This window comes from Enterobacter sp. Li2LvB3, assembly GCF_056156645.1.
In genome coordinates this window covers 1-82,112 of sequence record NZ_JBSICG010000026.1, presented here as the reverse complement: position 1 = coordinate 82,112, position 82,112 = coordinate 1, and the positions used below count along the sequence as shown (strand labels likewise).

Sequence of the window (82,112 nt, the reverse complement as noted above, 5' to 3'; positions counted from 1 at the left end):
TTCTCCCTTCCCGGTATCCATAAACTAATCACCTATCCTTCCCTATATACGGTAAACTATCCCGGTTTTTGCATCAGGATAGCGTTTATGAATCACTCCCTTAAGCCCTGGAATACCTTTGGTATTCAGCGGAATGCTAACGAAATTGTACGTGCCGAAAATGCCCAGCAACTGCTGGCTGCATGGCAAAACGCAACAGAAAACAGTGAACCTGTATTAATTCTGGGCGAAGGAAGTAATGTCCTGTTTCTCGACGATTTTGCAGGTACCGTGATCGTCAACCGCATCATGGGTATTGATGTCGAAGAAAGCGCCGATAGCTGGCATCTGCACGTTGGTGCCGGGGAAAACTGGCATCATCTGGTGCAATACACCCTTGAAAAAGGGATGCCTGGCCTGGAAAACCTTGCGTTGATTCCGGGCTGTACAGGATCATCACCCATTCAAAATATCGGTGCCTATGGCATTGAACTTAAACATGTTTGTGAATATGTCGACTGCATCGAACTGGCAACAGGGAACGCTCTGCGTTTGACCGCTGAACAGTGTCGTTTTGGTTATCGCGACAGTATTTTCAAACATGAATATCAGGATCGCTATGTGATTGTGGCCGTTGGCCTGCGCCTGACGAAAAACTGGAACCCGATTCTTACCTATGGTGATTTGACGCGTCTTGACCCGGCAACTGTAACCGCGCGTGAAGTGTTTGAGTCTGTTTGCCACATGCGAATGACCAAACTCCCCGATCCGAAAGTGAACGGAAATGCGGGTAGTTTCTTCAAAAACCCGGTAATCAGCGGCGAAAATGCAAAAGCGTTTCTCGCGGGCTGGCCAACTGCGCCACATTATCCGCAGGCCGATGGCAGCGTTAAGCTGGCTGCGGGCTGGCTCATCGATCAGTGTCAGTTAAAAGGTGTCACGATGGGTGGTGCCGCAGTGCATCGCCAGCAGGCACTGGTTCTGATTAACCAGGGCAATGCGACCGGCAGCGATGTTGTGCAGCTGGCGCACCATGTACGTCAGTGTGTGGGTGAAAAATTCAACGTCTGGCTCGAACCTGAAGTCCGCTTCATTGGCCGTTCCGGTGAAGTGAATGCTGTGGAGGCCATTGCGTGAAGGATAATACCATTCCATTAACCCTGATCGGCATCCTTGCTGATGGTGAATTTCATTCTGGCGAACAGTTGGGCGAGCGCCTGGGGATGAGTCGTGCCGCCATCAACAAGCACATTCAGACTCTCCGCGACTGGGGTGTTGATGTCTTTACGGTGCCGGGAAAAGGCTACAGCCTGCCAGAGCCTATTCAGCTCCTGAATGAAGAGCTGATCGGCAGTCAGATTGAACATGGAAAGGTTGCCGTGCTGCCCGTTATTGACTCAACCAACCAGTATCTTCTGGATCGCCTGGGCGAGCTACAGTCGGGTGATGCCTGCGTAGCGGAATATCAGCAGGCGGGACGTGGTCGTCGTGGCCGTAAGTGGTTCTCACCCTTTGGGGCCAACCTGTATCTCTCTATGTACTGGCGTCTTGAGCAGGGGCCAGCTGCTGCTATTGGTCTGAGTCTGGTCATCGGGATTGTGATGGCCGAAGTTCTGCATGATCTGGGCGCGGATAAAGTCCGGGTTAAATGGCCAAACGATCTCTATCTTAAGGATCGTAAACTCGCCGGCATTTTGGTCGAACTAACAGGTAAAACCGGCGATGCTGCACAGATCGTGATTGGCGCAGGCGTAAACCTGGTGATGCGTAATGTGCAGACCGATGTGGTAAACCAGGCCTGGACTAATCTACAGGAAGCGGGGATCTCCATCGATCGCAACACGCTTGCAGTACGTCTGATTAAAGAGCTTCGCGACTCCTTATCACTGTTTGAACAAGAAGGGCTGGCACCGTTCCTCTCTCGCTGGGAAAAACTGGATAACTTTATCAACCGTCCGGTAAAACTGCTGATTGGCGAGAAGGAGATCTACGGTATCTCGCGCGGAATTGATGCGCAGGGCGCGTTGCTTCTTGAACAGGATGGCATGATTAAGCCCTGGGTAGGCGGTGAAATCTCGTTACGCAGTGCTGAATAAATTCCGGGAGCCACAGGCTCCCTTTTTTTGCCTGTCAGTGTGGTTATCTCCCCCCCTCCTGAAAATAGTAGGCAGGAGATAATTTCAGCCAGAAGAAAGAGTTAAGCTAAATTATTAAAAAGTAACGATGAAAAAGTATTTCTAAATATTTCTCAGAGTAACAAGCTATTAAAGTAAGAATCGTCTTAATTGGATTTTAATGCCACTATATGCGTTTTTATTGATTTAATACTCTACTTAATGATGGCTATTTAATTATAAATGCCATTATGATGGTGATATCAAGTCAAAACCCCTGCATATTTTTTACCTTAAAAAACAGATAGCATGTGTACTATTGATGTTAATGCTATTGCCGATAATAAGTCGCGTGGAAGTAAAGCTGTAATTTATACACGCCAATAATATGCGTACGGTATAACCGTAACGTTACTGTGCCCCTACACCTGAATAAATACATCCATTGATCGTACATGACCACTGAATTCTAGCCGTGGCAGGTGCATTATTGTTTTGTAAATCATGAGTATAACTATGAATCATTATGATGATTTGCAGCGATTTAAGGATAAAACGCGTAGTCAGTCGCTTGATTTTAAGGATTTTTCAGCTCAGAGCCATGCGCAGGAACAGGGAAGCTGGGCGATTATCAACCAGCTTCTTCCTGCCACTGAAGTTAATTCACTCGCCGCCGGCGGACATGTTTCATTGTCGGCCCCTCAGCCGGTCACGGAAGAGACATTTGCGGTGAGCGAACTCACTCCAGTGCCACAGGTTCTTGTTGCCGAGCCTGCACCCACGCCCGTGTCCTCGATCCTGCAAGGGGTAGATGAGCAACTGGCGTCAACACCCCGGCAGGCTCCAGCCATGCCGACACCCACATCTGCCCGGGTGCAGGTATCACATCCCGTCACCGAGCCGGAACAAGGGCCTGTCGATTTTACTCGTCTGTTTGCCCCCGCGACCACAAAACCTGTCCCTGCGGCTGAGAAAAACCAGCCATTAAATTCACTGCTGGAAAGGATTGCCACATGCCGTTAGTTTGCGTTTGTTCACCGAAAGGTGGCGTGGGTAAAACCACCATGACCGCCAATCTGGCGTATGCACTCGCGCGCGCGGGGAGCAAAGTTTTGGCTCTGGATTTTGATGTACAAAATGCGCTGCGCCTGCACTTTGGGGTACCCCTTTCCGACAGCCGTGGCTACGTTGCCAGGGCCGCTGAGTCTTCCGACTGGAGCCAGTTTGTGCTGACCGCCGGGGGCAATATCTTTGTCCTGCCTTATGGCGATGCGACCGAACCACAGCGTCTGGCGTTTGAAGAACGCCTCACTCACGACGAGCACTTCCTGACCCGAGGTCTGAGTACGCTGTTGAACTATCCAGGACTGATTATCATCGCAGATTTTCCTCCTGGACCAACGCCTGCGCTGAAAGCGATGTCCCGCCTGGCCGATCTCCATCTGGTGACGTTACTGGCCGATACAGCTTCGCTATCGCTTCTGCCGCAAATTGAACACCAGCGCCTGACGGGTGGGGTACTCAATCAGAAATCAGGTCATTACTTCGTGCTTAACCAGAGCGACAACCGCCGCCAAATCAGCCGCGATGTGACGGCCTTTGTCGAGAACAAGCTGGGTGAAAAACTGCTTGGCGTCGTTCACCGGGATGAAAGCGTAGGTGAAGCCAACGCTTCTCAGCAATCCGTTTTCGATTTTAGCCCGGCATCCGCAGCGGCTTTCGACATTGAGCTTATCGCCAAAAAAGTTGCAGGCATCCTCGGGGTGAAAGTGGGTGACGGTACGGTTCATACCCTTCCGCGTATGTCGGGGTTCTAATTCCACGCAGGGTTTCCTATGAAAAAGTTGCTCTTAATTTTGCTGGTACTGGCAATGGTTCCTGTTGCCTTGCTGGTTGTCATTACCCCGATGGATAGCCAAAAGCAGTATATATTTGGCCTGATTAGCATCGGCCTGCTGTTTTTAATGGGCTTCAGTAAAAAACGAAGCATTTCAGTGATTATGGTGGTGATGTCATTATTGATGTCTACCCGCTATATGTATTTTCGCCTGACTCAAACGCTGCATTTTAATTCAGAGATTGAAACCATCCTCGGCATGGGGTTATTTCTGGCAGAGGTCTACGTCTGGGTGCTGTTATTGCTGAATTATTTGCAAACTATCTGGCCGCTAAAACGCGAAATTGTGCCTTTGCCGGATGACATGTCGTTGTGGCCAACGGTTGATATCTATATTCCTACGTACAACGAATCGCTGGAAGTGGTGCGCGATACGGTGCTTGCGGCGCAGTGTATCGATTATCCGCGCGACAAAATGAAGATCTACCTGCTTGATGACGGGAAACGCCGGGAGTTTGCGGTGTTTGCGGCGGATGTCGGTGTGGGTTACATCACGCGTAACGATAATTCTCATGCCAAGGCGGGTAACCTCAACCATGCGATGAAGCTGACTCAGGGCGAGCTGATTACCGTATTCGACTGCGACCACGTAGCCACGCGCATCTTCCTGCAAGCAACAGTCGGTGGATTCCTTAAAGATCCAAAACTGGCGCTGGTGCAGACGCCTCATTACTTCTACTCGCCAGATCCGTTTGAACGTAATCTTTCTGTCGGGCGCAATATCCCGAACGAAGGCACGCTGTTCTATGGCCCTATCCAGCAGGGTAACGATAACTGGAACGCGACCTTCTTCTGCGGCTCATGTGCGGTTATTCGTCGTAGCGCACTGGAAGAGATCGGCGGTTTTGCTGTGGAAACCGTTACCGAAGATGCTCACACCGCGCTGAAGATGCAGCGTCTGGGCTGGAAATCGGCGTTCCTGGATATTCCGCTGGCTGCCGGTCTTGCGACCGAGCGTCTGGTGTTACATGTGATTCAGCGTACCCGCTGGGCGCGAGGAATGACGCAGATTTTCCGTCTGGATAACCCGTTGTTTGGCCGTGGCCTGACGATTCAGCAACGTCTGTGTTACCTGAGCGCAATGCTCTATTACCAGTTTGCCTTACCGCGCATCGCGTTTCTAACCGCGCCGCTGGCGTATCTGCTGTTCAACCTCAATATCATTCACTCGTCGGCGAGCCTGGTCTTCGCGTACGCATTGCCGCATCTGTTCCTGGCGATCTACATCAACTCGCGCATGAACGGGCGCTACCGTTACAGCTTCTGGGGTGAAATCTACGATTTGGTGCTGGCGTTTCATCTGGTGTTGCCAACGGTTGTCACCATGCTCTTCCCGAAACGCGGCAAGTTTAACGTGACCGACAAGGGCGCTCTGCTGGACGTCGGGTATTTTGATTTCAGGGTTGTTCGGCCGCATCTGGTGATTGCCATTCTGCTTGGTATCGGCGTGATTGCGGGGATTGTCCGCGCCTTCGCGCATGACTACTACGGCGTTGATCCACGCGTTATCGCACTTAACGTGGGCTGGGGACTCTACAGCCTGATCTTCCTGCTGGCCGCCATTGCGGTGGCGCGTGAAACGCGTCAGACACGCAAAACGATTCGTATTGATGTCACCATTCCGGTGCTTATCCACTACGCCAGCGGTATCTCTTCCCGTAGCCAGACGGCCGATCTGTCAATGGGCGGCTGCCGTATTGAGCTGCCAGACGACCGTCACCTGACGGATGAGATTGAAGAAATTGAGCTGCTGCTGCAATCAGGGGCGATCAGCATTCCGGTGAAAGTTGTCACGACGGATGAACGCTATATCCGCCTGATGTTCGACGATATCCCGCTGTCACGACGCCGCGAACTGGTGCGGGTGGTATTGGCGCGCGCCGATGCGTGGATCCAGCCGCCGAAACCGCAGGACAATCCATTCCGCTCGCTGGCGACCATTGTTCGCTGTGTATTCGAACTGTTCTGGATGACCTGGAAAACCCGCCGGGCAAACCGCCGCGTGCAGGCAAAAGTACAGGTTCAGGAGGACGGCAACGCATGAAACGTCTGACAACACTCACCCTGCTGGCGGCGTCGTTGTTTGCGCTGCCACTGCACAGTGAGGAAACCACAGTAGCGTCGTTATTGCCGGTTGAAATGCCTGCGCCAGCCGCGCCTGCTGCATCCTTTGCCCCTACCTCGGTGAACACCATTAGCGTGGCGCAAATGGGGCAACCGCAGGGGATTGTGCTGAGCGGCGGCCAGTTGCAGGGCGGTACACGCTTTACCCTGCCGGTCGATCAGGTGGTCACTAACGCCCAGCTTTTACTGAATCTGAAAGTTTCTCCGGCGATGGCCACGCGTAATGCCACTATGCAGCTGATGCTCAACGGGCAACCGCTTGGCACTGTGCCGCTGGGAGCGGAAGAGAGCGATGTTTCGCGATTCCAGCTGGATATTCCCTCTGCGCTGCTGGTCTCCAGCAACAGCCTGAGCTTTAAGATTAACGATGGTGATGCGATGCAGTGCCAGCGTGATCTGACGGACAAATATCGCGTTACGGTCCTGCCTGATTCCCGTTTTGAACTGGAAGGGCAGCAGTTGGATATTGGCGCTGATTTGAGCCACTTCCCGCGCCCGTTCTTTGACAGTATGCAGATGACGCCAGCCACCATCGCCTTTGCGTTTGGGGCAAGTCTTAGCAGCGATTCGCTCAGCGCGGCGGCACTGATCTCTTCCTGGCTGGGGATTCAGGCAGATTATCGCGGTGTCTCGTTTGCCGCGCTGACTGACACGCTGCCAGAGAAAAACGGCATTCTGATTGGTCATCCCGGCGAGAAGATTGGCGGTATGACATTGCCGCAAACCACTCAGCCGATGCTGCAAATCGTCGATAACCCGGCAAACCCGGTTTATAAGCTGTTGCTGGTTGTGGGTAAGGATGAAGCCGCGCTGCGCACGGCGGCATGGCGGCTGACGCGCGGTAACTTTGCACTGCAAACCGCCAGTATCTCGCTGCCGGTGCAAAAGATCCCTGTCAGCAAACCTTATGATGCCCCGCGATGGATCCCAACGGATCGTCCGGTGAAGCTTTCAGAGCTGATCCGTAAAGATCAAAGCCTGACCGTTACCGGGATCTGGCATCCGCCGCTGCGCGTTGCCTTTCGTGCAGCTCCCGATCTGTTCCTGTGGGATGGCGAAACAATCCCGCTGCACATTGGCTATCGTTTCCCGACCGAAAACTGGATTGACGAAAACAAGTCCTGGCTCAGCATGACGCTCAACGACACCTTCCTGCATAACCTGCCAGTGAACAAGCAAGGTGCGCTGGAAACCCTCTGGCACAAGGTGGGCGGCGATGCGCGGCAGGAGAAATTCGATATGCCGCTGGAGCCGTACATGATTTACGGCGACAACCAGCTTTCGCTCTATTTCAACATTACGGCAAAAGAGAACGCCCCGTGCAGCGTGCTGCTGAATAACAACATCAAGAGCCGTATTGACGAGGATTCGTGGATCGATCTGAGCCATACGCGTCACTTCGCGCTGATGCCAAACCTCTCTTACTTTGTCGGCGCATCGTTCCCGTTCACCCGTATGGCTGATTACTCGGAAACAGTGTTGATGTTGCCGGAACACCCGACTGAAACCCAGGTCGCGACGCTTCTGGACATGGCGGCGCGCTCTGGTAACGCCACCGGTGCTGCACTGTACAACAACCGCGTCGTGATGGGCGTGCCCGCGGCGGGCGGCAATCTGGAGCTGCTGCGTACCCGCGATGTGCTTGCCGTCAGTGGGATGGCTCAGCATGACTTCAACCAGGCGCTGCTCAGCAGTTCGCCGTTTACCTCGCATGACAACACCCTGGGCGTGCGTGAGCCGACAACCTGGCAGAAGCTGCAACGGTGGCTCACCGGAGACTGGACGTCCGATGGCGTCGACGCTGACCGCTACTTCTCTTCCAACGAAGCCTGGCGCGGGTTTGTGAGCTTCCGCTCGCCGTGGAACAGTGACCGACTGGTGGTGATGGCGCTGGGCAGCAATGACGATCAGCTTTCACGCCTGCATGAGGATTTAACCTCAGCACGCATCAACGCCGGTATTCGTGGCGATGCGGCGATTATCACCAACGAAAACGGTGTACGCAGTTTCCGCGTCGGGTCGCAATTCCCGAGCGGGCAAATGCCGATGCAAATGATGATTGTCTGGTATGCCAACCAGCATTCGGCGCTGCTGGCCATTCTTGGGTTGATTATCAGTTCGCTGACCGGACTGGCGCTTTATGCCTTCCTGAAAAAGCGTGCGCATAAGCGCCTGAACCCGGAGACAGGAAAGTGAAAAAAATAACAATTAAATCGGCTATCTGCCTTTCCGGTGTGCTGACGTTTAGTACGACGGCATTTGCGGCGCAAAACGATGCTGCGTTGAAAGCGCTGTTCGACCAGGCAAATTACTGGCATGAAAAATCCCATGATGATCTCGCCAGTGAGTCGTTGAAAAAAGTGTTGATGGTGGATGCCAATAACACCCAGGCACTCTATCTGATGGCATTGTGGGCGCAGCAAAATGGCGATTTACAAACCGCGGCCCAGTGGCGTGCACGGCTGGCGAAAGTCTCGCCAGATGATGCCGGATTACAGGCGCTGGATAACGCCAGGCAGATGACTCAGGTGCCACAGGGCACGTTAACTCTGGCGCGTCAGCAGGCACGTAGCGGCAATATTCCTGCGGCGCTCGATACCTGGAAAACGTTGTTTAATGGCGATACTCCCCCGGTGAGCCTTGCGCCGGAATACTACCTGACTATGGGCAGTGACAAAGCGCTCTATCCTCAGGCGCTGGCAGAATTACAGCGCTTCTCGGCACAGAATCCGCAGGATAACGCGGCACGCGTGGCGCTGGGAAAAATGCTTACCTGGCGGGAAGAGACGCGCCGTGACGGGATGATGCAATTGCAGGAGATGGCCAGCGGCAGCAAAGATGCCGATGCCGGGCTGCGTCAGGCGCTGTTATGGCTGGGACCAAAACCGGGCGATGAACAGTTTTATGATACCTGGTTGCAGCGCCATCCGCAGGACAGCGAAGTGCAGGCGTACTACCGCAAAAACGTGGGCGGTGCGGCAAAAGGCGAAGGTTTTACCGCCCTGAACAGCGGCAATACCGATGCCGCAAAGCGCCAGTTCGAGCAAGTGCTGCAAACCAACCCGCAGGATGCCGATGCCCTGGCCGGGATGGGGTATATCGCACAGCGCAAAGGGGATTATCAGGCAGCGGCGCAGTATCTGGGGCGTGCGGCCAGTCAGGGCGGTGACGCCTCTGCACAGCGACAAGCTCAGGCAGATGACGCGGCATTTTACGGCCAGCTTGCCCAGGCTCAGCAGGCGCTGAAAGAGGGCAATATTAGCCAGGCGCTCGTGCTCTCCGCACCTCTGGCCCAGCAAACAGGTGAGCGGGGGACGGCTGCCAAACTGTTCCGTGCCGATGTGCTGCGTCATAACAAAGACTACCCGCAGGCGGAACAAATCCTGCGTGAAATGGTGAACAACCAACCGCAAAACGGCGCGGCGCGCGAAAATCTCTATTACGTCCTGAAAGAGCAAAACAAAACGGATGACGCGCAGGCCATATTACGAACCTTACCGGCATCGCTTCAGGCGAAGCTTCAGCCGCGTGTGGTGACCGGTTTGCCGGGAGATCCTGTTCGTCGTCAGGCGCAACAGGCTGTCGATAGCGGCAATACGCAACAGGCTATCGCTATTCTGCGTCAGGGTGTTGCCCGTTTGCCGGACGATCCGTGGCTGCGTCTTGATCTGGCGCGTCTGCTGCAAAAATCAGGGGCTGATGGTGAAGCGGCATCTGTGATGCAACCTGCGTCACGCCCGGGGGCAGGAGCCAGTGCACTGTATGCATCCGCTCTGTTTGCCAGTGAAAACGATGCCTGGCAGCAGGCACAAACATTGTTGTCACGGGTTTCTCCCGCCAGCCAGACACCGCAAATGCGTGAGCTCTCGCAGCGGGTGAATTACAACCTGCAAATGGCTACCGCTGAGCGCTATCTGGCGCAGGGCAATGGAGTTGCGGCGGCCAACACGCTGAAAACCTTGTCGTCTCGTCCACCGGAAAGCCCGGCAGATGCAGGCAAGCTGGCCAGGATGTTGGCGCAAAGCGGCGACCTCACGGGAGCGGTATCGGTCGTTCGCAACAACATGAACGACGGGGTGAAGGGCAATGCCGGCGACTATGCCGATCAGGTTGCCGTACTGAACCAGGCCGGGCTGAACGGCGAAGCTCAGCGCTTCCTGGCAAACCCGGAACTGCTTTCACGCAGTACGCCAACCCAACTGGCAGGCGTGCGTAATGGCTATGTGATCAACGAAGCGGATCAGCTTCGCGAACAGGGTAATTATGCGGCAGCCTACGACAAACTGATCCGCGCGCTGCAAAGCGATCCGCAGAATACCGATCTGATGTTTGCGATGGCGCGTCTTTACCAGACCGGCAAAATGAACAAAGAAGCGGGCGTGGTTTATGACTACCTGATGACGCGCGATACGCCGGATCAGGATGCGCGCGTGGGCGCAATCGATGTTGCGCTGGCACAAGACAATGTCGTGAAGGCGAAACAGCTGGCTAATGGGCTGCAAACCAACAACTCGCCGCAGCGTTTGCTGTTGCTGGCGCGTCTGGAAGAGGCGCAGGGTAATCACCAGCAGGCGATGACGTATCTGCGTAGCGCGCGCGGCAAGCTGGTGGGGCTGGAGTCTACCAACAGCGCCGCCACGCCGACGATGGGTGGCTTGTTGCTGGCAGACAACCCGTTTGTCAGCACCAGTCGTACCTCTCAGGCGGCGGGAGCCACGGTGTCCAGCGAAAGCGCGTTGCCATGGCAACTGGCGCAAACCGCGCGTGAGCCGGGGTCTACGCTGCCAGGCACCACCCGGACCGACCTGCCGCAAGAAACTGTTCAGAGCCGTACCTTGCGTCAGGTGGATGACATGATGCTGCAGATGCAGGATCAAACCGGCACCTGGTTGCAGGGCGGCGTACAAATTCGTGGTCGTGACGGTGAATCGGGAACCAGCAAGCTTACGGAAGCGAAAGCGCCGCTTACCTGGTCCAGCTCGCCGTTTGGCGAGTCGCGCTTCGAATTTACCGCAACCCCGGTCACGCTCAGTGCAGGCAGCGCCAGCGGTGATGCGTGGCGTCGTTTTGGTTCAAACCCGCTGGCTAATGCGGCCTCGAACGTGATTTCGACCGTCACCAACGAGCAAAAATCCCTGGCGGCGATGAGTGATACCGACAGGGCAACGTATCTCGCCAGTCATCCTGAAATGGCGACGATCGACTCTCTCGGCACGCTAAATGCGAACGACTTTAACCTGACCAGCACCGATGGGCAGCTCAATCTGGCGAAGCTTGGCGCTTACGATGGCGGGGCGGTCGGTGAATATCTTGAAGCCTCCAGCCGCAAGCCAAACGTCAGCCAGCCAGGCGATGTTTCAACGGATTCGCAAAAAGCGAACGGCGTAGAGCTGAGCATGGCGCTGAGCGGTAAAGATTACCGTATGGACATCGGCAGTACGCCGCTTGGGCAGGACCTGAGTACGCTGGTTGGCGGGGTGAAATGGTCGCCGAAACTCACCAATTACCTCTCGCTTATCCTGACCGGTGAACGTCGCGCCGTAACCGACAGTCTGCTCTCTTATGTTGGCCTGGAAGACAAGTACTCTGGCAAGAGCTGGGGGCGTGTCACCAAAAATGGGGGCAACCTACAGCTCAGTTATGACGATGGCGATGCCGGGTTCTACGTTGGCGGCGGGGGCTACAGCTATCTTGGAGAGAATGTGGCGAGCAATACCAGCGTGAACGCAGGTGCCGGGGTCTATTTGCGGCCTTATCATGACGATCTCCGTCAGGTGCAGGCCGGACTGAGTATGAGCTGGATGGACTTCTCGAAAAACCTGAGCCAGTTCACCTTCGGCCAGGGCGGTTACTTCAGCCCGCAGAACTACGTCAGCGTAGCGTTGCCGGTGGATTACACCCAGAAAATTGATAACTGGAAACTGAAACTGGGTGGCTCCGTTGGTTATCAATCGTATAGCCAGGACAGCAGCGACTACTTCCCGACGAAAGACGCCTGGCAGGAGCTGCTTGAAGGGGCGGTCGCCAGTGGTTTCGCCAAAGAGGCCCGCTACAAGAGCAGCTCGGAAAACGGTATTGGCTACACGGTTCGCGCAGGGGTGGATTACAACGTCAACAAAGATATGACCATTGGCGGCAACGTCGGTTATGACACCTTTGGCAGCTATAACGAAAGTACGGCGGGGCTCTATTTCCGCTACATGCTGGGAGATAAGTGATGACACAGAATATGGACAATCCTGCGCTGATGAGCTGGTTTCGTGGGCAGCAAACGCCAGAAGGCTGGTTTGATTTGCTGGCCTTGATGGTCGAAGGAATGGTGAGTAACGTCGGCGAACATGAAAGCCAGCCGTTCCTGCGCCAGATGGGGCACGCGCTGGCGGAGCAGTACCCGCTCCAGCCCTCAGAAACCGTGGGCGAGCTGGAGGCGAATATCAACAGGCAACTGGCCCGCTTTGGCTGGGGATGTGTGGATATCGCCACCCGCGACACCGATCTGACGCTTCGTCATCAGGGGCTGCCGGTGAGCCGTGTTGCGGAGCAGCAAAACCGCTGGTGTCATGCCTTCTGTGCAATACTGGAGGGATTATATGCCCACTGGATGCAGGGGCAGGGCGGAAAAGCGCACGTGACAGTGAGTCGCGATCGTCTCTTTTCCATTTCGGACGTGCAGTTCCGCTATCACAATCCACAATGAGATGATTATGCGAAAGCCCGCATGTGCCGCGTTGGTGGTCATGATGAGTTTGTTGGTTTCGCCTTTCTCCTGTGCCGGTCAGGCCTGGGAGCAATATAAGGCGCGTTTCTTTATGCCGGATGGCCGGATAGTTGATACCGGTAATGGCAATGTTTCTCATACGGAAGGGCAAGGTTTTGCCATGCTGATGGCCGTGGCAAATGACGATAAAGCCACCTTCGACAAGCTCTGGCAGTGGACAGACAGTACGCTGAAAAACAAAGACAATGGGCTGTTTTACTGGCGGTATAACCCGGTGGAAGCAAACCCGGTCGCCGACAAAAACAATGCATCTGATGGCGATGTCCTGATTGCATGGGCGCTGCTGAAAGCCGACACCCGGTGGCATGACAAGCGCTACAGCGCAGCTTCGGACAGCATCACCAAAGCGTTGATTGCGCATAATGTGATCCGCTACGCGGGATACCGGGTAATGCTGCCAGGCGTTCAGGGATTTAACCTGAACAGTGAAGTGGTGCTTAATCCTTCTTACTTTGTGTTCCCTGCCTGGCAGGCGTTTGCCAATCGCAGTCATTTACAGATCTGGCGGGAGCTGATTCAGGACGGACAGCGGCTGCTCGGGAAAATGGGGTCGGGTAAAGCGAATCTGCCAACAGACTGGGAGTCTCTGGAAGCGGGCGGCAAGCTGGTTCCGGCTAAAGCCTGGGCTCCGCGGATGAGCTATGACGCGATTCGTATCCCGCTTTACATTGCCTGGTTTGACAAACAAAGCCCGATGCTGACGCCGTGGCGTAGTTGGTTTGCTCAGTTCAGCCGTGAGCAAACCCCGGCGTGGGTGAATGTCACAACCAATGAGTACGCGCCGTACATGATGGAAGGGGGGTTGCTGGCCGTGCGTGATTTAACTATGGGGCAGGCGCCTGGTGAACCGGAAATCACTGCCAAAGATGATTATTACTCCGCGAGCCTGAAAATGCTGGTGTGGCTCGCAGGGCAATAACGTTGGGGCCGGACGAGTTCCCTCTCCTTTTTGGGGAGAGGGAGTCTTGATTACTGCGGATACGGCACCCAGTCGCCACCGTTCAGACGAACATACGGTTTGTTCTGGTACTGGATAACAACAGCGTTGGCATTCTCCGATACCTCAGCAGTCTGCGGCAGGCCGCTGGTGAGCTGATTCCAGTTCACGCTATCTTCCACAAACAGCTTACCGTCTACCGCACGTGCCACCAGCTCAGAAATTGCCAGATAGCTGCTTGGCTGTGTGATCTCAATTGGCGCGCCCTGGTGCGGAGCCTTCATACCGAAGAATTTAATCCCGGCAGGTACGTTGGTAATGGACGGGCTTGGGATATCACGCAGGCCAGACACCTGCATTCTGTCACCCTTCAGCGCGCCACCGTGTTCCGGCACAACCACGACCATCACCTTGCGGCCAGATTTTTCCAGCTCGGTAAAGAATGCATCCAGCTCATCAAACATCTTCTGCGCACGCACTTTGTAATCAGCCGTTTTGCTTACACCCGGGAAGTGGTTACCGTCATGCAGCGGCAGAGTGTTATAGAACGTAGCACTGCGCGGGTTAGCATCTTTCTCAATGGTTTGCAGCCAGCGCTGGAGCACGGCGGTATCGTCATAAACCGGTGAACCGTCAAAGCCCAGCAGCGATACCGGCAGGCCGGTCTGATCCATCAGCGGCGCTTGCATTCCGCCTTCTTCACGCACTTCTTTCAGGAAGTTGCCGAACTGGCCGTTATGGCCCAGCATCAGGTGCTGCGTAAAGCCCAGTTTCGCCAGATTATCAAACAGATAACACTGGTTGCCCGCGGGTTGGTAAAGATTTTTATGCGATGATTGACCACAACTTGCGCGCAGCAGACGAATCGCCGCCGGGCCGCTGTAAGAGGTGGCCGAGTTGAAATCTTTAAACTGAATATCGAAGTGCGACCACAGCGGGTGGGAGCTCAAACCAGCGGCATCCACATCGGCCCATGACAGGGAACAGATGTTAATCACCAGCAGCTCGAACGGCTGAGCGTCAGCAGGTAACGCATCCGGGAATTTGGTCTGGCGCTTGTCTTCTGCGGTATAGAAGCTTGAAAGCCAGGCATTCAGGTTAGTGGATGTTGGTGGTGACGTCTGCGTTGGAATATCCCCAACGACCGGGTTATCTCCTGCGGTTGCCACTGTTGCGGCAGCGGCGCCACCCGTGGTAGTGACCGTGGTTGTCGGCTGGCCTGCAGGCCATAAAGAGAAGCCAGGCCCCGCCAGAGTCAGTACGTTAAGCCATATCAGGATGGCCACAACAAACACCGTTACACGCACCCACTGCGACAAGAACAGCCAGGCAACCAGCAGTACAAATACTGCCCCAATCATTTGCCAGTTAACAAACCGCTCGGTCAGATCGAGAATGTAGTCAGAGCTAAAGCCTGCGACCTGCGAGCCCTGGCTCATAATGCTGTCCGGGCCAGGTAGCCAGGTGTCATGCCAGAACAGAGCAAAGCCCACCGGAATGGCAATCCAGTGGCGCAAACGATGCAACCTGATGCTGGGGATTGGCATCAACAGGAAGGCCATAAACACCAGGTTAAGCAGGGGGTGGAAATTCAGGTAGCCTGCCCATAGCAGACCAAACTTCACCAGAAAATAGAAGTTCCAGCCGGAAAGGCCGCGCCAGTATTGCCAGAGCGGCGATGGCGCCGAATGGGTATAGGTAGAGTTAGTCATGTTTTCGGTTTGCCTTGACGTGCGGAGCCCGTGTCAGTGTTCCGGCTGGTTTAACGTAGCGAGGTTTTACAAACAGCGCCCTGGCGGTATTACGAATACGGCCCATCGAATGGCGTGCATAGTAGCCGAGCGGGAAAAAAATGAGCGCACAGAGTACGACCAGTTGAATAATATCACTGATATTCATGATGATGCGTTCTCCTCATTCCCGGATAACAAGCGAAGTGGTTCAGGAACCCGACGCCATACATGCCCGTCATGTTTAGCATTGAGAATGGGTTTGGTGTCGGCAGTCATCGGCAACGGTTTTACCCACTGCTCAGGTGTGAGGGTTCGCATTTGCACCAGCTCGGCGCTGATCAGGCTGTCTTCGAACCAGACCATGCGGTTAGAGAAGATATCCCCTATTGGCAACGGGAAAATATGGTTCAGGGCGGTGTCGAGATCGTTCACCCGGCAGAAGGATAAAAACAGCACCAGGCGGTTGTCGCCAATCGTCATGATATCCCCCGAACGGTTCGGGCGGCACAGCGTGAGTGCCTGCTCAACGCGGATACCCGGCACAGGACGCAGGGCAACCATCACCCCTTTTCCGTCTGCCGGAAGCAGCGTGTTGTTCATCATGTTGCCGACGGCATCACAGAACGTGTCCCATTTTTGATAGCCGCGCAGTTTCATCGGCTGGGTCATGGACAACAGCGTGGAGATATCTTCCGGCACGTGGCGGTTAAACTGCTGGCCCTGAATGCTTTCAATCAGCGTCAGGCAGCGTGAAAGCGGGGCATTCCAGGGAACGACCATGTTCGCACCGCAGCCCAGCAGCAAGCGTTCGTCCGTTGCGCGCAGGCTGGTATTATTTTCACGTACCACGATTTTTAACGCGCTGCCGCGCTGGCGGCGTAAGATATGAATCTGTCGCGCCAGCGTTTCGATTTGGTTATTTTGCATCAAGGAAAAAACAATAGTGGCGGCCTGAGTGGTACGGGCTTCATTAAATAGCGCTTCGTTTGTGTCAAACAGCGACCAATTTTCAGAAAGGGCAGGCGCACCTTCTAATACCGTAATCTGGCTGAGAATGCGTTTTTCATCGCTGCGCGGTTGCACTACGGTTTCTTCTTGTTGCGCGACATGCCAATTGCCTTCGATAAGTTTGAGTGCAAGTTGTTGTCGCGCACTCACGCCTTTTTCATTACACCAGAAAGCAATATCGTAAAGAAAACTGTCGGTCTGGTCACGGATACTTGCAAGACCGAAAAGAGAACGATATTCCCCCATTAAAAGCGAGAATAGCTTGTCATTATTACTGCCAGGGTTTACGACCAATACCGTGCATTTTTGATTTTTCGCCCATCTGTTGATTTTTTCAAGCCAGTGCAGAAGTTTATCAGTCGGTATATTTTGCAGGGCATTACTTGAACATTTAAGAATCACTAAATAGTGATCGGGATCAAGAGTACACTGAATGTCGTGGGGCAAAAAGTATAGACTATCTGCTTCGGTTGACATGGAAAATAATTGAACCGCTTGTGGCCCACGGTCATCCTCAAGCTTGATGATTTTCTTCGGTTCTTCACCCATGGTGATAACGGCGACGCGCGCATCCTTCGTCTGCTCGGCGATGGTTTGATTAACCAGACTTACAGCGTCCTCATTGCGATCCGTATTAATCCACCACACTCCTCCGACTGGCATGTGGCGCAATTCGTCCCATAATGACTGGATGCCAATAGAAAATATGGAGTCCACGGTGTCCCTCTTTTCATCTAATTTATCTGTATCTCAGTTTACTAGCGAAAGCGTAGAAATAAACCTAACATTGAAATTAAAGAACATCAGATTTAGCATGTAAACGAAAATTCCTGGCAGGACGCCTCGATACATCTGATCGTAAGATTTTACTCAATGGGATGAGATGAAAATGCATAATAACGAACCCGGAACCCCCGTCGACTCGAGTCTGGGGTACACATTCCAAAACGATTTTCTGGCTCTGACTCAGGCATTTTCATTGCCTGAAATTGATTACACCGATATTTCCCAGCGGGAACAGTTGGCAGCGGCTATTAAACGCTGGCCTTTATTGGCTGAATTTGCCCAACAACAATAAGGGAGCCATTGATGGCCATACTAGGATTACAGGGCGTCCGCGGCGGTGTCGGTACGACATCCATTACAGCAGCGCTGGCGTGGTCATTACAGTTATTAGGTGAATCGGTGCTGGTTATTGATGCCTGCCCCGATAATTTGCTGCGCATGTCTTTCAACGTTGATTTTGACCACCACGATGGCTGGGCGCGCGCGCTGCTTGACGGGAAAGACTGGCAGGATGCAGGACTGCGCTACACCTCCCAGCTCGATCTGCTCCCCTTTGGGCATCTGACTGCAAAAGAACGTGAGAACTATTCCTCAAGCCAGCAAACCCTGGAGAAATTCACCTACGCGCTGGAGCTCCTGAAGGAAAAGAGCCATTACGACTGGATATTGCTGGATCTGCCGCACGGTTTTGCGCCGCTGACGCGCCAGCTTATTACCCACTGTGATCACATTCTGTCGATTGTGAATGTGGACGCAAACTGTCATATCCGCCTGCATCAGCAAGCGTTGCCCGCAGACGCCCATATTCTGATTAACGATTTACGCATCAGCAGCCAGATTCAGGACGATCTTTACCAGATTTGGCTGCAAACTCAGCGCCGCCTGTTACCTATGGTTATTCATCGTGACGAGGGGATGGCGGAATGTCTCGCCTCCAAACAGCCACTCGGTGAATACCGTGGTGATTCACTGGCGGCAGAAGAGATCCTTACACTGGCGAACTGGTGTCTGTTGCACTTCACTCGTCGTCCAGAGTCTGCCAGGAGTGCTGTATGAGTCGAGTGTCCACCTGGTTACTCATCCCACCGGTCAGCGCGCGCTTAAGCGAACGCTACCGACATTACCGTCGACACGGCGCATCGGTGTTAAGCGCTGCGCTTGGCTGTTTCTGGATGATCCTGGCATGGATGTTTATACCGCTTGAACACCCGCGCTGGCAGCGTATTCGTGCGCGCCACAGCGAGCTTTACCCGCACATTAATCCCGACCGGCCGCGGCCGCTGGATCCGGCCCGTTATCTGATCCAGGCTGTCTGGCTGGTGGCCACCATGCCCCGACAGGAACATAAAGCACCGCGCTGGCGCAGCTTCGACCGGGTGGCGAATTTACGTGAACGCTACCATCAATGGCTGAACAGACTGCCCGATAGCGTGAGTCACAAAACCAGCCATCTGGATAACCACAAAGAACTTGGGCATCTGCACCCGGGCTTGAGGCGTTTCATCCTCGGCGTGATTGTCGTCTTCTCGCTCATTCTTGCTGTGGTCTGTATCACGCAGCCCTTTAACCCGCTGGCGCAGTTTACCTTCCTGATCCTGCTGTGGGGCGTGGCGCTGCTGGTCCGGCGTATTCCTGGGCGTTTCTCGGCCCTGATGCTGATTGTGCTGTCACTGACCGTCTCCTGCCGTTATATCTGGTGGCGTTATACCTCAACGCTAAACTGGGATGACCCGGTCAGCCTGGTGTGCGGTTTGATTCTGTTGTTTGCGGAAACCTATGCATGGATTGTGCTGGTTCTGGGTTACTTCCAGGTTATCTGGCCGCTCAATCGCCAGCCTGTTCCGCTGCCAAAAGACACCACGCAATGGCCGTCTGTTGACCTGTTTGTGCCAACCTACAACGAAGACCTGACGGTGGTAAAAAACACCATTTATGCGGCGTTAGGTATCGACTGGCCAAAAGATAAACTCAAAATCTGGATCCTGGATGATGGTGGCCGCTCGGAGTTCCGCCAGTTCGCCGAGGAAGTGGGCGTGGAGTATATCGCGCGTACTACCCACGAACATGCGAAAGCCGGGAACATCAATAATGCGCTGAAATATGCCAAAGGGGAGTTTGTCTCCATCTTTGACTGCGACCACGTACCGACCCGCTCGTTCCTGCAAATGACGATGGGCTGGTTCCTGAAAGAGAAGCAGCTGGCGATGATGCAGACGCCGCACCACTTCTTCTCGCCGGACCCGTTTGAACGTAACCTCGGGCGTTTTCGTAAAACCCCGAACGAAGGTACGCTGTTCTATGGGCTGGTGCAGGATGGCAACGATATGTGGGATGCCACCTTCTTCTGCGGCTCCTGTGCGGTTATCCGTCGTAAACCGCTGGATGAGATTGGCGGCATTGCCGTAGAAACAGTCACCGAAGATGCCCATACCTCACTGCGTTTACACCGTCGTGGCTATACGTCTGCCTACATGCGTATTCCGCAGGCGGCAGGCCTGGCGACGGAGTCGCTATCAGCCCATATCGGCCAGCGTATTCGCTGGGCGCGCGGCATGGTGCAGATCTTCCGCCTTGATAACCCGCTGGTGGGCAAAGGGTTAAAACTGGCGCAGCGTCTGTGCTACGTCAACGCCATGTTCCACTTCTTGTCCGGTATTCCGCGGCTTATCTTCCTGACCGCGCCGCTGGCGTTCCTGCTGCTTCACGCTTACATCATCTACGCGCCAGCGCTGATGATTGCGCTGTTTGTTCTACCGCACATGATCCACGCGAGCCTGACGAACTCGAAGATTCAGGGTAAATACCGCCATTCATTCTGGAGTGAAATCTACGAAACGGTGCTCGCCTGGTATATCGCCCCGCCAACGATGGTGGCGCTGATTAATCCGCACAAAGGCAAATTTAACGTCACCGCGAAGGGCGGCCTGGTGGAAGAGGAGTATGTCGACTGGGTGATCTCCCGTCCGTATATCTTCCTGGTGCTGCTGAATATCGTGGGCGTTATCGCCGGTATCTGGCGCTACTTCTACGGCCCGGAAAACGAAGTGCTGACCGTGTTCGTGAGTATGGCTTGGGTGTTCTACAACCTGATTATTCTTGGCGGCGCGGTGGCGGTTTCGGTAGAGAGTAAACAGGTGCGCCGCGCGCATCGCGTTGAAATCAGTATGCCTGCGGCAATTGCCCGTGAAGATGGTCATCTCTTCTCCTGTACCGTGCATGACTTCTCTGACGGTGGTCTGGGTATCAAGATCAACGGCCAGGCGAAAGTGCTGGAAGGGCAGAAGGTCAACCTACTGCTTAAACGCGGCCAGCAGGAGTACGTCTTCCCGACGCAGGTTGTGCGTGTGTTAGGCAATGAAGTGGGTTTGCAACTGATGCCGCTGACCAAAAAGCAACATATCGATTTTGTGCAGTGTACGTTTGCCCGCGCGGATACGTGGGCTCTCTGGCAGGACAGCTTCCCGGAAGATAAACCTCTGGAAAGCCTGCTGGATATTCTTAAGCTGGGGTTCCGTGGCTATCGTCACCTTGCAGAATTTGCCCCGTCGTCTGTGAAATTAATTTTCCGGTCACTTACCTCGCTGGTTTCCTGGGTCGTGTCGTTTATTCCACGCCGACCTGAGCGGGAAGAGGCGAAGCAATCGGACCCGGTTATGGCTCAACAATGATGATAACGCGATGAAAACAAAACTTTCCTGGTTATGTGCAGTGGCAATGGGAATGAGTGCGCTTCCCCCTATGATGGCGAATGCAGCCCCTGAGACTACGGCTACGCCTGTGGTGCAGGAAACCGATCCAACCGTCACCGCGACCGATAACGCTGAGTCCAATCAACCGGCAGACGGGACGGCTCAACCTATCGGCAGCGTCTTGCCTGGCGTGCGTGGTGCGAACGCGCCTGTCGTGGCGGATAATGCCCCGTCCAGGGACGTGAAGCTGACCTTTGCCCAGATCGCCCCACCTCCGGGCAGCATGGTCCTGCGTGGCATCAACCCGAACGGCGGCGTTGAGTTTGGAATGCGCAGCGATGAAGTGGTGTCGAAGGCGATGCTAAACCTGGAATACACACCGTCGCCTTCTCTGCTGCCGGTTCAGTCCCAGCTTAAGGTCTATCTCAACGATGAGTTGATGGACGTGTTGCCGGTTACCAAAGAACAGCTCGGCAAAAAGACGCTGGCACAGGTACCTATCAACCCGCTGTTTATCACCGATTTTAACCGCGTTCGTCTGGAGTTTGTCGGGCACTATCGCGATGTATGCGAAAACCCGGCCAGCAGTACGCTGTGGATGGATGTCGGCCGTAATACTTCGCTGCAAATGACTTATCAGTCGCTGGCGCTGAAAAACGATCTCTCGGCTTTCCCTGTGCCATTCTTTGATCCGCGCGATAACCGCCAGCTCACGCTGCCGGTAGTCTTCGCGGCCTCCCCGGATGTGACTCAGCAGCTGGCTGCGACAATTGTCGCTTCATGGTTTGGTTCACGTGCGGCCTGGCGCGGTCAGAGCTTCCCGGTGATGTACGATAAACTGCCGGATCGCAATGCCATTGTGTTTGCAACCAATGATAAACGCCCGTCGTTCTTGCGCGACCACCCGGAGGTGAAAGCACCGACGGTTGAAGTTATGAACCACCCGGATAACCCTTATGTGAAGCTGCTGGTGGTGTTCGGGCGTGATGATAAAGACCTGCTCCAGGCGGCGAAAGGCATTGCCCAGGGTAACGTCCTGTTCCGTGGCAATAGCGTGACTGTCGACAACGTGAAACCTCTGCTGGCGCGTAAACCTTACGATGCGCCTAACTGGGTGCGTACCGACCGCGCAATTAGCTTTGGTGAGCTGAAAACCTATGAAGAACAGCTTCAGTCGACCGGGCTTGAGCCATCGCCAATCAGCCTTTCGCTGAACCTGCCGCCAGACCTGTATCTGATGCGTACCAACGGGATTGATATCAACCTGAAATACCGTTACACCGCGCCTGTAACCAAAGACAGCTCGCGCATGGATATCAGCCTGAACAACCAGTTCCTGCAATCCTTTAGCCTGACCAGTAGCCAGGACACCAACCAACTAATGCTTCGTCTGCCGGTGCTACAAGGGCTGCTGGATGGTAAAACGGATGTCTCTATCCCTGCGCTGAAACTGGGCGCGGTAAACCAGCTGCGTTTTAATTTCCAGTACATGAACCCAATGCCGGGTGGTTCGGTGGATAACTGTATTACCTTCCAGCCGGTGCAGAACCATGTGGTCATTGGTGATGATTCAACCATCGACTTCTCCAGGTATTATCACTTCCTGGCGATGCCGGATCTGCGCGCATTTGCGAATGCCAGCTTCCCGTTCAGCCGTATGGCGGATCTCTCTGAATCCATCGTTGTGATGCCAAAAGCGCCAACCGAAGGCCAGGTGACAACCCTGCTGGACACCATGGCTTCCGTGGGCGCTCAGACAGGTTTACCGGCGATTAATGTGACGCTGACGGATGACGGCAGCCAGATCCAGGACAAAGACGCTGACATCATGGTGATTGGCTCCATCCCGGACAAGCTGAAGGATGATAAGCGTATTGATTTGCTGGTGAAGGCTACCCAGTCCTGGGTGAACACGCCGCTGCGTCAGACCGAGTTCCCAAGCATTATGCCGGATTCGAACGACCGTCAGGCCAGCGTTCAGACCGAAGTATCGTCTTCTGGCTCAATGGCGGCAATCGTGGGCTTCCAGTCTCCGTTTAACGATCAGCGTAGCGTCATCGCGCTGCTGGCTGATAGCCCGCGCGGTTATGAGTTGCTCAACAACGCGATGAACGACAGCGGTAAACGTGCCTCCATGTTTGGCTCTGTCGCCGTTATCCGTGAGTCTGGAGTGGATAGCCTGCGCGTGGGCGATGTGTACTACGTCGGCCATCTGCCGTGGTTCGAACGCCTGTGGTATGCGCTGTCAAACCACCCGGTTCTGCTCGCAATTCTGGCGGCAGTGAGTGTCGTACTGCTGGCGTGGGTGCTGTGGCGTCTGCTGCGTATCATCAGCCGTCGTCGCCTTAACCCGGATCATGAGTAAGATGTGATGAAAGCCTTTCGCTGGTGTGCGTTAGCAGCGTTGATGCTGGCGGCGACGAATCTTCGCGCCGCCTGCACCTGGCCTGCCTGGGAGCAGTTTAAAAAGGATTACATTAGCGAGAGCGGGCGTGTCATTGACCCCAGTGACACGCGCAAAATTACCACCTCAGAAGGGCAAAGTTACGCTTTGTTCTTTGCCCTTGCGGCGAATGACCGCAAGGCGTTTGACCAGTTGCTGATGTGGACGCGCGATAACCTCGCCGGAGGGGATTTACACGAGCGTCTGCCCGCCTGGCTGTGGGGTCAAAAAGACAAAGACACCTGGGCGGTCATCGATACTAACTCTGCATCTGATGGCGATATCTGGATTGCCTGGTCACTGCTCGAAGCCGGTCGGTTATGGAAAGACCCGGGCTACACCCGCGCCGGGAAGGCGCTGCTCAAACGTATTGCCAGCGAGGAAGTGGTAAAAGTACCGGGTCTTGGCTCGATGCTGCTGCCGGGCAAAATCGGCTTTGCAGAAGAGAATGCCTGGCGCTTCAACCCCAGCTACCTTCCCCCTCAGCTTGCGAGCTATTTCACCCGCTTTGGCGCTCCCTGGAAAACCCTTCGCGAGACTAACCTGCGCCTGTTGCTGGAAACGGCACCGAAAGGGTTTTCCCCGGACTGGGTGCAATACCAGAAAAATAAAGGCTGGCAGTTGAAGCCGGATAAAACCCTGGTCGGCAGCTACGATGCCATCCGGGTTTATCTCTGGGTGGGGATGATGAACGACAAAGACCCGCAAAAAGCCCGACTGCTGGCGCGTTTCCAGCCGATGGCTGCGGTGACAAAAAAACAGGGTATACCGCCGGAGAAAGTGGATGTGGCGGGCGGGAAACGAACGGGTCACGGCCCGGTGGGATTTTCGGCTTCTCTGCTGCCCTTTTTACAATCCCGTGACGCGCAAGCGGTTCAGCGCCAGCGTGTCGCTGATAACTTTCCCGATAACAACGCCTATTACAGCTACGTACTGACTCTCTTTGGACAAGGATGGGATCAGCATCGTTTTCGCTTCACCGAAAAAGGTGAATTAATACCGGATTGGGGCCAGGAATGCGCAAGTTCACATTAAATCTACTCAGTTTATCGCTTGGCCTGGCACTGATGCCGATGGCGCAGGCTGCCAACTCCCCCCAGCAGAAACAGCTGCTGGAGCAGGTTCGTCTGGGCGAATCAACGCAGCGCGAGGATTTGGTTCGCCAGTCGCTCTATCGTCTTGAGCTTATCGATCCAAACAACCCGGATGTGATTGCCGCACGTTTCCGTTATTTGCTGCGCCAGGGCGACACCGCTGGCGCGCAAAAAGAGCTGGATCGCCTGAAAGGGATCGCCCCGGGTTCGGCTGTGTATCAGTCTTCCCGTAATACCATGCTGCTTTCAACGCCGGATGGCCGCCAGGCTTTGCAGCAGGCGCGTTTGTTAGCCACAACAGGCCACACTCAGGAAGCGATTGCGGCTTACGACAAACTCTTTGCCGGAAACCCGCCTGGTGGCGATTTAGCAACAGAGTACTGGAATGTGGTGGCCAAAGATCCTGCCCGACGTACCAGTGCCATTAACCAGCTTAAGAAAATCAATGCCAGCAATCCTGGCAATGTGCAGCTACAGGCCACACTGGCGCAGCTGATGTTCCAGAACGGACGCCGTGATGAAGGATTCGCGGTATTGCAGGATATGGCCAAAACCAATAATGGCCGCGATCAGGCGTCTGACATGTGGTATCAGCAGATTAAAGACCAGCCTGCCAGCAGCGCCAGCGTGAGCGCGCTGCAAAAATACCTGACTGTCTTCAGCACTGGCGATAGCGTGACAGCGGCGCGTTCCCAGCTTGAAGCGCAGCAAAAGCAGCTGGCCGACCCGACGTTCCGTGCAAAAGCCGAAGGCTTAGCGGCGGTCGATGCCGGGCAGGGCAGTAAAGCGGTCACGGAACTGCAAAAAGCGGTTAGCGCTAACCATGCCGACAGCGAGGCCGTTGGCGCACTGGGCCAGGCGTATTCGCAAAAAGGCGATCGCGCCCGTGCAGTGGCGCAGTTTGAAAAAGCCATTGCCCTTGATCCGCAGAGCGATAACCGGGGTAAGTGGGATAGCCTGTTGAAGGTTAACCGCTACTGGCTGCTGATCCAGCAGGGTGATACCGCGCTTAAAGCGAACAACACCGCGCAGGCGGAACGCTATTACCAGCAGGCGCGAAATATCGACAACACCGATAGCTATGCGGTGCTCGGTCTTGGGGATGTGGCGGCGGCGCGCAAAGATAATGACGCAGCTGAGCGTTTCTATCGCCAGGCGTTGCGTATGGACAGCGGTAACAGTAACGCCGTACGCGGACTGGCCAATATCTATCGTGCCCAGTCACCGGAAAAAGCCTCGCAGTTTATCCAGTCACTTTCTGCCAGCCAGCGCCGCAGCATTGATGATATTGAACGTAGCCTGACGAACGAACAGTTGTCCCGGCAGGCCGAGCAGCTGGAAAACGAAGGCAAATATGCCCAGGCTGCGGAAATTCAGCGTCGTCGTCTGGCGCTGTCGCCGGGCGATGTGTGGATAACTTATCGTCTTTCGCGCGATCTCTACAGTGCGGGCCAGCGCAGCCAGGCCGACACCCTGATGCGCCAGCTGGCAAACCAAAAACCGACCGATCCTGATCAGGTATACGCCAGCGGGCTTTATCTTTCCGGTAACGACCAGGACAGGGCCGCTCTGGCTCACCTGAACACCCTGCCGCGCAGCCAGTGGAATGGCAATATCCAGGAGCTGGCTGACCGTCTGCAAAGCAACCAGGTGCTGGAAACGGCGAGCCGTCTGCGGGACAGCGGTAAAGAGCAAGAGGCTGAAAACCTGCTCCGTCAGCAACCTTCTTCAACGCGTATCGATTTAACCCTGGCTGACTGGGCGCAGCAGCGTGGTGACCGTGCAGAGGCGAAAGCCGCGTATAACGCGGTGTTGCAGCGTGAACCGCAAAACGAAGACGCCATCCTTGGGCTGACGGAAATCTATATCTCGGAAGGGAATAAAGACGCCGCGCGCGCCGAACTGGCAAAACTCCCGGATGCGAAAGCCGGGCAACCGCAGTCACTGAACATGCAGCGGCGGATTGCGATGGCGCAGGCGGGGCTAGGCGATAACGCCGCAGCGGAGCAAACCTTCAGTAAGCTAATTCCTCAGGCGAAATCGCAGCCTGCATCTATGGATAATGCGCTGGTATTGCGTGACGCCTCGCGTTTTCAGGCGCAAAACGGCCAGCCTCAGCAGGCGCTGGAAACCTATAAAGACGCGATGGTGTCTTCTGGTATCACCACCACGCGTCCAACGGATAACGACAGTTTTACCCGCCTGACGCGTAACGACGAGAACGACGACTGGCTGAAGCGCGGCGTACGCAGCGATGCCGGTGATTTATACCGTCAGCAAGACGTTAACGTCACGCTGCAACACGACTACTGGGGCTCAAGCGGTACGGGCGGTTATTCCGACCTGAAAGCTCACACCACCATGTTGCAGGTGGATGCGCCGCTTTCTGACGGGCGTATGTTCTTCCGTAGCGATCTGGTCAACATGGATGCCGGGACATTTGCCACCAAAGACGGAAAGTACGATCCGAAATGGGGTACTTGTGCGGCGACGCCTTGTCATGGCAATACCAACCAGACCGCAAACGGCGCGAGCGTTGCCGTGGGCTGGCAGAATAAAACCTGGGCGATGGACATCGGCACAACGCCGATGGGTTTCGACGTGGTGGATGTGGTTGGTGGCCTGAGTTACAGCAACGATCTGGGGCCAATTGGTTATACCGTAAACGCCCACCGTCGCCCGATTTCCAGCTCGCTTCTGGCGTTTGCCGGGCAGCGTGATTCCAACACCGACACCACATGGGGCGGCGTGCGTGCCACCGGTGGCGGCGTGAGCCTGAGCTATGACAAAGGTGAGGCGAACGGCATTTGGTCAAGCCTGAGTGCTGATAGCCTGACAGGGAAAAATGTGGAAGATAACTGGCGTGTTCGCTGGATGACCGGTTACTACTACAAGCTCATTAATAAAAATAATGAGCGCCTGACCGTTGGCGTCAGCAATATGCTGTGGCATTACGACAAGGATCTTAGCGGGTATACGCTGGGCCAGGGCGGTTATTACAGCCCGCAGCAGTATGTCTCTTTTGCCTTGCCTGTGACCTGGCGTAAACGTACCGAAAACTGGTCATGGGAGCTGGGTGGTTCAGTCTCCTGGTCGCACTCCAAAACGGACGATGGAATGCGATATCCCATTCAGAGCCTGATCCCGACAAACTATACGGACCGGGGAGAGCCGGAAAACGGCAGCAGTTCGTCAGGCACGGGTTATACCGCCAGAGCGATTGTTGAACGTCGTGTAACGTCTAACTGGTTTGTCGGGATGGGCGTTGATATTCAGGAAGCAAAAGATTATACCCCGAGCCATGCGCTGCTCTACGTACGTTATTCTGCGGCGGGCTGGCAAGGAGACATGGATCTGCCACCGCAGCCGCTCATTCCGTACGCGGACTGGTAATCAGATTTACCTTAATCCAATTGTAAGTCTCTCTAATAAACGCAGCAATCGGGTATACTCAGGCGCACCAGGTTAACGCCCTGGTGCGCCTTGCGCTTTGAGTTTTGTGGAGAGTCATTTTGCGTGTCAGCCGTTCTTTAACTATCAAACAGATGGCGATGGTTTCTGCCGTCACGATGCTGTTTGTTTTCCTTTTCTGCGTCATTTTGCTGTTTCATTCCGTACAGCAGAATCGCTATAACACGGCTACACAACTTGAAAGTATTGCCCGCGCAGTACGTGGGCCACTTTCTGCCTCTATCCTGAAAGGGGATATTCCTGAGGCGGAAACGATATTAAAACGCATCCAGCCTGCTGGTATAGTCAGCCGCGCGGATGTGGTTCTGCCTAACCAGTTCCAGGCACTGCGGATGAGTTTTATCCCTGAACGTCCGGTTCCGGTCATGATCATGCGATTGTTTGAGCTGCCGGTACAAATTTCCCTGCCTGTCTATTCCCTTGAGCGCCCGGCGAACCCGCAACCGTTAGCCTATCTGGTGCTTCAGGCCGATTCATATCGCCTGTATAAATTTGTGATGAGTTGGGTTATTACGTTAGTAACCACTTACTTACTTTTGGCACTGATCCTCAGCGTGGCCCTGACCTGGTGTATTAACCGGTTGATTGTGCACCCTGTACGCCGCATCGCTCGCGAGCTGAATAACCTCTCGCCGCAGGAACAGGTGGGGCATCAGCTGGAAGTTCCGCATCTGCACCATGACGATGAAATTGGCATGCTGGTGCGCAGCTATAACCTCAACCAGCAGCGTATTTTGCGCCAGCAGGACGATCTGAACAGCAGTGCGACCCGTTTTCCGGTTTCAGAGCTTCCCAACAAAGCCTTTTTGATGGCCCTGCTGGAGCAGACCGTGGCGCGCCAGCAGACGACCGCACTGATGGTTGTCGCCTGTGAAACCTTGCAGGACACGGCGGGTGTTCTCAAAGAGAGCCAGCGCGAAGTGCTGCTGCTGACGCTGGTGGAAAAGGTGAAATCTGTCCTGGCTCCGCGCATGGTGCTGACCCAGGTCAGCGGATATGACCTGGTGATCATTGCCCACGGCGTGAAAGAGCCGTGGCACGCGATTACATTAGGTCAGCAAGTACTCACTGTCATTAATGAGCGGTTGCCCATTCAGGGTATTCAGCTACGTCCAAGCGCAAGCATCGGGATCGCCATGTTCTACGGCGACCTCACAGCAGAGCAGCTGTATCGCCGCGCGTTTTCTGCCGCCTTCACTGCCCGTCGTAAAGGGAAAAACCAGATCCAGTTCTTCGAACCGGAGCAGATGGAAAAAGCGCAGCAGCGCCTGACCGAAGAGAGCGATATTCTGACCGCGCTGGATAACCGCCAGTTTGCCATCTGGCTCCAGCCACAGGTGAATTTACTGACGGGCGAAGTCAAAAGCGCAGAAGCATTACTGCGGATGCAGCAGCCTGATGGCTCGTGGGAGTTGCCCGAAGGGCTGATTGAGCGTATTGAGTCCTGTGGCCTGATGGTCACCGTGGGTTACTGGGTGCTTGAAGAGTCCTGCCGCCAGCTTGCGGCCTGGCAGGAGCGGGGTGTCACGTTGCCGCTGTCGGTGAATTTGTCTGCCCTACAGCTTATGCATCCAACCATGGTTTCGGAGATGCTGGAGCTTATCCACCGCTATCGGGTAAAACCTGACACGCTGATCCTGGAAGTGACAGAAAGCCGCCGTATTGACGACCCTAACGAAGCGGTCACTATTCTGAAACCGCTGCGTAATGCCGGGATCCGCATCGCGCTGGACGATTTTGGCATGGGGTATGCCGGGCTGCGTCAGCTCCATCACATGAAAACCCTGCCGGTTGATGTGCTGAAAATCGATAAAACCTTTGTTGACGGTCTACCGGAAGACAGCAGCATGGTGCAGGCCATCATCCAGATGGCGCGTAGCCTCAACCTGCATGTGATTGCAGAAGGCATTGAAACCGAAGCGCAACGCGACTGGCTGGCAACCGCAGGGGTGGAGAGCGGACAGGGGTTCCTTTTTGCCCGCGCAGTCCCTTCGGATGTGTTCGAGCAACGCTATCTGGCGAATGAAAGCAATAATGCAAAAGCGTAAATTTGTTGCTGGCTTGCGCGAGTCAGCTCAAATTTCTTAACATTCGTGTTTCAAAGTTGATGTAAGTTTATTTCTGTCATGTTTTACGGGTGTTATTTTAAAGCCGCAGGTTAACCAAAATCTTACAAAACCTGTGGTTTTTCTTCCCAAGGACACCCTATGAAAACCTCACTCTTCAAAAGTCTCTACTTTCAGGTCCTGACAGCCATCGCAATCGGTATTCTGCTTGGTCACTTCTATCCTGAATTAGGCGCGCAAATGAAACCGCTTGGCGACGCGTTCGTTAAGCTCATCAAAATGATCATCGCCCCGATTATCTTCTGTACGGTGGTGACCGGCATTGCTGGCATGGAAAGCATGAAGGCTGTCGGTCGTACCGGAGCAGTCGCTCTGTTGTATTTCGAAGTGGTCAGTACCATCGCACTGATTATTGGTCTGATTATTGTTAACGTGGTGCAGCCGGGCGCGGGGATGAACGTTGATCCATCGACGCTGGATGCCAAAGCCGTCGCGATGTACGCCGAGCAGGCAAAAGACCAGGGCGTTGTGGCCTTCCTGCTGGACGTTATTCCTGGCAGCGTCATCGGCGCATTCGCCAGCGGCAATATTTTGCAGGTTCTGCTGTTTGCGGTGCTGTTTGGTTTTGCGTTGCACCGTCTTGGCAGTAAAGGTCAGCTGATCTTCAACGTGATTGAGAGCTTCTCGCAGGTCATCTTCGGCATCATCAACATGATCATGCGTCTGGCACCGATCGGCGCATTCGGGGCGATGGCCTTTACTATCGGGAAATACGGCGTAGGTACGCTGGTGCAGCTAGGTCAGCTGATTATCTGCTTCTACATCACCTGTATTCTGTTCGTAGTGGTGGTTCTGGGGTCGATTGCCCGCGCGGCAGGCTTCAACATCTTCAAGTTTATCCGCTATATCCGCGAAGAACTGCTGATTGTGCTGGGTACCTCATCGTCTGAGTCTGCACTGCCGCGAATGCTCGATAAGATGGAGAAACTGGGCTGCCGTAAGTCGGTAGTGGGGTTGGTTATCCCGACGGGTTACTCCTTTAACCTCGACGGCACCTCGATATACCTGACGATGGCCGCGGTATTTATCGCACAGGCAACCAACAGCCATATGGATATTTTCCATCAGATAACCCTACTGGTGGTGTTGTTGCTCTCTTCGAAAGGCGCTGCGGGCGTAACGGGCAGTGGATTTATCGTTCTGGCCGCGACCATTTCGGCAGTGGGGCATCTACCGGTGGCAGGTCTGGCGTTGATTCTCGGTATTGACCGCTTTATGTCAGAAGCCCGTGCGTTAACCAACCTGGTGGGTAACGGCGTGGCCACGGTTGTGGTGGCGAAATGGGTGAAAGAGCTGGATCACAAAAAGCTTGATGACACGCTGAATAACCGCAATTCTGACAGCAAGACTCAAGGTATATCCTCCTAATATCGTCACAAATGCCCGCTATCCCTTGTCGGGATGCGGGCTCCTGCGCATAATAACTGTTCATACCTGTCATAATTCGACAAGATTTTTTTAAGGTATATTTCACTTCCGTCCGTGACGTTTCGCAGAACACGCGGTCTAATCGAAGTGTTTTCATCGTCATCTTTTGGAGTGCTCCACGTCACGAGACACTCTTTTTAACCAGGAATGTTGATCAGGGGTTCACATGCAGGGCACAAAAATTCGACTCTTAACCGGCGGTTTGCTGATGATGGCAGCAGCCAGTTATGTGCAGGCAGATGCGCTCCAGCCAGACCCGGCCTGGCAACAAGGAACTCTGGCGAACGGTTTTCAGTGGCAAGTTTTAGCCACTCCGCAGCGCCCGAGTGACCGTATTGAAATTCGTCTGTCTGTGAATACAGGCTCTCTGACAGAAAGCACTCAGCAGACCGGTTTAAGTCACTTTATTCCCCGGCTGGCGCTCACCCAGAGCGGCAGTTTGCAGGCAGTTCAGGTGCGTTCTCTCTGGCAACAAGCCATTGACCCTAAACGCCCACTTCCTCCGGCAGTCGTTTCTTATGACTACACCATGTTTAACCTGAGTTTGCCGAACAACCGTAACGATCTCCTGAAAGAAGCCCTGACCTATCTGTCTGATGCCACTGGCAAGCTTGCCATCACACCAGACACCGTAAATTATGCGCTGAGCAACAGCGACATGGTGGCAACCTGGCCTGTGGACACGAAAGAAGGCTGGTGGCGCTACCGCCTGAAAGGCTCCACGCTGCTGGGACATGACCCGGCAGAGCCGCTGAAACAGCCCGTCGATACTGAGCAGGTCAAATCCTTCTACCAGAAATGGTATACCCCGGATGCAATGACCCTGATTGTGGTGGGTAATGTTGATAGCCGTGCGGTGGTTGAGCAGATCAACAAGGCCTTTGGCGATCTGAAAGGCAAGCGTGAATCGCCAGCCCCTGTCCCTACGCTTTCACCGCTGCGCGCAGAGCCGGTCAGCATTATGACGGACACAGTACGTCAGGATAAGCTCTCTATGATGTGGGATACCGCCTGGCAGCCCATTCGTGAGTCTGCGGCGTTGTTGCGTTACTGGCGTGCGGATCTCGCCCGTGAGGCGCTGTTCTGGCACGTTCAGCAGACGCTGAGCAAAAACAACATGAAGGACATCGGCCTGGGCTTTGACTGCCGTGTGCTGTTCCAGCGCGCCCAGTGCGCCATCAACGTGGAATCACCGGGTGACAAGCTGAATGCGAACCTGGGTCTGGTGGCGAAAGAGCTGGCGAAAGTACGCAAGGTGGGGCTGTCAGAAGAGGAATTTAATGCGCTGGTGGCGCAGAAAAAACTCGAACTGCAAAAACTGTTTGCGACCTATGCCCGCGCAGATACCGATATCCTGATTAGCCAGCGTATTCGTTCGCTGCAAAACCAGGTTGTTGATATTGCGCCGGAACAGTATCAGAAACTGCGTCAGGACTTCCTGAGCAGTCTGACGGTCGATATGTTGAATCAGGATTTGCGTCAGCAACTGTCGCAGGATATGGCGTTGATTCTGTTGCAGCCAAAGGGCGAGCCGGAATATGACATGAAAGAACTTCAGTCAACCTGGGATTCGATTATGGTCACTGCACCGCAGGCTGCGCAGACGACAACGGCAGATGATTTACATCAGGACGCAACGGATATTCCGCAGGGGCAGTAATGCCGGTGGGAGAGGCTTAGGGTGGGGGCATCAGCCCCCACCTGATTTACGCAGGCATTGCCTCGCGCGGAATAATCGCCCCGCGATACTGAATCACCGTACTGGCGGTCAGGTGCCCGCGCTGTGCCGCCGCTTCTGGCGTACCGCCCGTCAGACGTACCGCCAGATAACCCGCACTGAATGAATCGCCCGCAGCGGTGGTATCAATCACTTTCTCTTTGGCTAATTTGACTGCCGGGACTTCCACAACGGTTTCCCCCGCAATCGCCACCAGGCACGACTCTGCACCGCGCTTAATCACGACTTCACTCACGCCAGCGGCCTGAGTACGGGCGATAACTTCATCGACCGGTTTTTCGCCCCACAGAGCATCTTCGTCATCCAGCGTTAAGAACGCGATGTCGGTGCATTGCAGCATCTGCTGATAAACCTGCTGCGTCTCTTCGCGGCTGGCCCACAGACGAGGGCGGTAGTTGTTATCGAAAATCACCTTACCGCCATTGGCGCGGCATTCACGCAGTAATGACAACAGTTTTTCGCGGCTGGACGGGCTTAAAATCGCCAGGCTAATCCCGCTCAGGTAGAGATAGTCAAAAGTAGCCAGTTCTTCACAAATGGCAGCTGCGGCGTCGCTTTCCAGCCAGAATTTGGCCGCGGCTTCGTTACGCCAGTAGTAGAACGTACGCTCGCCGGTGCTGTCGGTTTCAATGTAATACAGACCCGGCAGGCGGTTTTCCATCTGCTGAATCAGGGAAGTTTGTACATTTTCACTCTGCCAGGACTCCAGCATCTGCTGGCTGAAACTGTCCGTACCCAGTGCGGTAACATAGTTCACGGCGAGTGCGTCGGGAGCGACCTGACGGGCAATGTAAACCGATGTGTTCAATGTATCGCCACCAAAACCGCGGCTAACTTCCGCGCCTTTTTGTGACAGCTCAATCATGCATTCGCCAATCACGGCAATTTTTTTAGACATAGTCGTGAACCTGAACAGATAAATTAGAAGCAGTGTGCGCTGTGTGGATTATGTGGTCAACTATATTAAAACGACGTTCCAATATTTTTTTTGAGCCAGCGCGTATTCCTGATAATTTCTGTCATCTTAATTTCATTTTCCCGGCGAACTGGACATAAAGTTCTCAATTGTCCCGCCGATAACCCTTTGACGAGTCCAGAAAGGTCATCCCCATAAAACAGGACATCTGAAATGAAGTCAGAGCAGGTTATCCAGCGGCTAAGCACTACGCCTGAGGCAAGTATTGAGAACTTGCAGGAGCATCGCTACTGGCTGCAATGTGAGCGTGCCTATACCTATCAACCGATCTACCGTACTGACGGCCGGTTGATGGCCATTGAGATTTTAACGGTTGTTACGCATCCGTCGAACCCTTCGCAGCGTATTCCGCCGGATCGCTATTTTGCTGAAGTGGCCGTTCGCCAGCGTATCGATGTGCTGGAAGAGCAGCTGAAAATGCTGTCGACAAAGCATGAGTTTTTCACTCAGCACAACATTCTTGCGTCGGTGAATGTAGACGGCCCGACCCTGATAGCATTGCGCCAGAACGCAAAATTGCAGGAGCTGATCGCCACGCTGCCGTGGATGCGCTTCGAGCTGGTGGAGCACGTCAGCCTGCCTCAGGATTCGTCATTTGCCACTATGTGTGAGTTTGGCCCGCTGTGGCTGGACGACTTTGGTACAGGTATGGCGAACTTCTCCGCGCTCAGTGAAGTGCGCTATGACTACATCAAAGTGGCTCGCGACCTGTTTATTATGCTGCGCCAGACGCCGGAAGGCCGAAATCTGTTCACGTTGCTCCTGCAACTGATGAACCGTTATTGCCAGGGTGTCATTGTTGAAGGTGTTGAAACGCTGGAAGAGTGGCGTGATGTGCAAAACTCACCTGCGGCAGCAGCGCAAGGCTATTTCCTCTCTCGTCCTGTCCCGATGGATACCCTGAATAACGTCGTTATTACGTTGTAAAGTAATCTGTTTCCCGTAATAGTGCGTCGCACTTACGCATTATTACCGGACGCAGTGGCCCCCCGCTTACCTGTGTCATGAGCTATATTGATGAAAGGTAAGGCTATCTGGTAAGGGGGAAACAATGACGAAAACAACCAGGATTGTCACCTGGGGATGTGGGATTTTCTTGTTGTTGATTGTGGTGGCAATCATCATTCTCGCGACGTTTGACTGGAACCGCCTTAAACCGACCATCAACCAGAAAGTCTCTACCGAACTGAACCGGCCGTTTGCCATTCGCGGCGATCTGGGCGTGGTTTGGGAGCGGCAGAAAGAGGAAACCGGCTGGCGAAGCTGGGTGCCCTGGCCGCATGTTCACGCCGATGACATCATTCTTGGCAATCCGCCGGATATTCCCGACATCACTATGGTGCACCTGCCGCGTGTTGAAGCCACGCTGGCCCCTCTCGCGCTACTGACCAAAACGGTCTATCTGCCGTGGATCAAACTCCAGCAGCCAGATGCGCGCCTGATCCGCTTATCTGAAAAAAATAACAACTGGACGTTCAACCTCGCCAGCAGTGGCGACAGCACGCCTGATGCCCAGCCGTCGTCCTGGTCTTTTCGCCTGGATAATATTCTTTTCGATCGCGGGCGGATCCTCATTGATGACAAGGTGAGTAAAGCGGATGTGGAGATCATGGTCGATCCGCTGGGAAAACCGCTGCCGTTTAGTGAGGTTACGGGCAGCAAAGAGAAAGGGGACAACAGCAAAGCAGGCGATTACGTGTTTGGCCTGACGGCGAAAGGGCGCTACAACGGCCAGCCTCTGAGCGGCACGGGTAAAATCGGCGGGATGCTGGCGCTGAGAAGTGAAGGTACACCCTTCCCGGTACAGGCAGATTTTCGCTCGGGGAATACCCGCGTGGCATTCGTGGGTACGGTTAACGATCCAATGAAAATGGGCGGTGTTGACCTGCGGCTGAAATTCGCCGGGGATTCACTTGGCGAGCTATATGACCTGACCGGCGTACTGCTGCCCGATACGCCACCTTTTGAAACCGACGGGCATTTAACGGCGAAAATCGACCTGCAAACTGCGTCAGTTTTCAATTACCGCGATTTTAATGGCCGGATTGGGGATAGCGATATCCACGGTTCTCTGACGTATACCACCGGAAAACCACGCCCAAAACTGGAAGGCGATATGGAGTCTCGCCAGCTACGCCTGGCCGATCTGGGGCCGCTGATTGGTATCGATTCTGGTAAAGGCACGAAGACCAAAGATGTCAAAAAGGATCCCCAGCCGGCGGGTAAAGTCCTGCCTTATGAACGCTTTGAAACCGACAAGTGGAACGTCATGGATGCCGATGTCCGTTTTAAAGGGCGCAAAATCGAGCACGGTAGCACCTTGCCCATCAGCGACCTTTCCACGCACCTGATCCTTAAAAATGCCGACCTGCGCTTACAGCCGCTGAAATTTGGCCTGGCGGGCGGGACTATCTCATCCAATATTCATCTTGAAGGGGATAAAAAGCCGATGCACGGGCAGGCGGATATTCAGGCGCGGCGGCTGAAGCTAAAGCAACTGATGCCGGATATTGCACTGATGCAGAAAACCCTGGGCGAGATGAACGGCGATGCGGATATTCGCGGTGTGGGTAATTCGGTGGCGGCGTTGCTGGGCAGTAGTAACGGCAACCTGAAGCTCCTGATGAATGACGGGCTGGTAAGCCGGAATCTGATGGAGATCCTCGGGCTTAACGTCGGTAACTACATTATCGGGCAGATTTTTGGCGACGATGAAATCCGTGTGAACTGCGCAGCGGCGAACCTGGATCTGGTCAATGGCGTTGCGCGCCCGCAGATTTTTGCCTTCGACACGGAAAATGCCGTTATCAATGTCACCGGGACGGCCAGTATGGCCTCTGAACAGCTGGATTTGACTATCGATCCTGAGAGTAAGGGCATTCGTATCATCACCCTGCGTTCACCGCTGTATGTGCGCGGTTCGTTCAAGTATCCGCAGGCGGGTGTGAAAGCCGGGCCGCTGATTGCGCGTGGTGCGGTTGCGGCGGCGCTGGCTACGCTGGTGACGCCAGCGGCAGCACTGCTGGCTCTGGTATCACCGTCGGAAGGGGATGCGAATCAGTGCCGGACTATTCTGGCGCAGATGAAGAAGTGATGGTGCGGTCTGTTTGTGCCGGGTAAGGCGAAGCCGCCACCCGGCATGACCCGCTTACAGAGAATGATCTTTAGTTTCGTGGGTCAGCAGCAACGCAATCAGCGTCAGTGCCGCCATCGCCGCAAGATACACACCCACATAGAACAGACCATAGTTAGCCTGTAACCAGGTGGCAATATATGGCGCAACAGATGCCCCCAGGATAGAAGAGACGTTATAGGAGAAAGATGCTCCGGTATAACGCACTTCAGTCGGGAACAGTTCTGGCAACAGCGCGCCCATCGGGCCGAAGGTCAGTCCCATCAGGCTCAGACCAATCAACAGATAAGCCATCACCAGCGAAGGGCTGCCTGAGCCCAGCAGCGGCGGGAAGACAAACAGCGCAAACAGGATAATCAGCGAGGTGATAACAATCATGCTTGCGCGACGGCCAAATTTGTCCGCCAGCAGGCCTGCAATCGGCACCATCACGCCAAAACCAACAACCGCCATCATCAGCATCCACAGCACTTCATTACGCGGCAGCCCCAGACCAACAGGTGCGGCAGCGGTGCTGAACGTCATTGAGTAGACCGTCATGATGTAGAACAGCGTATAGGTCGCCAGCATGATGAACGTGCCCAGCACGGTCACACGAACGTGTTTTGTCAGCAACGTGCCCAGCGGCACTTTAACCTGCTTTTTCGCCGCCGCAACTTTGGCGAACACTGGCGTTTCATGCAGAGAAACGCGCACGTACAGGCCAATCAGAACCAGCACGGCAGAGAAGATAAACGGAATACGCCAGCCCCAGTTCATGAACTGCTCATCCGTCAGCAGCCAGGAGAGCAGCAGGAAAGTGCCGTTGGCAAAGAAGAAGCCAATCGGCGCTCCCAACTGCGGGAACGAGCCATAAAGCGCGCGTTTACGGGCAGGGGCGTTTTCGGTTGCCAGCAGCGCTGCACCTCCCCATTCACCACCCAGCCCCAGACCCTGACCAAAGCGCGCCAGCGCCAGCAGAACCGGCGCCATAATGCCGATGGTTTCGTAAGTCGGCAGCAGGCCGATCGCCACGGTAGAAATCCCCATGGTCAGCAGTGACGCCACCAGCGTGACTTTACGGCCGATGCGGTCGCCAAAGTGACCAAACAGCGCAGAGCCAATCGGGCGCGCAACGAAGGCGATGGCGAATGTCGCCAGAGACTGTAGGGTGGCGGCCGTTGGGTCACCCTGCGGGAAGAAGATATGCGGGAAAACGATAACCGCAGCTGTGGCATAAATATAAAAGTCGAAGAACTCAATGGCGGTGCCAATCAGCGAGGCGACGACAACTTTATTACGTGAGTTAACCGGCGTGCTTTCCGGTTCAGTGTCGAGTGTTGTGGCGGTTGCTTGCATAAAATATTCTTATATTTTGACGAACGAACGGCCATATTACGCACAGCAAAAGCGACATTTCAATCTGTAACAAACCGGATCAATGGCGATAAAAGCAGCAAAAAGCGAATAATTTTCAGACCAGCAAAATATCTTCTATGAAATGCTTCACAGTTTTTAAATATTAGATGATAAAACTGGTTTTCGGTTAAATAAAAGTTACGGACTGGATTTATATTCTGAAATTATAGAACGGGCTGAATTTTTGCATTCTTATTCAGCCCGCATATTCCATCAGGTGTGGGTTTTACCCGGCATTCTCGGGTCATCTTTGTATTGCGCGGTGGCTATCCATGCGGCGCAGAACAGCGTCAGGCGGGCGAAGAAGTAGAAGAACGCCATTAACCCCAGCACCGAGCCAAATGCCGCTCCCGACGGGGATTTCACCAGCGCTGGCAGGGTGTAGGTCATCACGATTTTGATGATTTCAAAACCAATTGCCGCAATCAGTGTGCCGCGGATCAGCGCCTTTTTACGTGGCCGGTGGCGTGGTAACCGCCAGAATATCCAGAAGAACAGCAGGTAATTGGCAAAGACAGAAATGGCCAGCCCAATGCCTCGCCATGCAGGTTTAAGCCATTCAATGCTGTCGAGATAGAGCGCTGAGATAATCATCTGCTGTGCTGAACCGGCAACAGAGGTAATGGATAGCGTCACAATCAGGGCCACAAGCAGGCCAATCAGCGAAACAAAATCACGGAAGTACTTAACCCAAATTTTCTCTTGCTCCTGCGGCGTGCGTTCCCATACTTCGCGGGACTGGGCGCGAATGGCTTCACGCAGGTTTCCCATCCAGTTAATGCCGGAATAGAGCGCAATGAGCAAACCAACCAGACCAACGGTGGTACGCTGCTGCACGGCGGTATTGATGGTGCTTTTGAGCGTACCCGCGAGCGTAGGGTCGCTGACGTTCATCAGGATCTTGTCGAAGATGTCCTGGAGCAACGTCGGATGCCAGGCAAGAATAAAACCTGCGGCAGCAAACGACACCATCAGGATGGGGATCATCGACAGAAATGAGAAATAGGTGATGGCGGCGCCAAACTGATTCCCCATACGATCATTGAAGCGCTCAGTCGCGCGTATCAGATGAGCAATCAAAGGCCGACGCTGGATCTTCTGTGCCGTGCTGGTGACGGTTTTCAGCGCGTTGACGGCTTTTCCTGGGGTGTTTTCCTGTGGGGGACGTTGCTGGTTGTTTTCCGGCGTCACACGCTTTTCCTTATTCGTTTGGCGGGATGTAATTGAAATTATAGCCTGCCCTTAATCAACATAGGCTTTCATTAATACGGTTAGCCACTCCATAAACAGATGCACCCGGCGGGAGAGGTTACGCCGGTGCGGATAAATCAGCGACACGGGCATGGGTTCTGCGCGGTATTGCGGCAGGATCTCGAGCAGTTTTTTGGCTCGCAGCGAATCACGCACACCAACACGGGGCACCTGGATTATCCCCAGCCCGGCGATACAGGCCGCATGGTAGGTTTCCGTGCTGTTTACGGTCAGGATCCCGCCCGTTTTTATCCACTGCGTCGTGTTGCCGTTGTAATACTCAAAGCCCTGCGGGCGAGTGCCCAGACTGGCGGCATAGTGAATGACCGCATGTGAAGCCAAATCGTCCAGACTATCCGGGTAACCAAAACGCTCCAGATACTCTGGGCTGGCGCAGTTAATCACCGACAGCTTGCCTAGCGGGCGGGCAATCAGTCCGGAGTCCTTCAGCGTGCCGACGCGCACCACACAGTCAAACCCTTCGCGGATCACATCGACCAGGCGGTCACTGCTGCTGAGTTCCAGCTCAATACCGGGATACTGCTGTAAAAATGCCGGGAGTTTAGGGATGACTAAATTTCGAGCAACGCCCACAGGCATATCGACACGCAATCGTCCGCTGATGCTGGAGGGATCAAGCTGGAACATGCCGTCCAGTTCGTCGAGGTTGGTCAACAGATCTTTTGCACGCTCGTAATAGACCATGCCGTCCTGCGTCAGGCTGACGCGGCGCGTGGTGCGGTGTAAAAGTTGCGTGCCCAGCAGGTTTTCCAGCGCCTGAATTTGCCGCGAAACGCTCCCTTTCGGCAGGCCTAAGGTATCCGCCGCGCGGGAAAAACTTTCCAGTTCCGCGACACGGATGAAGAGCTGCATTGCGTGAATTTTATCCATAGGCGTGGCTCATTGTTGTTTGTAATGAAACAGTGAAGCGTTTCTTACTGTCTTTATTGATCTTCTATCACCTAATAAGCTCTTTCTCAATCTTCATAACAGCCGGAACGAGGTTTCTTATGTCTGAACGTATTGCATTAGTAACAGGTGGTAGCCGTGGTCTGGGGAAAAACGCGGTATTGAAGCTGGCTGATGCAGGTACAGGAATTATCCTGACCTATAACAGCAGCGAGAAAGAAGCGCTTGAAGTTGTGCGGGAAATTGAGGGAAAAGGCGTTAAAGCCGCAGCATTACAGCTTAACGTCGGCAATGTCGCCAGCTTTGAGGATTTCAGCCGGCAGGTTCAGGAAACGCTCAAAAACATCTGGCAGCGTGATACCTTTGATTATTTATTGAACAATGCGGGCACAGGTTTATATGCGCCTTTTGCCGAGACGACGGAAGCGCAGTTTGATGAGGCGATGAATGTTCATTTCAAAGGCCCGTTTTTTCTGACCCAGCAACTGTTGCCGGTGATTAAAGACGGTGGCCGCATCCTGAATGTGTCCAGCGGGCTGGCGCGTTTTACACAGCCAGGCTCCGGGGCTTACGCCTCAATGAAAGGGGCAATGGAGGTGCTGACCCGCTATCAGGCAAAAGAGCTGGGTGCGCGAGGGATCTCGGTCAATATTATTGCCCCGGGCGCGATTGAAACCGATTTTGGCGGTGGACGGGTGCGAGACAACGCGCAGCTGAATCAGATGCTGGCGTCTCAAACCGCGCTGGGTCGTGTGGGCTTACCGGACGATATTGGTGATGCGATCGCCGCGTTGCTGAGCGATAAACTGGGCTGGATGAACGCCCAGCGTATTGAAGTTTCAGGCGGGATGTTCCTGTAATGCAATGGCCTGCGGGGAGGGATCCCCGTATTGGTAGTGCTTAAGATGTTCCTTAAAGCAATTATGTCAAAATCTGGCAAGATTTAATCAAGTCGGGCATTTTGTAACGCTTCCCGTAGTTGAGTTTGTTCTCAGGCAGACCCTCTGTAGAATCCCCCTCGAATTATTGAGTCTTTATTATCTATCCATGACGATACTTCGTGGCACGGGGTTTTCAGTGGGAGTAAAAATAATGCGAGTTATCATGTTTGACAGGCAGTCAATATTTATTCATGGAGCGATAAATCGTCTGCAAGAATTAATTCCAGAAATAAATATATCGGGAACCCGTCAGACTGATGAGCTGTGGGCGCTTTTATCCGCCTCGCCAACATCTATCCTCATGATTGACGGCCGCTTTATTGAGGATGCCGGCATGACGATGCTGGAAGAGATTATGCTGCGTTTTCCGGCACTGCGTGTGGTCATGGTGCTGGCAAAAAATGATGTCAGATGGGTGGAGCAGCTTATGCAGAATAATGTCACGGCCATTATTCCCCGCAATGCACACCCGGAAATGATCGCTGCAATGCTGAAGTCGGTATCGAAGGGGATGGTCTGTTTCCCGTGCGACTGGCTTAAACAACCTTCCCGGCCGCAGCAGGGGCTCTCTTCGCTGAGTGAGCGCCAGCGCGAAGTACTAAAACTGCTGGCTGCGGGTGAGACAAACAAAGAAATTAGTCGCACGCTAAATATCAGCACGGGAACGGTAAAAGCCCATCTGGAAGCGCTTTTTCGCCGCCTGGATGTCAAAAATCGCACGCAGGCAGCCCTGTTTTATACCCGGGCAGCCTGAGGTTTATTCGCTGTCGAAAAGTGCACATTCAGCCTGGCGTTGCTGCGCCAGGCTGTTGATCTTTTTGCCATTAAGCATAAGAGCATTACGCCAGAGCAGTGTCGCTTGCGCGTTATTACCGCGTGCAACCTCCTGAATAATGCCAGTGTTCAGACAGTCTTTAATCCCGCAGCTGAATATCAATGAAATAAGGGCATCATGTTTTTCTTGCGTCAGCGGACGGGCGATATTTTCCCGTAGAACGTCTTCACATTTCTGAATATCGTCGTAGAGAAATTGTTCGGCCTGAGCCAGAGTAATAAACGCGGAAGTTGTCTCTTTCGGACCGATCACGTGGCCAAATCCAATAATCCATAAACCACTTTCATCACAATATTTCTCAAGGGACAGACCCTGATATTGTTTAATTAATTCAATTCCAGACGACGATATCTTCAGCGAACGGCATATCATATTCGTTTCCTCTCTCTGGCATGACTGTAGAGGAAATGGTGGGTGATCAATATCCGCCAAATGGCTGTTGAACTGTTTTTTTAAGCCTGAAACTCATGCTTCAGCAAACCAAATAGCCAGTCATTGTGCCACTGTCCGGAGAGGAAATAGCTTTCGCGCAGTTCGCCTTCCAGCCTGAACCCTGATTTTTCCAGTAAAGCCCGTGAGGCGATATTGCCCGCCGTGACGGTAGCGGTCAGCCGACGGATGCCGCCCTGGTTAAACGCAAAATCACAGAGTGCCCGCAATGATTCAAATCCATAGCCCTTGCCCTGGGCGGATGGCGCGAAAAGAAAACCGACTTCGGCGCAATCGTCTTCCCGATGGATATAACCCGTGACGCCCAGCGGTGTCTGGCTGGCGGCATCACGCACCACCAGACATAACCACTGCGCGCTGCCTGGCGCCCACGGGGCAAGGCGGGAATCAAAGGCTTCGCGGATGTCTGCAACGGAACGGTCTTCTGCGACAAAGCGCATGACGTCGGGATGCTGCTGCAATGCAAGAAAGAAGGGCCAGTCAGACGCTTGCAACGGCGAGCAGGTCAGACGTGTGGTGGTGAGGGAAGGCATTCGGTTCTCCAGAGCATGTGTAAATGATTATAGGGCTGTCACTGTATTTCAACAGAAACTCAGGTATGGTTTAACCTCGTATAAATAAAAAGAAAAATGACCTTATCGGGTCTGCCATGATGTATTCGTTGTCCCTGAAGGAAAACAATGACTCTCAGCACATCACATCATATCCGCGAGCAGTTTGAGCACTGCCTGGCGGTCATTCGTCAGGCCTCAGTCGAAATGTTGCTTCTCCTGAATGTCCATGTTTCGGAAGGCAAAGATCCTCGCTGGTTCCTTGAACAACTGGATAGCGCCCGCCTCGCATTAGGTGGCTGGGGCGCTGTGGCGAAAAAACTCAACCTGAATGATGCTGAAATGTCGGACTTTACGCTGCAACTGCGCCTGTTGCAGCAGCGAGTCCCACAGTACGAAAGTGGGCAGGATGTCAGTGAAAACCAGCTGATTGCGGCCATGCGTTTTGTGACCGCCCTGGAACACGTGCGTCTGCAACAGACGCTTTTAACCTACAGTACGGAGCTTGCGGCAGGCAACGAGATCCAACAACAGCAGGCGCAAAAGCAGGTTCGGGCAATTGAGCTGATGATTAAGGGGCTTATCCAGCAGGCATGGCCCGATCCGGTGCGGCTCAATAATCACCTTAAAACGTTATTTAACGCCGACCGCGTCCGGCGCTGGCTGAAGCTGGGTGAAATCAACGATATCCTCAGCGGCATGATGTTTAGCGAGCTGGCACAGATGCTGGTGGATAAACGGGAATTTAGCCGTTACTACTCCCCGTTGTTTAGCGACCCGATGATGCTGACGCTGCTGGTTGAGCCGCGAAAAACCCTGCAAACCTTCCTGAATGATATCCGCCAGATCCGCAACAGCATTGCCGTTAACCAGCGTTTGAGCTCCGCACAAATTTTGCTGCTGGATAACTACTACACACAAATTACCCGCCCCGTTCAGCGGGCGTTTGAAGAAGGGCGCACGCGCATCAACCCGGCGGGATTGATGTCGGTGGACGCCAGCGAGCTGCATAACTTCTGGGAAAACGCGCAAAAAATGGACCGCATCACCGGGGGCGATCTGTTCGAGGTGCGCGACACCATTGAAAAGCCGACCCAGCGTGCGCCGCGTACACAAGAACAGCGCGACCAGTTGATTTCTGGCCTGCTATGGGCGGCGGTTGGGGTGATGGTGATTGCTATCGTGATGGGAGGTTTTTGGCTCGTCACCAGCGGTAAGCCGCCACCTGCAACCGCGAACGCAGAGGAAGCTTCCCCGACTCAGGAGATGCGCGAAGCGCCCACTTCACGTGAAACACTCACGCGCATGGGCGTGACCTGGGATGAAAACAATTTCCGTTCGGCCATCAACCGTAACGACACCCGCGTGGCGCAGCTGTTCCTCCAGGGCGGAATGGACTGGAAGCTTTCATGGACTGAAGAGGCGATGGCCGCGGAGCACGACGGCGTGCTGGAGTTGATGCTGCGTTACCGGTCGCAAATGGTGGAGGAAAAACCGTGCCGTCGGTTTATCAATACCCTCAGCCATGCCATGTCGAACGGTGATGCCCTGACTTCGCTGCGTAAGCAGTATCTTAAGGCGTTTTGCACAGTACCTGCGGTGGTGAAACGCCAGCAGCATGATACGGATATGGCCACGCGTCGCGCCCAGGCGCAGCCGGACGATAACACTAAAAAATGGCAGTCTATTCAGACCGCTATTTATGATGTGATTCGGTAACTTTGCGGGAGAGTGCCGGGGTGACTCACCGCTACCACCCCGGTAACCTACGGCTCCCCATACAGCCCAATCAAACGCCGCACCACACCGTTCGTCCAGCCAAACCCATCCTGTAACGGATATTCACCACCGCCACCTTCACGCGGTGTGCTGCTGGCGATATGGTACTTCTCAATCAGCTTGTGATGTTTCTTATAGAAATGGTTCACCGTTTGCAGCCAGCTGTGGGCAATCTCATCGCCCAGCGAGTCGTTGCCATAGCGTTTAAACCCCTGAATAGCCATCCACTGCAACGGCGCCCAGCCGTTAGGTTTATCCCACTGTTCGCCGGTTTCATGCTCGGTCGCTAAAATACCGCCCGGCGTCAACAGACGGGCGTTAACGGCATCGGCCAGACGGTCGGCCTGCTCGTGGGTCGCCATGTCGACATACAACGGCACAATGCTGGCGGCGGAGAACAATGCCATCTCTTCGCGTCGCCAGTCGTAATCACGGTAACAGCCGTTCTCGTTATCCCACAGATAGCGGTTTACTGCTGCCCGGCGATCGCTTGCCTTCTGGCGGAAATGGGCTTCGGCCGCTTTATCACCTTTCCGACCAGAAAGATTAGCGATGGTGCTTTCCAGCTTGTACAGGAAGGCATTTAAATCGATGGGAATAAACTGTGTGGTGCGAATGCTGGCAAGACGCCCGGCATCGCGCAGCCAGCGGGAGGAGTAATCCCAGCCCGAAGCCGCACCCGCACGCAGGTCGCGATAGACCTCGTTCGGCGGGCGACCGGAGTGTTTCGCTGTTTCTACATCCTCAATCCATGATTCATCGCGCGGCGTGTCACGGTCATCCCAGTAGCGGTTAAGCATAGAGCCGTCCGGCATTCGCACGACGTGACGGTAGGCCTGATTCAGCAGCAGCGATTCCGCGCCATCCATCCAGAAGGCATATTCCAGTAACAAATGGTCGAGATAGCGCCGCGCACCGCGCACGCCATCTTCCTCGAATAACTCGACCATCAGGGCAAACACCGGCGGTTGCGAGCGGCTCAGGTAGTAGGTGCGGTTGCCGTTGGGAATATGGCCGTAACGCTCAATCATCCACGCGAAGTTGTCCGCCATGCACTTCAGCATGTCGTGGCGTCCGCTTTCCGCCAGCCCCAGCATGGTGAAGTAGGAATCCCAGTAGTAGGTTTCGCTGAAGCGCCCGCCGGGCACGATATACGCCTGCGGCAGCGCCAATAGTGACGACCAGGGAATATGGTCCTGTGGTTCGCGCGTTAACACCGGCCACAGATTATCGATATGCTCTTTCAGGGAAAGATTTGGGTCAGAAATATATTCACTGGAGAGCACTTCCGGCATCCAGAAGTGGTTCTCAACGAACTGGCGCAAATCGAAATCCCGGTGACGTTTTACCTTGCGATAGCGGATAAGAATATCCAGCGGATCCATTTTCGGTGCGCAGTCGGGAAAGGTTTTGCTGTCTGCAAACAGCCGCGATGACTGCACATGCTCAAACAGTTCAAGGTAACGATCGGCGGGGGTGAGGGCATCGGATGCGGGCAGCCCCTCGATCATTTCGGGTTCCGGCTCCGCTTCAATCATTTCATCCAGTTTCAACTCGCAGGGATCGGCCTCGTAGCGAAGTTCTTCCTCAATCCCGAACTCGACGATATCGGCGGCGTGTAGTTTCTGGCTGAACATAGTGATAGGGACCTCCGGTTGTATTCACAATGACAGGTTTTTCCGGGTGTCTCATAAGCGTAGACATTCGCTTCGATGCGTGGGGAGTTAAATGTGCGGTAGATCACGTTTTGGCAGGGAGGTGAAAAAGATAAAAGGTTACACAGGCTCATGATATTTAAACCATAAACCTGCTAACCCTACATTCCTGAACACCTTAAAATTCAGAGCATTCACTTTGCAACAGAGTATGTATTAACCGGGGGGCTAGTAGGCTTCGTCTTCTGTTTCTACTTCTACACGCAGCGAATGTGCCTGCGCGAATATTTCTTCAGCCGCAAGAAGAGGGCGATGACCTTTGCCTTCAGGCTGAATTACAAATTGCAGAGACTCACAAAGAGGAACGTTATCGCGCTTTTTACCGTTGCCAATAATGGCATTTGGTGCAAACGGAGCGAGTGCATTCGCAAATGCATGGTTCATTGAATCACGATCCTGGTAATGCTCTTCATGCATCCCCAGTGCACTGCGGATAATGGCGCAATCAATCATCGTACCTGTCAGCCAGCAACACGAAGAGGCATATCCCGCACACCAGCGCAGACCACTACCCTGAGTGAAATTCTGCAATAACTGCGTTTTTCCTCCGGCGAAACATGACCCCAGCATCAGGCCCCTGATGTTGAATTTTGCGGATTTCTCACTCACGGCGCTGAGGATATCCTTCAACGGCACTTTTGCTATGTGTGTTGAGCTGCCATGGGCTGCAACATAGACGATTGTATTCGCAAAAGTTTGCTTACACAGGCAATCAAGCGCGGTCTTAAAACTACTTTTGTCGTAAAAATTCAGAAAATAGACATCAGTATCCCCGTGTAACTTTGCGATGCCCTCGATAAACGGTACAACCGAAGAACGATTAGAGTCTTGCCCATCTAACTCCCACGGGGATTCGATCACCAGAATACAATTACTGCTTGTGTGTTTTGGCATTAAAAACTCACTTAAATAAAATTATTACGTTACGTGATTTGGAATTGTTTATTTAAACGCTTTTATTTTGCAGACCAACTCTGCAAATAAATGGACAAAATCGCTGTTGTTTCGGCATAGCGCAGTAAGGCATTAAAGGGATCCACTCACTCGTCATCCTTTCTGATGACAACACTAAAAATGGAACCTTTATGAACCTTAACGCGAGGCGTCAGGGCGCTATGCCTTTGTCTTTACAGAATACGCAGCGAAACACTATATCAGACTTAAATGGTTTAATAGAAAACCGACAATTGGTAGGTTTGAATATCCGGGGGGAGAAAATAAGCGCAATCATTTATCGCAGTAATTTAAGTGAAATTTCGTTCCGAGATATTTGTTTTTCTTACTTAACGTTAAATCGTTGTTGTCTGGAAAATATTACCTTTGAACACTGCGATATGCGCAATGTCTGTTTTTCGCATTCAGTGGTGACAAAACCTATTGTTTTTCGTGGTTGCCAGGTGGCGGGGATGCGTTTGATGAATATGCACAGGAGGATGTTTGTTTTCGAAGAATGTTCTGGCGTCGGGCAAATATTAATCGCCTGACGCCAGAGGCAATGCGAGATTAACGCATGGTCACAAACTCTTCCGCCGCAGTTGGGTGGATAGCTACGGTGTTATCGAAGTCTTTCTTGGTTGCGCCCATTTTCAGTGCCACAGCAAAGCCTTGCAGGATCTCATCCATGCCAAAGCCAATACCGTGAATACCGACAATTTTCTCTTCCGGGCCAACGCACACCAGCTTCATGCGGCATGGCTGACGGTGAGAGGTGACAGCGGTATACATCGCGGTAAACGCCGATTTGTACACTTTCACCTGGTCATCGCCATACTGTTCGCGCGCCCGCGGCTCGGTTAAGCCCACGGTGCCGATTGGCGGGTGGCTGAATACCACTGTCGGGATGTTGCTGTAGTCCAGATGCTCGTCCGGCTTGTTGTTGAACAGACGCTCAGAGAGACGACGACCAGCGGCCACCGCGACCGGAGTCAGTTCAACGGCACCGGTGTTATCACCCACCGCATAAATGCCAGGCACGCTGGTGTTCTGGAATTTATCGACGACGATATAGCCTTTGTCGTTGGTTTTCACGCCAGTGACGGCCAGGTTGAAGTTGTCGTTTGCCGGCTCACGACCAATCGCCCAGATCAGGCAATCGACGGTCTGGCTACGGCCATCTTCCAGCTCCAGGGTCAGGCTGCCATCTGCATTTTTCACGACCGCTTTTGGTACGGCGTGGGTATGCAGGGTCGGGCCTTCGGCGTTCATCACTTCGACCAGGGTATCGACGATCAGCGGGTCGAAGCTGCGCAGTGGTGCGTGCTTACGCACAAACAGATGTGCTTCGGCGCCCAGACCGTTAATCACACCCGCCAGCTCTACCGCGATGTAACCTGCGCCAACAACCGCAACGCGTTTTGGCAGGGCAGGCAGTTCGAAGAAACCGTCGGAGTCGATACCGTATTCCACACCTGGAATGTCCGGGTGGCTTGGGCGGCCACCGGTGGCGATCAGGATATGATCGGCAGTGATCGTCTCACCGTTCACTTCGATCGTGTTGGCATCAACAAAGCGTGCAAAACCCCGGATCACATCGACGTTGTTTTTACCCAGTACGTTGTCATACGAGGTATGGATTCGGTCGATATAAGCCGTACGGCTGGCAATCAGCTTGTCCCAGTCAAAGTTATTGATGGTGGTGTCAAAGCCGTAATCCGGGCCATACATATGGATAGCTTCACGGATTTGCGCCGCGTGCCACATCACTTTCTTCGGTACACAACCCACGTTCACGCAGGTGCCGCCAAGCTCTTTGGCTTCAATCAGCGCGCACTTCTGGCCGTACATGGCTGCACGGTTGATAGAGGCGATACCGCCGCTGCCGCCGCCGATTGCGATGTAGTCATAATGCTTCGTCATAGCTTTTATCCTTAATCGTGAATTGCCGCGATTGTATACCTGAAATCAATAGGTTCCACCAATGACTGCGATTACTCAGGCACGATCCAGCCCACTGCCGCATGGCCGGTACCGGCTGGCACCAGCGTTTTGTGCAGCCACGGCAGCACGTTGTTCATTTGCGCTTCGAGCTTCCACGGCGGGTTGATCACAATCATGCCGGAGGCGGTCATGCCGCGCTGGTCGCTGTCCGGGCGCACGGCCAGCTCAATTTGCAGGATTTTGCGGATGCCGGTGGCTTCCAGGTCTTTGATCATGCGCTTGATTTGCGCGCGCAGTACCACCGGATACCACAGTGCATAAGTGCCGGTTGCAAAGCGTTTGTAGCCTTCGTTGATGCCGGTCACCACCGCCTGGTAGTCGGTTTTGATTTCGTACGGCGGGTCAATTAACACCAGGCCACGGCGGGAAACCGGCGGCAGTTTGGCTTTCAGCTGCTGGTAGCCATCGGCTTTTTCCACGCGGGCGCGGTTATCTTTCTGGAATTCGGAACGCAGCAGTGGAAAATCACTCGGGTGCAGTTCGGTCAACTGAAGGCTGTCCTGCTCGCGCAGCAGCTGGCGGGCAATCAGCGGAGAGCCTGGGTAGTAACGCAGCTGGCCGCTGCGGTTGAAATGCTCAACCACGCCGATATAAGGCTCCAGCTCTGCCGGCAGGTCATCCTGCTGCCAGATACGGGCGATGCCTTCGAGATATTCACCGGTACGCTCGGCGTGCTCGCCGCTCAGCTGATAGCGGCCCGCGCCGGCGTGCGTGTCCAGGTAGAGAAAGGGTTTATCTTTCTCTTTGAGCGCTTCAATGATCAGGCTCTGAACGGTGTGTTTAAGGACGTCGGCGTGGTTGCCTGCGTGAAAGCTGTGGCGATAACTGAGCATGGATGCAGAGATTCCGGGAAGTAGACAAGTTAAGCGCTAGTTTACCGTAGATCCGCCTGGATTACCGCTAAAGCGCCGTGCTGTTTCAATTCCGGCAAAAGCGTTGCAAAACATATCGGTGTCATAAAAGTGTCAACCAGCAGGGCTAGCGTCGCAGGCAGGCAAGGTAATTCTTTGAATAAAAGGAAAAATAATGAAGCTGCAATTCACACTGCTCACATCAGCACTCTTCCTCGCGCTGCCGGTACTGGCAAAAGAGGTTCCGCTCAGCCAGGCGGCCGACATCGCCAGCAGCGTTACGCCGGCATCTGCCAGCCCGTCGTTTGATGCTCTGGAAATTCAGACGCTGGCGCAACTGCGTGCGGCGCTGAAAGGTGATGCCGCCACGCTCACGCGTGACCAGCTCGAAAAGGCGAAGCAGAACAAAACCCAGGCCGATAAAGCCTGGCTTAAGGCAAGCGGCTATGACTTCAGGGTAAAAGAGAACCAGCAGGCGGGTATCGACCTGCTTTCGGGATTCAGTAAACTGCCCGAGATCGTTATCAACGCAAACCTCCAAACAGTGACCGCCATTAACCGCGATGCTTCGCAACTCGCTCGCCATCAGGCACTGGCGGATGCCGAAGGGATTAGCTATCTCTACTTCCTGAGCGACGCGCTGGGGCCGCGTCTGGGTAAGGCATTTCTTGATGCCTATGACAAAGGGGAACTTGGCAAAGCCGCGGCGCTGATTAAGGCATCTGAAGTCAGCACTGGCGAGGCGAAAAAGCACTTTAACAACCCGCGCCCGTTCCTTATCCAGGGCAATACCATTCATCTGGTGCCTGATGACGTGGTGGTAAAAGACAATCAACCCTATACCGCTGACGGCGGCTCGTTCCCGAGCGGGCACACCAACACCGGTTACACCGACGCATTGCTGATGGCAGAGATGATCCCGGAGCGTTTTGATGCGTTGGTGACGCGGGGGGCACGCTATGGCTATTCCCGTATTGTCCTCGGCGTGCATTATCCGCTGGATGTGATGGGCTCGCGAATGGTGGCGCAGCGTAATGTAGCCTATTATCTGAATGACGCCAGCTATCGCGCGCTGTTTAACGAAGCCCGCGACCAGCTGCGCACCGCGCTGGAAAAAGAGTGTGGGACATCGCTGACTGAGTGCGCAAAGACCGACGGTAAGAACGATCCGTATCGTGACCCAGCCATGCAGACGTTCTATCGCTTCACCATGACCTACGATCTGCCGCAGCAAAAAGGCGAACAGCAGAGTCTGAAAGTGCCTGAAGGGGCCGATGTGCTGCTGGAAGCGGCACTGCCAAACCTCAGTGCAGCCCAGCGCCAGGCGCTGATGGTGAAAACTGCGCTGCCTGCGGGTTATCCGCTCTCCGGGACAACGCCGGATCAGCAGTTCTGGCAGCGTCTGAACCTGCCTGCTGCCTATGCGCTCGGGCATCACGCACACTAAGTAACCCATACCCGGCAGCGTTACGCTGTCGGGCGTAATTCCCCGCTTGCACCATTGAAATCCTCTACACTTAACCCCATTACTGAACCAATATGTACAGCGCCGGATGCGCGCTTCATTCATCTTCTTCAACAGGACAGCGCTTATGACCAATCCATTACTGACGCCTTTTTCGTTGCCACCGTTTTCTAAAATCCTCCCTGAGCATGTGGTTCCAGCCGTTACGCAGTCGCTGGATAATTGCCGTGCGGCGGTAGAAAGCGTGGTGGCGCAAGGTGCGCCGTACACCTGGGAAAATCTGTGTCAGCCGCTGGCGGAAGTGGATGACGTGCTGGGCCGTATCTTTTCGCCAGTGAGTCATCTGAACTCGGTGAAAAACAGCCAGGAGCTGCGCGAAGCCTACGAGCAAACCCTGCCGCTGCTCTCTGAGTACAGCACCTGGGTGGGTCAACATGAAGGGCTGTACCAGGCCTACCGCGACCTGCGCGATGGTGATCACTATGCGTCACTAAATACTGCGCAGAAGAAATCTGTGGATAACGCGCTGCGTGATTTTGAGCTGTCCGGTATTGGTCTGCCAAAAGAGAAACAGACTCGCTATGGCGAAATTGCCGCGCGTCTGTCTGAGCTGGGCAACCAGTACAGCAACAACGTGCTGGATGCCACGATGGGCTGGACGAAGCAGGTAACCGACGAAGCAGAGCTTGCCGGGATGCCGGAAAGCGCGCTGGCGGCAGCGAAAGCACAGGCCGAAGCGAAAGAGCTGGAAGGTTTCCTGTTAACGCTGGATATCCCAAGCTACCTGCCAGTAATGACCTATTGCGACAACCAGGCGCTGCGTGAAGAGTTGTACCGCGCTTACAGCACACGCGCGTCCGATCAAGGCCCAAATGCGGGCAAATGGGACAACAGCCCGGTGATGGCTGAAATCCTCGCCCTGCGTCACGAGCTGGCACAATTGCTGGGCTTTGAAAGCTATGCTTTCAAATCTCTCGCCACCAAAATGGCGGAAAACCCACAGCAGGTGCTGGATTTCTTAACCGACCTGGCAAAACGCGCCCGTCCGCAGGGCGAGAAAGAGCTGGCTCAGCTGCGCGCTTTCGCGAAAGCGGAATTCGGTGTGGATGAGCTACAGCCGTGGGATATCGCTTACTACAGCGAAAAACAGAAACAGCATCTCTACAGCATCAGCGATGAGCAGCTGCGCCCGTACTTCCCGGAAAACAAAGCGGTAAACGGTCTGTTCGAAGTGGTGAAACGTATCTATGGCATTACCGCTAAAGAGCGTACTGACATCGAAGTCTGGCACCCGGACGTGCGTTTCTTCGAGCTGTATGACGAGAAGAACGAGCTGCGCGGCAGCTTCTATCTGGATCTCTATGCGCGTGAAAACAAACGCGGTGGAGCATGGATGGACGACTGCGTGGGCCAGATGCGTAAAGCGGATGGTTCGCTGCAAAAACCGGTCGCTTACCTGACCTGTAACTTTAACCGTCCGGTGAATGGTAAACCTGCGCTGTTTACACACGACGAAGTGATCACCCTGTTCCACGAATTCGGTCACGGCCTGCACCATATGCTGACCCGCATTGAAACCGCAGGCGTTGCCGGTATCAGTGGTGTGCCGTGGGATGCAGTCGAGCTGCCAAGCCAGTTTATGGAAAACTGGTGCTGGGAGCCGGACGCGCTGGCGTTCATCTCTGGTCACTTTGAAACCGGCGAACCGCTGCCAAAAGAACTGCTGGATAAAATGCTGGCGGCGAAGAACTACCAGGCGGCGATGTTTATCCTGCGTCAGCTGGAGTTCGGCCTGTTCGACTTCCGCCTGCACGCTGAGTTCAGCCCGGAACAAGGGGCGAAAATCCTCGAAACCCTGGCCGAGATTAAAAAACAGGTCGCCGTTATTCCAGGACCAACCTGGGGCCGTTTCCCGCACGCGTTCAGCCATATCTTTGCAGGTGGTTACGCGGCGGGTTACTACAGCTACCTGTGGGCCGATGTGCTGGCGGCCGACGCCTTCTCTCGTTTTGAAGAAGAGGGCATTTTCAACCGTGAAACCGGCCAATCGTTCCTGGATAACATCCTGACGCGTGGCGGCTCTGAAGAGCCAATGGTGCTGTTCAAACGCTTCCGTGGCCGTGAGCCGCAGCTGGATGCGATGCTTGAGCATTACGGGATCAAAGGCTGATTGTTACGTGAAGATCTGCTTAGTAGATGAATCAGGCGCCGGAGACGGCGCCTTATCTGTTCTGGCCGCCCGCTGGGGACTGGAGCACGATGACGAAAACCTGATGGCGCTGGTGATGACGCCAGAACATCTGGAACTACGTAAACGCGACGAGCCGAAGCTTGGCGGCATCTTTGTCGACTTTGTGGGTGGTGCCATGGCGCACCGGCGCAAGTTCGGCGGCGGTCGTGGCGAAGCGGTAGCGAAAGCGGTCGGGATCAAAGGCAGTTATCTGCCGGATGTGGTTGATGCCACCGCGGGGCTGGGGCGCGATGCTTTTGTGCTGGCGTCTGTTGGCTGCCGTGTGCGGATGCTGGAGCGCAATCCGGTAGTGGCGGCGTTGCTGGACGATGGGCTTGCGCGTGGCTATGCGGACCCGGAAATCGGCCCGTGGTTGCAGGAGCGTTTGCAGCTTATTCACGCCTCCAGCCTGACTGCGCTGACGGATATCACCCCGCGCCCGCAGGTGGTCTACCTCGACCCGATGTTCCCGCATAAGCAGAAAAGCGCGCTGGTGAAAAAAGAGATGCGTGTGTTTCAGTCGCTGGTGGGGCCAGATTTGGATGCCGATGGTCTGCTGGAGCCTGCCCGCCTGCTCGCGACAAAGCGTGTGGTGGTGAAGCGCCCGGACTATGCGCCACCGCTGGCGGATGTTGCCACAACCAACGCGGTGACCACCAAAGGGCACCGGTTTGATATTTATTCGGGGACAGCGGAATAAAAAAGCCGGGTGGCGGTTTCGCCTTACCCGGCCTACATTCTATTCCCTCTCCCTGTGGGAGAGGGCTGGGGTGAGGGGAATTTAATCCACTTACTCTTCTTCTTCGTCACGCAGTGGAACAATCAGCATATCCACGTGAACGGTGTTGATCAGCTGACGCGCTGAAGACATCAGCTTGCTCCAGAAGTCCTGGTGATGACCGCAAACCACCAGATCCATATCGTATTTCTTGATTGCATCAACCAGTACCTGACCCAGATCGCCGCTACCGCTTAAGGTTTCGGTAATAGGGTAGCCCGCGTTGGTAGACAGCTCACTCAGTGCATGGTGAGTCTCTTCAGAGATACGCTTTTGCATATCGCCCAGATTCACATCGATCAGACCGGTATAGAGATCGGAGTAATTCACATCAACGTGAATCAAAGAAACTTTCGCGTTATAGGGACGCGCCATGGATACCGCTTTATCAACCAGCACTTTGCTCTCCGGGGAGAGGTCTACCGCGATGAGAATGTGTTTGTAAGCCATAGTGTTACTCCTTCCTTAAGTTATCGATGACTAAAAGAGAAAGCCGTCGTCTGTTGCTTTCATTACGGCTCAGTTCAACAAATTTTTCAAGCCTTCGCGTTGATAACGATTAACCTTGTGGCAAAAAAATTAACGGATCTCCTACACTATTTAATGAGCCGTTCGGATATTAAAACGCGAACCGGATCGACTTTTGAGTCATTCTTTCACTGAACTGTCTGTCAGGGCATTGGGGTGCGGTAGCTCAGGGGCTTTGCTTCGAGGGCGGACGCCGGGGAGGATGTATGATTAGCACCGTCGCATTGTTTTGGGCGTTATGCGTAGTTTGCATAGTGAATATGGCGCGCTACTTCTCATCGTTACGTGCGCTATTAGTGGTACTTCGTGGTTGCGATCCGTTGCTTTATCAGTATGTGGACGGTGGAGGGTTCTTCACCTCGCATGGACAGCCCAGCAAGCAAATGCGTCTGGTGGGGTATATCTATTACCAGCGCTACCGCGATCATCACGATGAAGAGTTTATCCGTCGCTGTGAGCGCCTGCGTCGTCAGTTTATTTTAACCAGCGCCCTGTGCGGCCTGGTCGTGGTCAGTATGATTGCGTTGATGATTTGGCACTGAGCACAGGAAAGGCGAGGTTATCCTCGCCTTATTTTCGTTTATCTCAGGGGCTCACCGTAAACCGAAGGTCCGAGATATTGTCCTGAATTGAGATGACCTTCCCGCTGTAGGAGATGCTCACGTCTCCATTTTTATCTATGCTGGCACTGGTGATAGTGCCTGTCCCCTCAATAACGGGATGCTTCGTAGCAAGCTCATGGATAACGTCTGTGTCTTTTCCTGCGATCTCATGTGACAAGTAGTAACGGTAAACCGTAGGCACGGTTGCTCCACCCTGATTATTAGCGGTCATGTAGAGCCTGACGCTGTCAGACAGGTTATAAACACGCTTGAGTTCATCGCTTTTTCGTGGGTCCGGCTGGTGATTCAGCCATATAAATCCTGTGACCAAAGCCAGAAGCACAAGTGTAACAAGCCGATGGAGCCATCTAATAACCATTCTGAATGGCATAATCTATCCCTTCTCTGATATTACGCTGGTCCGTTGGGTCGTCCCCATAGGGTGGTTTTTCGTACCATTTTCCCCATTCAGGCTTTGAGGTGCCGGCACGACCTTGAGCCCAACCCGCACCCATCAGAAGAATGCTTGCAGGAATACCTGCGGCAGTACCGGCAGCACCAAAGTTAAAATTACCGAATGCTGCAAAATATGGGTCGAATTTTTTGTAATCCCACGGACCGCCATTTCGAACTTTTTGGTAGAACCAGTAGTAGGTTGAGGGTGTGGCCATATTACGCGACATTCCATGGCTGCGTGCTTCACGCATGTTGTTGGCAATCACGATTGAGCCAGGCCCTGAGACAGGGACAGAAGCCATACATTCTCCTTTGCATTGTATTTTTTTCTGCCCGTCATGATAGTTTCCGCCAACCTGCTTTTTTGGACAAAAAATGTTCAGGGTTTCCTGATGCCCCGATCGCTCCAGTACAAGACAGCTATAAAAAAAGCGGGCCAGTTTCCTGGCCCGCTTTTTTGTTGCGCTTAACGAATTAAATCAGCTTCAGCGCAATCCAGTACAAACCACCAGACAGCAGGATGGATGCCGGGAGTGTGAACACCCAGGCCATCAGAATGTTGGTAACCGTTTTGCGTTGCAGACCACCACCGTCAACAATCATGGTACCCGCCACAGAGGAGGAGAGTACGTGGGTGGTGGACACTGGCATCCCGGTGTAGCTCGCCAGACCGATAGAAACCGCCGCTGTCATCTGCGCGGACATACCCTGCGCATACGTCATGCCTTTCTTACCAATCTTCTCGCCGATTGTTGTTGCCACACGGCGCCAGCCAATCATCGTACCGATACCCAGTGCCAGCGCAACCGCCATGATTATCCAGATTGGCGCGTACTCAATGGTATTGAGCATATCGCCTTTCAGTTTCTTCAGCAGTCGCTGGTCGTCAGCGCTTATGCCAGGCTGTTTCGCCACTTTATCCGTCACATCAGAGATGCAAAGCATAATGCGACGCAGCTGACCGCGCTGCTCAACGGTAAGTTTGTCGTAGCTTTCGATGTCGCCCAACATACCTTTCGCACGTTCCAGAGCATTAATCGCATTCGCCGGGTGGCAGTGGAACTCGCCAGGTGCGGTGGTTGCGCCTGCTTCCGGTGAAGGGATCAACTGGTCAACACCGGTCGCTTGCTTCAGCAGCTCAGGGTGCTGCTGGAAGTAAATTTCGACGTTGTTCACGGCATCACGAGTACGTGTGATTTCGTAACCGGAGGCATTCATGTTGACCACAAAGCCTGCCGGAGCAACACCAATCAGGACCAGCATCACCAGACCAATGCCTTTCTGACCATCGTTCGCGCCGTGTGAGAAGGCCACGCCGATAGCGGAAAGGATCAGGGCAATACGCGTCCAGAATGGCGGTTTTTTCTTGCCGTCTTTCTTCTCACGCTCTGCCGGTGTCAGGTGAATACGGGAGCGTTTTTTAGTATTGCTCCAGTAACGACGCAGGATGAAAATCAATCCACCTGCTACCACCAGACCCACGATAGGGGAGACGATAAGTGAGGCAAAAATCCCAATCACTTTCGGGATGTTCAACGCATCGACAACCGATGTACCGGTCATCAGGGCATTCGTTAACCCAATACCAATAATCGCGCCGATGAGGGTGTGAGAACTGGATGCAGGCAGGCCGAAATACCAGGTACCGAGGTTCCAGATAATTGCAGCAAGCAGCATTGAGAACACCATAGCAAGGCCATGGCCAGAACTAACGTTAAGCAGCAGATCCGTTGGCAACATATGCACAATGGCATACGCAACGCTCAGTCCGCCCAGAAGGACACCAAAAAAGTTAAATACCGCCGCCATAACAACCGCAAGTTGCGACTGCATTGCGCGAGTGTAGATAACCGTTGCTACTGCGTTTGCAGTGTCGTGGAAGCCGTTGATTGCTTCGTAAAACAGAACAAAAACTAGTGCAAGCAATAATAAAAGCCCGGTATGTAAATCCAGGCCAGCAAACAAATGTAGCATAGGACGTTACGCCATTTTGAGGACATGAACGCGGCGCATTATCCAGGACAAATGCGCAACGGGCAAAGTGAAATATAGCTTTTTTTTGATATTCCTTCGGCTTTGGTGGACTTAGGTAAAGAAATATATTTTATATTTCAAATATATGACTGATATCTGGCTTATTTGCGCTGGTGCGACCACAGCGGAAACTTTACAATCCGCGCAGTTAACGAAGAGGGTTTTGACGTGGAAAGGTTTGATGCCGTTGTGATTGGGGCCGGTGCGGCGGGTATGTTTTGTGCGGCAATGGCCGGGCAAGCGGGCCGTCGGGTACTGCTGCTGGATAATGGTAAAAAACCCGGACGCAAGATCCTGATGTCTGGCGGGGGCCGCTGCAACTTTACCAATTTGTATGTCGAACCCGCGGCATATTTGAGTCAAAACCGTCATTTTTGCAAATCTGCGCTGGCGCGCTATACCCAATGGGATTTTATCGATCTGGTGGGTAAACACGGTATCGCCTGGCATGAAAAAACGCTGGGTCAGCTGTTCTGCGACGACTCCGCCCAGCAGATTGTCGATATGCTGGTGGCCGAGTGCGAAAAAGGCGATGTGGTCATGCGCCTGCGTACGGAAGTGCTGGAGGTATCGCGCGATGAGCAAGGCTATACGCTGCAACTGAACGGTGAAACCGTCAGCGCGGATAATCTGGTGATTGCCAGCGGCGGGCTGTCGATGCCGGGGCTGGGTGCGTCACCCTTTGGCTACAAGATTGCCGAACAGTTTGGCCTGAAGGTACTGCCTACACGCGCCGGGCTGGTGCCGTTTACGCTGCATAAGCCATTACTTGAACAACTTCAGACACTCTCCGGCGTGTCTGTTCCCTCTGTCATCACTGCCGAAGATGGCACGGTATTTCGCGAAAATCTGCTTTTCACCCATCGCGGGCTTTCCGGCCCGGCGGTGTTACAGATCTCCAGCTACTGGCAACCGGGCGAGTTTGTGACGGTCAATCTGGTGCCTGATTGCGACCTGGAAAGCTTCCTGGACGAGCAGCGCAGTGCACATCCTAATCAAAGCCTGAAAAACACGCTGGCGATGCAGTTGCCGAAGCGCCTGGTTGAGTGCTTGCAGGTGTTAGGGCAGGTGCCGGATGTGTCTCTTAAGCAGCTAAACAGCCGCGATCAGCAGGCATTGGTAGATACTCTGACAAACTGGCGCGTGCAACCCAACGGCACCGAAGGCTACCGTACGGCAGAGGTGACGCTTGGCGGCGTCGATACTGATGGGCTTTCTTCGCGCACCATGGAAGCGCGTGACGTGCCGGGCCTCTATTTTATTGGTGAAGTGATGGACGTTACCGGCTGGCTTGGTGGGTATAACTTCCAGTGGGCCTGGGCGAGCGCATGGGCATGCGCGCAGGCTCTGGCAGAGAAATAATCACACTACGCAATTATTGCACCAACATTTCCCCGGCTTTCCACTAAGCTTCGACTCAGAAAAACATGTTCAGGTGCCCCGGCGCGTTCAGCAGGGGCAGTCTTCTCTTTCTCAGTCAGAGCCCCTTCCATGCAGCTACTCAGCATCATTATTTTGCTCACGCTAACCGTGGTTATCCATTCGCTGTGGATGTTTTGCGTTTTAAAATTCATAAACCTGGAAGTCGATTCTGCGGTGCGCGTTGTGCTGCGCAATGTCGGCATTGTGATTTCAATGATCTTTGCCCATCTTCTCGAAGCCAGCCTGTTTGCGGGATTCTACTTCCTGGTTGAGGCTTTTAACGACTGGAACACTAGCTTCTACTTCTCGCTGGTGAGCTACGCCACGGTGGGGTATGGCGATGTAACGCTGCCGCAAAACTGGCGGCTGATTGGCGGGCTGGAAGGGCTGGTCGGCGCCCTGATGGTCGGCTGGTCAGTGGCGGTGCTGGTGGCCGTGCTCCAGCGGTTACGTGGAATGAGCGCCTAATCGAAAGATGCGCCCACCCCTTGTAGTAAGGTAAAGTACGTTTCCTTGCGCAGCCGATTAGGCTGCGGCCTTGAGGGTGAGAGGCTGATAAACAGCCCACCCTTTTCTACTTCTGGTTTTAACCAGTCTGCATGGTTAGCGTTTTGTCTTCAAAAAGGGTTGTGTATGTCTGTTGCTCATCTCGGTTTCCCAACTGAAACCGTTGTTGTTTTTGTCGTGATGGCTGTCGGGGCGATGTTTATCGACCTCTTCATGCACCGTCACGATAAACCTGTCTCGCTGAAAAGCGCCGCCATGTGGTCTATTTTCTGGGTCATGATGGCGATGGCGTTCGCCGGGTTCCTCTATGTGCATCATGGCGCAGAGATGGCGAGCTTGTTCCTGACCGGTTATGCGCTGGAAGAGGTGCTGTCGGTCGATAACTTGTTTGTCATGATGGCGATTTTTGCCTGGTTCGGCGTGCCGGATAAGTACCGCCACCGCGTGCTCTACTGGGGTGTACTGGGGGCGATTGTCTTCCGCGGTATTTTCGTCGCCATTGGTACCAGCCTGCTGAGCCTGGGGCCCTACGTCGAGGTCATCTTTGCGCTGGTTGTTGGCTGGACGGCACTGATGATGCTCAAACGTAACGAAGAGAGTGACGAGGTTGAAGATTACTCCGGCCATCTGGCCTACCGTCTGGTGAAGCGCTTTTACCCGGTCTGGCCGAAAATCAGCAGCAATGCGTTTATCCTGACCCAGAAAGAGGTGGATGTAGAGCTTGAAAAGCCAGAAAACCAGGATGTTATGGTCGGGCGCATGAAGAAGGCGAAGCGTTACGCAACACCACTGCTGCTCTGCGTGGCGGTTGTTGAGCTGTCCGATGTGATGTTCGCGTTTGACTCGGTCCCGGCGATTATCGCCGTCAGCCGTGAACCGCTCATCATCTACAGCGCAATGATGTTCGCTATCCTCGGCCTGCGTACGCTCTATTTTGTGCTGGAAGCGCTGAAACAGTACCTGGTGCATCTGGAGAAAGCGGTGGTCCTGCTGCTGTTCTTTGTCGCGTTTAAGCTGGGTCTTAATGCCACCGATCACTTCTGGCATCACGGTTACAGCATTGGCGCAACCGCCAGCCTGTTTGTGGTGCTAGGGGTGTTAGCGCTGGGGATAATTACGAGCGTGATGTTCCCTGGCAAACGTGCGGCCTGATGCTCTGTTTTCGCCCTCTCCCGGCGGGAGAGGACCGGGGTGAGGGCACCAGAGCGCACTAACCCTTAATCGGTGAATTCCGGCGCTTACGCGGATGATGGAAATGTCGCCAGTGCGGATCTTGCGCTGCCGCCAGCAGTTCGTGGTCACCTCGCGTGTCACCCCAGGCGCGCAGATGGTAATCGTTCAGATTGCCATACACTTTTTCCAGCCTGGCGACCTTCTGCGCACAGCGGCAGTTGTTACCGGTGATCCGTCCGGTCAGCTTGCCGTTTTTCACTTCAAGCTGTGTCCCGATAAGCTTAATGCCGAGCTTATCGGCCCACGGTTGCAATACCAGCGCCGGAGAGGCTGAGCAGATAGTCACCTCTGCACCGGAATTGACCTCTGCGGCAACCGCCAGCACACCCGCCGGGCGCATCAGCTTCGTCCAGTATTTCTCGCAAAACACCTCGGCCTGCTGGCGCAGCCAGTGTTCATCTACGCCGGTCAGGAAGGTTTTGATCAGCACTTCTTTCAGCTCATCACGCGTCAGCTTACGGCGTACGCAGTGGAGTGTCGGTAACGCCATACGCACCAGGCGCCCCGCAAAGTAACGTTTACCAAAGGCAAAACGCAGGAACGGGATAAAGCTGTCGTGGTGCGTCAATGTTCCATCAAAGTCAAAGACAGAGAGCACGTTGGACTTGGCCACTGCCTCGTCGGCAATCATATTGGTCATAAATACGTCTTAGCTGAAATACACATTCTGCTCATTAGTTTACCTGCTTTACCCCATCAGTCCTTCTGTAACGTGCATTTTTTTATCAATCTTGCGACCTGAAAGTGAGTCCATTTTTGGTCCCGATAAAGATTGGGTAAAAAATGAGCTGTCTATATTATCACCGCATCGAAAGATATTTCGGGGGAACATTGGCCCCCACGCGTAAGGAAAAATTCACTCACTGCTTCTTTCTTGATATGACTCTTAGATCGCTTATTTCAATACTCTCGTTAAGTTTTGCTTCTTTTTCTGCCTTTAGTTTTCAACTGCCCGCGTCGATGTTGTCCATGAACAGCGAGCTGGCGACTTCTCCGGCGAAGACTGCGCTGGTGCATCAGGAAACGGGCCCGCTGCGCTCACGTATTCTTGATCAATACCAGAAGTGGAAAGGCACCCAATATTTGTGGGGTGGCACCACGCACCGTGGGGTGGATTGCTCTGCGCTGATGCAGCACCTGTTCAGCGATGCGGCGCACCTCAACCTGCCGCGCACCACAGGCGAGCAGATCCATCGTGGTGTGCAGGTGGCACAATATCGCTTAAAAGCCGGGGATTTGGTGTTCTTCCAGACTGGGCCAAACCGCCGTCACGTAGGCGTGTACATTGGCGATAGCCAGTTTATCCATGCGTCGAGCAGCCAGGGCGTCACGGTTTCAACCTTGACCGACAACTACTGGCAAGAGCACTTTATTACTGCCCGCCGTGTGGCAGGCAGTTCGGCCTGAGCAGGTCAGATAATATCGTCCACCACGCCGCCATCCACGCGCAATGCCGCACCGGAGGTGGCGGAAGCCTGCGTTGAACAGACATACACCACCATATTAGCCACCTCTTCAACCGACGCGGCGCGCTGTATGACTGAGCTGGGGCGGTTGGCCATCACAAACTCTTTCGCCAGCTGTTCCAGCGATTTGCCGGTTCTTTCGATTTCGTCTTTCATCATCCCGGCGAAACCATCGGAAATGGTTGGCCCCGGCAGCACGCTGTTCACCGTCACGCCACTTCCCGCCACGAATTTCGCCAGGCCGCGTGCCAGTGAGAGTTGTGCAGTTTTGGTTACGCCATAGTGGATCATATCTGCCGGAATATTGCAGGCCGATTCCGATGAAATGAAGACCACACGACCCCAGCCTTTCTGCACCATACCCGGCAGCAGGGCGCGGGAGAGCCGTACACCCGACATCACGTTGGTTTGCCAGTAGCGCTCCCAGGTGGCATCGTCGGTGTCGTAAAAATCCAGCGGGCCGTAAATCCCGGCGTTGTTTACCAGAATATCGACACTGGTTGCGACCTTCAGCAGCGATTCAACCCCTTCCGGGGTGCTGAGGTCGGCAATGGCTGCCCGCACCTGGACACCCGGCACCGCCTGCTGTAATTGCTGTATCCCATTATTGACCGATTCGGTGCTACGCCCGTTGATGATCACTTCCGCGCCGCCTTCGGCCAGCCCTTTGGCAATGGCAAAACCAATGCCGCCCGTGGAGGCCGTGACCAGCGCAACTTTGCCCGTAAAATCAATTTTCATTGTCTGCTCCTTGTGGTTTTCAAAGTTCAGACCTTAAAGCGTAGCAGTTGAGGTTTACCGGGGTGGGCTAAAAAGGCGCAGTAGCGTTTCAACCTGCTCGTCCAGCGGCGTCAGGGCGCGCTTTACGATCAGGTGCAGAGGCGTGGCACGGCGCGTACCGTGGCTCAGTGGCAGCATTTTAAGCACGCCCTGTTCAAGCTGGCTCTGAATGCGTTCCTCCGGCAACCAGCCATAGCCCACCTGATACATCACGGCCTCAATCGCGGCATCGATGGTCGAAAATGTCCACGACTCTCCGGCAGTGCTGGCGGCAGGCTGGTTATCTGCAATATGAATTAGTGGCCACGGACGTAGCATCTCGTCATTGAGCGGCGTATTGAGCGCAAATAAGGGGTGATCGCGATGGGCGACGGCAACAAAATCAATGTTCATCAACCATTCGCCAAGCCCGGTGATGTCCTGACGGCGGGTTAACACCATGACATCGGCTTCATTATTGACGATATCCGAGCTGGCATTTTCCAGCACCTCCGTCAGCCTTACCTGGGTTTGCGGGTACATTTGCTGGAACTGGCGCAAAATGGCGAACAGACGGCGGCGCGGGAAAATGTTGTCTACGACCAGGTCCAGCCGCGTGCGCATCCCGTTGCGCAGCGTTGCCGCCCGTGTTTCGACGTACGAAAAAGCCTTGAGCAGCGGCTTTACCTGGTTGAGAAGCAATTCTCCGGCAGGGGTTAATACCGCGCGTCGACCTTCCGGCACCAGCAGCGCCACTCCCAGCCGCTCCTGCAATAAAGACAGGTTATAACTCACGGAGGACTGGCTGCGGGCGGTCTCTTCTGCCGCTCTGGCGAAGCTGCCAAGCTCTACCACTTTCTCCAGTAGTGACCACTGTTCCAGCGTTGTCTTGTGCATAACGTATCTAAAATTTGAATGAATTTGATTCAAACATAGCGTTATTCATCCATTTTTTGAAGGAGTACGATCGTCTCATCAAAACAGAGGAGACACATTATGAGCACCTTCGACAAACATGATTTGAGCGGCTTTGTGGGTAAACACCTGGTCTACACCTACGATAATGGCTGGAACTACGAGATCTACGTGAAAAATGACACCACGCTGGATTACCGCATTCACAGCGGCATCGTGGCGAACCGTTGGGTAAAAGACCAGCAGGCATATATCGTGAGGGTGGGTGAGAGTATTTATAAAATTTCCTGGACTGAACCCACCGGTACGGATGTTAGCCTGATTGTGAATCTGGGTGACAAACTCTTCCACGGTACGATTTTCTTCCCGCGCTGGGTGATTAATAACCCGGAAAAAACGATCTGTTTCCAGAATGATCATATCCCACTGATGAATGCGTATCGTGACCAGGGGCCGGCGTATCCTACTGAAGTGATTGATGAGTTTGCGACCATTACCTTTGTGCGGGACTGCGGTGCGAACAATGACTCGGTGATTGCCTGTGCTGCCAGTGAATTGCCGGATGATTTCCCTGCTAATCTTAACTAAGCGCGACAATTCACTTATTTAGAAAGTTCCCGGGTGATTTCGTTTTTCAGGCGAAATGCCCGGAATTCTAATTTTGGTTGAGCATTTATTTACTTTTCTTATTATTTTCCCTGCAATCAAGTGAAATACGGCCTTAATTTGCCGTGAGCCTAATCACAAAAAATTCAAAAAAACAGAGATTCCATCTATCTTTATGTTGTTAAACGGTTTTTTAACTTCCCCTTCTTGTTAATCTCATTGTAATTTAGCTGTGTCTTAATTTTTTCCTAAGAAAAGAGGACTACTTTGCCTTAGTTGATGGTTTGTTGACATAAATGAAGCAACGACTAAATTTTATTTGGTATTTATTTAAATTCCATCTTGCATGATCCCATTGAGCTGCCCATTACGACAGCGCAGTAAAAGATGACGCCTTTAATACAGCAAGGAAATTAATAATGAGTGATTTTCTGCCTTTTTCGCGACCGTCGATGGGCGCTGAGGAAATTGCGGCGCTTCAGGACGTTTTGATGTCGGGCTGGATCACCACAGGGCCAAAAAATCAGGAGCTTGAAGAGGCATTTTGTAAGCTGACGGGGAATCGTCATGCGATTGCTGTCTGCTCTGCAACCGCCGGGATGCACGTCACGCTGATGGCGATGGGCATTGGCCCCGGTGATGAAGTCATTACCCCTTCTTTAACCTGGGTGTCGACCCTCAATATGATTGTGCTGCTGGGCGCAACACCCGTGATGATCGATGTCGACAAAGACACGCTGATGGTAACGCCAGAGGCCATCGAAGCCGCTATTACTCCCCGTACCAAAGCCATCATCCCCGTGCATTATGCGGGTGCGCCTTTTGATATCGATGCGATTCACACGATAAGCGAACGTCACGGTATCCCTGTTATTGAAGATGCAGCCCACGCAGCAGGCACTTACTACAAAAATCGCCATGTTGGCTGGCAGGGTACCGCTATCTTCTCTTTCCACGCGATCAAAAACATGACCTGCGCGGAAGGCGGTTTAGTGGTGACGGACGACGAACAACTGGCACAACGTATCCGCAGTCTCAAGTTCCACGGGCTTGGTGTTGATGCTTATGACCGCCAGACTCACGGCCGCGCGCCGCAGGCGGAAGTTATCTCCCCAGGGTATAAATATAACCTCGCGGATATCAACGCCGCGCTGGCGCTGGTCCAGTTGGGTAAGTTGAGCGAAGCCAACGCGCGCCGTCGCGAAATCGCTGAACGTTATCTGACGGAGCTTGCGGATACACCTTTCGAGCCGCTGCGTATTCCAGCCTGGCCGCATGTCCATGCATGGCATCTTTTTATCATTCGCGTTGATGAAGCCCGCTGTGGGATCTCACGTGACGCGTTAATGGACGCGCTGAAAGCAAAAGGCATTGGTACTGGTCTGCATTTCCGTGCTGCTCATACGCAAAAATACTATCGCGAGCGTTTCCCTGAAGTCTCGCTCCCGAACTCCGAATGGAACAGCGCGCGTATTTGTTCACTCCCTCTTTTCCCGGACATGACGCATGACGACGCAACCCGCGTCATTACCGCGCTCCATCAGCTTGCAGGAAATTGATATGTTCAGCGCACCACCTGTACAAAAAGTTTCAGTCGTTATCCCGGTTTACAACGAGCAGGAGAGCCTGCCTGAACTTATCCGCCGCACCACGGCAGCCTGTGACACTATGGGCAAGGCGTACGAAATTCTGCTGGTAGATGATGGCAGCAGCGACGATTCTGCCCAGATGCTCACTGACGCCGCAGAGGTTGAAGGAAGCCACATCGTAGCCGTACTGCTTAACCGTAACTACGGTCAGCACTCTGCCATTATGGCTGGCTTTAGCCACGTAACGGGCGACCTGATTATCACTCTGGATGCCGACCTGCAAAACCCGCCGGAAGAGATCCCGCGCCTGGTAGCGAAAGCCGATGAAGGCTATGACGTGGTCGGCACAGTTCGCCAGAACCGCCAGGACAGCCTGTTCCGCAAGCTGGCGTCGCGCACCATTAACCGCCTTATCCAGCGCACGACCGGTAAAGCAATGGGTGATTACGGCTGCATGTTGCGCGCCTACCGTCGCCACATTGTCGATGCCATGCTGCACTGCCACGAGCGCAGTACGTTCATTCCGATTCTCGCCAATACCTTTGCCCGCAGAGCGACTGAAATCCCGGTGCTGCACGCAGAGCGCGAGCACGGGGAATCGAAGTACAGCTTTATGCGCCTGATTAACCTGATGTATGACCTGATCACCTGCCTGACCACCACGCCGCTGCGTTTGTTAAGCGTCTTCGGCAGTGTTATCGCACTGGCCGGGTTTGCGATTTCCGTTCTGCTGGTCGCGTTGCGACTGATCTTCGGCCCTCAGTGGGCGGCGGAAGGGGTCTTTATGCTGTTTGCCGTACTGTTCATGTTCATCGGTGCCCAGTTTGTTGGGATGGGCTTACTCGGTGAGTACATCGGCCGTATTTATAACGATGTTCGCGCACGTCCGCGCTACTTTATTCAACGTGTTGTCCGTCAGGAACACAAAGCATCTCAAGAGGAAATTCACCCATGAAAGCTGTTGTATTTGCCTATCACGATATGGGGTGTACGGGCACGCTGGCCCTGCTGGAAGCGGGTTATGATATTGCTGCAATCTTCACTCACCCGGACGCTGCCGGAGAAAATAACTTCTTTGGTTCCGTTGCGCGTATTGCCGCTGAGCGTGGCATCCCGGTGTATGCCCCTGATGATGTAAACCACCCGCTGTGGGTTGACCGCATTCGCGCGCTTTCTCCTGATGTGATTTTCTCTTTCTATTATCGCAATCTGCTGAGCAACGATATCTTAAGCCTGGCACCAAAAGGCGCATTCAACCTGCACGGCTCCCTGCTGCCAGCATACCGTGGCCGCGCGCCGCTGAACTGGGTGCTGGTTAACGGTGAAACGGAAACCGGCGTGACTCTGCACCGCATGGTGCGTCGCGCAGATGCGGGCGATATCGTGGCCCAGCAGAAAGTGGTTATTGAAGCCGATGAAACCGCGCTGCAACTGCATCATAAACTGTGTGGCGCTGCGCAAAACCTGCTGCGTGATGTGCTGCCTTCCATTCAGCAGGGTTCTTTTAAAGAGACCGCGCAGGATGAGAGCAAAGCAAGCTGCTTTGGCCGCCGTAACCCGGAAGATGGTCGTCTGGACTGGGCGAAACCTGCGCGTCAGCTGCACAACCTGGTGCGTGCGGTCACTGACCCGTGGCCGGGCGCGTACAGCTTCGCGGGCGTAAGCAAATTTATTGTCTGGAAATCCCGCGTACGTGACGACATTCCGGCGGCAAAACCGGGTACGGTGGTCTCTGTTTCCCCGCTGGTAGTGAGTTGCGGCGAGCAGGCGCTGGAAATTCTGACCGGGCAAACTGACAACGGCGTATACGTTCAGGGCACGCAGCTGGCGCAGTCTCTGGGTCTGGTTGCTGGCGCAATTATCACCAGCGCACCGGTTGTGGCCATCAAACGCCGCACCCGCGTACTGATCCTCGGTGTGAACGGCTTTATCGGTAACCACCTGACCGAACGTCTGCTGCAAGACGACAACTACGAAATCTATGGCCTGGATATTGGCTCTGATGCGATCAGCCGCTTCCTGACCAACCCGCGTTTCCACTTCGTTGAAGGGGATATCAGCATCCACTCCGAATGGATCGAATACCACATCAAGAAATGCGATGTGGTGCTGCCGCTGGTGGCGATCGCGACCCCGATTGAATACACCCGTAACCCGCTGCGCGTGTTCGAGCTGGACTTCGAAGAGAACCTGAAGATTATCCGCGACTGCGTGAAATACGATAAGCGCATCATCTTCCCGTCCACGTCTGAAGTGTACGGCATGTGTACGGACAAAAACTTCGACGAAGACACCTCTAACCTGGTGGTCGGCCCAATTAACAAACAACGCTGGATCTACTCTGTTTCCAAACAGCTGCTGGACCGCGTGATTTGGGCATACGGTGAAAAAGAAGGCCTGCGCTTTACTCTTTTCCGTCCGTTTAACTGGATGGGGCCACGTCTGGATAACCTGAATGCCGCGCGTATTGGTAGTTCGCGTGCAATCACTCAGCTGATCCTGAACCTGGTTGAAGGCTCCCCAATCAAGCTGATTGAAGGCGGCAAACAGAAGCGTTGCTTTACTGACATCTCTGACGGTATCGAAGCGCTGTTCCGCATCATCGAAAACAAAGATGGCCGCTGCAACGGTGAAATCATCAACATCGGTAACCCGGAAAACGAAGCCAGCATTCGTGAACTGGCTGAGATGCTGCTGGCAAGCTTCGAGCGTCATCCACTTCGTGACCAGTTCCCGCCGTTTGCGGGCTTCCGTGAAGTGGAAAGCAGCAGCTACTACGGTAAAGGCTATCAGGACGTTGAGCACCGTAAGCCAAGCATCCGTAACGCCAAGCGCTGCCTGAACTGGACGCCGGAAGTGAAGATGGAACAGACCATCGATGAAACGCTCGATTTCTTCCTGCGCACAGTGGAGCTGTCGGAACAGACATCATGAAAAAAGTCGGCTTACGTATAGACGTCGACACCTTCCGGGGCACGCGTGATGGCGTGCCCAAACTGCTGGAGTTACTGGGCAAGCATGATGTGCGCTCCAGTATCTTCTTCAGTGTGGGGCCGGATAACATGGGACGCCATTTATGGCGTCTGATTAAACCGGCGTTTCTGTTCAAAATGCTGCGCTCACGCGCAGCATCGCTGTACGGCTGGGATATTTTGCTGGCCGGAACCGCCTGGCCTGGCAGGCGCATCGGCGCGGGTAATGAAGACATTATCCGCGAAGCATCGCGTTTGCATGAGGTAGGGCTACATGCCTGGGATCACCATGCGTGGCAGGCCTGGGCCGGCGTGTGGGATATCCCACGTCTGGGTCGTGAGGTTGAACGCGGCATAATGGAGCTGGAAGCCATTACCTGTAAACCGGTGCAGTGTTCAGCGGTGGCAGGCTGGCGAGCGGATCAGCGCGTGGTGAAAGCGAAACAGCCATTCGCATTTCGCTATAACAGCGACTGTCGCGGCAGCGGGCCGTTTTTGCCTCTGCTGGGTGAAAACCTGTTTGGCACTGTGCAAATCCCGGTCACGCTTCCCACCTGGGATGAAGTGGTGGGACGCGAGGTGACTGCCGAGGGCTTTAACCGTTACATTCTGGATTGCATCCATCGTGATACCGGTACGCCGGTGTATACCATCCACGCCGAAGTGGAAGGGATTGCGTATCAGCATGACTTTGATGCGCTGCTGACGATGGCCGCAGAGGAAGGTATTCAGTTTTGCCCACTCAGCGAACTGCTGCCTGACGACCTCAGCACACTGCCTGTAGGCAAAATTGTTCGTAAAGAAATGGCTGGCCGGGAAGGCTGGCTTGGCTATCAACAAACCGTGAGCCCGGTACCATGAAAGCAGCCCGTTATGGCTTTGCGCTTTTCGCACTGTTTGTCATTTACTACCTTATTCCCGTCGATATCCGCCTGTTATGGCAGCCTGATGAGACGCGCTACGCGGAAATTAGCCGTGAAATGCTGGCATCAGGGGACTGGGTCGTCCCGCATTTCCTGGGACTTCGTTACTTTGAAAAACCGATAGCCGGATACTGGGTTAACAGTATCGGACAGATGCTGTTTGGTCATACCAACTTTGCCGTACGCGCGGGAGCGATATTCTCCACCGGGCTGGCGGCGCTGCTGGTTATCTGGCTCGCATGGCGCATCTGGCGCGATAAACGCGTCGCCTTGCTTTCGGGCGTTATCTTCTTAACCCTCTTCCTGGTGTATGGCATCGGCACGTATGCCGTGCTGGATCCGATTATCACTCTCTGGCTGGTGTTTGCGATGTGCAGCTTCTGGCTGGCGGCACAGGCGAAAACGTTCGCCGGAAAAGCGGGTGGCTATGTGCTGCTTGGGCTTGCCTGCGGAATGGGGGTGATGACCAAAGGGTTCCTGGCGCTTGCCGTGCCGGTCATTGGCGTGCTGCCGTGGGTGATTGCCCAGAAGCGCTGGAAAGAGGTGCTGCTGTTTGGCTGGCTGGCTATCCTCAGCTGCGTGCTTATTGTTCTGCCCTGGGGGCTGGCGATTGCCCATCGTGAACCGGACTTCTGGCGTTACTTCTTCTGGGTTGAGCATATTCAGCGTTTTGCGCAGAGCGATGCCCAGCACAAAGCGCCATTCTGGTATTACATTCCGTTCCTGATTGCCGGAAGTCTGCCGTGGCTGGCCTTGCTGCCAGGTGCGCTGCGTCAGGGCTGGCGTGGACGACAGGGCGAAGGCGGCGGATTGTACCTGCTTGGTTGGGTGGTTATGCCGCTGGTGTTCTTCAGTATCGCCAAAGGTAAGCTGCCGACCTATATCCTGCCGTGCTTTGCACCGCTGGCGATGCTGATGGCGCACTACGCCTGCACCGTGGCGGAAAAGAGCGGCAAAGTGCTGCGCATCAACGGATGGATCAACCTGGCGTTTGGTGTGCTGGGTGTGGTGGCGGCGCTGGTGGTTTCCCCGTGGGGGCTGTCAAAACACCCGGTCTGGACGTCCGTTGAGTTGTATAAAGTCTTCTGCGCGGTTGTGGCTTTCCTGATCTGGGCCGCCGTGGGCTGGTTTACCCTGCGCCAGAGCCAGCAGCGCTGGTGGCTGGCGGCGCTGTGTCCGCTTGGCCTGACGCTGCTGATTGGCTTTGCTATCCCGAATCGGGTGGTGGATTCAAAACAGCCGCAGTCGCTGGTGGACACCGTACGTGAGCCGCTTCAGGAGAGCCGTTTCGTTCTGGCGAATAACGTGGGCGTCGCGTCTGGCCTGGCCTGGGAGTTAAAGCGTAATGACATCGTTCTGTATGGTCAGAGCGGTGAAGTGCGTTACGGGCTGGACTACCCGGATGTGAAAGACCGGTTTGTCGGCAAAGACGATTTCCCACAGTGGCTGGAAGAACATCGCCAGCAGGGGCGGATCTCGGTGGTGATCTTGTTGTCGAAAAACGATGACCTTGAGCGCCTGAAGTTGCCAAAACCTGACAGCCTGTATATTCAGGGGCGTCTGGCTTACTTGCAGTATCTGCCACAATGATGACCTGGTTCTGGCTGGTTCTGGCTAGCCTGCTGAGCTGTGCAGGGCAGCTGTGCCAGAAACAGGCCACCCGTCCGGCGAAATCCGGGCGGCGTGGTGCGCATATCGTCTTCTGGCTTGGCCTGGCGCTGCTGGCGCTGGGCTTCGGAATGCTGGTCTGGCTGGTGGTGCTGCAACGCCTTCCTGTAGGGATTGCTTACCCGATGCTGAGCCTGAACTTTGTCTGGGTGACGCTGGCGGCGAAAACGTTCTGGCGTGAGAACGTCGCGGCACACCACTGGCTCGGCGTAGGGTTCATCATGGTCGGGATAATCCTGTTGGGAGGGAGCCTGTGAAAGGCGCATTCTGGGCGTTGTGCAGCGTGGTGTTAGTCAGCATCGCGCAGCTGTTGTTACGGTACGCCATGGTGACACTCCCGCCGGTTGGCGAGGATTTTTCTTTTATCATCGCGCTGTGGCATTTTGCGCCGGGTACCGGGTCGCTGATGCTTGGGCTGATGGGCTATGTGGCTTCAATGGGATGCTGGTATCTGGCGCTGCATCGTCTGGCGCTCAGCAAAGCCTATGCCTTGCTGAGTCTCAGTTATATCCTGGTGTGGGGCGCAGCCATTCTGCTGCCCGGTTGGGGAGAAACGTTCTCCTGGCACGGGCTGGCGGGTGTCGGATTTATTATTCTGGGTGTGCTGACCATTTTTCTGCCGACGCGTCGTCGGCCGAATGGATCAGAGCCGTCGTAAGGCCAAATGGTGTGGTCGTGCATACGGCAAGACTCAGGGAGTCGACCTGGCAATGGCTTACCGTATGGAGGGTGCTGGCAGCACTGTCGATACTCACTATTTGCCATGAGTGCGCGCCACGCTGTTTGATGATGGCGCCTTTACGCGTCCAGATACGCCAGAACACGGCAAGCTGACTCTCCGGTTTTTCGTTTTCCATTTCATCATGTTCGGCAGTGCTGAAGACCGCATTTGCAAGCGTACGCCAGTTATCCTGCGGGCGTATGTGTTCCAGTGAACAACCCACATCACCTTCATCACTGACAATCAGGGCGATATCGTCATCACAATGGCTGATACTAAACCACAGTGGATAGTCGTCAGCAAAGCCCGGTTTTCCCTGTTCGCTATAGACGATTTCCGGCAAGGGGTGTGGTGCAAACAGGCGGGAAAGCAACCCGCGGCCGGCCAGCCAGCGGTCGCGCTGTACGCCCGTGGGAGCGTGCAGGGCAAGAGCTTGTGCCCAGCGGTCTGTGCTCAGCGAAGAGATCTTTCCCAGAAAAACCTGGTACATATGAAGTCGGGCCTTAAGTCGAAACAGAGATAACCGCAAAGTTCCGCGGCGAAACCAATACTATAATCCAATGCTCCTGATAATAGCTAACCGGGATACGGAATTACCCCGGCAATCGGCTTTTGGGGCGCCCCGGGCCGAGCAAAATTGCCAGCTTGCTGCCACCTTTGGTTGTCTCCATCCAGATTTTACACACGCTGGTAAGCGGGACTGAAAGCAGCATCCCTACCGGGCCGAGCAGCCATCCCCAGATGAGTAACGATAAAAAGACCACCAGTGTCGACATCCCGAGCCGGTGCCCCATCATGCGTGGCTCGACAATATTGCCGATAAGCATATGCACCACCAGAAACAGCGCGCCCACCAGCATGCATTCATAAAGGCCATTAAATAAAAATGCCTGAATCATTGGCGGTACGGCGGAAATCACTGCCCCGATGTTCGGCACATAATTCAGCAGGAAGGCCAGCACACCCCACATCAGCGCAAACTGGATGTCCATCAACACCAGCCCGAGCCAGACAACCACCCCGGTCCACAGGCTCAGTAAGGTTTTCAGCGCCAGATAGTGAGACACACCTTTGAGTGCGCGATGAAGGCCGGCAATATGGATTTGCGGATTATTCAGCGCAAAACGCAGCTTATAAGGCACATGACGTACCTCAAAGAGCATGAATACCACCGTCATCACCAGCAGCAAAACGCTGGCCATCGCGCCGGAGAGCTGCGTCATCAGGGTTGTGGCCCAGGCCATGAGTTTTTCTGAATCCATCCGTTGCAGCATCCGCTCCGGGGACATGTGGATGTGCAGGAACGGGAGCGAATCCTGTAATTGCAGGACCTTGCGCGTGAGTTCTTTGTTGTATTTTGGCAGCATGGTGGAAAATTCATTCACCGAGGCGGCAAGCACGCCGACCAGTGCAGTCAGGACAATCAGCATGACGATAACCACAATTGTTATTGCCACTGGTCGCGACACACCGCGGCGGATAAACCAGGTCACCAGCGGGTTCAGCACGATGGCGAAAAAGAGGGCCAGCAGGAGCTGTACGATGATATCTGCCGCTGCATGGATGCCCGCAAGGATAACCACCAGGCTGGCGAGCTTTAACAAAATATGCAGACCTGTCTTGTCGGGCTGGGTCGATGTCATACGGATTCCTTTTGCCGGGAGCCTGTTAAGTGTAGTGCGCGGGTTGCGCTTCGTCTGACGCCGTTAATCTGAAAGTCACTGCTGCTTTTCTTAACCCATCGTGGTAATAGTGAAACACTGTTGTAAAAATCCAGGTAGAACCCCATGCCCGAACCTTCCGCCGAACCGGCACTCAGCGGATTACGCCTTAATCTGCGTATTGTTTCTGTCGTCATTTTTAATTTTGCCAGTTATCTGACCATTGGCCTGCCGTTGGCGGTCTTACCTGGCTATGTCCATGATGTCATGGGGTTTAGCGCATTCTGGGCGGGGCTGGTGATTAGCCTGCAATACTTCGCGACTCTGCTAAGTCGCCCTTATGCGGGGCGTTATGCCGATCTGTTCGGGCCAAAAAGCATTGTGGTCTTAGGGCTGTGTGGCTGCTTCCTCAGCGGGCTGAGTTACCTGATGGCCGGATTGAGTAGCGGCTGGCCGATAGTGAGCCTGGTGCTGCTGTGCCTGGGGCGCGTGATCCTCGGTATCGGACAAAGCCTGGCCGGAACAGGGTCAACGCTGTGGGGCGTGGGCGTTGTGGGTGCTTCCCACATTGGGCGAGTGATATCGTGGAATGGCATTGTCACCTACGGGGCGATGGCAATCGGCGCGCCGCTGGGCGTGGTCTGTTTTTCATTCGCGGGGCTAAACGGGCTGGCGCTGACCATTATGGCGGTCGCACTGCTGGCGATTTTGTTTGCCCTGCCGCGCCCGAAAGTGAAAGCCAGCAAAGGTAAGCCGATGCCGTTTCGTGCGGTGCTTGGCCGCGTGTGGCCTTATGGCATGGCGCTGGCGCTGGCCTCAGCTGGTTTTGGTGTCATCGCGACCTTTATTACGTTGTTCTACGATGCAAAAGGGTGGGACGGGGCCGCATTTGCGTTAACCCTGTTTAGCTGTGCATTTGTGGGGACGCGTTTGCTGTTCCCGAACGGTATCAACCGCCTGGGCGGGCTGAATGTGGCGATGATCTGTTTTAGCGTGGAGATTGTCGGGCTGCTGCTGACCGGGATTGCCGCGGCGCCGTGGATGGCAAAAATGGGTGTTTTCCTGGCGGGCGCCGGTTTCTCGCTGGTGTTCCCGGCGCTGGGTGTGGTGGCGGTGAAGGCGGTGCCGCAGCAAAACCAGGGGGCAGCGCTTGCGACCTATACGGTGTTTATGGATATGTCTTTGGGCATTACCGGGCCACTGGCGGGGCTGGTGATGGCGTGGGCAGGCGTGCCGGTTATCTACCTTGCGGCAGCGGGGCTGGTGGCGGTGGCGTTGTTGCTGACGTGGAGGCTAAAAAAATGGCCCCCGGAGCAAACCCCGGAGGCCACGTCACCATCGTGAGTAATTACTGAATCGCGATGGTGTTAATGATGTTTTCAGCGGCGGTCTGCGCTTTCTGCTGATCGTCTGCTGGCAGGGTGATTTGCAGGGTCAGCAGTTTGTTGTCGACCTTGCCGAGCACCACAGAAGAGTATGCGGTCTGGCCTTTTGCAGAGATGATGCTGTCCAGCTGTTGCATTGCGTGACCTTTCAGCTCAATGGACTTGTTGGTCACAACCTGCAACTGCGGGTCACGGCTGCGCTGCTGATCTTCCAGACGTTTGGACAGAACGCCCAGATCTTCGTTGGTGTCATCGCCCACAATCACAATCACGGCTTTCTGCCCGGTCGCATCGGAATAGACGTGCATATTGTTCGCCTGTGTACCCAGCTTACCGCTCTGATCGGTCATATCTGCTGGCAGAGAGAAACTCAGCTTGCCATCCAGAAGACTTACCGGCTGCCCGGCCGCATTACTTTCTGCTGACGCGCCTTGAGCAGGTGCTTTCGTGTCGCTGTTATCACAGGCGGCAAGGCCCACAACCAGCAGGCCAATCCCGACATATTTAACCAGATTGCGCATTGACTTCTTCCTTTCGATAAACGGCCATAACGGCTCATTCGAGCATCTTATCACAACTGTTAAAGCGAACCCTTAACCTGCCTGCAATGCAGAGATTTCAGATTTATCTGCCAGCCTTTTCAGCAGCATATTCAGCAATACGCCATACATCGGCAGGAAGAACACAATGCTGATAAGCACCTTGAAGCAGTAGTCCACCAGCGCGATTTCCATCCAGTGTTCAGCCATAAACGCATCCGGGCTACGCCAGAAAGCGATAAAGAAGAAGGCCAGCGTATCGCTTACGTTACCAAACAGCGTGGAGGCCGTTGGCGCCATCCACCAGCGGTGGTTTTGCCGCAGGCGGTTAAACACGTGAACGTCAAGGATTTGCCCCAGGGCATAGGCCATAAAGCTGGCGGTAGCGATACGCGCCACAAACAGGTTGAAGTGCGTTAGCGCCTCAAAGCCCTGCCAGCTTCCCATATAGAACAGGGAAGAAATCACGTAGGAGATGAACAGTGCCGGAAGCATCACCGCAAAGATAATTCGACGCGCCAGCGGTGCACCAAAGATACGCACGGTTAAATCGGTCGCGAGGAAGATAAACGGGAAACTGAACGCGCCCCAGGTGGTATGAAAACCAAAAATGGCGATCGGCAGCTGTACCAGATAGTTGCTGGAGGTGATCACCAGCAGATGAAAAAGAGAAAGCCAGAACAACGCTTTTACGCGCTGCGGTTGAGAGAACTGCGTCATTTTGTGACCTTTTTGAACGTTGGGGTGAGGGAACCCAATAAAAACCGCTGCATGATACTGCTTTCATTCACCTTTGCAATGGCTAATTTTCACGCAATCGTTAACCTGGTTTGCATTGGCGGCAACGGGGCGTAAACTACAGCCGTTTTTATGTGAACGAGAAGAAAATGACCGACCTGTTTTCCAGCCCAGACCATACGCTTGATGCCCAGGGCCTTCGCTGCCCGGAACCGGTGATGATGGTGCGCAAAACCGTGCGTAACATGCAGACCGGCGAAACGCTTTTAATCATTGCCGACGATCCGGCAACCACCCGCGACATCCCCGGTTTTTGTACCTTTATGGAACACGAACTGGTCGCGCAGCAGACGGAAGCGCTGCCGTACCGGTATTTGATTCGTAAAGGTTAATCGCCTGCCCGGTAAGGCGAAGCCACCACCGGGCGGTGTTTTACCTTTTACGCAACAGCCGCAGCGCGTTCGCTGTTACCAGCACGGTTGCTCCGGTATCTGCCAGCACCGCCAGCCACAGCCCGGTAATTCCAAGCAGCGTGGTCACCAGGAAAATCCCTTTCAGGCCTAGCGCAATCGTGATGTTCTGACGAATGTTAGCGCGAGTGGCGCGCGCCAGGCGGATCATCTGCGAAAGCCCTGTCAGCCGGTTATGCGTGAGCGCGGCATCTGCGGTTTCCAGTGCCACATCGGTGCCGCTACCCATCGCAATGCCAATGGTTGAGGCTTTCATTGCCGGGGCATCGTTGATCCCATCACCCACCATCGCCAGCGGCGCACTGCCATTCAGTCGGGTGACTGCTTTTACTTTGTCGGCAGGCAGCAGCCCGGCCTGAAACTCCATGCCTAACTCTGCGGCGATGCTCGCGGCGGCGCGCGGGTTATCCCCCGTCAGGATCACGCCCTGAACACCAATCTGATGCAGATCAGCCATGGCCGCTTTTGCATCCTCACGCAGGGTATCACGCAGTGCCAGCATCCCCAGCGCAGTGCCATCCTGCACCACAATAATCACCGTCTGCCCGGCCTGTTCCAGCTCATTTACGCGGGCAGCTAACCCGGCCACAGGGAATTTATCCGCAGCACTGATAAGCACTTTCTTGTCCCCGACGTGGGCTTCAATCCCTGAACCCACCAGCGCACGCTGGGCAGTGGCTGCCGGTATGGTCAGCCCACGGGACTGCGCTTCACGCACAATCGCCTGGGCCAGCGGGTGCGTCGAACCTTGTTCAACGGCGGCAGCCAGTACCAGTAGTTCGTCTTCACTGATGTTCTGGGGATAAACGCCAGTCACCTGTGGCTTACCCACGGTCAGCGTGCCGGTTTTATCAAATGCGATATGCTGAACCTGGCTCAGTTGCTCCAGTGCCGCACCGCCTTTAATCAGCGCACCGCGGCGTGCTGCGGCGGCAAGGCCTGATGTAATCGCAGCGGGTGTGGAGATAACCAGCGCGCACGGGCAACCAATCAGCAGCAGCGTCAGGCCCTTGTAGATCCAGCCTTCCCACGGCGCGCCAAACAACAATGGCGGGATAATGGTGACCAGCAGGGCAACCAGCATGATGGCAGGGGTGTAAATGCGGCTAAAGCGATCGATAAAGCGTTCCACCGGCGCACGGCGCTCTTCGGCCTCTTCAATGAGCTTCAGAATGCGGTCAATAGCGCTGTCGCCCGGTTCGGAGAGCACGGTCAATTGCACCAGACGGTCGACGCTGGTGGCTCCGGCAGGGACTTTTTCACCCGCTTCACGCTCCACGGGAATCGACTCGCCGGTAAGGGCGCTTTCATCGAAACTGGCCATTGCCGAAAGTAGCGTGCCGTCGGCAGGCAACCTGCCGCCTGCGGCCACTTCGATAACATCACCGGGGCGCAGTGCACTGATAGCCACGGTTTTACGCTCACCGTTGACCAGCTGAGTTGCGGTTTCGGGTTTCAGCGCCATTAACGCACTGACACCTTTACGCGCACGGCTTGCAGCCCAGCCTTCAAGGCGCTCACCAATTAAAAACAGCAGCAGTACCATCGCCGCTTCTGCCGTTGCGCCAATGAACAACGCGCCAATCGCGGCAACGCTCATCAGTGTTTCGATGGCAAACCAGCTTCCGGTTTTCATCAGACGCACTGCCTGGCGGGCGATAGGGTACAGCCCGACCAGCGTGGTGGCGATAAAGGCCAGATTACCGAAAGGATGGTTGAACTGTTCCAGTGCCCAGCTTAACGCCATCATGATAATCAGCATTATCAGCGGGAGATTTTCGCGCAGCGGGCTGACTTTTTCGGCCGGGGCATCTTCGCTGCGCAGGGAATATCCGGCGCCTTTCACGGCGGCTTCAACCTGGGCGCTGATATCTGAGGCAGCACTGACCAACAGTTTTTCAGTGGCGAAAAGCACCTGAACATGGTCGACGCCTTTCACCTGCCGGACGGCATTTTCGACTTTACGTGCGCAGGCGGCGCAATCCATACCATTCACCACCCAACTGTAACGGTTTCCGTTATCGGGTAATGCCTGTTCAGGCTGAGTTGTGCAGGAGCCTTCGCAGCAGCAATCGTCTTTTGCGGGAAGAAGGTTAAGCTTAAGTGCCGAAAATTGTGGCACTTTTTTGTTTGTCTCTGGAGTCGACATGGCATTCTCCGGTAATGATAATTTTCTCATTAGCCGCAGCATACACTCTGGAGTCGACTCCAGAGTCAAGGGTTATTTAGATGTACAGCGATCGTACAATCAGGAAGTGCCCGGCAAAGTAACAGGCGGCGGCAATAGCGTTATCCGCGCGGAAACGGCCGCGATAATGGCTGCCCAGCCAGACAATATTGCCAATAAGCAGCAGCGTTGCGCCGAAGAATGCCGACATCGCAGCCGATGTTGGGCGGAAGAACCACAGCTCACCCGCCAGCCACACCATCACCAGTGTCATGGCGATAAAGGTGCAGATTGGCCATCGCATCTCTTCAAGGCGTGTCCAGATCACCGCGACCAGCAGTGCGCCAATCACCAGCAATATCAACGGCAACGGCCAGAAGAAAGAGAGCGTCATCTGACTGGCAAAATAGATGGTGTAAAGCAGGTGCGAAAGGAAGAATGCCCCTACGGCATACAGCAAACGCTGACGGGGTAGCAGCGTCAAGGCATCACCAACCAGCGTGGCGCACAGGCCTGCGAGCACCAGGTAGCTGACGGCATTGAACATTGGAGCCTGCCAGGCGAGCAGCAGCAGGAGAAGTAGGGTAACGGGTTTAAACAACCAACGCTGCCAGGCAGGCCCGCGATAAGATGCATCGACGAAGAGCCAGCCAGACAAACAGACAGCGATAAATGACCAAAGCATATTAACTCCCTGTATCTGTTATGACTGAATAATCAGTTTCTGATTCAGTGTAGTGACGTGGGCAGGCGTTTGGCAATGTCGGATAAGGCAAGGTATCCTGATTTCCGCATAATCTGATGGGATAAACCAATGAGCAAGATGCCGCTGTTTTTCGTTGTCGTGGTGGCCATAATTGTTATCGCCGCCTCGTTCCGTTTTGTGCAGCAGCGCCGCGAGAAGGCCAACAACGATGCCGCGCCGCTACTGCAAAAACGTGTGGTAGTCAGCAATAAGCGCGAAAAAACCCTTAACGACCGCCGTTCGCGCCAGCAGCAAACAGCGCCAGCCGGGACATCCGTGCGGTATGAGGCGAGCTTTAAACCCGAAACCGGCGGGCTGGAAATGACGTTCCGTCTGGACGCGCAGCAGTACCATCAGCTGACGGTCGGGGACAGAGGGACGTTGAGCTACAAAGGGTCACGGTTCGAGTGGTTCAGGGCCGAATAATACAAGGTCAGTCCCCTCTCCCGGTGGGCTGAGGGT

General features: G+C 54.3%; 69 protein-coding genes. 43 read left to right on the top strand and 26 right to left on the bottom strand.

Features of this window, described 5'->3' with window-relative positions; all coding sequences use genetic code 11:
- Positions 1–87: 87 nt before the first annotated feature.
- The 9 genes from murB to ACS603_RS19285 all read left to right on the top strand — a co-directional run bounded on the left by murB (position 88) and on the right by ACS603_RS19285 (position 13,811).
- Complete coding sequence (gene murB / locus ACS603_RS19325; RefSeq protein WP_182062908.1) at positions 88–1,116, top strand: UDP-N-acetylmuramate dehydrogenase; 1,029 nt, start codon at positions 88–90, stop codon at positions 1,114–1,116.
- Positions 1,113–2,075 carry a bifunctional biotin--[acetyl-CoA-carboxylase] ligase/biotin operon repressor BirA gene (birA, locus tag ACS603_RS19320; protein ID WP_182062907.1) on the top strand — a complete coding sequence of 321 codons (963 nt, stop codon included), beginning with the start codon at positions 1,113–1,115 and terminating at the stop codon, positions 2,073–2,075. Before murB ends, birA begins: the two co-directional genes overlap by 4 nt.
- A 534-nt stretch (positions 2,076–2,609) precedes the next feature.
- Positions 2,610–3,116: a cellulose biosynthesis protein BcsO gene (bcsO, locus tag ACS603_RS19315; protein WP_474944740.1), complete on the top strand. Its 507-nt coding sequence runs from the start codon at positions 2,610–2,612 to the stop codon at positions 3,114–3,116.
- Complete coding sequence (bcsQ, locus tag ACS603_RS19310; RefSeq protein ID WP_474944739.1) at positions 3,107–3,910, top strand: cellulose biosynthesis protein BcsQ; 804 nt, start codon at positions 3,107–3,109, stop codon at positions 3,908–3,910. The genes bcsO and bcsQ (ACS603_RS19310) overlap by 10 nt, the downstream gene beginning before the upstream one ends.
- A gap of 18 nt (positions 3,911–3,928) precedes the next feature.
- Positions 3,929–6,034: a UDP-forming cellulose synthase catalytic subunit gene (gene bcsA / locus ACS603_RS19305; protein ID WP_315687233.1), complete on the top strand. Its 2,106-nt coding sequence runs from the start codon at positions 3,929–3,931 to the stop codon at positions 6,032–6,034.
- Positions 6,031–8,310, top strand: coding sequence for a cellulose biosynthesis cyclic di-GMP-binding regulatory protein BcsB (gene bcsB / locus ACS603_RS19300; RefSeq protein WP_315687231.1), 2,280 nt, complete (start codon positions 6,031–6,033; stop codon positions 8,308–8,310). Before bcsA (ACS603_RS19305) ends, bcsB (ACS603_RS19300) begins: the two co-directional genes overlap by 4 nt.
- Positions 8,307–12,332: a cellulose biosynthesis protein BcsC gene (locus ACS603_RS19295; RefSeq protein WP_474944738.1), complete on the top strand. Its 4,026-nt coding sequence runs from the start codon at positions 8,307–8,309 to the stop codon at positions 12,330–12,332. Before bcsB (ACS603_RS19300) ends, ACS603_RS19295 begins: the two co-directional genes overlap by 4 nt.
- Positions 12,329–12,811 (top strand): cellulose biosynthesis protein BcsD, encoded by a 483-nt coding sequence (gene bcsD, locus ACS603_RS19290; RefSeq protein ID WP_315687228.1) that lies wholly within the window; start codon positions 12,329–12,331, stop codon positions 12,809–12,811. Before ACS603_RS19295 ends, bcsD begins: the two co-directional genes overlap by 4 nt.
- A gap of 7 nt (positions 12,812–12,818) precedes the next feature.
- Positions 12,819–13,811 carry a family 8 glycosyl hydrolase gene (locus ACS603_RS19285; RefSeq protein WP_474944737.1) on the top strand — a complete coding sequence of 331 codons (993 nt, stop codon included), beginning with the start codon at positions 12,819–12,821 and terminating at the stop codon, positions 13,809–13,811.
- A 50-nt stretch (positions 13,812–13,861) separates the two neighbouring features.
- On the opposite strand, the gene bcsG is transcribed toward ACS603_RS19285, so the two are convergent.
- The 3 genes from bcsG to bcsE are packed head-to-tail and all read right to left on the bottom strand — an operon-like array spanning position 13,862 to position 17,287.
- The gene (gene bcsG / locus ACS603_RS19280) at positions 13,862–15,541 is read right to left on the bottom strand and encodes a cellulose biosynthesis protein BcsG (RefSeq protein WP_474944736.1); all 1,680 of its coding nucleotides are present in this window, start codon (positions 15,539–15,541) and stop codon (positions 13,862–13,864) included.
- Positions 15,534–15,728 (bottom strand): cellulose biosynthesis protein BcsF, encoded by a 195-nt coding sequence (gene bcsF, locus ACS603_RS19275; protein ID WP_182062898.1) that lies wholly within the window; start codon positions 15,726–15,728, stop codon positions 15,534–15,536. The genes bcsG and bcsF overlap by 8 nt, the downstream gene beginning before the upstream one ends.
- On the bottom strand, positions 15,725–17,287 hold the full coding sequence (gene bcsE / locus ACS603_RS19270; RefSeq protein WP_474944735.1) for a cellulose biosynthesis c-di-GMP-binding protein BcsE: 1,563 nt from the start codon (positions 17,285–17,287) through the stop codon (positions 15,725–15,727). The genes bcsF and bcsE overlap by 4 nt, the downstream gene beginning before the upstream one ends.
- A gap of 172 nt (positions 17,288–17,459) precedes the next feature.
- Here bcsE and bcsR point away from each other — a divergent pair, with 172 nt between their 5' ends.
- From bcsR to ACS603_RS19225, 9 genes are all read left to right on the top strand, one after another.
- Positions 17,460–17,648, top strand: a complete 189-nt coding sequence (gene bcsR / locus ACS603_RS19265) for a cellulose biosynthesis protein BcsR (RefSeq protein ID WP_014072225.1) — start codon at positions 17,460–17,462, stop codon at positions 17,646–17,648.
- Positions 17,649–17,659: 11 nt separating this feature from the next.
- The gene (bcsQ, locus tag ACS603_RS19260) at positions 17,660–18,412 is read left to right on the top strand and encodes a cellulose biosynthesis protein BcsQ (protein ID WP_315687220.1); all 753 of its coding nucleotides are present in this window, start codon (positions 17,660–17,662) and stop codon (positions 18,410–18,412) included.
- On the top strand, positions 18,409–21,024 hold the full coding sequence (gene bcsA, locus ACS603_RS19255) for a UDP-forming cellulose synthase catalytic subunit (RefSeq protein WP_474944734.1): 2,616 nt from the start codon (positions 18,409–18,411) through the stop codon (positions 21,022–21,024). Before bcsQ (ACS603_RS19260) ends, bcsA (ACS603_RS19255) begins: the two co-directional genes overlap by 4 nt.
- A 10-nt stretch (positions 21,025–21,034) precedes the next feature.
- Entirely contained in the window at positions 21,035–23,410 is a 2,376-nt protein-coding gene (gene bcsB, locus ACS603_RS19250) for a cellulose biosynthesis cyclic di-GMP-binding regulatory protein BcsB (RefSeq protein WP_474944733.1), read from the top strand.
- A gap of 6 nt (positions 23,411–23,416) precedes the next feature.
- Positions 23,417–24,523 carry a cellulose synthase complex periplasmic endoglucanase BcsZ gene (bcsZ, locus tag ACS603_RS19245; RefSeq protein ID WP_474944741.1) on the top strand — a complete coding sequence of 369 codons (1,107 nt, stop codon included), beginning with the start codon at positions 23,417–23,419 and terminating at the stop codon, positions 24,521–24,523.
- The gene (gene bcsC, locus ACS603_RS19240) at positions 24,505–27,975 is read left to right on the top strand and encodes a cellulose synthase complex outer membrane protein BcsC (protein ID WP_474944732.1); all 3,471 of its coding nucleotides are present in this window, start codon (positions 24,505–24,507) and stop codon (positions 27,973–27,975) included. The genes bcsZ and bcsC overlap by 19 nt, the downstream gene beginning before the upstream one ends.
- Before the next feature lie 119 nt (positions 27,976–28,094).
- Positions 28,095–30,101 (top strand): biofilm formation regulator HmsP, encoded by a 2,007-nt coding sequence (gene hmsP / locus ACS603_RS19235; RefSeq protein WP_474944731.1) that lies wholly within the window; start codon positions 28,095–28,097, stop codon positions 30,099–30,101.
- Between the two features lie 159 nt (positions 30,102–30,260).
- Positions 30,261–31,547, top strand: a complete 1,287-nt coding sequence (locus ACS603_RS19230) for a dicarboxylate/amino acid:cation symporter (protein WP_182062891.1) — start codon at positions 30,261–30,263, stop codon at positions 31,545–31,547.
- Positions 31,548–31,773: 226 nt separating this feature from the next.
- A complete protein-coding gene (locus ACS603_RS19225) occupies positions 31,774–33,267 on the top strand; it encodes a M16 family metallopeptidase (RefSeq protein ID WP_182062890.1) in 1,494 nt (497 codons plus the stop codon).
- Positions 33,268–33,313: 46 nt separating this feature from the next.
- Here ACS603_RS19225 and kdgK read toward each other — a convergent pair whose 3' ends face one another.
- The gene (gene kdgK / locus ACS603_RS19220) at positions 33,314–34,243 is read right to left on the bottom strand and encodes a 2-dehydro-3-deoxygluconokinase (protein ID WP_315687210.1); all 930 of its coding nucleotides are present in this window, start codon (positions 34,241–34,243) and stop codon (positions 33,314–33,316) included.
- A 231-nt stretch (positions 34,244–34,474) separates the two neighbouring features.
- Between kdgK and pdeH the strand changes: the two genes are divergently transcribed.
- On the top strand, positions 34,475–35,248 hold the full coding sequence (gene pdeH / locus ACS603_RS19215; protein ID WP_182062888.1) for a cyclic-guanylate-specific phosphodiesterase: 774 nt from the start codon (positions 34,475–34,477) through the stop codon (positions 35,246–35,248).
- Positions 35,249–35,372: 124 nt separating this feature from the next.
- Positions 35,373–37,415 carry an AsmA family protein gene (locus tag ACS603_RS19210; protein ID WP_182062887.1) on the top strand — a complete coding sequence of 681 codons (2,043 nt, stop codon included), beginning with the start codon at positions 35,373–35,375 and terminating at the stop codon, positions 37,413–37,415.
- A gap of 54 nt (positions 37,416–37,469) precedes the next feature.
- On the opposite strand, the gene ACS603_RS19205 is transcribed toward ACS603_RS19210, so the two are convergent.
- From ACS603_RS19205 to ACS603_RS19195, 3 genes are all read right to left on the bottom strand, one after another.
- Positions 37,470–38,792 carry an MFS transporter gene (locus ACS603_RS19205; protein ID WP_182062886.1) on the bottom strand — a complete coding sequence of 441 codons (1,323 nt, stop codon included), beginning with the start codon at positions 38,790–38,792 and terminating at the stop codon, positions 37,470–37,472.
- 273 nt (positions 38,793–39,065) lie between these two features.
- Positions 39,066–40,043 carry an inner membrane protein YhjD gene (gene yhjD, locus ACS603_RS19200; protein WP_182062885.1) on the bottom strand — a complete coding sequence of 326 codons (978 nt, stop codon included), beginning with the start codon at positions 40,041–40,043 and terminating at the stop codon, positions 39,066–39,068.
- 51 nt (positions 40,044–40,094) lie between these two features.
- Positions 40,095–40,994, bottom strand: a complete 900-nt coding sequence (locus tag ACS603_RS19195; protein ID WP_446491719.1) for a LysR family transcriptional regulator — start codon at positions 40,992–40,994, stop codon at positions 40,095–40,097.
- Between the two features lie 119 nt (positions 40,995–41,113).
- Between ACS603_RS19195 and ACS603_RS19190 the strand changes: the two genes are divergently transcribed.
- Positions 41,114–41,872, top strand: coding sequence for an SDR family NAD(P)-dependent oxidoreductase (locus ACS603_RS19190; RefSeq protein ID WP_315687200.1), 759 nt, complete (start codon positions 41,114–41,116; stop codon positions 41,870–41,872).
- A gap of 232 nt (positions 41,873–42,104) precedes the next feature.
- The gene (locus ACS603_RS19185) at positions 42,105–42,707 is read left to right on the top strand and encodes a response regulator transcription factor (RefSeq protein ID WP_315687199.1); all 603 of its coding nucleotides are present in this window, start codon (positions 42,105–42,107) and stop codon (positions 42,705–42,707) included.
- Positions 42,708–42,710: 3 nt separating this feature from the next.
- Here the strand turns inward: ACS603_RS19185 and ACS603_RS19180 are convergent, their stop codons facing one another.
- Both ACS603_RS19180 and ACS603_RS19175 read right to left on the bottom strand, forming a co-directional pair.
- On the bottom strand, positions 42,711–43,160 hold the full coding sequence (locus tag ACS603_RS19180; protein WP_182063488.1) for a lysozyme: 450 nt from the start codon (positions 43,158–43,160) through the stop codon (positions 42,711–42,713).
- A gap of 80 nt (positions 43,161–43,240) precedes the next feature.
- Positions 43,241–43,771, bottom strand: a complete 531-nt coding sequence (locus ACS603_RS19175; RefSeq protein WP_315687196.1) for a GNAT family N-acetyltransferase — start codon at positions 43,769–43,771, stop codon at positions 43,241–43,243.
- Positions 43,772–43,918: 147 nt separating this feature from the next.
- On the opposite strand from ACS603_RS19175, the gene ACS603_RS19170 reads away from it, so the two are divergent.
- Entirely contained in the window at positions 43,919–45,508 is a 1,590-nt protein-coding gene (locus tag ACS603_RS19170) for an STY4199 family HEPN domain-containing protein (RefSeq protein ID WP_182062880.1), read from the top strand.
- 47 nt (positions 45,509–45,555) lie between these two features.
- On the opposite strand, the gene ACS603_RS19165 is transcribed toward ACS603_RS19170, so the two are convergent.
- Complete coding sequence (locus tag ACS603_RS19165; protein WP_474944730.1) at positions 45,556–47,205, bottom strand: alpha,alpha-trehalase; 1,650 nt, start codon at positions 47,203–47,205, stop codon at positions 45,556–45,558.
- Between the two features lie 246 nt (positions 47,206–47,451).
- Positions 47,452–48,177, bottom strand: a complete 726-nt coding sequence (locus ACS603_RS19160) for a hypothetical protein (RefSeq protein ID WP_182062878.1) — start codon at positions 48,175–48,177, stop codon at positions 47,452–47,454.
- Between the two features lie 191 nt (positions 48,178–48,368).
- Between ACS603_RS19160 and ACS603_RS19155 the strand changes: the two genes are divergently transcribed.
- The gene (locus tag ACS603_RS19155; RefSeq protein ID WP_474944729.1) at positions 48,369–48,767 is read left to right on the top strand and encodes a hypothetical protein; all 399 of its coding nucleotides are present in this window, start codon (positions 48,369–48,371) and stop codon (positions 48,765–48,767) included.
- 19 nt (positions 48,768–48,786) lie between these two features.
- Here the strand turns inward: ACS603_RS19155 and gorA are convergent, their stop codons facing one another.
- The gene (gene gorA / locus ACS603_RS19150; protein WP_474944728.1) at positions 48,787–50,139 is read right to left on the bottom strand and encodes a glutathione-disulfide reductase; all 1,353 of its coding nucleotides are present in this window, start codon (positions 50,137–50,139) and stop codon (positions 48,787–48,789) included.
- A 71-nt stretch (positions 50,140–50,210) separates the two neighbouring features.
- Positions 50,211–51,053 carry a 23S rRNA (adenine(2030)-N(6))-methyltransferase RlmJ gene (locus tag ACS603_RS19145; protein WP_474944727.1) on the bottom strand — a complete coding sequence of 281 codons (843 nt, stop codon included), beginning with the start codon at positions 51,051–51,053 and terminating at the stop codon, positions 50,211–50,213.
- Positions 51,054–51,246: 193 nt separating this feature from the next.
- On the opposite strand from ACS603_RS19145, the gene ACS603_RS19140 reads away from it, so the two are divergent.
- The 3 genes from ACS603_RS19140 (at position 51,247) to rsmJ (ending at position 55,466) form a co-directional block, all read left to right on the top strand.
- On the top strand, positions 51,247–52,518 hold the full coding sequence (locus ACS603_RS19140) for an acid phosphatase (RefSeq protein WP_474944726.1): 1,272 nt from the start codon (positions 51,247–51,249) through the stop codon (positions 52,516–52,518).
- 145 nt (positions 52,519–52,663) lie between these two features.
- Positions 52,664–54,706: an oligopeptidase A gene (prlC, locus tag ACS603_RS19135; protein ID WP_182062873.1), complete on the top strand. Its 2,043-nt coding sequence runs from the start codon at positions 52,664–52,666 to the stop codon at positions 54,704–54,706.
- A 7-nt stretch (positions 54,707–54,713) separates the two neighbouring features.
- Positions 54,714–55,466 carry a 16S rRNA (guanine(1516)-N(2))-methyltransferase RsmJ gene (rsmJ, locus tag ACS603_RS19130; RefSeq protein WP_182062872.1) on the top strand — a complete coding sequence of 251 codons (753 nt, stop codon included), beginning with the start codon at positions 54,714–54,716 and terminating at the stop codon, positions 55,464–55,466.
- 90 nt (positions 55,467–55,556) lie between these two features.
- Here the strand turns inward: rsmJ and uspA are convergent, their stop codons facing one another.
- The gene (gene uspA / locus ACS603_RS19125; protein ID WP_014072197.1) at positions 55,557–55,994 is read right to left on the bottom strand and encodes a universal stress protein UspA; all 438 of its coding nucleotides are present in this window, start codon (positions 55,992–55,994) and stop codon (positions 55,557–55,559) included.
- Between the two features lie 284 nt (positions 55,995–56,278).
- On the opposite strand from uspA, the gene uspB reads away from it, so the two are divergent.
- Positions 56,279–56,614 (top strand): universal stress protein UspB, encoded by a 336-nt coding sequence (gene uspB / locus ACS603_RS19120; RefSeq protein WP_003861224.1) that lies wholly within the window; start codon positions 56,279–56,281, stop codon positions 56,612–56,614.
- A 43-nt stretch (positions 56,615–56,657) separates the two neighbouring features.
- On the opposite strand, the gene ACS603_RS19115 is transcribed toward uspB, so the two are convergent.
- The 3 genes from ACS603_RS19115 to pitA all read right to left on the bottom strand — a co-directional run bounded on the left by ACS603_RS19115 (position 56,658) and on the right by pitA (position 59,104).
- On the bottom strand, positions 56,658–57,065 hold the full coding sequence (locus ACS603_RS19115; protein WP_474944725.1) for a hypothetical protein: 408 nt from the start codon (positions 57,063–57,065) through the stop codon (positions 56,658–56,660).
- The gene (locus ACS603_RS19110; RefSeq protein WP_315687181.1) at positions 57,043–57,432 is read right to left on the bottom strand and encodes a polymorphic toxin type 44 domain-containing protein; all 390 of its coding nucleotides are present in this window, start codon (positions 57,430–57,432) and stop codon (positions 57,043–57,045) included. The genes ACS603_RS19115 and ACS603_RS19110 overlap by 23 nt, the downstream gene beginning before the upstream one ends.
- Positions 57,433–57,604: 172 nt before the next feature.
- Positions 57,605–59,104 carry an inorganic phosphate transporter PitA gene (gene pitA, locus ACS603_RS19105; RefSeq protein ID WP_182062871.1) on the bottom strand — a complete coding sequence of 500 codons (1,500 nt, stop codon included), beginning with the start codon at positions 59,102–59,104 and terminating at the stop codon, positions 57,605–57,607.
- A 228-nt stretch (positions 59,105–59,332) separates the two neighbouring features.
- Here pitA and ACS603_RS19100 point away from each other — a divergent pair, with 228 nt between their 5' ends.
- The 3 genes from ACS603_RS19100 (at position 59,333) to ACS603_RS19090 (ending at position 62,245) form a co-directional block, all read left to right on the top strand.
- The gene (locus ACS603_RS19100) at positions 59,333–60,526 is read left to right on the top strand and encodes a BaiN/RdsA family NAD(P)/FAD-dependent oxidoreductase (protein WP_474944724.1); all 1,194 of its coding nucleotides are present in this window, start codon (positions 59,333–59,335) and stop codon (positions 60,524–60,526) included.
- 129 nt (positions 60,527–60,655) lie between these two features.
- Positions 60,656–61,054 (top strand): potassium channel family protein, encoded by a 399-nt coding sequence (locus ACS603_RS19095; RefSeq protein ID WP_182062868.1) that lies wholly within the window; start codon positions 60,656–60,658, stop codon positions 61,052–61,054.
- Positions 61,055–61,219: 165 nt separating this feature from the next.
- Positions 61,220–62,245, top strand: coding sequence for a TerC/Alx family metal homeostasis membrane protein (locus tag ACS603_RS19090; RefSeq protein WP_474944723.1), 1,026 nt, complete (start codon positions 61,220–61,222; stop codon positions 62,243–62,245).
- Positions 62,246–62,303: 58 nt separating this feature from the next.
- On the opposite strand, the gene ACS603_RS19085 is transcribed toward ACS603_RS19090, so the two are convergent.
- Positions 62,304–62,966 (bottom strand): HAD family hydrolase, encoded by a 663-nt coding sequence (locus tag ACS603_RS19085; protein WP_182062866.1) that lies wholly within the window; start codon positions 62,964–62,966, stop codon positions 62,304–62,306.
- Positions 62,967–63,205: 239 nt separating this feature from the next.
- Between ACS603_RS19085 and ACS603_RS19080 the strand changes: the two genes are divergently transcribed.
- Positions 63,206–63,733, top strand: a complete 528-nt coding sequence (locus ACS603_RS19080; protein ID WP_182062865.1) for an NlpC/P60 family protein — start codon at positions 63,206–63,208, stop codon at positions 63,731–63,733.
- Between the two features lie 5 nt (positions 63,734–63,738).
- Here ACS603_RS19080 and ACS603_RS19075 read toward each other — a convergent pair whose 3' ends face one another.
- Together ACS603_RS19075 and ACS603_RS19070 are read right to left on the bottom strand one after the other, a co-directional pair.
- Positions 63,739–64,533 (bottom strand): SDR family NAD(P)-dependent oxidoreductase, encoded by a 795-nt coding sequence (locus ACS603_RS19075; protein ID WP_474944722.1) that lies wholly within the window; start codon positions 64,531–64,533, stop codon positions 63,739–63,741.
- Between the two features lie 54 nt (positions 64,534–64,587).
- Positions 64,588–65,448 carry a LysR family transcriptional regulator gene (locus tag ACS603_RS19070; RefSeq protein ID WP_315687175.1) on the bottom strand — a complete coding sequence of 287 codons (861 nt, stop codon included), beginning with the start codon at positions 65,446–65,448 and terminating at the stop codon, positions 64,588–64,590.
- A 99-nt stretch (positions 65,449–65,547) separates the two neighbouring features.
- On the opposite strand from ACS603_RS19070, the gene ACS603_RS19065 reads away from it, so the two are divergent.
- The 8 genes from ACS603_RS19065 to arnF all read left to right on the top strand — a co-directional run bounded on the left by ACS603_RS19065 (position 65,548) and on the right by arnF (position 73,882).
- The gene (locus ACS603_RS19065; protein WP_182062862.1) at positions 65,548–66,054 is read left to right on the top strand and encodes a phenolic acid decarboxylase; all 507 of its coding nucleotides are present in this window, start codon (positions 65,548–65,550) and stop codon (positions 66,052–66,054) included.
- A 437-nt stretch (positions 66,055–66,491) separates the two neighbouring features.
- Positions 66,492–67,631: a UDP-4-amino-4-deoxy-L-arabinose aminotransferase gene (gene arnB / locus ACS603_RS19060; RefSeq protein ID WP_446491703.1), complete on the top strand. Its 1,140-nt coding sequence runs from the start codon at positions 66,492–66,494 to the stop codon at positions 67,629–67,631.
- 1 nt (position 67,632) lies between these two features.
- Positions 67,633–68,616, top strand: a complete 984-nt coding sequence (gene arnC / locus ACS603_RS19055) for an undecaprenyl-phosphate 4-deoxy-4-formamido-L-arabinose transferase (RefSeq protein WP_182063487.1) — start codon at positions 67,633–67,635, stop codon at positions 68,614–68,616.
- The gene (gene arnA / locus ACS603_RS19050; RefSeq protein ID WP_182062860.1) at positions 68,613–70,595 is read left to right on the top strand and encodes a bifunctional UDP-4-amino-4-deoxy-L-arabinose formyltransferase/UDP-glucuronic acid oxidase ArnA; all 1,983 of its coding nucleotides are present in this window, start codon (positions 68,613–68,615) and stop codon (positions 70,593–70,595) included. Before arnC ends, arnA begins: the two co-directional genes overlap by 4 nt.
- The gene (gene arnD, locus ACS603_RS19045; RefSeq protein WP_474944721.1) at positions 70,592–71,494 is read left to right on the top strand and encodes a 4-deoxy-4-formamido-L-arabinose-phosphoundecaprenol deformylase; all 903 of its coding nucleotides are present in this window, start codon (positions 70,592–70,594) and stop codon (positions 71,492–71,494) included. The genes arnA and arnD overlap by 4 nt, the downstream gene beginning before the upstream one ends.
- Positions 71,491–73,146, top strand: a complete 1,656-nt coding sequence (arnT, locus tag ACS603_RS19040) for a lipid IV(A) 4-amino-4-deoxy-L-arabinosyltransferase (protein WP_315687169.1) — start codon at positions 71,491–71,493, stop codon at positions 73,144–73,146. Before arnD ends, arnT begins: the two co-directional genes overlap by 4 nt.
- A complete protein-coding gene (gene arnE, locus ACS603_RS19035; protein ID WP_182062857.1) occupies positions 73,143–73,481 on the top strand; it encodes a 4-amino-4-deoxy-L-arabinose-phosphoundecaprenol flippase subunit ArnE in 339 nt (112 codons plus the stop codon). The genes arnT and arnE overlap by 4 nt, the downstream gene beginning before the upstream one ends.
- Positions 73,478–73,882, top strand: a complete 405-nt coding sequence (gene arnF / locus ACS603_RS19030) for a 4-amino-4-deoxy-L-arabinose-phosphoundecaprenol flippase subunit ArnF (protein ID WP_182062856.1) — start codon at positions 73,478–73,480, stop codon at positions 73,880–73,882. Before arnE ends, arnF begins: the two co-directional genes overlap by 4 nt.
- Here the strand turns inward: arnF and acpT are convergent.
- Complete coding sequence (acpT, locus tag ACS603_RS19025; RefSeq protein ID WP_182062855.1) at positions 73,815–74,435, bottom strand: 4'-phosphopantetheinyl transferase AcpT; 621 nt, start codon at positions 74,433–74,435, stop codon at positions 73,815–73,817. The genes arnF and acpT overlap by 68 nt on opposite strands.
- A gap of 103 nt (positions 74,436–74,538) precedes the next feature.
- Complete coding sequence (locus tag ACS603_RS19020) at positions 74,539–75,588, bottom strand: AI-2E family transporter (protein ID WP_182062854.1); 1,050 nt, start codon at positions 75,586–75,588, stop codon at positions 74,539–74,541.
- Positions 75,589–75,732: 144 nt separating this feature from the next.
- On the opposite strand from ACS603_RS19020, the gene ACS603_RS19015 reads away from it, so the two are divergent.
- Positions 75,733–76,950, top strand: coding sequence for an MFS transporter (locus ACS603_RS19015; RefSeq protein WP_315687162.1), 1,218 nt, complete (start codon positions 75,733–75,735; stop codon positions 76,948–76,950).
- Between the two features lie 4 nt (positions 76,951–76,954).
- On the opposite strand, the gene ACS603_RS19010 is transcribed toward ACS603_RS19015, so the two are convergent.
- Both ACS603_RS19010 and ACS603_RS19005 read right to left on the bottom strand, forming a co-directional pair.
- Complete coding sequence (locus tag ACS603_RS19010; protein WP_182062852.1) at positions 76,955–77,512, bottom strand: DcrB family lipoprotein; 558 nt, start codon at positions 77,510–77,512, stop codon at positions 76,955–76,957.
- Positions 77,513–77,584: 72 nt separating this feature from the next.
- On the bottom strand, positions 77,585–78,250 hold the full coding sequence (locus ACS603_RS19005; protein ID WP_014072175.1) for a 7-cyano-7-deazaguanine/7-aminomethyl-7-deazaguanine transporter: 666 nt from the start codon (positions 78,248–78,250) through the stop codon (positions 77,585–77,587).
- A gap of 167 nt (positions 78,251–78,417) precedes the next feature.
- Between ACS603_RS19005 and tusA the strand changes: the two genes are divergently transcribed.
- Positions 78,418–78,660, top strand: a complete 243-nt coding sequence (gene tusA / locus ACS603_RS19000) for a sulfurtransferase TusA (protein WP_008503071.1) — start codon at positions 78,418–78,420, stop codon at positions 78,658–78,660.
- Between the two features lie 40 nt (positions 78,661–78,700).
- On the opposite strand, the gene zntA is transcribed toward tusA, so the two are convergent.
- Complete coding sequence (gene zntA / locus ACS603_RS18995) at positions 78,701–80,887, bottom strand: Zn(II)/Cd(II)/Pb(II) translocating P-type ATPase ZntA (RefSeq protein WP_474944720.1); 2,187 nt, start codon at positions 80,885–80,887, stop codon at positions 78,701–78,703.
- Between the two features lie 76 nt (positions 80,888–80,963).
- A complete protein-coding gene (locus ACS603_RS18990) occupies positions 80,964–81,590 on the bottom strand; it encodes a lysoplasmalogenase (protein ID WP_182062850.1) in 627 nt (208 codons plus the stop codon).
- Between the two features lie 129 nt (positions 81,591–81,719).
- On the opposite strand from ACS603_RS18990, the gene ACS603_RS18985 reads away from it, so the two are divergent.
- The gene (locus tag ACS603_RS18985) at positions 81,720–82,076 is read left to right on the top strand and encodes a DUF2500 domain-containing protein (RefSeq protein WP_474944719.1); all 357 of its coding nucleotides are present in this window, start codon (positions 81,720–81,722) and stop codon (positions 82,074–82,076) included.
- Positions 82,077–82,112 lie beyond the last annotated feature (36 nt).

Coding starts and splice junctions, on each gene's coding strand:
- ACS603_RS19165 (WP_474944730.1), bottom strand. CDS start 47,205: ATGTTCAGCCAGAAACTACACGCCGCCGATATCGTCGAGTTCGGGATT.
- bcsQ (WP_474944739.1), top strand. CDS start 3,107: ATGCCGTTAGTTTGCGTTTGTTCACCGAAAGGTGGCGTGGGTAAAACC.
- ACS603_RS19225 (WP_182062890.1), top strand. CDS start 31,774: ATGCAGGGCACAAAAATTCGACTCTTAACCGGCGGTTTGCTGATGATG.
- prlC (WP_182062873.1), top strand. CDS start 52,664: ATGACCAATCCATTACTGACGCCTTTTTCGTTGCCACCGTTTTCTAAA.
- ACS603_RS19090 (WP_474944723.1), top strand. CDS start 61,220: ATGTCTGTTGCTCATCTCGGTTTCCCAACTGAAACCGTTGTTGTTTTT.
- ACS603_RS19285 (WP_474944737.1), top strand. CDS start 12,819: ATGCGAAAGCCCGCATGTGCCGCGTTGGTGGTCATGATGAGTTTGTTG.
- ACS603_RS19160 (WP_182062878.1), bottom strand. CDS start 48,177: ATGCCAAAACACACAAGCAGTAATTGTATTCTGGTGATCGAATCCCCG.
- ACS603_RS19095 (WP_182062868.1), top strand. CDS start 60,656: ATGCAGCTACTCAGCATCATTATTTTGCTCACGCTAACCGTGGTTATC.
- bcsF (WP_182062898.1), bottom strand. CDS start 15,728: ATGAATATCAGTGATATTATTCAACTGGTCGTACTCTGTGCGCTCATT.
- ACS603_RS19080 (WP_182062865.1), top strand. CDS start 63,206: ATGACTCTTAGATCGCTTATTTCAATACTCTCGTTAAGTTTTGCTTCT.
- ACS603_RS19230 (WP_182062891.1), top strand. CDS start 30,261: ATGAAAACCTCACTCTTCAAAAGTCTCTACTTTCAGGTCCTGACAGCC.
- ACS603_RS19110 (WP_315687181.1), bottom strand. CDS start 57,432: ATGGCTTCTGTCCCTGTCTCAGGGCCTGGCTCAATCGTGATTGCCAAC.
- ACS603_RS19065 (WP_182062862.1), top strand. CDS start 65,548: ATGAGCACCTTCGACAAACATGATTTGAGCGGCTTTGTGGGTAAACAC.
- bcsG (WP_474944736.1), bottom strand. CDS start 15,541: ATGACTAACTCTACCTATACCCATTCGGCGCCATCGCCGCTCTGGCAA.
- pdeH (WP_182062888.1), top strand. CDS start 34,475: ATGAAGTCAGAGCAGGTTATCCAGCGGCTAAGCACTACGCCTGAGGCA.
- arnC (WP_182063487.1), top strand. CDS start 67,633: ATGTTCAGCGCACCACCTGTACAAAAAGTTTCAGTCGTTATCCCGGTT.
- ACS603_RS19185 (WP_315687199.1), top strand. CDS start 42,105: ATGCGAGTTATCATGTTTGACAGGCAGTCAATATTTATTCATGGAGCG.
- tusA (WP_008503071.1), top strand. CDS start 78,418: ATGACCGACCTGTTTTCCAGCCCAGACCATACGCTTGATGCCCAGGGC.
- ACS603_RS19070 (WP_315687175.1), bottom strand. CDS start 65,448: ATGCACAAGACAACGCTGGAACAGTGGTCACTACTGGAGAAAGTGGTA.
- murB (WP_182062908.1), top strand. CDS start 88: ATGAATCACTCCCTTAAGCCCTGGAATACCTTTGGTATTCAGCGGAAT.
- ACS603_RS19205 (WP_182062886.1), bottom strand. CDS start 38,792: ATGCAAGCAACCGCCACAACACTCGACACTGAACCGGAAAGCACGCCG.
- acpT (WP_182062855.1), bottom strand. CDS start 74,435: ATGTACCAGGTTTTTCTGGGAAAGATCTCTTCGCTGAGCACAGACCGC.
- ACS603_RS19145 (WP_474944727.1), bottom strand. CDS start 51,053: ATGCTCAGTTATCGCCACAGCTTTCACGCAGGCAACCACGCCGACGTC.
- bcsC (WP_474944732.1), top strand. CDS start 24,505: ATGCGCAAGTTCACATTAAATCTACTCAGTTTATCGCTTGGCCTGGCA.
- ACS603_RS19020 (WP_182062854.1), bottom strand. CDS start 75,588: ATGACATCGACCCAGCCCGACAAGACAGGTCTGCATATTTTGTTAAAG.
- ACS603_RS19115 (WP_474944725.1), bottom strand. CDS start 57,065: ATGCCATTCAGAATGGTTATTAGATGGCTCCATCGGCTTGTTACACTT.
- uspB (WP_003861224.1), top strand. CDS start 56,279: ATGATTAGCACCGTCGCATTGTTTTGGGCGTTATGCGTAGTTTGCATA.
- arnB (WP_446491703.1), top strand. CDS start 66,492: ATGAGTGATTTTCTGCCTTTTTCGCGACCGTCGATGGGCGCTGAGGAA.
- zntA (WP_474944720.1), bottom strand. CDS start 80,887: ATGTCGACTCCAGAGACAAACAAAAAAGTGCCACAATTTTCGGCACTT.
- ACS603_RS19190 (WP_315687200.1), top strand. CDS start 41,114: ATGTCTGAACGTATTGCATTAGTAACAGGTGGTAGCCGTGGTCTGGGG.
- ACS603_RS19195 (WP_446491719.1), bottom strand. CDS start 40,994: ATGGATAAAATTCACGCAATGCAGCTCTTCATCCGTGTCGCGGAACTG.
- ACS603_RS19210 (WP_182062887.1), top strand. CDS start 35,373: ATGACGAAAACAACCAGGATTGTCACCTGGGGATGTGGGATTTTCTTG.
- bcsO (WP_474944740.1), top strand. CDS start 2,610: ATGAATCATTATGATGATTTGCAGCGATTTAAGGATAAAACGCGTAGT.
- ACS603_RS19170 (WP_182062880.1), top strand. CDS start 43,919: ATGACTCTCAGCACATCACATCATATCCGCGAGCAGTTTGAGCACTGC.
- ACS603_RS18985 (WP_474944719.1), top strand. CDS start 81,720: ATGAGCAAGATGCCGCTGTTTTTCGTTGTCGTGGTGGCCATAATTGTT.
- ACS603_RS19005 (WP_014072175.1), bottom strand. CDS start 78,250: ATGACGCAGTTCTCTCAACCGCAGCGCGTAAAAGCGTTGTTCTGGCTT.
- bcsB (WP_474944733.1), top strand. CDS start 21,035: ATGAAAACAAAACTTTCCTGGTTATGTGCAGTGGCAATGGGAATGAGT.
- ACS603_RS18990 (WP_182062850.1), bottom strand. CDS start 81,590: ATGCTTTGGTCATTTATCGCTGTCTGTTTGTCTGGCTGGCTCTTCGTC.
- kdgK (WP_315687210.1), bottom strand. CDS start 34,243: ATGTCTAAAAAAATTGCCGTGATTGGCGAATGCATGATTGAGCTGTCA.
- ACS603_RS19175 (WP_315687196.1), bottom strand. CDS start 43,771: ATGCCTTCCCTCACCACCACACGTCTGACCTGCTCGCCGTTGCAAGCG.
- bcsZ (WP_474944741.1), top strand. CDS start 23,417: ATGAAAGCCTTTCGCTGGTGTGCGTTAGCAGCGTTGATGCTGGCGGCG.
- bcsQ (WP_315687220.1), top strand. CDS start 17,660: ATGGCCATACTAGGATTACAGGGCGTCCGCGGCGGTGTCGGTACGACA.
- ACS603_RS19155 (WP_474944729.1), top strand. CDS start 48,369: ATGAACCTTAACGCGAGGCGTCAGGGCGCTATGCCTTTGTCTTTACAG.
- ACS603_RS19075 (WP_474944722.1), bottom strand. CDS start 64,533: ATGAAAATTGATTTTACGGGCAAAGTTGCGCTGGTCACGGCCTCCACG.
- uspA (WP_014072197.1), bottom strand. CDS start 55,994: ATGGCTTACAAACACATTCTCATCGCGGTAGACCTCTCCCCGGAGAGC.
- bcsA (WP_315687233.1), top strand. CDS start 3,929: ATGAAAAAGTTGCTCTTAATTTTGCTGGTACTGGCAATGGTTCCTGTT.
- arnD (WP_474944721.1), top strand. CDS start 70,592: ATGAAAAAAGTCGGCTTACGTATAGACGTCGACACCTTCCGGGGCACG.
- ACS603_RS19180 (WP_182063488.1), bottom strand. CDS start 43,160: ATGATATGCCGTTCGCTGAAGATATCGTCGTCTGGAATTGAATTAATT.
- ACS603_RS19015 (WP_315687162.1), top strand. CDS start 75,733: ATGCCCGAACCTTCCGCCGAACCGGCACTCAGCGGATTACGCCTTAAT.
- arnA (WP_182062860.1), top strand. CDS start 68,613: ATGAAAGCTGTTGTATTTGCCTATCACGATATGGGGTGTACGGGCACG.
- bcsB (WP_315687231.1), top strand. CDS start 6,031: ATGAAACGTCTGACAACACTCACCCTGCTGGCGGCGTCGTTGTTTGCG.
- arnT (WP_315687169.1), top strand. CDS start 71,491: ATGAAAGCAGCCCGTTATGGCTTTGCGCTTTTCGCACTGTTTGTCATT.
- ACS603_RS19140 (WP_474944726.1), top strand. CDS start 51,247: ATGAAGCTGCAATTCACACTGCTCACATCAGCACTCTTCCTCGCGCTG.
- gorA (WP_474944728.1), bottom strand. CDS start 50,139: ATGACGAAGCATTATGACTACATCGCAATCGGCGGCGGCAGCGGCGGT.
- ACS603_RS19085 (WP_182062866.1), bottom strand. CDS start 62,966: ATGACCAATATGATTGCCGACGAGGCAGTGGCCAAGTCCAACGTGCTC.
- arnE (WP_182062857.1), top strand. CDS start 73,143: ATGATGACCTGGTTCTGGCTGGTTCTGGCTAGCCTGCTGAGCTGTGCA.
- bcsA (WP_474944734.1), top strand. CDS start 18,409: ATGAGTCGAGTGTCCACCTGGTTACTCATCCCACCGGTCAGCGCGCGC.
- ACS603_RS19010 (WP_182062852.1), bottom strand. CDS start 77,512: ATGCGCAATCTGGTTAAATATGTCGGGATTGGCCTGCTGGTTGTGGGC.
- bcsR (WP_014072225.1), top strand. CDS start 17,460: ATGCATAATAACGAACCCGGAACCCCCGTCGACTCGAGTCTGGGGTAC.
- pitA (WP_182062871.1), bottom strand. CDS start 59,104: ATGCTACATTTGTTTGCTGGCCTGGATTTACATACCGGGCTTTTATTA.